The sequence below is a fragment of the Pedobacter frigidisoli genome, assembly GCF_004331675.1.
GTDB classification, from domain to species: domain Bacteria; phylum Bacteroidota; class Bacteroidia; order Sphingobacteriales; family Sphingobacteriaceae; genus Pedobacter; species Pedobacter frigidisoli.
In genome coordinates this window covers 1-89,700 of the sequence record NZ_SJSN01000020.1, presented here as the reverse complement: position 1 = coordinate 89,700, position 89,700 = coordinate 1, and the positions used below count along the sequence as shown (strand labels likewise).

The 89,700-nt window shown below is 38.4% G+C and carries 69 protein-coding genes, 1 tRNA gene and 1 pseudogene; 44 read left to right on the top strand and 27 right to left on the bottom strand.

Annotation, left to right across the window (positions count from 1 at the left end; genetic code table 11):
* Positions 1 to 1,501: 1,501 nt before the first annotated feature.
* On the bottom strand, positions 1,502 to 2,641 hold the full coding sequence (locus tag EZ449_RS19990; protein WP_131562256.1) for a tyrosine-type recombinase/integrase: 1,140 nt from the start codon (positions 2,639 to 2,641) through the stop codon (positions 1,502 to 1,504).
* A gap of 347 nt (positions 2,642 to 2,988) precedes the next feature.
* Here EZ449_RS19990 and EZ449_RS19980 point away from each other — a divergent pair, with 347 nt between their 5' ends.
* From EZ449_RS19980 to EZ449_RS19970, 3 genes are all read left to right on the top strand, one after another.
* On the top strand, positions 2,989 to 3,369 hold the full coding sequence (locus EZ449_RS19980) for an START-like domain-containing protein (RefSeq protein WP_131562254.1): 381 nt from the start codon (positions 2,989 to 2,991) through the stop codon (positions 3,367 to 3,369).
* A 30-nt stretch (positions 3,370 to 3,399) separates the two neighbouring features.
* A complete protein-coding gene (locus tag EZ449_RS19975) occupies positions 3,400 to 4,824 on the top strand; it encodes an LptF/LptG family permease (RefSeq protein ID WP_131562252.1) in 1,425 nt (474 codons plus the stop codon).
* Positions 4,825 to 4,975: 151 nt separating this feature from the next.
* Positions 4,976 to 6,187, top strand: a complete 1,212-nt coding sequence (locus EZ449_RS19970; RefSeq protein ID WP_131562250.1) for a bifunctional 3,4-dihydroxy-2-butanone-4-phosphate synthase/GTP cyclohydrolase II — start codon at positions 4,976 to 4,978, stop codon at positions 6,185 to 6,187.
* A 60-nt stretch (positions 6,188 to 6,247) separates the two neighbouring features.
* Here EZ449_RS19970 and EZ449_RS19965 read toward each other — a convergent pair whose 3' ends face one another.
* Positions 6,248 to 10,675 carry a translocation/assembly module TamB domain-containing protein gene (locus tag EZ449_RS19965; protein ID WP_131562248.1) on the bottom strand — a complete coding sequence of 1,476 codons (4,428 nt, stop codon included), beginning with the start codon at positions 10,673 to 10,675 and terminating at the stop codon, positions 6,248 to 6,250.
* Positions 10,676 to 10,749: 74 nt separating this feature from the next.
* Between EZ449_RS19965 and tsaD the strand changes: the two genes are divergently transcribed.
* The gene (tsaD, locus tag EZ449_RS19960) at positions 10,750 to 11,751 is read left to right on the top strand and encodes a tRNA (adenosine(37)-N6)-threonylcarbamoyltransferase complex transferase subunit TsaD (RefSeq protein ID WP_131562247.1); all 1,002 of its coding nucleotides are present in this window, start codon (positions 10,750 to 10,752) and stop codon (positions 11,749 to 11,751) included.
* Between the two features lie 130 nt (positions 11,752 to 11,881).
* Positions 11,882 to 12,079, top strand: a complete 198-nt coding sequence (locus tag EZ449_RS19955) for a hypothetical protein (protein WP_131562245.1) — start codon at positions 11,882 to 11,884, stop codon at positions 12,077 to 12,079.
* A 75-nt stretch (positions 12,080 to 12,154) separates the two neighbouring features.
* Here EZ449_RS19955 and recA read toward each other — a convergent pair whose 3' ends face one another.
* From recA to EZ449_RS19940, 3 genes are all read right to left on the bottom strand, one after another.
* Positions 12,155 to 13,168, bottom strand: coding sequence for a recombinase RecA (gene recA, locus EZ449_RS19950; protein ID WP_131562243.1), 1,014 nt, complete (start codon positions 13,166 to 13,168; stop codon positions 12,155 to 12,157).
* Positions 13,169 to 13,303: 135 nt separating this feature from the next.
* Positions 13,304 to 13,969 carry an endonuclease III gene (gene nth / locus EZ449_RS19945; protein ID WP_131562242.1) on the bottom strand — a complete coding sequence of 222 codons (666 nt, stop codon included), beginning with the start codon at positions 13,967 to 13,969 and terminating at the stop codon, positions 13,304 to 13,306.
* Positions 13,970 to 14,430: 461 nt separating this feature from the next.
* Entirely contained in the window at positions 14,431 to 15,396 is a 966-nt protein-coding gene (locus EZ449_RS19940; protein WP_131562240.1) for a helix-turn-helix domain-containing protein, read from the bottom strand.
* 184 nt (positions 15,397 to 15,580) lie between these two features.
* Between EZ449_RS19940 and EZ449_RS19935 the strand changes: the two genes are divergently transcribed.
* Together EZ449_RS19935 and EZ449_RS19930 are read left to right on the top strand one after the other, a co-directional pair.
* Positions 15,581 to 16,174 carry a hypothetical protein gene (locus EZ449_RS19935; protein ID WP_131562239.1) on the top strand — a complete coding sequence of 198 codons (594 nt, stop codon included), beginning with the start codon at positions 15,581 to 15,583 and terminating at the stop codon, positions 16,172 to 16,174.
* Between the two features lies 1 nt (position 16,175).
* Positions 16,176 to 16,754: a hypothetical protein gene (locus tag EZ449_RS19930; protein ID WP_131562237.1), complete on the top strand. Its 579-nt coding sequence runs from the start codon at positions 16,176 to 16,178 to the stop codon at positions 16,752 to 16,754.
* Here EZ449_RS19930 and EZ449_RS19925 read toward each other — a convergent pair.
* The 3 genes from EZ449_RS19925 to EZ449_RS19915 form a co-directional block, all read right to left on the bottom strand.
* Positions 16,751 to 17,950, bottom strand: coding sequence for an MFS transporter (locus EZ449_RS19925; RefSeq protein WP_131562235.1), 1,200 nt, complete (start codon positions 17,948 to 17,950; stop codon positions 16,751 to 16,753). The two genes, EZ449_RS19930 and EZ449_RS19925, sit on opposite strands and share 4 nt — an antisense overlap.
* 200 nt (positions 17,951 to 18,150) lie before the next feature.
* Positions 18,151 to 18,345: a hypothetical protein gene (locus EZ449_RS19920; protein WP_131562233.1), complete on the bottom strand. Its 195-nt coding sequence runs from the start codon at positions 18,343 to 18,345 to the stop codon at positions 18,151 to 18,153.
* Positions 18,346 to 18,433: 88 nt separating this feature from the next.
* Positions 18,434 to 19,018 (bottom strand): RNA polymerase sigma factor, encoded by a 585-nt coding sequence (locus tag EZ449_RS19915; protein ID WP_131562230.1) that lies wholly within the window; start codon positions 19,016 to 19,018, stop codon positions 18,434 to 18,436.
* Between the two features lie 260 nt (positions 19,019 to 19,278).
* Here EZ449_RS19915 and uvrA point away from each other — a divergent pair, with 260 nt between their 5' ends.
* On the top strand, positions 19,279 to 22,092 hold the full coding sequence (uvrA, locus tag EZ449_RS19910) for an excinuclease ABC subunit UvrA (protein WP_131562229.1): 2,814 nt from the start codon (positions 19,279 to 19,281) through the stop codon (positions 22,090 to 22,092).
* Positions 22,093 to 22,100: 8 nt separating this feature from the next.
* Positions 22,101 to 22,754 carry a LysE family transporter gene (locus EZ449_RS19905; protein WP_131562227.1) on the top strand — a complete coding sequence of 218 codons (654 nt, stop codon included), beginning with the start codon at positions 22,101 to 22,103 and terminating at the stop codon, positions 22,752 to 22,754.
* 404 nt (positions 22,755 to 23,158) lie between these two features.
* On the opposite strand, the gene EZ449_RS19900 is transcribed toward EZ449_RS19905, so the two are convergent.
* The 4 genes from EZ449_RS19900 to EZ449_RS19885 form a co-directional block, all read right to left on the bottom strand.
* On the bottom strand, positions 23,159 to 24,481 hold the full coding sequence (locus EZ449_RS19900; RefSeq protein WP_131562225.1) for a peptidoglycan DD-metalloendopeptidase family protein: 1,323 nt from the start codon (positions 24,479 to 24,481) through the stop codon (positions 23,159 to 23,161).
* A gap of 94 nt (positions 24,482 to 24,575) precedes the next feature.
* The gene (locus tag EZ449_RS19895; RefSeq protein WP_131562223.1) at positions 24,576 to 26,408 is read right to left on the bottom strand and encodes an ABC transporter ATP-binding protein; all 1,833 of its coding nucleotides are present in this window, start codon (positions 26,406 to 26,408) and stop codon (positions 24,576 to 24,578) included.
* A 311-nt stretch (positions 26,409 to 26,719) separates the two neighbouring features.
* Positions 26,720 to 27,004 (bottom strand): hypothetical protein, encoded by a 285-nt coding sequence (locus tag EZ449_RS23225; RefSeq protein WP_225872385.1) that lies wholly within the window; start codon positions 27,002 to 27,004, stop codon positions 26,720 to 26,722.
* Positions 27,005 to 27,157: 153 nt separating this feature from the next.
* Positions 27,158 to 27,688 carry a DinB family protein gene (locus EZ449_RS19885; protein WP_131562222.1) on the bottom strand — a complete coding sequence of 177 codons (531 nt, stop codon included), beginning with the start codon at positions 27,686 to 27,688 and terminating at the stop codon, positions 27,158 to 27,160.
* Positions 27,689 to 28,570: 882 nt separating this feature from the next.
* Between EZ449_RS19885 and EZ449_RS19880 the strand changes: the two genes are divergently transcribed.
* Complete coding sequence (locus EZ449_RS19880) at positions 28,571 to 29,398, top strand: DUF3667 domain-containing protein (protein ID WP_131562220.1); 828 nt, start codon at positions 28,571 to 28,573, stop codon at positions 29,396 to 29,398.
* Between the two features lie 146 nt (positions 29,399 to 29,544).
* The gene (locus EZ449_RS19875) at positions 29,545 to 31,128 is read left to right on the top strand and encodes a Na+/H+ antiporter (RefSeq protein WP_131562218.1); all 1,584 of its coding nucleotides are present in this window, start codon (positions 29,545 to 29,547) and stop codon (positions 31,126 to 31,128) included.
* Positions 31,129 to 31,190: 62 nt separating this feature from the next.
* On the opposite strand, the gene EZ449_RS19870 is transcribed toward EZ449_RS19875, so the two are convergent.
* Positions 31,191 to 32,030 (bottom strand): M12 family metallopeptidase, encoded by an 840-nt coding sequence (locus EZ449_RS19870; protein WP_165499820.1) that lies wholly within the window; start codon positions 32,028 to 32,030, stop codon positions 31,191 to 31,193.
* A 343-nt stretch (positions 32,031 to 32,373) separates the two neighbouring features.
* Entirely contained in the window at positions 32,374 to 36,435 is a 4,062-nt protein-coding gene (locus EZ449_RS19865) for a hybrid sensor histidine kinase/response regulator transcription factor (protein ID WP_131562214.1), read from the bottom strand.
* 201 nt (positions 36,436 to 36,636) lie between these two features.
* On the opposite strand from EZ449_RS19865, the gene EZ449_RS19860 reads away from it, so the two are divergent.
* The 9 genes from EZ449_RS19860 (at position 36,637) to EZ449_RS19820 (ending at position 49,857) form a co-directional block, all read left to right on the top strand.
* Positions 36,637 to 39,834, top strand: coding sequence for a SusC/RagA family TonB-linked outer membrane protein (locus tag EZ449_RS19860; RefSeq protein WP_225872384.1), 3,198 nt, complete (start codon positions 36,637 to 36,639; stop codon positions 39,832 to 39,834).
* 21 nt (positions 39,835 to 39,855) lie between these two features.
* The gene (locus EZ449_RS19855) at positions 39,856 to 41,760 is read left to right on the top strand and encodes a RagB/SusD family nutrient uptake outer membrane protein (RefSeq protein WP_131562212.1); all 1,905 of its coding nucleotides are present in this window, start codon (positions 39,856 to 39,858) and stop codon (positions 41,758 to 41,760) included.
* A gap of 22 nt (positions 41,761 to 41,782) precedes the next feature.
* Positions 41,783 to 42,706, top strand: a complete 924-nt coding sequence (locus tag EZ449_RS19850; protein ID WP_165499819.1) for a DUF5017 domain-containing protein — start codon at positions 41,783 to 41,785, stop codon at positions 42,704 to 42,706.
* 80 nt (positions 42,707 to 42,786) lie between these two features.
* A complete protein-coding gene (locus EZ449_RS19845; protein WP_131562208.1) occupies positions 42,787 to 43,569 on the top strand; it encodes a glycoside hydrolase family 16 protein in 783 nt (260 codons plus the stop codon).
* Positions 43,570 to 43,582: 13 nt separating this feature from the next.
* Positions 43,583 to 45,631, top strand: coding sequence for a polysaccharide lyase family 8 super-sandwich domain-containing protein (locus EZ449_RS19840; protein WP_165499818.1), 2,049 nt, complete (start codon positions 43,583 to 43,585; stop codon positions 45,629 to 45,631).
* Positions 45,632 to 45,661: 30 nt separating this feature from the next.
* Positions 45,662 to 46,849 (top strand): glycoside hydrolase family 88 protein, encoded by a 1,188-nt coding sequence (locus EZ449_RS19835; protein WP_205943041.1) that lies wholly within the window; start codon positions 45,662 to 45,664, stop codon positions 46,847 to 46,849.
* Between the two features lie 187 nt (positions 46,850 to 47,036).
* Positions 47,037 to 47,876: a 5-dehydro-4-deoxy-D-glucuronate isomerase gene (kduI, locus tag EZ449_RS19830; protein WP_131562204.1), complete on the top strand. Its 840-nt coding sequence runs from the start codon at positions 47,037 to 47,039 to the stop codon at positions 47,874 to 47,876.
* Positions 47,877 to 47,929: 53 nt separating this feature from the next.
* Positions 47,930 to 49,066, top strand: a complete 1,137-nt coding sequence (locus tag EZ449_RS19825) for a DUF4861 family protein (RefSeq protein ID WP_131562202.1) — start codon at positions 47,930 to 47,932, stop codon at positions 49,064 to 49,066.
* 23 nt (positions 49,067 to 49,089) lie between these two features.
* A complete protein-coding gene (locus tag EZ449_RS19820) occupies positions 49,090 to 49,857 on the top strand; it encodes an SDR family NAD(P)-dependent oxidoreductase (RefSeq protein ID WP_131562200.1) in 768 nt (255 codons plus the stop codon).
* 1 nt (position 49,858) lies between these two features.
* Here EZ449_RS19820 and EZ449_RS23565 read toward each other — a convergent pair.
* From EZ449_RS23565 to EZ449_RS19800, 5 genes and pseudogenes are all read right to left on the bottom strand, one after another.
* Positions 49,859 to 49,954: pseudogene (locus EZ449_RS23565) on the bottom strand (hypothetical protein); the annotation flags it as partial.
* A 151-nt stretch (positions 49,955 to 50,105) separates the two neighbouring features.
* Positions 50,106 to 50,732: a carbonic anhydrase gene (locus EZ449_RS19815; protein WP_131562198.1), complete on the bottom strand. Its 627-nt coding sequence runs from the start codon at positions 50,730 to 50,732 to the stop codon at positions 50,106 to 50,108.
* 47 nt (positions 50,733 to 50,779) lie between these two features.
* Positions 50,780 to 51,289, bottom strand: a complete 510-nt coding sequence (locus tag EZ449_RS19810; protein WP_131562196.1) for a flavodoxin family protein — start codon at positions 51,287 to 51,289, stop codon at positions 50,780 to 50,782.
* 6 nt (positions 51,290 to 51,295) lie between these two features.
* Positions 51,296 to 51,511 (bottom strand): hypothetical protein, encoded by a 216-nt coding sequence (locus EZ449_RS19805; protein WP_131562193.1) that lies wholly within the window; start codon positions 51,509 to 51,511, stop codon positions 51,296 to 51,298.
* A 304-nt stretch (positions 51,512 to 51,815) separates the two neighbouring features.
* Complete coding sequence (locus EZ449_RS19800; RefSeq protein ID WP_131562191.1) at positions 51,816 to 52,424, bottom strand: Crp/Fnr family transcriptional regulator; 609 nt, start codon at positions 52,422 to 52,424, stop codon at positions 51,816 to 51,818.
* Between the two features lie 78 nt (positions 52,425 to 52,502).
* On the opposite strand from EZ449_RS19800, the gene EZ449_RS19795 reads away from it, so the two are divergent.
* The 5 genes from EZ449_RS19795 to EZ449_RS19775 all read left to right on the top strand — a co-directional run bounded on the left by EZ449_RS19795 (position 52,503) and on the right by EZ449_RS19775 (position 55,542).
* Positions 52,503 to 53,198 carry an HAD family hydrolase gene (locus tag EZ449_RS19795; protein WP_131562189.1) on the top strand — a complete coding sequence of 232 codons (696 nt, stop codon included), beginning with the start codon at positions 52,503 to 52,505 and terminating at the stop codon, positions 53,196 to 53,198.
* The gene (locus EZ449_RS19790; protein WP_131562187.1) at positions 53,195 to 53,842 is read left to right on the top strand and encodes a chloramphenicol acetyltransferase; all 648 of its coding nucleotides are present in this window, start codon (positions 53,195 to 53,197) and stop codon (positions 53,840 to 53,842) included. Before EZ449_RS19795 ends, EZ449_RS19790 begins: the two co-directional genes overlap by 4 nt.
* A 34-nt stretch (positions 53,843 to 53,876) precedes the next feature.
* The gene (locus EZ449_RS19785; protein WP_131562185.1) at positions 53,877 to 54,083 is read left to right on the top strand and encodes a hypothetical protein; all 207 of its coding nucleotides are present in this window, start codon (positions 53,877 to 53,879) and stop codon (positions 54,081 to 54,083) included.
* A 183-nt stretch (positions 54,084 to 54,266) separates the two neighbouring features.
* Positions 54,267 to 54,340 (top strand) — tRNA-Ala (locus EZ449_RS19780).
* A gap of 17 nt (positions 54,341 to 54,357) precedes the next feature.
* The gene (locus EZ449_RS19775; protein WP_131562183.1) at positions 54,358 to 55,542 is read left to right on the top strand and encodes a tyrosine-type recombinase/integrase; all 1,185 of its coding nucleotides are present in this window, start codon (positions 54,358 to 54,360) and stop codon (positions 55,540 to 55,542) included.
* Between the two features lie 1,182 nt (positions 55,543 to 56,724).
* Here EZ449_RS19775 and EZ449_RS19770 read toward each other — a convergent pair.
* From EZ449_RS19770 to lspA, 3 genes are all read right to left on the bottom strand, one after another.
* On the bottom strand, positions 56,725 to 58,953 hold the full coding sequence (locus EZ449_RS19770; RefSeq protein ID WP_131562182.1) for a DUF3857 domain-containing protein: 2,229 nt from the start codon (positions 58,951 to 58,953) through the stop codon (positions 56,725 to 56,727).
* Positions 58,954 to 58,955: 2 nt separating this feature from the next.
* A complete protein-coding gene (locus EZ449_RS19765) occupies positions 58,956 to 60,839 on the bottom strand; it encodes a transglutaminase-like domain-containing protein (protein ID WP_131562180.1) in 1,884 nt (627 codons plus the stop codon).
* An 82-nt stretch (positions 60,840 to 60,921) separates the two neighbouring features.
* Positions 60,922 to 61,515: a signal peptidase II gene (lspA, locus tag EZ449_RS19760; RefSeq protein WP_131562178.1), complete on the bottom strand. Its 594-nt coding sequence runs from the start codon at positions 61,513 to 61,515 to the stop codon at positions 60,922 to 60,924.
* Positions 61,516 to 62,006: 491 nt separating this feature from the next.
* Here lspA and EZ449_RS19755 point away from each other — a divergent pair, with 491 nt between their 5' ends.
* The 5 genes from EZ449_RS19755 to EZ449_RS23350 all read left to right on the top strand — a co-directional run bounded on the left by EZ449_RS19755 (position 62,007) and on the right by EZ449_RS23350 (position 65,818).
* A complete protein-coding gene (locus EZ449_RS19755) occupies positions 62,007 to 62,417 on the top strand; it encodes a mobilization protein (protein ID WP_131562176.1) in 411 nt (136 codons plus the stop codon).
* Positions 62,399 to 63,667, top strand: coding sequence for a relaxase/mobilization nuclease domain-containing protein (locus EZ449_RS19750; protein WP_131562174.1), 1,269 nt, complete (start codon positions 62,399 to 62,401; stop codon positions 63,665 to 63,667). The genes EZ449_RS19755 and EZ449_RS19750 overlap by 19 nt, the downstream gene beginning before the upstream one ends.
* 9 nt (positions 63,668 to 63,676) lie before the next feature.
* The gene (locus EZ449_RS19745; protein ID WP_131562172.1) at positions 63,677 to 64,825 is read left to right on the top strand and encodes a YWFCY domain-containing protein; all 1,149 of its coding nucleotides are present in this window, start codon (positions 63,677 to 63,679) and stop codon (positions 64,823 to 64,825) included.
* A gap of 52 nt (positions 64,826 to 64,877) precedes the next feature.
* Positions 64,878 to 65,591 (top strand): phosphonatase-like hydrolase, encoded by a 714-nt coding sequence (locus EZ449_RS19740; protein WP_225872383.1) that lies wholly within the window; start codon positions 64,878 to 64,880, stop codon positions 65,589 to 65,591.
* 98 nt (positions 65,592 to 65,689) lie between these two features.
* A complete protein-coding gene (locus EZ449_RS23350) occupies positions 65,690 to 65,818 on the top strand; it encodes a hypothetical protein (protein WP_262711147.1) in 129 nt (42 codons plus the stop codon).
* A 239-nt stretch (positions 65,819 to 66,057) separates the two neighbouring features.
* Here EZ449_RS23350 and EZ449_RS19735 read toward each other — a convergent pair whose 3' ends face one another.
* Positions 66,058 to 66,258, bottom strand: coding sequence for a hypothetical protein (locus EZ449_RS19735; protein WP_131562170.1), 201 nt, complete (start codon positions 66,256 to 66,258; stop codon positions 66,058 to 66,060).
* Positions 66,259 to 66,391: 133 nt separating this feature from the next.
* Between EZ449_RS19735 and EZ449_RS19730 the strand changes: the two genes are divergently transcribed.
* From EZ449_RS19730 to EZ449_RS19690, 9 genes are all read left to right on the top strand, one after another.
* Positions 66,392 to 66,991: an RNA polymerase sigma-70 factor gene (locus tag EZ449_RS19730; RefSeq protein WP_131562168.1), complete on the top strand. Its 600-nt coding sequence runs from the start codon at positions 66,392 to 66,394 to the stop codon at positions 66,989 to 66,991.
* 96 nt (positions 66,992 to 67,087) lie between these two features.
* Complete coding sequence (locus EZ449_RS19725; protein ID WP_131562166.1) at positions 67,088 to 68,050, top strand: FecR family protein; 963 nt, start codon at positions 67,088 to 67,090, stop codon at positions 68,048 to 68,050.
* A 175-nt stretch (positions 68,051 to 68,225) separates the two neighbouring features.
* On the top strand, positions 68,226 to 71,672 hold the full coding sequence (locus EZ449_RS19720; protein WP_131562164.1) for a SusC/RagA family TonB-linked outer membrane protein: 3,447 nt from the start codon (positions 68,226 to 68,228) through the stop codon (positions 71,670 to 71,672).
* Between the two features lie 9 nt (positions 71,673 to 71,681).
* The gene (locus EZ449_RS19715) at positions 71,682 to 73,097 is read left to right on the top strand and encodes a RagB/SusD family nutrient uptake outer membrane protein (protein ID WP_131562162.1); all 1,416 of its coding nucleotides are present in this window, start codon (positions 71,682 to 71,684) and stop codon (positions 73,095 to 73,097) included.
* A gap of 13 nt (positions 73,098 to 73,110) precedes the next feature.
* Positions 73,111 to 73,854 (top strand): DUF4843 domain-containing protein, encoded by a 744-nt coding sequence (locus EZ449_RS19710; RefSeq protein WP_165499817.1) that lies wholly within the window; start codon positions 73,111 to 73,113, stop codon positions 73,852 to 73,854.
* An 11-nt stretch (positions 73,855 to 73,865) separates the two neighbouring features.
* A complete protein-coding gene (locus tag EZ449_RS19705; protein ID WP_131562158.1) occupies positions 73,866 to 75,404 on the top strand; it encodes a PKD-like family lipoprotein in 1,539 nt (512 codons plus the stop codon).
* 72 nt (positions 75,405 to 75,476) lie between these two features.
* On the top strand, positions 75,477 to 76,775 hold the full coding sequence (locus EZ449_RS19700; protein WP_131562156.1) for a TlpA family protein disulfide reductase: 1,299 nt from the start codon (positions 75,477 to 75,479) through the stop codon (positions 76,773 to 76,775).
* Between the two features lie 9 nt (positions 76,776 to 76,784).
* Positions 76,785 to 78,230, top strand: a complete 1,446-nt coding sequence (locus EZ449_RS19695) for a thioredoxin family protein (RefSeq protein ID WP_131562154.1) — start codon at positions 76,785 to 76,787, stop codon at positions 78,228 to 78,230.
* A gap of 1 nt (position 78,231) precedes the next feature.
* A complete protein-coding gene (locus EZ449_RS19690) occupies positions 78,232 to 79,425 on the top strand; it encodes an alpha/beta hydrolase family protein (RefSeq protein WP_131562152.1) in 1,194 nt (397 codons plus the stop codon).
* Between the two features lie 318 nt (positions 79,426 to 79,743).
* On the opposite strand, the gene EZ449_RS19685 is transcribed toward EZ449_RS19690, so the two are convergent.
* Positions 79,744 to 81,279 (bottom strand): IS1182 family transposase, encoded by a 1,536-nt coding sequence (locus EZ449_RS19685; RefSeq protein WP_131562150.1) that lies wholly within the window; start codon positions 81,277 to 81,279, stop codon positions 79,744 to 79,746.
* Between the two features lie 158 nt (positions 81,280 to 81,437).
* Between EZ449_RS19685 and EZ449_RS19680 the strand changes: the two genes are divergently transcribed.
* Positions 81,438 to 81,842, top strand: a complete 405-nt coding sequence (locus EZ449_RS19680; protein WP_131562148.1) for an RICIN domain-containing protein — start codon at positions 81,438 to 81,440, stop codon at positions 81,840 to 81,842.
* 163 nt (positions 81,843 to 82,005) lie between these two features.
* On the opposite strand, the gene EZ449_RS19675 is transcribed toward EZ449_RS19680, so the two are convergent.
* Positions 82,006 to 82,374 carry a hypothetical protein gene (locus EZ449_RS19675; RefSeq protein WP_131562146.1) on the bottom strand — a complete coding sequence of 123 codons (369 nt, stop codon included), beginning with the start codon at positions 82,372 to 82,374 and terminating at the stop codon, positions 82,006 to 82,008.
* A gap of 272 nt (positions 82,375 to 82,646) precedes the next feature.
* On the opposite strand from EZ449_RS19675, the gene EZ449_RS19670 reads away from it, so the two are divergent.
* The 3 genes from EZ449_RS19670 (at position 82,647) to EZ449_RS19660 (ending at position 87,143) form a co-directional block, all read left to right on the top strand.
* Complete coding sequence (locus tag EZ449_RS19670) at positions 82,647 to 83,045, top strand: hypothetical protein (protein WP_131562144.1); 399 nt, start codon at positions 82,647 to 82,649, stop codon at positions 83,043 to 83,045.
* 98 nt (positions 83,046 to 83,143) lie between these two features.
* On the top strand, positions 83,144 to 85,324 hold the full coding sequence (locus EZ449_RS19665) for a TonB-dependent receptor (RefSeq protein WP_131562142.1): 2,181 nt from the start codon (positions 83,144 to 83,146) through the stop codon (positions 85,322 to 85,324).
* A 175-nt stretch (positions 85,325 to 85,499) separates the two neighbouring features.
* Entirely contained in the window at positions 85,500 to 87,143 is a 1,644-nt protein-coding gene (locus tag EZ449_RS19660) for an ArnT family glycosyltransferase (RefSeq protein ID WP_131562140.1), read from the top strand.
* Positions 87,144 to 87,374: 231 nt separating this feature from the next.
* Here the strand turns inward: EZ449_RS19660 and EZ449_RS19655 are convergent, their stop codons facing one another.
* A complete protein-coding gene (locus tag EZ449_RS19655) occupies positions 87,375 to 87,650 on the bottom strand; it encodes a hypothetical protein (RefSeq protein WP_131562138.1) in 276 nt (91 codons plus the stop codon).
* A gap of 474 nt (positions 87,651 to 88,124) precedes the next feature.
* The gene (locus EZ449_RS23560; RefSeq protein ID WP_394347148.1) at positions 88,125 to 88,328 is read right to left on the bottom strand and encodes an SRPBCC family protein; all 204 of its coding nucleotides are present in this window, start codon (positions 88,326 to 88,328) and stop codon (positions 88,125 to 88,127) included.
* 302 nt (positions 88,329 to 88,630) lie between these two features.
* Between EZ449_RS23560 and EZ449_RS19645 the strand changes: the two genes are divergently transcribed.
* A partial coding sequence (locus EZ449_RS19645) for a sulfatase-like hydrolase/transferase (protein WP_165499816.1) occupies positions 88,631 to 89,700 on the top strand: 1,070 nt, incomplete at its 3' end.

Sequence of the window (89,700 nt, the reverse complement as noted above, 5' to 3'; positions counted from 1 at the left end):
CAAAGGCGTCAAACTCCCCGTCATCCATCTCAAGGTACTTTTTTACCGTTCTGCGGTTACAGTTCAGCGCCTTGCTGATCTTTGAAGCTGAACGTCCGGCAAGGGACATTCGCTTAATTTCATAATACATCATAAATTTGTTCAAGAATGCGTGCATATTCATCAGTTGTCGTAAGCCGATGAAGGTCGTATTAAACGGTGGGGTTTAATTATCCTACCGTTTTTTTTGTGCACTCTTGTTGCCGTTTTTGGTGTATTCTTATTTGCCGATTTCTGTGCAGATTAACTTACTGATTACAGGCACTATAGCCGCTTATTATCATACCTTGAGGAACGACTAATTATAGAGTCTGATAATACATATCAAGTAGGTTCTAAAGCTAAGGGCTATCGACTTAGAGAACAATACAGGGTAGATTTTAAGGTCGAGAAAATTACTAAGGCTACCCTAATTAGGAAGATAGTTAATAATAAAGAAGAGAAAGAAAAACTACGTTTAGAGGCTTGGACAGCACATGTACGGTATGGCTTTGTCTACATTGAGCCTGAAATTTGGATTACAGCTACTTTATTAGCTGCAAAGCTTAATTTACGAAGGAACAAAATGGTAGCAAGTTTGAAAGAGCTTGGTTTCATAGACAATAATTCTTTGATAGATTACCCACAGGATGGATATCTATACTATTATGATAGAATTTTATTACGTTCGGGTATTTCTGCATACACGAGAAAATTAAGTAATAAGCTGATACCAATAATTCAAAGGCTTAAAAACGAATACCCAGATTTATTCGAGGAAAAATCTTAGCTTTTACTATTGATTAATCGAATTATTTCAAATCTGCTGACATATATAGTATTTTTAACATTACCTAAATTATTCTTTATAATTACTGTTAATTGGATAAAAATCTACATGATTCCCTAAAAGAAAGTTAACGTATTACGTTAGCTTAAGGCTTGCCTTTTCAATTCTCAATAATCACTTTAATAAAGCTTTAGTCATTTTTTTAAGAGAACTCAAAGGGTTTGCTTTCCTTTAGGGTATGAGGTGTTGTTTAGTGGCATTTAGACAGCAGTTAAGGTATTAAAATCCTAAGGTTTGAATGCAAGTCAGATTGTAATTTCATAAAAACAGCCTATTATTACAATAGTTATCTAGATATACTGCATAGATTTTAATGTTGGTGTTGCTACATTCGTTTAAAGTATGGCTGTCCATAGGTACACCTAAGGTAGGTGGTGTCGAACTTTTGTTTCCAAAGATTTGTGGGGGTGTTGAAGATATGTTAAATTTCTTTATTTTTTTAGGAGGTTAAAAATTCAAGATTAGAAAAACGGGGTAGGGGGAGTTTAGAAATCAAAAACGGGTGGGGGGTAATGTATGAGGACTCTCATATATGCATATTTTTTTTATTTTTTTTGCAACATAATGGGCTGTTATATACCTATCGACAAATACTTGGAATTTGTTGTATTTGTTGATAGGTGTATAAGGTCACTATTCGTTCATTAATGATAGTTCTGGCACTAAGTCTTTTAAGCTACTATTGCTTGTCTCTCCTAAGCCCCTTAAATAATTCATTGTAACTATCATATTAGAATGCTGTAGAAGTTGTTGAACGATATGTAAATCTTTGGTTTTTCGATATAGCTTTACTACTGCGGTATGTCTGAAAGAATAAAGTGTGTGATTTTTTTGCAAAAGACCAGTGCAAAGCATCTGTTTCTTTGCTCTTGACCATTGGGTTTTGAAATAGTCCTCGTTATAAACTTCCTTTGAGTTTAGGGTAAATATGTTTGCTTCAGGGTCGCTTATAGCAGATGTTTGCTTGCAAAGCTCATTCTTTACGTAATTTGGAATATGTACCCTCCTAATTTTCCCGCTTTTGTTTTCAGCACCCGATAACAGTATTTCACTAAAATCGTTGCTGATATGTTTAAGCTTTAGCTGTCTAATCTCTTGATGAGGTCGTAATAGGCATCCATAAGTCATTAGGCAACAAAGATAAAGGTTATAGTAATTTATTTTAAGAAATTGAAACACATGTGGTAATTGTTCTTCTGAATAGATTTCGTGCAGTTTTGCCTTAATTTTTTGTTTAGAGGTTTTATTGATAGGGTTTTTTGTAATCCAATCTTTTCTTACAAACTCGGAAAAAAATATCGATAGGGAGCGTCTCTTGTTCATATATGTTCTACCTGAAGTCTTAAATTGATTCAAAAACTTTTCAATGATATCTAAAGGTATATCGCTTACTTCTGCATTTAAAAAACATTTAGGTATAAAAGATAAGAACTGTTCGCATACTTTCTTTAAATCTCTCTTGTAGAACTTACTGTAAGGAGAACTCATTTTTTCTTCCAGAATACTTAAAAAGGAGTCTTGCAAGAATCTAGCAGGTTGAACTTCCTCAAGTTTGATGGGTGACCAATCTTTTAAGAGGGCTTTATGATATTCTTGCTGCAACTTAAGTAATAACTTACTTCTTTCTTTCAGTGTCTGGGCATGGTTTGGGAATATAGGCAGGTTAATACTGTTTCCATTATAGAATTTTAGGCGTTTTTTATTATAGTAAAAAAATATGAATGAACGAGATTTGATATCGTTATTTGTTGAGATTTGAGGGGGAGTAAACATAAATTTTTTGTTTATGCTTAAGCTATATGACTATAATGTTTAGGGTTTTTCTTTTCTTTTAGGGAAACACAAATTTCTAAAGATTAACAAGAAAGTCTCATGAGTGTATCAAGATGAGGATTTTAACGGAAAAAGCTTGTTTAAACTATCAAGGGAGACCCCGACCTCAGGGTTATGAATCCTGCGCTCTAACCATCTGAGCTACCCCGCCGGGCGAAAATATTTGCTTATATTATCAAATATTTAAGTGGTTATTTTTTGGAGTTGCAAATATAGAATAAATTACCTTTCTTTAGAAAAATAAATAAAAAAAATAGTCCGGAATATTATTCTGGTAATGAATTAACATGGCAGAAAAGAAAAAATTTACGCTAGAGTACGAGGTTAAATCGTCACCAAGAATACTATATACTTTTATAAGTGAGCCTAATGGCTTATCTCAATGGTTTGCTGATGACGTTAATTTTCGTGATCAGGTTTATACCTTTACTTGGGATGATGAGCAACTAAAAGCCAAGTTAGTCTCTATAAAAGAGAATAAATTAGTGAAGTTTAAATGGTTGGATGATGAGCCTCAATGTTATTTTGAGATGGAAATTGTTCAAGATGAACTTACAAATGATGTTGCGCTTTCCATAACCGATTTTACAACCGACGACCTGCTTGCTGAGAAAAAGTTAATTTGGGACAACCAGATCGATTATCTTATAAGTGTTTTAGGTGCCTAATATTATCTCCGCATTGTTTACCTTTGTAAGGTGAAAAAAATACATCTTCTTCTAATAAAAGCATTCGTAAGGCCATTCATTGCAACATTTTTTGTTGTGATGTTTATCTTATTAATGTTCTTTTTATTTAAGTGGATTGATGATCTGATTGGCAAGGGCTTTGAATGGTACACGATTTTAGAATTGATGTATTATGCTTCGGCAGCAAATGTTTCTATGGCCTTGCCACTTTCTGTGCTCCTTTCTTCCATCATGACCTTTGGCACCCTTGGAGAAAATTACGAACTCGTAGCCATAAAATCTGCTGGTATCTCCTTACAGAAAGCCATGAGGCCACTTTTGATGGTTATCTTGATGCTTACCGTAGCTTCCTTTCTGTTTTCAAATTACATGTTGCCCAAGGCTAACCTTAAATTTGGATCCTTATTATATGATGTCCGCAATAAAAAACTTTCCTTTCTCATCAAACCGGGTGTATTCAACAATGCCATTCCTGGTTACGCCATCCGTGTTGATGCAAAGGATAATGATGGAATGTTACATGGCATCATGATTTACGATCATAAGGATAATAACGGCATTCCAAAGGTAATTTTGGCAAAGGAAGGTAAGATGGAAAAAACCGCTGATGGAAAATTTTTAGTGTTAAAACTTAAGGATGGAGTGCAGTACGAGGAGCAGGCAAAAAGTAGTGGCATGTACAATCCCCGTCAAATTTTCTCCAGACGGAGGTTTAAGGAAACGGCGCCGCAATTCGATATGTCTTCTTTCGATCCTGACAAAACTGACCCAAATGCATTTGGAAATAGCACTCAAATGCTCAACTTAAAAGGTATTGTTAAAAAAAGAGACTCGTTAACCAAACAATTAGATACTTTAAAACGAAATACGATAGCCAGTTTAACCAATAACTTTAAGCAATTTAATGTAGTTAAGGGCTATACAAAGATTAAGGTTGCGCCAAAGGTAATCGATGATGTAATTTTAAAGGATATTCCTAATGGGATGAGAAAGCAATCGCTGGAAAGCGCTACCAATGTTGTTGCCGGGATTATGCAGCATGTCCCAAATTGGGCGCCTCGCCAAACAGATTTAACAGGAGAAATCATTTTTACCACTGTCGAATATCAACGCAAGTTTACGCTTGCTGCTTCTTGTATTCTATTATTTTTTATTGGTGCGCCATTAGGCGCAATTATTAGAAAAGGAGGGATGGGCTTACCTGTAGTTATTGCAATATCTTTCTTCTTAATTTATCACATCATTACAACAGTTGCCGAAAAATCAGCAAGAGAAGGAAATCTAAATCCCGTTTTTGCCATGTGGATCGCGGTAATATTCTTATCACCTTTGGCTGCATTCTTAACCTATAAAGCAACAGTAGATTCGGCCTTGTTTGATGTAAATTATTATAAGCAATTTTTTGTTAAATTGTTTAAAAAGAGAGCGAAATAAACAGCATTTTTTCCTTTACTTCCAAATGATATTTTAATCATTTTATTGCTCAATAAGGTTGTACCTTTGTCTATCCAGCTAAGTTTATTTTTTTTGAACTAGTAAATTAGATTCAAGATATAGCAAAGTTGTTCCATAATGCTTTAATAAAATGCAAACAAAATTAAACACGATAGAAGAGGCCATCGCAGAAATAAAAGCTGGTAAAGTGATTATTGTTGTAGATGATGAAAATAGAGAAAATGAAGGTGATTTCTTAACGGCTGCTGAAAATGCAACGCCAGAAGTAGTCAACTTTATGGCCACCTACGGACGCGGCTTAATCTGTGCGCCATTAACAGAAGAACGCTGTAAAGAATTAAAACTCGATTTAATGGTGGGCAAGAATACGGCTGCCTACGAAACGAACTTCACCGTTTCGGTAGATCTTGTTGGTCATGGTTGTACCACAGGTATATCTGCGAGCGATCGTTCAAAAACAATGTTAGCCCTGGTTAATTCCAAAACCGATGCAGAAGAATTGGGAAGACCAGGACATATTTTTCCATTAATCGCAAAAGATGGTGGTGTAATTCGTCGTGCTGGGCATACCGAGGCTGCAGTTGACTTAGCGAGATTAGCTGGGATGAAGCCTGCTGGTCTTTTAGTGGAGATTTTAAAGGAAGATGGCGAAATGGCCAGACTTCCAGATTTATTTAAAATTGCCGAACAACATCAGCTTAAAATTATTTCTATTGAAGATTTGATCGCTTACAGATTAAACATCGATAGTTTAATTAAACAAGAGGTTACAATAGATCTTCCTACTGCCTGGGGCGATTTTAAAATGACTGCCTACACGCAATTGGATAATAATGCAACCCACTTGGCCATTTCTAAAGGTACTTGGGGAGCGGATGAGCCAATTTTAGCTCGTGTACACAGTTCTTGCGTCACTGGCGATATCTTTGGATCTTGCCGTTGCGATTGTGGTCCACAACTGCATAAGGCTTTAGAGATGATTGAAAAAGAGGGTAAGGGAATTGTTGTTTACATGAACCAAGAGGGTAGAGGTATTGGACTTATCAATAAATTGCGTTCTTATAATTTACAGGATGCTGGTTTTGATACCGTTGAAGCCAATATTAAATTAGGTTTCAAGGGTGATGAACGCGATTATGGCGTTGGTGCACAAATCTTAAGATCAGAAGGCGTTAGAAAAATGCGTTTGATGAGTAACAATCCAACTAAACGTGCCGGCTTAATTGGTTACGGATTGGAAGTGATTGAAAACATTCCCATTGAAATTGCAAGCAATATCCACAACGAACGTTACCTAACAACCAAGAGAGATAAAATGGGTCATTCCATTATGAAAGGTTAGTGTAGTTGGCAGTTTTCAGTTAACAGTTCAAACTGCCAATTGAAAACTGCCAATTGAAAACTATCTCCTCGGATTCCCTTTGCTCTGATTAATAATCGCTTCCTTATTAATTGGCTTGTTGGTTTTAATTGGAGCCTCAGTTTGTTTCCTTTTCAAATTCTTGCGATATGCGCCAGATATCTTTTGAATAAATTCCTTGAAAGTATCAAACTGTTGAGTGTAAACCAATCCAAAAGAAGTAACATTTCTATTCTGATCAATACCCGGATTTGAAAATATACTTTGAACTGTTGGTGGCTTATTGGCAACCTTGGTCATTAAACTACCATCACGTCTGATCAAGAATAAGGCCTCCACCTCTCCACCCACATTGCTCTTAGAAAAATCTAGGGAAAGATCATTTAGGCTATTCCGATCGACTATACCTGCGTTGATAATTAAACGGTCGTTAAATAATTTAAATGATGCATTTGCCTCACTTAATGAGCGAACATTTAAATCGACAAAGTTTAAGTTTAACGAGGATAATACATTATTAAATTGATTAAAAACTAGCTCGGTAGCTGTACTAGTGGCTGTAGACCCAATTTGATTACCAATTGATTGGCCACCATTACCCGGGGCAAAACTTCTTCGAATAATTAAACTAAACGCCTGTAAATTCAAGTTGTTTTGATCGCTGAAATAAGTTTGCAATTGCTCCTTAATTGAGGGTTGCGAAGGGAAGTTAATATCCAGCTTTATCTCTGGTTGAAGTAACAGACCTGTTAGGCCCATCTCCACTTCAGTATCTACCCTTTGATTGGCATTGCTACTGGCATCGCGATTCGCTGCTTTAAATAAATCACCAGTACTCGCCCTTAAGGCATAAATTGCCTTTAAATTAATCTGTGCTGCGGTTGGGTTGCCCGTCCACCTGATTGTTCCACCCTGTCTGATCTCGAATTTTTTATTGATTACCTCTTGTGCGGTAAAATCAAAACTACCTGCTTCGATGATGTAATCTCCAGACATTTCAAAGTCGCCGAGGCTATTGATATTCAAGTTTAGATCTGCATTACCCTTGCCACTCAAATTGCCTAGTGTGGTGTAGATATTTGCTGTTGTATTTGGGTCGATAGTGAGTTTGAATGAAAGTGTTAAGCCATCAAAATTTGTTGGTTTTTTAATTACTTTGCTAGAGTCTCTGCTTATAAAATTAATGAAATCCTTATCCGATACCGTTTCAGAACTATTTAAGGGAAGATTGAAAATTGTGCCTTTGTCCGTTTTTGCCTTAATATCAATCTTCATTTTATTGGTTGGCCCCGTAAACTTAAAAGTTCCCGTTCCGTAAGCTCTACCATAATAAACTGAATTGTCTTTTCCAGTGGTATTTAACGCCATCAGGTTATTCGCGTTCACCATTACATCAAGTGTAGGGTAATTGATATCGTTCAAGTCAACCGTTCCACGAGCAGTAGCCGAGTGTCCCTCAAGATCGCTCAGCTCAAAATCTCCAAGATCGATAACACTGTTATCTACCCTAACCTCATCTGTAATTACATAAGTTGTTTTAAGATAATTAACCATTAATTGGCCTTTATCAAGCGCAAGCGTACCATTTATTTCTGGTTTATCGAGCTTACCTTTTACCGTTAAATCTGCAGAAATATTTCCTTTTAGATTCGATACCAATTGCTTAACAAATGGTTCGAGAATGGTCAACTTACTCTCGTTCATCCTAACCGACAAATCGATTTCCTTTTCCTTAAGATCTAAATTTCCAGTAAGTTTAAAGGTTTCAGTATCATCTGCAATAATGTGGGTATAAACATTTATCCTATTGGTTTCATTGCTATAGGATGAAGTATCGGTTAGCGTTCCGATATAGATGTCATTAAAATTCAGGGAGTCGATTTTTAAGTCGTCGTCAACTCTTGGCCCTTTTAAAATGCCATATAAATTAGTTTTGCCGTTCACGTTTCCGCTTAACCTTACGCCAAATCCTTTTGTAAATGGGTTTAGTGTTTTTAAGCTGAAATCTTTAAATCCAACCTCAATCAAGTCATTTGGATCTTCTGAGATCAATCCATCAATCCTAATTTGCTGTTGCCCATTGGTTAAATCGAAGTTGCTAATTTTTGTTTTTCCGTTGTTCAATACGATGCGTACCTTTTCTTGAATTCGCCATTCCTCACTATTAATCTTCAATATCGATGGAAGAACACTTAATCGAGCTGTAGTGTCTTGGTTTTTTGTAAACTCTACCAATCCATTGAGATCGAGTTGATTGGCTTCATCAGAGTTAGACATCTTTACGTTGAAGGCAAGACTATCATTCCTCAAAATATTGGAAATGTTTACATCCTTGATAAACAGGCTGTCGTTTATTTGAACACGATCTGAGGTTACAATCAGTTGAAGTTGTTCTGGCGTAGTATTCTCATCAAGGATAATGTTGTTAACAACTATTCCATTGTATTTTAAGGTCTTAATAAAGCCATTCAGCGTCGCAGTGTTATTCCTTGAATCAAAATCCCCAATCAAGGTTGCGCCATCATCCAATGTTAATCCTGGAGAAATCAGCTGTGCTAAAGCCTCAAATTTTTTCACCTTTAAATTAAACTGGAAAATTTGATTCTTATACTTTACAATATCAGTTTTTAACGACGGAATATAGGTTTTTGCAATCGCCTTGTAGTAAGAAACGATTGAATTCAAGTCGTATTCCCCCCGAATGCTTGCATCCAAAATATCAGATTTGATATTCAAGTTACGATCTACACCTGTGCCACTTGCTATCAACTGTACAGAATCTACATTGTAAACTCCCTTAGGATTTTGCAGTCGTATTTCCTCAATCAGCAAGTTTCCCTCAATGTTGTTTAGGTTGGTTCCTGAGAAGTTAGTGCTAAACTTGGCATCAACCATTAACGAATCTTTCATCAATTTCAATGCTTTCAGCTTTGCCTTAGAAATGGTTGCGTTAAAATTGAAAACAGGTAATTTTGGATTAAGGTTTACACCCCCATCGAAAGCCAACTTCACGTTTTTATCATTGATGGTGAGTTTACCATCGAAGTATTTTTTATCAAAAGTTCCGTCAATCTTTACATTCCTATACCTATATCCGTTAAAATCGATGTAATCAACATCACCATTTATCTTCTCTGTAAGCTCTTTAAGTTCGGTTCCTCTTCCTTTTACATAGAGAGATGAACTTATTCTTCCCAAACTTTTTTCATCAAGCAGATTGCCAATGTTGAAATCGTAAGTCTTAACATTTCCAGTATAAGATGGCACATCATTCTTATCGATTTTCATGTTCACATCAGAAACAATACGACCCAATTTGGTCTTAAATTCTCCATAGGCTATAAAGTCATTTTGAAAGCCTGTAAAGTTTCCGTTGAAGTTGATGTTGCCAAATTTATTTACGATGCTCGGAATGAGCTTCTTTTTGCTATTGGTAATGCCGCCCAAAACTTCATCAAGATCGGTTTTGTTGGTTCCAGCCATCTCAATGTTAAGATCCATAAAGGTCTCTTTCCATTTAGGTAAGCCCTTTAAAATGAAATCGCCCTTAATATAGGTGGCCTTGCCAGTTTTTAACGATAGCTTTTTAGCACGAAGATTATTCACCAAACCTGTAATCTGACCATCAACATCGATGTCTAATTTCATGGTATTCATTTCGGGCGCAAAAAAAGCTACATCACGAGAACTGAGATGACTTTCCTTAAAAATGGCTTTCATGCGAACATTATCTACATAATGATTGAAATCTCGGTAACTCTTAAATTTCATTTGGTAATAATTCGTCAATCGGCTTTGATTGGTCACCAACAAAAGGTCTTTAAGCTCAATCGCATTGCTGTCTATGGTAGTTTCTGCAGTTAAATTTTTAAGGTAAAAACCACTTTTCTCTTTAAGTGTTAGGTTTTTAATATTGGTTTTAACAAGGTGATTCTTTGTATCAAGTCCCTCAAAAATCCCACTTAATTCTTTAACATCTACATTATCGAAATTTACGCTTTTGCCTTGTGTAGTATCTTTTGCAGCAAAATTGGTGTATCTGAAAGCAAATTTGTTCAGAATTATCCTGCCTACATTAATATCATAAGGTTTGCTTTTAGGTTTCTTTACCTTGGGGTTACCAGAATCAAAATAGTTAATGATGAAATCGAAGTTAGAAGACTTATCTTTGAATTCCTTTAGGAAAAACTGGCCATTGTTAATTTGAACAGTTGTAATGTCGATGATTTTTTTTTCTATCGAAAGTTGATTGATATCCACCAAAAATTGTGGCGTGCTTAATAGGGTATCTTTTTGAAGATCTAAAACAAGTAAATCCTCGAGTACGATAGATTTGAATGGCTTGATGTAAAGACTCTTAATTGAGATCGTTGTTTTAAGCTCTTTTGATAAATAAGCTGCGGCTTTTTGGGCAAAGTAAGTTTGAACAGGCTTAAACTGTAGAGAAAAAACAATAAGCGCCAGCAGCAAAATTATTGATGCAATTACCCAAAGGAGTATTTTAAATAGTTTTTTAATAATTTTGCAGCTTAAAAATAAATAATTTGTCTGTCATACTTGCTATCGAGTCTTCTTGCGATGATACATCAGTCGCTATATGTAACAACGGCAAAATTACGGCCAATGTTATTGCAAACCAAACAATTCATGAAAATTATGGTGGTGTAATCCCTGAATTAGCATCTAGGGTACATCAACAAAATATTGTTCCTACCGTGGAGCAAGCTTTAATGAATGCAAAGGTTACAAAACAGGACATAAGTGCCGTGGCATTTACACAAGGTCCGGGGCTTTTAGGCTCATTGCTTGTGGGTGTTTCTTTTGCAAAATCGTTTGCGCTTGCCTTAAATATACCGTTAATTTCTATCAATCACATGCATGCGCACATCTTAGCGCATTTTATTGATGACCCTAAACCGACATTTCCTTTCCTATGTTTAACGGTTTCTGGTGGTCACACCCAAATCGTTCTAGTTAGGGATTATTTCGATATGGAAATTGTTGGCGAAACTTTGGATGATGCTGCTGGCGAAGCGTTTGATAAGACCGCAAAAATTTTGCAACTCCCGTACCCCGGCGGACCGCTAATTGATAAGCATGCCAAATTAGGAAACCCAAAAGCTTACAAGTTCGCAGAACCACAAATCGCTGATCTTAACTTTAGTTTTAGCGGTTTTAAAACCTCTATCCTTTATTTTATTAGGAAACAGGAAAAAGAGAATGCTAACTTTATTGCCGAAAATTTAGATGATATTTGCGCTTCCGTTCAACATAGCATTGTGCAAATCTTATTAACCAAGCTGAAAAAAGCTGCCAAGCAATACAATATTAAGGAAGTTGCTATAGCTGGAGGTGTTTCTGCAAATTCAGGTTTAAGAGCTGGCTTACAGGAAACTGCTAATGAATTGGGATGGAATGTATTTATTCCGGCTTTTCAGTATTGTACAGATAACGCTGGAATGATTGCGATTGCTGGCTATCAGAAATTTTTGAAAAAGGATTTTGTGGGGCAGGAAGTTTCGCCAATGGCGAGAATGGAATTTTAGAAGATGATTACACAGATTACTTGATTACACAGATTTTCTGTAAATGATGATTAAAGTTTGTTCATTGGGTATTGCAGTTTGATTATTGTTTATTGAGTATTGTGGTTTGTTTATTGAAAATTGATTTTTTATGACTGGAGCATCATTAATATTTTGGATAGTTTGTGCAGTGCCGCTTATTGGCGTATTGTACTATCTCATTAGAAAAGATAAGAATAAATTGAACGGAAGCTGGGGTGTAATTATTTTGGGAGCGTTATTAATCGCGGCCATTTTAGTTATTGTTTATGTTACCAAAGATTTTAATGCGGTATTTAGCCAGGGCTAATGATTAGCAAATAAAACAGAAAAGGTCTAGAAAATATTTTCAAGACCTTTTCTGTTTTACAAAGAATATTGTTATTTATTTTTCTTCCAATTTATCGCCAGTAACCTCGGCTTTAATTTTAAGTTCTAATTCATCGGCCAATTCTGGGTTATCACTTAAAAGTTGTTTAACGGCATCTCTACCTTGTCCTAATTTTGTATCTCCGTAAGAATACCAAGAACCCGCTTTTTTAATAATTCCAAAATCAACACCTAAATCTACAATCTCTCCGTTTTTCGAAATACCTTCACCGAACATCACATCAAATTCTGCAATTCGGAAAGGTGGAGCAACTTTATTTTTTACGATTTTCACCTTAACACGGTTACCAGAAACCTCGTCAGAATCTTTAATCTGAGAAATACGACGGATATCTAAACGAACTGAGGCATAAAATTTTAATGCATTACCACCAGTGGTCGTTTCAGGGTTTCCGAACATTACACCAATTTTATCACGCAACTGGTTAATGAAAATACAGCAACATCCAGTTTTAGAAATGGTACCCGTTAATTTACGTAAAGCCTGACTCATTAAACGAGCGTGTAAGCCCATTTTGCTATCACCCATTTCGCCTTCAATTTCACTTTTAGGAACTAATGCCGCAACAGAGTCAATTACGATAACATCAATTGCGCCAGAGCGAATTAAATTGTCTGCAATTTCTAAAGCCTGCTCACCGTTATCTGGTTGAGAGATTAAAAGATTGTCTGTATCTACACCTAATTTCTTAGCATAAAACTGATCGAAAGCATGCTCGGCATCGATAAAAGCTGCAATGCCCCCTTTTTTCTGCGCTTCGGCAATAATGTGTGTTGCCAAAGTTGTTTTACCTGAAGATTCAGGGCCATAAATTTCGATTACCCTACCTTTAGGAACACCACCAATGCCCAAGGCGATATCCAAACTAATAGAACCTGTAGAAATAAAATCTATTGGTTCAAAAGCGGTATCACCCAGTTTCATTATCGTGCCTTTACCGTAAGACTTTTCTAATTTATCTAGTGTTAATTGTAGGGCTTTTAATTTGTCAGGATTCGCAGTGCTCATTTCTTTTTTCATTTTGATTGCGCAAATATAATTGATTGTCGGCTAATGTACTTGAATGTTTATAAGTAATAATACTAAAATACTTAGCTAAGGTACTTGTTTTTTAACTAATGTCAATAGCAAAATGAAAATAATTTAAGCTTTAAGTTTATCACGTTCATTTTGTGCCGTTAAACGTTCAAAATACCTGCACATATAGGTAATTTCGCATACCTCACATTTTGGATTTCTGGCAACACACACGTAACGTCCGTGAAGAATCAGCCAATGGTGCGCAATATGAATATCTTGCTCAGGCAGGTTTTTAACCAAATCCTTTTCTACAGCCAAAGGCGTTTTGCCATTAGTTAAGCCCAAACGATTTGCCACACGAAATACATGCGTATCGACCGCCATTGCAGGCGCATTGTAAATAACAGAAGCGATTACGTTGGCTGTTTTTCGTCCTACACCAGGCATTTTTTGCAGTTCATCTATGTCCGATGGGACAACATTATTAAATTCATTAACTAAAATATTGGCCATCCCAACCAAATGCTTGGCCTTATTATTCGGGTAACTGATGCTTCTAATGTAATCGAAAACGATATCTGGTGTAACTTCTGCAAGTGCTTTGGCATTAGGGAAACGCTGAAATAAAGCAGGGGTAACCATATTTATCCGTTTATCGGTACATTGTGCTGAAAGGATTACGGCAACCAAAAGTTGGTATGGGTTATTATAATGTAATTCGGTTTCGGCATCTGGCTGCTTCGCCGAAAAATGATCAACAAAAAGTTTATAACGTTCTTTTTTAAGCATGGGCAAATATAGTTAGCAAAAATAAAATGGACCTATTTATATTTTTTGGAAGTTGAAGATGGCGGCTTTGGAAGTAGGAATCTTTTTATTTCCAACGAGATATTTGTAATTAATTAATTTTAGAAAAGCAAGGTTCGGTTCGTTTCGGTTATTTTAGCCCTGCTTTTTGTTACAAGCCCCGAAAAAACCTGTGAAACAAGCAGGCATACAATAAAACAATGAAGAACAATGCTTAAATCGGGGGCTTTTCACTGCAATCAGGTTTATTAAACTCAAAACTGTGCTAAAAACTTCCTAAAAAATAGCGTATCGCATAAAGCGTGGGTATTAAGTTAACGGCACAGACTTTTGTGTATAAACCTGATGGAAGCGTTAGCCCGATCCCGATTTTTTCAATCGGGTGAGTCTATAGTGTACAGCAGGGCGGTAATTTATGGCCTGCAAGAACTTTCATTTCCTAGTTATACCAAATTGTTATTCATTTCCATCAACAACTTATCACATTCTGCAAAGGCGTTGTAAAGAAATTTATTTCGGTGTTTTTCTCCCTGTCCGCTAAATGAAACCGATTTTCCGATCAAACTCTGCATCCATTGTTTGGTTTGTTGGCAGTAAGACTGGTCGTCGGTTTTTAGGTAATTGAAAGTGTTGAATCTATTATAGCAGGACATCGTATCCTTATAATCTACCAGATAAGAAATGCTTCCTAGTACATCACAATTGTACCAATTAAAGGCATGGTTTGGATCGATTGTCTTTTTGCTACTGATGGCATACATATTCATATCGGTTAAGCAATACCGCACCTGCTCGATAATCTGCTCTGCTAATATTTTGGAAATATAGCCCGCTTCGTAGGCATATCTAATCTGTTCGATTGTGCCGTGAACGGTATCTTTAGCCCAAATTTCGGTGCAAGGAATCTCCAGATAGATTTGGTTAAGTTCTTTCGTGATTGAAATTACTTCCTCATCAAATAAGCTCGGATCGAATTTAACTTCCGTATTCATGACACTGTCTGACCAAAAGAAAAGCTTGAAGCAGGTAAGTTCAGGGTATTTGAAAAAATGAAATAGCGGAATGTCATCTGTCGTAATGGTAATATGTTTGCTCTTGCTTTGTTGAATTTGTTTAAGGTTTTTTAAAAGATCCTTTAGGTACAATAGCATGTTCGGAATTTCCTGATCCACACTTAAATAATCGAAAGTTACGGTTGGCAATTGGTCTGGCTTGTACAAAAATGGAATCCCAAAGCTATCAGAGAGTTTAACAATTTGCTGCAAATTTAAAACACTCGTTCCCCTGATTTTTTTATAAGCTTCGTTGGTGCTAATTTCCAATACTTCGGCAATGCTTTGGGCAAGATTTTGGTAATCAGGCAAAGCCGATTTTATGGAATTAAAAAAAATAACTTGTTGATTAATCATAAAGAATATCTTAATAGGGTAAGTTACTCAAAAATATCATCTAATAAAATTTATGAAGCATTAATTTTAAGTGAAAATTAATCTAATAGGTTTAATTGTGTATATACTTAGCTTTAACGATTATGGATCTTTTTCGGTATATCTTAATGGGATAATTCTGTATTTAAATCCTTTCTATTTTTGAATGCACACTAATTCAGGTGTGATCATCATTAGAATTGAAATGAAGAATATAATATTAGTACTTGCACTTGCATCGTCGGTTGGCGTAGCCAATGCTCAGGATAATCCTTATGAATTTTTTAATGCTTTAAGTGGTGGCGCTGAATTTGGTGCTGCTACATTGAAAGAGCCTTTAATATCTGGCTTTATAGCTTATAATAAGCCAAAGTCTTATTTGAAATTAAAATTCTCATCGCTTTCGCAAGATACGTATGAAGTGAATGTAGATGGAGTAGAAACTACGAGGCCTGGATTTTCTGAGGTTGCGCTTGCCATAGGTAAACGTGTTAAGTTTAATGCCAATAATAGACTGGAACTTGGAGCTGGGGTGGCACTTGTTGCTGATTTGAGGAAGTACGACGAATCGAACAGTAATACGCTGAGGGAAAAAATTATCCAAAAAAATGCGGTTGGATTAATTGGTGAAATTAAATACATTTTTCGATTTGTAGATGGAGTAGGGGTTTCACTATCGATAAATGGAAATCTCAATCAACAAAAAAGTTTTGCTGCTGCAGGTTTGGGTTTGGTATTTAGTTCTAGATTAATTCAATAACATGAAAAGCTACCTGTTAACCGCATCATTGGTTTTTATTGGTTATACTACTTTTGCGCAGCAAGATAAACTCCACAAAAATCGGAAAACATATTTTGGAATGGGTTTTAGTTTGGGTAAGGGAAGCATAGACGGAACCTATGGTGATATATTCATTTATGCTGAGCAGAAAAGTTACTATTTGGCACTTAAAACTTCTGCAATTGAAGAGATAAGGCTTTTTGGGAGCCAGCCAGATTTAACGGTATCCGATGTAAGTTTAATTGCGGGTAAAAGAATTAGCTTAAATCAATATCATACATTTCAGTTTGGTTTTGGGATTTCAGTGTTCGGGCAGCAGACAAAAGGAGCGATTCTCCCTAGGGTAGGGAAAGAGTGTCTTTTTTGTTCTTCGGATTATGAAATAATTAAGAAAAGTCAATTTGCAATTCCTGTTGAAATTCGATACCACCTCAACTTAGACCACACGGCATCTTTAAATCTTGGTTTTTCTGCAAGTTTAAATAAGCTTAATAGTTTTTATGCAGTATCGATAGGAACAACTTTGGGGCGGTTGAGAGATAGAATTAAAAAACGTTAATGCATGGCTACATACTTTTCTTTTAATTCCTTATCATCTTCTCCAACTACTTTTGATGGATTTCTTTTGATCAGCCAAAAAGCAAATAACGCACCAATTAGCGCCATAGCAGCACCAACATATGCAGGAGATGTGTAACCAAAACCGTACACCAGTGGAAGTCCGCCGAAGAATGCACCTAATGCATTTCCAATATTAAAGCTTGCCTGACTTGCAGATGCGGCCAGCATTTCTGAGCCTTTAGCGCTTTGGATCATTAACATTTGGATCGGTGCCGCCAGTGCAAAGGAAACCGCTCCTGTAATAAAGGTCATAATCAGAGCTAGGGGCTGACTGAAAGATACAAAGTGAACGATTACAAGTGTTATCACCATTGTGATCAATAGCGCAGCTGAAGCCTTTGCGGGCGAAAATTTATCTGCCAGTATTCCGCCGATATAATTGCCAACCAACATTCCAAAACCCGCCAACATTAAGATATAGGTTACGGCATTTGGTGAAAAGCCAGCGACTTCTGTCATTAATGGAGCGATGTAGCTGTACCAGGTGAACAAACCGCCCGTACCGATAGAGATCATTAAAATAATAATCCAAGCCTCTCGCTTTTTAAAGAAGCTTAATTCTTCTTTCAGGTTTCTATTTTTTGTTGCCTCTAGTGCAGGAAGCCATAGTTTTAAACTTAATAAGGTAACCAATCCAACGAAAACTACTACAGCGAAAGATATTCTCCAAGAGAAATTATGGCCGATGTACGTACCAAGTGGAACGCCTACGATATTGGCAATGGTTAAGCCCATAAACATTAACGATACCGCTTGGGCAGCCTTTCCTTTCTCTGCGATACGACTTGCAACTACCGATCCAACGCCAAAAAAAGCGCCGTGTGGTAATCCAGAAAGTAATCGTGCTAAAAATAAGGTATCGAATGAAGGTGCAAAGGCAGAGAAAGCATTAAAAACGGTAAACATGACCATTAACGCAATAAGAATTTTCTTTGGTGGATATTTTCCAGCAATCATGATTAAAAGTGGAGCACCAATCACTACGCCTAGTGCATAAGCTGAAATTAAATATCCTGCTTGAGGGATGGTTACGTCCAGGTCTTTCGCAATGTCGGGAAGCAAGCCCATCATTACAAATTCCGTGATGCCAATGCCTAAACCACCTAGGGTAAGTGGAAGTAAGTTCTTATTCATAGCGTTACTTAGTGTTAAATTCACACTATGTAAAGGTAAGCCTTTTTTACACAGTAATTGTAAAATTCAAGACATTTTGAAAGATGTAAAATGGTTGATTGTTGATGGATGATGGGGAGATGGAAGAGGAGACCAGCAAACATGGGGCACAAAAAAAGCTGCCTCACTTTGTGGGGCAGCTTTTCTAGCTTATGTAAAATTTACTTTGATCTGCTGTAAGCTAAAATCTTATTGATGGTTTCATCTTGAGGATTTTTAGCCAGTCTATCTAACTTACTTTTGATTTGATCGTAAAATAAGTCGATTTCTGCGTCAGATTCAATATCAGTTCTAGGCTGAAACATACTGTGGTTTTGTAAATTTACATTTGTTTTTGATGTAGAGGTTTTTGTCATAAGCAACTAAATGTGATAAGTTTTATAAACTTAACGATAGTTCAGATGCTTTATTTCAATCGCTAAAACATTTTATGTAACTTTTTTATTACCCCTTGTAGGTCATTTCTTTCGTCTTAAGCATTTTGCGCAAATTGCTCAAAGCATAGCGCATACGGCCGAGTGCCGTATTAATACTTACGTCGGTTAAATCGGCTATTTCCTTAAAGCTCAAATCTGCATAATGGCGCATTAGGAGCACTTCTTTTTGCTCATCTGGCAGCAATTGAATCATTGCCTTTAAATCTTTATGGGTTTGATCGCGAAGCATTTTATCCTCTGCACTCTCATCATAAAACTGAAGTGTATTGAATACATCCATTCCATCAGAACTCGTAATAATTGGCGTTCTTTTTTCCTTTCTGAAATAATCAATAACTAAGTTGTGTGCTATACGCATTACCCAAGGTAAGAACTTGCCTTCCTCGTTATATCGTCCTGATCGCAGCGTATTTATTACCTTAATAAAAGCATCCTGAAAAATATCCTCCGCCAAATATTGGTCTTTCACCAATAAGTAGATAGAAGTATAAATTTTGCTCTTATGTCGTCTTAAAAGTTCCTGCAATCCATTCTCGTTCCCGGTAACGTATAACTTTACCAGGTCCTGATCATTGTATGATTGTAAATTCATAGGTTTACCTACACTAAATCCCGTACTATTTGCTAAAAATTAATTTGTAGATGTTTAATTTCTATAGCCTATCTCCTATGTTTTTGAATGTTGTTAGTTTGGTTCTGAGGTCGTTGTTATCCAAAGAAAGTTATTTTTTTATCAAAAAGCAAAAAATAAAATGTTAAAAAATAAATTAACCGTCTCAGTACCCTATTTTTGTATGTTTTTAAAAACCCAATGATTATCAAATGGGTTATGTTTTAAATCCTTTATTATTCATGAGCAAAAAAGAAGCCGAAAAAGATCCGCATAAAAATATTATTATAAAAGGTGCACGTGTGCACAACCTGAAAAACATAGATGTTGCCATCCCAAAAAATAGATTGGTGGTGATTACTGGGATGTCTGGTTCGGGAAAATCTTCATTGGCATTTGATACTCTATACGCCGAGGGGCAACGACGATATGTAGAGAGTTTATCATCTTATGCCCGCCAATTTATGGGCCGTATGAACAAGCCTGATGTAGATTATATTAAGGGAATTGCTCCGGCAATCGCTATCGAACAAAAGGTAATTACCTCAAATCCTCGTTCTACTGTTGGTACATCGACAGAGATTTACGATTATTTAAAACTTTTATTTTCCCGTATTGGAAAAACAATCTCGCCAATTTCTGGCAAAGAGGTTAAAAAAGATTCGGTTAGTACGGTGGTAGATTATGTTGGCGCAATGCCTGAAGATACAACAGTAACCATATTCTGTCCGCTTTACCCACATAACAACAGAACCATTAAGGAAGAACTGGCTATCCTTTTGCAGAAGGGCTTTTTAAGGGTTTTGATTAGCGATAAGGTTGAAAAAATTGAATCAGTTTTAGATGATGCTGATTTTAAGGATGCCGAACTTGTTGATGATAAAACCGTTCAGATTCTGATCGATCGTATCGTTACCAATCAGGAAGAGGAAACCTTGAGTAGGTTGGCAGATTCGGTGCAGACAGCATTCTTTGAGGGCAAAGGCGATTGTTATGTAGAGACGGGAGGTAAAACCAAACATTTCAGCGATCGTTTCGAGTTGGACGGAATGCGTTTTGAGGAGCCTACACCAAACTTTTTCTCCTTTAATAATCCTTACGGTGCTTGTAAACGTTGTGAGGGTTATGGAAACGTAATTGGTATTGATGAAGATTTGGTTATCCCTGATAAGAGCAAAAGTGTATATGATAATGCCATTGCGCCTTGGAGAGGGGAGAAGATGGGCATTTGGCTACAAAACTTTATTAAAGTTGCAGGTAAATTCGATTTTCCTATCCATCGTTCATACAGTCAGTTAACAGAAAAAGAGCAGCAGTTATTGTGGACAGGCAACAAGTATTTTTCAGGTTTAGACGCTTTCTTTAAGGAATTAGAAGAGCAAACCTATAAAATCCAATACCGTGTCATGTTATCACGCTACCGCGGAAAAACCACTTGTCCGGATTGTAAGGGCTCTCGCTTGCGTAAAGATGCATCTTATGTCAAAATAGCTGAAAAATCTATTATTGATGTGGTATTGATGCCTTTGGCAAAGGCGCTGGTTTTCTTTAACGAATTAAAATTAAACACCAACGATACCAAGATTGCTAAACGTTTGTTGGCAGAAATCGATAACCGTTTTCTTTACCTAAATAATGTAGGGTTAGGTTATCTTACCTTAAACCGATTATCAAACTCATTATCTGGTGGGGAATCGCAGCGTATCAATTTGGCAACTTCTCTTGGTAGTAGTTTGGTCGGTTCTATTTATGTGTTGGATGAGCCAAGTATCGGTTTACATCCACGCGATACGAACAAACTGATTGAGGTGCTGATTTCGCTTAGAAATGTTGGAAACACGGTAATTGTTGTAGAACATGAGGAAGAAATGATGCGAGCTGCCGATCATATCATCGATATTGGTCCAGAGGCGGGTACGCATGGAGGAAACCTAGTTTTTAGCGGTGATTACGAGGAGATTTTAAAAGATAAACATAGTTTAACGGGCCGTTATTTGGCGGGATTAGAAAAAATTGCCATTCCAGAAAAGCGACGTAAGTGGAAAGACCACATTCTAATCAAGGGCGCTAGGGAAAATAATCTCCAAAATATTGATGTGAAGTTTCCACTAGGTGTTTTTACAGCTGTGAGTGGTGTTTCAGGTTCTGGAAAAACCAGTTTGGTGAAAAAGATTTTATATCCAGCCTTGCAGAAAGCAATAGGAAACTATGCTGGGGAGCAAACCGGTTCTTACGATGGTATCTTCGGTAACTATGAAATGGTAAATGCTGTGGAAATGGTCGATCAAAACCCAATTGGTCGTTCAAGTCGTTCGAATCCTGTTACCTATGTTAAGGCCTGGGATGATATTCGTGCCTTATTTTCCAATTTGGCATCGGCTAAGGCAGCAGGATTAAAACCAGCAGCTTTCTCTTTCAATGTAGAGGGCGGTCGTTGCGATGTTTGCCAAGGTGAGGGTGAAGTGAAAATTGAGATGCAGTTTATGGCCGATATTTATCTGCCATGCGAGGCCTGCGGCGGAAAACGTTTCAAACAGCAGGTTTTGGATGTTACCTATAAGGAGAAGAATGTATCTGAGATTTTGGATATGACCATTGATGAAGCAGTGGATTTCTTTAAGGATGAACAGAAGATTCTGAATAAATTAAATCCATTGGTTGATGTAGGTTTGGGTTACGTCCACTTAGGGCAATCGTCTAACACGCTCTCGGGTGGAGAAGCCCAACGGATCAAGCTGGCATCATTCCTAATTAAGGGTAATAATGCCAATAAAACATTGTTTATTTTCGATGAGCCAACAACGGGCTTACATTTTCACGATATCAAAAAGCTATTAAAAGCCTTAAATACTCTAATCGAACAGGGAAATACGATTTTGGTTATCGAACACAATATGGACATGATCAAATGTGCTGATTGGGTTATCGATATCGGTCCTGAGGGTGGCGATGGTGGTGGTAAATTGGTGTTTGAGGGAGTGCCTGAAGATCTGGTTAAAGAAAAAAAATCTTACACAGGAAAATATTTAGCATCGCATTTAAACATTAATCCATAATTTCGGCAATGCTTTTTATAACGTTTTTCATAGGCATCATCCTCAACGCCATGGGCTATATTCCCCCTGGCAATATCAACCTTACCGTAGCGCAATTGGCCATTAATAAGGGCATGCGACAGGTATGGTATTTCATCCTATCTTTTTCCTGTGTAGAGGTGTGCTTCACTTTTGGTATGATGCGTTTTGCCCGGTGGGCGATGAGTGATATCAATCCAAATGAGGCGGTTAGCGAGGTTAGGCTTGGAACCTTGGTGGATTGTTTTATGATTCTCATGTTTCTGGTGATGGGAACAATTACATGGGTTAACCGTAAAAAAGCGCCTAAAACCAGCAATAAGAAAGAAGACAAACGTAGTGGAAGTGTTTTGTATGGATTAATCTTGGGTGTGCTCAATCCAGTCCAGATTCCTTTTTGGTTGTTCTTTGGAAATTACGTTATCCTACACGAGTGGATCAAAACGGATTATCTTTCCTTAGTGATATTCAGTATTGGCTCTGGTTTTGGCTCTGCATTGGCATTATATGTATATGCCCATTTTGCTACCTATATACAAGAGAAGTTTGCGCTGAGTAGCTTAATTGTAAATAAATCTATCGCCATATTTTTGTTTGTTTTAGCCGCTTATTTAGTTGTGAAGCAGTTATTTGTAGTTTTTTAGTTTCGCCAGTTTGGGCGTAAGGTTAAGGACGATTGCGAGCCTTAATGTTATACGTTGTTTTTTTCGTTTTCGCTGAGCCAACTTTCAAAAAAGAGAAATGCAGCGCAGACTAAACCCGATGGCACAGCGGGGGCAGAACCAGCCTAAGGTTTCCTGCCATTCTTTCCAAACCCCTACTGTATATAATAGGAATGCTATTGAATAAGCTGATCCAAAAAAAAAATGTAAGTGATTTAGGGCTGATGAATCAGCATTCAGTAGTTTAATTAAAATTCAGAAGAACTATTAAGATCCCCATCCGATAGTTGTCGGATCAAGCTGAGGGTGACGATCATTTATGTAAACCAATAATCATCAAATGAGGCGCTAAACAGTGTGTCTTTGATATTTATGTTTTAGCCTTGTTATTTCACAATCCATCCAACTTGTGAATTTTCATCACTAACCAGTTGAAAGTTGTTGAAGATTCCCAATATGCTTACCCATTGACCTGCCTTTAAATTCAATTTTACCGGTGATAGGCTATCTGGTTGATTATACAATTTTATTTGTGCTGGATTGACCTTGATCATACGCAGGGGCTTGCTGGTTTGAGCTAAGTCACTACTTTGAATAAAACCGGTATTTCCATCAGGAAGTTCTGCCCTATAATAATTTCCTGTCGCCGAATTTACATTGATTATTGTTCCTGCTTCTAGGTTGGCCAATACATTGGCTCTATTTTGAGGGGCACTTAACAACTTTACTTGCATTGATGTTCGTAATGTCTTATTCAGATTTGAAATTGGAACGCCTATATTAACTGGTAATTTTGAAATCGGATCTATAAACGGCAATGGATTTATTGCACCTCCAGCAGTATAAATGCCAAAGTGTAGGTGAGTGGGTGTGGTCTTTGCATTTCCAGTATTGCCCATCAAACCAACTGTATCACCTATTTTTACCACTTGTCCTTCAGTAGCAATTTGCTCATCTAGGTGGGCATAATAAACTGTATAATCTTTTCCTTTCGGTCTGAGCCAAACTACCTTTCCCCCTAAATTGTTTTCATTTACCCGTGTAATTGTTCCCTCTGCAATGGAGAGTACAGGACTTCTAAAAGTCCCAAAAATATCAATGCCCTCGTGTTTTCTAATGTTGTTGTCCCTTCCATCGCCCCAATAACTTTTGATGCTGTTGCTGCTATTTTTCGATTTTATTGGAAAGGCCAAAGATGGTCCAGAAGTAATTTCCAGGGTATATTCTATGCTTTTCAAGAGTTCGGGCTGTAATCTGATGAGGTAGTTTCCAGTGTCATCGATGTCGTGTTTTAAAGGACTATTTAAGGTATCTGCAGATGCAACTAATTTTGGCTTACCGTTTTCCGGTAAAAACCAGAAATCTAGGTAAAGTGCTGTTTCCGTAGGCTTTTTAGTTGAGCTGATGGTTAGTTTCTGCCCTTTGATTGCTGAGAATTTATATGCGGCGGCAGGAATTTTCTCTGCGGAGAAATAGCCAACTTCTTTAAACGGAACAGTAATGGTTAGTGCCTTTTCTATGCTAGAAGTTGCAGAATTTATCCATGCGGCACCCATTGCAGTTTTATCTAAGCCAGCGGTTTCCAATTTCCGTTGGTATTGCTCATGCAGACTATCAGCCTTAAACAGATTAATTGATCCGGTTTTGCAGGAAATTATAATTGAGGAAATAAATAAAACGGAGAGTAATGGTAAAATACGTTGCTGCATGAAGTCCTTTTAGGTAATAACAAGATTCATTCTCCATGGTTTTGGAAATGCAGATAATCAAATGGCCTAAAGCACAAGTAGTGATAAATACCTGCTATTGATAGCCCATAGCCTGAAGATGGAATAACTCTGAATATCTTCCATTGGCGGCCAATAATTGGGCATGTGTACCAGACTCTAACAACGTTCCCTTATCTAAGACCAGAATTCGATCGGCTAAACGAGCGGTAGAGAAACGATGAGAAATTAATACCGCTGATTTTCCTTTTGTCAGTTCTGCAAAACGTTGAAATACCTCATATTCAGCCCGGGCGTCTAAGGCAGCAGTGGGTTCATCCAAGATCAAAACCTGTGCTTCTTTCATGTAAGCCCTTGCCAAGGCAACTTTCTGCCATTCGCCTCCTGATAGCTCTACGCCATCATTAAACTTTCTGCCAAGAGCCTGTTGGTAGCCGTTAGTAAGTTTTAGCGCCAATTGGTCTGCCAGACTTTCTTGTGCGGCCTTTTTGACCAGGTCCAGATTGTCAACTTCCTTAATATTTCCTACCGCAATATTTTGTTGGAAACTCATTTGATATCGGATGTAATCCTGGAAAATAATACCCAGATTATAACGCAAGTCATCCAAATCATATTCCCTTAAATCTTTTCCATCTAATAGAATTCTACCTTCAGTTGGATCATAAAGACGTGCCAATAGTTTAACCAAGGTTGTTTTGCCAGCGCCATTCTCACCCACAAGGGCAAGTTTTTCTCCTGGCTTAAATTCGAAGTTTAAGTTTCTATTCGCCCATCGCGTAGTGTTGTGGTATTGGAAGCCCACATTTTCAAATATAAAACCATTTTTTATCGGATTTGGAAATGGAATCGCATTTTCAGTTTTGGTAATTTTAGGTTTAATCTCAAAAAACCCAATAAAATCATTCAAGTAAATCGCTCCCTGGGAAACGATTGTGAAACGTGATAACATCATTTCCATCAAGCCACTTAATTGTCTAAATGAGCCCGCCAAGAAAGTTAAACTTCCAACGGTAGATCTCCCCTGAACGGTATCGTAAATAATAAATCCGTAGGCTGCGTAATAACCCATCGTTCCCAATACCGAAAAGAAAGTTCCCCAGCCTGCTCTTCGGATGGACAATCTACTGTTATCAGCATAAAATTTATCTGATAATGTTTTGAAACGATTGGTAATGAAATCCGCCAGTCCGAATATTTTAACCTCTTTTGCTGTCTCATCACTAGCGCCCAGGTAACGCACATAATCTAGTTCCCTGCGCTCTGGAGTTTGACTTCGAGATAACGCATAGTTCTTGCTATTGAAATAAGATTCTCCAAGGAAAGATGGAATGATGGCCAGTAACAAAAGTAGAATTAACCAGGGATTGAAAGCAATTAAACCAGTGATGAGAAATGCCATGGAGATAAAATCCTGTATCTGGCCCATCACCTGCGACAGCAATACCGTTCTACCCACAGTCTGCTGTCTGGCACGTTCTAACTTATCATAAAACACAGAATCTTCAAACTGATCTAAATCCAAAGTTGCGGCATGTTTCATTATTCGCATAGAGGTATAGTTGGAAAACAAATCGCCCAGCAAACTATCCGTGAGGTTAATCATCCTATTCAGTCCATCGGTAAATACGGCCAATGCAAATTCTAGAGCAACTAATTCCCATAAATAATGTAAATCCTTGGAGGTATGGCCATTCAAGGCTACAACTTCATCAATAATCAATTTCCCTACATAAAGTAATGCGACTGGCATCGCAGAACGTAAAATTCTCAGTGTAAAACTGATGGCAGTTTTGCTGGGACTACTTTGCCATACCAATTTAAAAAAGCCTGGCAGGTTTTTTAGGGAGGCAAGACGATCTTTGAAGGTAATATTTTCGGTAGGGATTGTATTTCTATTTTTTGCCATTTAATAATGAAAAGGAGCGAAACAAAGCTATCCTTATTAGTGGAAATGAATTACAGGAAGATGTAAAATCATTATAAACTTGGGGGAATTCAAATAAGTTTTAAGAAAATTAGCTGTAGTGGATTGGTGTTTTGATAAGCAGATCAAACCCAAAAATCAGACCCTCCCCAAGCGATCAAATACCGCTGCGGTAACTAATCCACCGAAAACGTACCATGCTACCGTGAGCACCCTGGTTTTATCTGTTTTGGTTACAGGCTCATCATCAAGCCCCATTTTATCTGGAAGTTTGATGGCACCTAAGCCAGCTGTTAACCTGCAATGGCGCCTTTAACGTAGATGTTCCTTTTGCCTGCCATTCCGATGGCACTATAATAAATTCCGTTGCTAATAATATCGCCAGCCAATGTTGCAGCGTAGAGGTTATTGCCCGTTGGCGATTCCAGGTTTAGGCTATTCAGCGATCGAGAAAGTGCTTCTTCTCCCAAAAGATCTATTCGCGGTGCATCTGCATCAAACCTGCGAACCGTTTCATGTAATATGTTTAAGGCAATTGCTCCTGCAAAACCTGCAACTATGGCTTTTACTATTTTCATATAGTTAAAAGCGAGGTTATTAAGAAATTGTTTTGAATGGGAATGATTTAAATGATATGAAAGCTAAAATTATTTTCTAGTAATTGGTTTTCGTATGGTGCCTAAGCAAAAAGTATAGCAAGCCTAATGCAACTTGCTATACTCACAAAATAATTAAAATAATTTTTCTGCCGGAGGCGTAACACCCGCTAAACGAAGATATACGGTTGCCTGTCCGCGGTGATGTGTTTGGTGTTCAAAATCTTTTGTGAAAACCATCTCCTTGGTCATCTCAAAACGATTCATAAACTTCACTTTCTCCCCTAATTGCTTTGGAGACATTTTTTTCAGTGCAGCAATCACATAGTCGTAACCAGCCACTACTACTTTAGTTACATTCGCCTTTGATTTATCTTTCATTTTTTCAACCTCACCTAGGCCTAAAGGACTTTTTTCTCCAGTTGCCGTAGCGGTGAAACCATAGTTAGCATCTGTTAGGTGTAACATTTGATCAGCAAAGGATCGCATTTCTGGAGTCGGGTTTAGCGCATAACCCGATTCGGGCATGGCATCTAAATACTCTTTGGTATATGCTTTTGCCCTTTCCCATTCCGCAATTTTGGTTGTTAAGGTTCCTTGAGCAGTTGCCGTTTGTAGCAGCAGTAAAAAGCAAGCAAAGCTTAAAAGTGTTTTTATTGTTTTCATAATTTGTTTGTTTTGTGAAACTAATATAATATTTATTGTTGGAGTGTAAAGGTTAAGTGGTCGTGGGGGAGTTGAATTAATTCTGTTCTTCGATTCCTCAGGTATAGCAAATATTCATATCCAGTTTAATCTTGAAGCAAACCCGGGAGATTAACTCGTGATCATTGAAAAAAGGCAACATGATCAATCATCTAATAAATGTTATAGCGAACCGAGAAGTATTTGCGGTTAAGCTTGGCAATACCGATTTTTTTGGTGAAGTACAATACCGTGATATAATATGGGTAAAATACATGCTGGATAAAGAACACCAATCAAGTTAAGAAGTTATCCTGACGGGCAATATGGGATGATAAGGGGGAAGCTGACGTTTATCTCTGATGTTTCCTATCGCGATAGCGTTTTTAAAGCAAAAGTTAGTTTCGAAAATTACGAAGATAAGGATCCATATAGAAAGGTTGTTTTAAAGAATGGTATGCAAGCCGATGCAGAAATTTTTAATGAAAGTTCTTTGCTGCCAAGTTTCTTTAGGAATACTACTAGAATAATGAGTTACAGATAATTGAGGCGTTTCACGATCAGGATTACGATGAATTCACCAATTCGCGGAAGATAAACATGAGGGAGGAGTTGTTTATAAGGAGTTTGGTAAGGAATTTAAGGATTCAGGAGAATGGCAAATCATATCAATAAAATACCTCATTAATTTTTTACATCATTGCATTTATCTATAGTAAGGTTGAGCACAGCGGCTTAAACAAATTCAACATTGAATTTATTTTATCAATAAGGCATTTGTATTATCTTTGGTTAATAAACAAACGCTACTATCTGCTTATGGAATAACTAACCTGGGGCAAAAACAATCTTAAAAACCAAATCATGCTAGAGGAAACGGTTAAAACTACTGATCTAACCTTAGATCAGATAAAGCCTGAAATAAAATCGCCCGATAACCATCACTTTTCGCATGGTTGTTTAAACTGCGCCACGCCTGTTGTACAAAACTTCTGTCCCAATTGTGGTCAAAAAGTCGCCATCCACCGTTATTCCATCGTACATTTTGTTGAGCATGATCTTGTTCACGGTATCTGGCATGTTGACAAGGGTATTCTTTTTACCATAAAAAAACTGTTTACCAAACCTGGTCATAGTGTCAGGGAATATATTCAGGGTAAAAGGGCTAATTATTTCAATTTTGTTACGCTGATTTTAACTATTTTGGCGGCTGCTGCTCTTTTAGCACCTTATGTTCATGTTAAACTTGCTGATCTAATGCCATGGAGTGATAAGAATACCATTAATGCGCTGGAGCAATGGATGGCGAAATATCCAAAATTATTTGCTGTCATCACTATTCCTACAAATTCACTCTTTAGTTATTTATGGTTTAGGAAATCGAGGCTAAATTATTCAGAAAACCTGGTTGCAAATTCATACAAAACTGCTGCAGAATTAATCATCGGGCTATTTTCATCAGTTATCATGATATTTTATACGAACATTAAAGGTTTAACAATCGTTTATTTTATGATCATCACACCTATCATTTTTATATATGGTATTTGGTATTATTATCAATTATTTTCTGCTTATGGCTATAGTAAAAAAGCACTTTTTTTCAGGAGCGTAATGACTATTATATCTTGTACACTCTTGCCTGCGGTAATTGGTTTCGTTTTGGCTATTATTCAAAAATTAACACATTAGTTTGCTGAAGTTTAGCGGAGTAAGGTCTTGTTCTATAACCATCATTCTGCGTTTTATATTCTAAATAAGGTTTATTTTTAACCGTAGAATATCCTAAATGTTCTATATTCAACCTAAAAATATTTTAATAGCTATCAAATAGGTACATGCATACTTTATTACCCTTTTTCTTGGCAATGGTCGCAGCCATTGTTTTACTAAATATGCTGGCTGCCAAATGGAAAATTGCTTACCCAATATTGTTGGTGGTAGGAGGTTTGTTGGTCAGTTTCTTTCCGGGATTACCCATTGTAAAAATAGATCCCGATCTTATCTTTTTTATATTTCTTCCGCCATTACTATTTTCTGCCTCCTGGTCTATTTCATTTAAGGAAATGCGGAAATGGTACCGCATCATTACCAGCTTTGCCTTTTTGGTGGTATTTTTTACGGCACTTTCAGTAGCCTTAGCTGCAAATTATTTTATACCTGGTTTTACCATTGCATTAGGCTTCTTGTTGGGAGGGATTGTTTCTCCGCCAGATGCGGTAAGTACAGGTGCCATTACCAAGTTTGTGAAAATTCCAAGATCTACTTCGGCTATTTTGGAGGGAGAAAGCTTGCTAAATGATGCCTCTTCGTTAATCATTTTCCGTTTTGCATTAGTAGCGGTGGGCACAGGCCAATTTATTTGGCAGGAAGCGGCGACAAGTTTTATATGGATGGTACTTGGTGGTGTAGCGATAGGTTTATTATTTGCCTGGCTTTTTGTGCAGGTGCATAAACGTCTCCCAACAGATGCGCCATCAGATATTGCACTTACGCTTATCGAACCTTATATCATGTATTGGATAGCGGAACAGCTCCATAGCTCGGGTGTATTGGCTGTGGTAGCAGGCGGTTTGTATATGTCATCTAAACGAATGATATTTTTAAATAGCGCCAGCCGCATCAGAGGTTTTAGCGTATGGGAAAGTTTTGTATTTATTTTAAATGGAATTGTCTTCCTTATTATCGGGCTCGAACTGCCTGAAATTGTTGATGGAATTCATGTAAAAGGCATTCCGTTAAGTACCGCTATTGGCTACGGCGTGCTGGTAACGGGTGTATTAATAGGCGCCAGAATGTTGAGTAGTTATGCTGCTTTACTTTCTACCATGATTTTCCGACCAAGCGTAATGCCTCATGCATCGTCTCGACGAATGCGTTGGCTAATGCCCACATTGCTAGGCTGGACAGGTATGCGAGGTGTGGTTTCGCTAGCATCGGCACTGGCAATTCCAGTTACTTTGGCCGATGGTAGTGCCTTTCCACACCGAGATTTAATTTTGTTTATCACATTTGTTGCCATTTTACTTACACTTTTGGTTCAAGGCCTAACCTTACCTTACATCATCAAACGGAGTCGGTTATTTAACGATATTTTTGAAGAGGAGAATGAAGCTATAGCCCACCAGAAATTGAAACATGAGTTGAAACAACATACACATGCCTTTCTAAAAGACAAACATGAGAACGACCTCGATGCCCAGGCTACAGTAGAAAAAATTCTCAAACAATGGGAAGAAAAGGCCAAGGCCGCAGATGATAGATGGATGAATGATAAAACAAAGGCCATTTTTGTAGAGATGCTCGAAAGCCAGCGGCAATATCTGTCAGAATGCAATAAAGACCCTGATTTTAACGAGGACATTATTCGCCAGCAATTATATCAAATAGATTTAGAAGAGGAGCGCCTAAAGATTATTTGAGTTTTAGAGCTGATTTGAGATTAAAGAAAAAGACCGGCTAAAAACCGGTCTTTTATAGATATTTAACCAGGATAAATACGTTTGATGAAAATTTTATCCTTGTCGGATAGATATGCGTTTTCATCGACACTAAAGTTATCGGTTGTAAATTCATTAGGAATCCAATAATGCATAATTGAGTTTGTATCGTATGCAGTATTGCGAACCTCTCTTGGTTTATATTTATCAAAGATATTGCTATTTACTTGTGCTCGAGTCCAATTGTTTGGAGGGCCCATATAGTATTGATAAACTGCTGGTTTATCCCAATTAATATTGGCCAAAGGGCTTAAATGTTCATGTCCTAATCCAATGGCGTGGCCAAATTCATGAAGAACATAATAACCATAGTCATAATCACTAGAGTTTCTATCCAAATCGCCGAAATTCATGGTTTGTTCTCCTTTGTGTTCATTAGCATCTGTGCCAATCCACGACCAATGGCCCCAATCTCCATTTACTTTAAAGCCCACTCTTATATCTGATTCTGCTTTGTTTTGAGTAACAACAAAATGCAAATTTGCATGATTGGCCCATCTGCGGGCAAATTTCATCACGTTATCGCGTACAATTTGGCCACCATTGATAAAATATACACGTAAAGTTTTACCATTTGGCCACTTTGTTCCTCTAACTGCGACACCTCTGCCCGAAACATCATCATCATCTTCGCCTAAGATAATTGGCCGGCTATTGGTAAATTTATCCACGCAAACTTTCAATGGAGCACCGTTGGCGCCCATCTGATTCAGATTACCTGGCAAACTCGCTCTCAATTCGGCATCCATGGATAATTTTTGTTCATTCTGTAATTCCACATCGGAATCTTTTTTACAAGACGACACCGCAATTGCCAGTGCCATAACTATTAAACATTTTTTTAACATAGGTTTAGTTTTAAATGGTTAGATAGATTAACTACCAATTGTAACGAAAATGTCATGAAATTGTTTTACAGCTATAGGTAGATTTTCCAAAAGAGTTGGACAGTTTCAATTTTGACTTACGAAGTTAGATGGGCTGTGATAAGGCGAAACCTAGTCAGTCTAGTTTGTATCCGATGCGTTTTGACTACGCTCTGGGCAAAAATGGTTTGGTATTTATTGATGGAAACTGTGATACTCAATTTGAACTGACTATTTTTCCATTGCCCTGTCCGCCTAAAATTTCATTAGTTAGGTTTTTATCGCTCATCGCTGATCAATCCTAAATCTTTTCCTCTTGTATAAACTCACTGGGCGTCTTGCCAAAATGCTTTTTAAACTCGAGACTAAAATACTTTCGATCGTTAAAACCTACGGCATAAGCTATTTCGGCAATATTGCCTGCATTTTGTTTAAGCAATTGAGCCGCTCGTTTTATCCTGAGTGATTTAATAAAATCGTTTACAGAAAGATCTGTTAAAGCCCGGATCTTTTTGTAAAGCACAGGTTGGCTCATCCCAATTGCTGCGGATAATGTAGGAACATCAAATTCAGGATCAGCAATATGATCTTCAATTATCTGAATAATCTTATTGAGGAAATTCAGCTCAGTAGAATTGATCACCATATTCTTCGGTTCCAACGTAATTACCTGTGCAAATTTCCGCTTAATGGTTTCACGGGCGTTTAAGAGGTTATGAATGTTAAGTTCCAGAATTCTCAGATTAAAAGGCTTCACAATATAGGCATCGGCGCCATTTTCGAAGCCATTCACTTGATGAACATAAGCTGACCGCGCGGTTAGTAGTATCACTGGAATATGGCTGGTTCTCTCATCAGTCTTTAGCTTGCGGCATAATCCCAAACCATCCATTATCGGCATCATCACATCGCTAATGATTAGATCAGGAATCAATTCGATAGCGCTATCAAGTCCTTTCAATCCATTTTCACTTTCATAGATGTTGTAATTAGCATCGAGAGAATTTTTAATAAAGGCCCTTACATCATCATTATCCTCAACCAATAGAATGCTGTATTTTTTCTGTCCCTTGTTAATAAAAACTGTTTCTTCTAATTTCGGTTCTATCGTTTCGGGTAGGTTGTAATTTACGGCATCATCATAATATACATAATCGGCAATAAAATCTGATGGTTTAAAATGCGCTTTTCCTGTTTTTAAACTTACGCTGAAACAGGTGTAACCAGCTCGGTCATTTGTGTCAGGTCTGCTATGAAATGTTATTTTGCCCTGGTGTAACTCTACGATACTTTTAGAAAATGATAGGCCCAAACCTGTGCCGATTGTGGTGGTGGAATTTGCCTGAAAAAAATTTTTAAAAAGGTTGGATTGATTTTCTAGGGGAATGCCCTTACCCTCATCACAAATTTTAAAGGTTACCCATCGATCCGATTCTTCGATTATCAACTGGATTTTTCTTCCATTCGGCGTGAATTTAAAGGCATTAGATAGCAGATTAAAAAGTACTTTTTCCATTTGTACCTTATCGAAATAAAGCTCAATCTCTTGCTTTTCCGATTGAAAGGAATAGTCGATTTGTTTCGCTATAGCTAGGTTTTGAAAGGCCATAAAAATCTCCCTGCAGAATTTAACCAGATTACCGGGACTTACATGTAGATCCATTTTGCCGCTTTCTGCCTTTCTGAAATCGAGCAGTTCGGTTACCAAGGTCATTAATCGATCTGCATTGTTTTTAATGGGTTGTAGCTCTTGATTTAATCCAGGATTATCTTTTGAATTTGCAATTAATTTATCCAACGGGCCAACAATCAAAGTTAAGGGAGTACGGATCTCATGAGAAATATTGGTGAAGAATTCCAATTTGTGCTCGTTAACCTCTTTTTCTTTTTTAAGTACCGCCCTGATCAAGAGATAGCGGACTAAAATAAAGAGCATACCAGTTGCTACACAGAAGTAAAGTAAATAGGCCCACCAAGTTCTGTAAAATGGGGGTTTAACCACAATTTTTATCTTCTCGATATTGGCGCTAAAAACGCCATCGTTATTTGTTCCCTTAACCAAAAATGTGTAGGAACCCGGCGGTAAATTTGTGTAGGATGCACTTGGAATCGTTGCGAAATTCCAATTTTTCTCAAATCCATCCAACTTATAGGCGTACCGGTTTTTTTCTGGTTTAATAAAGTTCAACAAGGCAAAATCCAAGCTAAAGGTATTCTGATCATTTGCCAGGACAAGCTTATCTAATAAACTGACATTTTGATTGAGCAAACCATCATCATCATTGATTTTTACCGATCTATTATCCAATTTCAGATCTGTTAATATCAGCTTTGCCGCCCTACTATTGGTTTGAATATGATCTGGATAAAAACTAATAAAACCATTATAGCCACCAAAGAACATCTCGCCACTACTGCTCTTGAAAAAAGCGTTGGTATTGAATTCATTTCCTGGTAGTCCATCGGCTATAGTATAGTTTTTGAAAGCGTTCTTCTTTTTATCGAACATGGACAGCCCGTTTGCGGTGCTAATCCACAGATTAGCTTTATCATCCTCCAAAATTCCAAGAATATTATTGTTTGGAAGGCCACTTTTTATGGTATATACCACTGTTTTATCCATTTTTTGGTCGTAGCGTACCAGTCCATTATTGAATGTGCCGATGTAAATATCCTTATTTTTGGTCTCCAATACGCAATTAACGTAGTAGGCAATAGGAAGCTTATTGTTCCGGTTATCCAGGGAATAAAATTCTTTCCTGCTTTGGTTATAGATGCAAAGGCCGTTGGTGGTGCCGAAATATATCCTATCATCGCTTTTAGTGATCGATTTGATCTTAACATCCTTTGGATAGTTTTTAGGCAAATCAAAATCAAAAAACGCTGTTTTAGCTTTATTGGAAATCTTTATCCCATTCCTTTGAGTAGCAACATATAGCTTTCCATTGTTATCTTCCGCTAAGGCAATGATCTCATCAGGAACATCTTCATTCGGGGCACTGAAATTAAAATTTTTAAATGTTTTGTCTCTGGGATCGTAAACGTTTAGCCCGCCAGAATGTGTGCCGACCCAAAGTTTTCCCGTTCGATCGAACAATATTTTTTTTACCAGATTAGATCTTAGCGAATTTAGCTTTCCAGTATTTTGAAATGCGGTAAAGGTTTGGGTTGCTATATCAAAATAACTTAAGCCACCACCCTCCGTTCCAATCCAAAGATTTTTGTTTGCATCCTCCGCAAAACCACTGATCACATTATTGTTTATGCTCGATTTGCTTTTGTTTTTGCTGTAAATATTAAACGCCGTAGTATAAGGATAGTTGATATTGATACCACCAAAATAAGTGCCTACCCAAATGGATCCATTTTGGTCCTTGTATAGTCGATGTACAGAATTTTGACTTAAGCTTTTTTTGCTATCAGGGTCAAATTGAAGATTTTTAATGCTAAAGTCCTGCGGATCCATTATACTGATTCCGTCCAAGGTTCCTATCCATAATTTACCTCCATCATCCAAAACCATATTGCGAATGGTATTACTGACCAACGATTTGGGATCTTTGGGAATATGTTTAAAGGATTTAAAGTTCTGTGTTGTTGGGGAAAATAGATTTAGTCCCTTACTCTGGGTACTTATCCATAGCTGTTGGCGCTTATCTTCGATAATGTTGGAGATGTAATTTTCGCTTATATCGCCAAGATTTCCGCTGTTCTGGAATATTTTGATTTGGTATTTTTCATTTTTAAGGGTCATTTTTAGTAAGCCATTTGAGGAACCTGCCCATATATTCCCTAGATGGTCTTCCACTATGGATCGAATGTTGTGAAAAGGCCCATTCCCACTTTTAGTATCAAAAAACCGTTTTATTTGCGATTGTTTCCCGCCAACCAATAGATTTAAGCCATTTAAAGTGCCAATCCAAATATTTCCTTTCTTATCCTCGGTAATACAATTGATTACATGGCTACTTATGCCCCTTGGATTTTTTGGCTGGGTTGAAACACGTTCAAAGTTATCGACTTTTTCATTATAGAGGTTCAATCCACCACTTGTTCCAACCCAGAGTTTTTTCCTGGAATCGGAGAATAGGCATGTAATGTAGTTATTGGATACAGATGTGGTATCTGCTTCAGCATACTGGTAGACTTTGATATTATATCCATCATAGCGGTTTAGGCCGTAACGGGTGCCAAACCACATAAAACCATTTTTATCTTGGGTGATAGACAGAACAGATGTTTGAGATAAGCCTTTTTCTATTCCAAGGTGATCGAAGAGAATGGACTGCTGTGCATTTGCGGAAAGTGTAAGTCCTACAAATAAGATTGCACAATGCAAATATTTTAGGATATTTAAATACATAGGGAATAATTGGTTAATTGGTCTGCAAGCGGTTAAAAGTATGGTTTAAAAGCATTCCTCCCAAATTTTCGGAAAATTACCCCTAATTATTTAGAAAATTATCCCCCCCGAAAAAGTCTTTAAGTTTAAGTTTGTTCCAGCGATTCGAAATTATAGCGAATTTCAAATGGCTTAGCAGACAACCAATCTAAACAAATCATTATGAGTAAACTCTACAATCGGGGTAATGCAATCGTGCTGGGTAAGATGTGCAGGTTCCGAAAAATCTTATCGGTCTTTATCGTATTGCTTATATGCCAGACAAATGTATTTGCCCAGAGCAAACTTATTGTTGGCGTTGTAACCGATGAAGCTAATCAGACTGTTCCAGGCGTATCCATCTCGGTTAAGGGTACAAAGACAACCACTCAAACTGATCAAAATGGAAAGTTTCAGATACAGGCATTGGCTACCGATCAACTTGTATTTAACTATGTTGGTTACGCTTCTCAAACCATAATGGTTGGCACGAGGAATGCTATTAATGTTTCCTTAAAATCTTCGATTACAGGCTTAAGTGATGTCGTGGTTGTGGGTTATGGCACTACCAAAAGGGCAGACTTAACTGGAGCGATTGGATCTGTGAACATGAAGGATTTGGAACAGGCTCCGGTAAAATCTTTTGATCAGGCTTTAGCTGGTCGGGTTGCAGGTGTTCAGGTCTCTACCAATGATGGCCAACCTGGTGCTACTGCCAATATTGTTATCCGCGGTGCGGGATCCATTTCTCAAGATAACTCACCACTTTATGTTATTGATGGTTTTCCATCAGAGAATGCAAATGCAAACTCCATTAATCCATCAGATATCGAGAGCATAGATATCTTAAAGGATGCATCTGCAACAGCTATTTACGGCGCTCGCGGATCTAACGGTGTGGTTTTAATCACCACTAAAAAAGGAAAACCCGGTAAGCCACAATTAACCTATAACGCATATTACGGGCTGCAAAAAGCGCCCGACAAAATTCCAGTGATGGGACCTTATGAATATGTAAAATACTTGCGTGATCTTGATCAGGCTGTTGCCGATTCAACCTATCTGAAAAATGGGGTTACACTCGATGATTACCGAAATGTTCAAGGATTGGACATGCAAGATTATGTCTATCAGACAGGGCAGAACCAAAACCACGATATTGCCTTACGTGGCGGAAACGACAGAACAACTTATTCTATTTCTGGAAACTTCAACGACCAAAAGGGGATCATTGTTTACGGAGGTTTTAAGCGTTATCAAGGTCGATTTGTTTTAGATCAAAAAGTTACTGATAAACTTAGGGCAGGTATTAATGTAAATTACGCATATAGTGAAAGCTTTGGAACGCCAATTTCTGCTACCAACTTCTATGCGTCATCTATATTGCTTTATTCTGTTTGGGGATACCGCCCAACAAATGGACTTTCTGGCAGAGATGCCAATTCCGATCTTTTAGGTGGTTTATATGATCCAGCGAATGAGGGAAACTCTGCACAAGATTACCGCGTAAATCCGTTGATTAGTTTAGCCAACCAAAAAACAACGTATAAAAGCACCAATCTTGCTGCAAATGGATATGCTGAATACGCCATTACATCGAAACTAAAATTAAGGGTTGCTGGCGGAATCAACAACAATGCTTACGACACTAATATCTTTAACAACTCTCAAACACAATCAGGTAGCAAGTGGAATTCTTCTGGCCCGAATGGTACCATAGCGAGCGCTCCTGTTTTTAATTGGTTGAGCGATAATACCATTACCTATAAAAATACTTTCAACAAGAACCATAACCTTACCGTCCTGGGGGGGTATTCCGCTCAGCGTAATAAAAATTCATACCGCTCAATCTATGCGACTCAGGTTACCAATGAAAGTTTAGGCTTGGATGCATTGGATCTCGTTCCTGCAGCAAACACCGTAATTTCTGTTAACAGTTCTCGATGGACACTAATGTCATTTTTGGGTAGGGTTAATTATGATTTTAAGGGAAAATATCTGGTTACAGCAAGCTTTAGAGCTGATGGGTCATCGAAGTTCTCACCAGCAAATCGTTGGGGTTATTTTCCATCTGCTAGTATTGGCTGGAGGTTTAGTCAAGAGGATTTCCTTAAGGATTTAAAATGGTTATCTGATGCAAAACTTCGCATTGGTTATGGTGAATCCGGAAACAACCGGGTAAGTGACTTTGCGTACCTGCCACAGTTAAACTTGGCGAACACCCAATATTGGTATTCTTTTAATGGAAAGCCAGTGGCTATTGGTTCTGTTGTAACTGCTGCTGGAAACTACGATCTAAAATGGGAAACGAACACACAGACCAATATTGGTTTAGATATGAGCTTTCTTAAAAACCGGTTTGGCTTAACAGTAGATATCTATAAGCGTACAACCAATGATCTTTTATTGAATGCCAATTTGCCTTTTGCAAACGGAATACAAAGTGGAACGGGCTTTAAAAATATCGGGAGTTTAGAAAACAGGGGTTTAGAGATCACCTTGAACAGCACAAATATTCTTACCAAGGATTTCCGTTGGACAAGTAATTTCAACATCAGTTTCAATAAGAATAAGATCCTTGAATTAACCGAGGGACAAAATTCCCTGCTTTCAGGATCGGGTACTTTCTTTGATACGAGTTTTAGGGGATTATCTCCATACATTTCTGTAAAAGGCCGTTCTGTTGGAGAGATGTACGGTTTGATTTTCGATGGTATTTATCAGTACAGCGATTTCGATAAAATGCCCAATGGAACCTTTTCTTTGAAGCCGAATATTCCAAATAATGGTGCTGCAGTACAGCCTGGAGATATCAAATACAAGGATTTAAATGGAGATTTAACTATCAATGCAAATGATTACACAATTATTGGTAGAGGCTTACCTATTCATACAGGTGGTTTCAGCAACAATTTTAGTTACAAAAACTGGGATTTGGGTGTGTTCCTCCAATGGAGTTATGGCAATAACATCATCAATGCAAATCGTTATGTTTTCGAGGGAGGAATCGTGAGAAACTTTACATTAAATCAGTACGCTTCCTATGAGAATCGATGGACACCAACCAATCCAAGTAATGAACTTTATAAAGCAGGTCGCTTCGTAAATCCGAACTATTCTTCAAGGGTAGTGGAGGATGGTTCATACCTAAGGTTAAAGACAGTTCAATTGGGATATAATTTTAGCAGCGAGATCCTGAAGAGTATCGGTATGTCACGTTTGCGCTTAAATGCATCTGCACAAAACCTTTTCACACTTACCAATTATTCAGGTTTGGATCCTGAGGCTTCAGCAAGACCAGGTAATTTAACGCCAGGTTTCGATTACGGTACCTATCCACAATCATTCACCGTAACTTTCGGCTTAAACGCTACATTTTAATCACCACTAAAAAATAAGACAATGAAAAATAAATATATTCTGGCTTTTTTATTTGTGATGGGATTATCATCATCATGCAAGAAATTTTTGGATACAGAGCCTACGGATTTTTATTCCCCTGTTAATTTCTATAATACACAAGACCAACTCCAGATAGCGCTTAACGGCGTTTACAGCACCATGATGGGAGAACGGATGTATGGGCAGGTTAACCATTTCAACTTTGTAAGTACTACTGATGAAATGTTGCCAGATCGGGCAACAAGTAATGAGACCCGTGGACTTTATTATACCTATGATGCTGGACATTCCTATGTTCAGGATTGTTGGCAGTATCCATACATTGCCATAAACAACGCGAATGTATTAATCGATAATATCAATAAGCCGAGCATGGATGAGAAACAACGTGGTTTTATCAAAGGCCAAGCACTTTTTTTAAGGGCTTATAACTATTTTCTCCTCACTATCCAATTTGGTGAAGTGCCATTAGTGCTGCATCAACCCGGTATTGCAGAGGTTAATATTCCCGCATCATCACAACCAGCCATTTATACTCAAATAGTCGCAGATTTAAAGGAAGCAGAAAACTTACTGCAGGGACGGACAGTTACGAGTCTGGGCTACAATGATCAGGTAACTATAACCGCGGTGCAAGCAATGTTAGCTAGGGTTTATTTGTACTGGGCTGGCCATCCGGTTAATGATGCCAGCAAATATGCCGATGCCATCACCTATGCTGATAAGGTAATCTCATCTGGTCAGCATGCTTTAAACCCAGATTATAAACAGGTATTTATTAATCTTTTTCAAGATAAATACGATGTAAAAGAAGATATTCTAGAATGGGGGTCTGCAGGTGCAGCGGCCGGTGTTACCAACAAAACAGGAAATGATATTGGAAATTTCAACGGAATTATTTCTGCAATTCTGATCGTTAATGGAACATTTGAGCCAAATTCTTACGCTGCGGCAGGGTGGGTAAGGATTACCAAAAAGCTGTTTGATAGTTACGAGGTAGAGCCCACCAGCACGCTGCTTAACAAGGCCTCATTAGACACGAGAAGGGATTGGAACTGTCCTGATTTCATCTGGACAACCAATGCGACTACAGGAACACGTGTAAAAACGGATCGATCGGCTCCATGGCAAATGAATACCGGCAAATTCCGTAGGGAGTATGCACCAGCTGAAATGAGAAATTCGGGAACATATAACGCCAATTGGCCAGTAATTAGGTATGCTGATGTTCTGCTGATCAAGGCAGAAGCTGAAAATCAGGTAAATGGTCCAACAGCAGCAGCCTATGATGCTGTCAATCAGGTTCGACGAAGAGGTTACGGCACTATTTATGGCAATATCGTTAAAAATATCACTGTTGTTAATGGTGGTTCTGGCTATACAGCTGCTAATCCACCGGTTGTAACCATTAGTGGTGGAGGTGGTTCTGGTGCTACGGCAACTGCGGTGGTTTCTACCGCTGGAGTGGTTACTGGAGTAAAATTGAGCAGTCGCGGTAACCTTACCGCTGCCGGCCCGTATTTTACCTCGTCACCAACAGTTACAATCGCTGCCCCTACAACAGGGGTTACTGCAACCGCGGCAGCAACTATAACGACAGGGACAGAATACCTGTTAACTCCTGGCTTAAATAAGGGAGATTTCCAATCGGCCATTCGTGATGAGCGCATGCGTGAAATGTGCTTTGAGGCATCAAGGAAATATGACTTGGTGAGGTGGGGAAATTTTGCGGGTGATTTACAGGCCTTTGGTAACTATGCTGTGGCAAATGGTGTAACAGCGGGAAATGGAAACATCAACGGCTATCAGGGTTTGATTACCGTAACACCCAGATATAGCCTAATGCCAAAACCAACCTATGAAATGAACCTCAATAAGGCATTGAAACAAAATGCAGGTTATTAATTCACCTATAAAGACAAAAGAGATGAAATATTCAATATATACCCTATTGATCGCCATTACTTTCCTCCTGGCCTGTAAGAAAGACCTCACTACTGATCAGCCTACAGTAGAAATTTCGCTCACAAACGCTCGATCCGTTATTGGTGACACGCTTGTTTTCAAACTGGGAGATACCTGCAAATTTACATTAGGTGGTTATTCGGATAATGTTGTTTTCTGGGCTGGCCTGCCTGGAAATAAGTACGAGTTCAGATCTCGTTCTTTGGCTTTTGGAACGCCAAGACTATCATTCACAAGTACGGCTCAATTTGGTACGCAGAATAATACATTACAGGTTTTGGCTACCAATAAGTTGCCATTGAAAGATTCGGCATCTGTAGTAAATGCCGCCTGGGTCAATATTACCCCTCGCACACCGATTGCAACAAGCGCAACTGCAGTAAATACGGGACCGGTTAATTTATCCGATTTAGTTACTGGAGCTAGCGATAGTCTTTTTATTGCTTTCAAATATACTGGTCTTACCGGTTCAACACAAAGAACATGGACCATTACCAATTACCTTGTAAACAATGTTTTGAGCGATTACACTTTTACCTTGAGCTCTTTGGCTGCAGATAATGCTTTTTGGACTCGTTATGGAAATGTTTGGTCGCCAGCAAGTTCTAGATGGGTAGCCACAACCACAGCCTTAACCATTGTTGGCGGTGCAGCTACGGCACCGTCAAACACCAGCTGGATTATAAGTAAACCACTTTTTGTAGGCCGGATTGCGCCAGATATTCCAACCGCTACCGTAAAGAACATTACTGCATCAGCACCTAGTTCATACAATTATAAGTACACGGCAATTGGTAAGTATAAAATAACTTTCGTAAGCTATAACATCACTGCAGATGATAGCCAAATGGCATTGAAAGAATTTAGCGTTAAAATCATTCCCTAATAAAATTATAAGCCCCTGCACATCGTGTGCTTAATTACTTAAATTGTTAGCCAGGTTTTTTAAATCTTTATTTCCGGTAAATGAAAAATATCATCTCCCTATTATTATTTCTTTGCTCGTTCGAATTAACTTTTGCACAAAACGACGGATCTTCCGGTAAACTTATCTGGGCAGATGAATTTAATTATTCTGGTCCACCGGATTCTACCAAATGGGATTACGAAAACGGTATTGTACGCAATAAGGAACCACAATACTACACCAAAAAAAGACAGGAAAATGCTCGTGTAGAAAATGGAAACTTGGTGATTGAAGCAAAAAAAGAAGATTACAGGGGTGCAGAATATACCTCTGCGAGTTTGATTACATTAGGTAAAATGCACTTAAGATATGGTAGGATAGAAGTGCGGGCGAAAGTTCCAAAAGGCATTGGAAGTTGGCCTGCCATTTGGATGCTGGGTGTAAACAGAGAACTTGTCAAATGGCCTAGTTGTGGTGAGATCGATATCCTCGAATACATCGGTCGTGATTCTACTTCGGCTTACGGGACTGTACACTTCAAGAATGGTGTGGGCAAATATGAGATGAGCGGCCAACACCCATTTGTTGGTAAGCCGTATGACGACTTTCATAATTACACTTTCGAATGGGATAAAAAAAAGATGACCATGAGCTACGATAATATCAAGTATTTTGAATTTAATATCGCTGATGCAGATAAAAATGCACAAAAAATCTTTAGTAGCAAATTTTACCTCCTACTTAATTTGGCCCTGGGAAGGGTTGGAACCTTAGGCGGCAGATTGGATCCAGATATTTTACCAATAACTTTCCTTGTTGATTATGTCAGGATTTATAAATAGATCAGTAAATATCATGTTAGTACCAAAAACCTGTTTACTTTATTTTGCTTTTTTGATCAGTTTTTCTGCGATGGCGCAAAATCAGCCCTTTGCCATTATTCAAGGCAGGATTACAGCCGATCAACAAATAGGGATCAATGATGCTGTACTCACCAAGAAAATTGTCAGCGAGCTTGCGAAGTTACAAACAGATGGAAGTTGGAGTGATATCGATTATGGCAATGCCCAATACGATCCTTTAAGAAGGATAAAGGATATGGCAAGTGCTTACATCCGTCCATCCAATGCATATTATGGAGATACGCAGATATATGATGCAATAGTTAGGTCATTACAAAATTGGCTCGATCAAGATCCCAAGAACAAAAACTGGTGGTATAACGATATCTTTTACCCTCAGGCTATAGGTCAGACCTTGATCTTGATGCGAAAAGCCCCAAGGCTTTTACCTGCTGATCTGGAAAAGGGCTTGATCCGCAGGATGATTATAAAATTAAGGGTAGGCGATGGGGCCAATACATCTGATGAAGCTTTGCATTACCTGTATCGAGCCTGTCTAACCCAAGATAAAAACACCCTTGATTCTGCCGCAAAATATTTATACGAACCAATTTCGGTTGATGGTAAAGAGGGCGTTCAGATAGATGGAAGTTATTATCAGCATGGCAAACAACAAGCTATTGCAAGTTACGGAAGAGTTTTTATCAGCAACTCCATTGACGCGGCTTTTTACCTAAGGGATACGAAATACGCCTTGCCAAAGGACAAAACAATCATTTTGGTGGATTACCTTAAACGTACTTTTCTGCAAACTATTCGAGGCGATTTTTATGATTTTAATGTGCGTGGACGGGGGATCAGCCGTAAGGACTCATTAGGTGCCTGGGTCTCTGGCATCGTGCAGAAAATTAAATTGTTCAATCCAGAAAATTCGGAACTTTGGGAGGCTGCATCCTTGAGGACATCCGGCAATAAACCAGCAGGCTATAAAATTAATCCTTTTCATCAACAATACTGGAAGAGCAGCTACACCTTGCATGTGCGTCCTAGATATACCTTTAGCGTTCAATCATCCTCCATAAGGACTCTTAGGACGGAAAGGGGAAATAATGAAAATATCTTGGGTAAATTTTTAGCGGATGGAGCTACCAACATTCAGCGTAGCGGATCAGAATATGCCAACATCATGCCTATCTGGGAGTGGGATAAGATTCCCGGCACAACCAGCCGTGATTATATGAATGATGATGGAGCAACAATTGAAAAGGATTGGGGAATCTCTGGTACAACAAAATTTGTAGGTGGGGTAAGTGATGGAGTTTATGGCGTTTCGGCCTATGATCTAGATTATGATAGTGTAAAGGCAAAAAAAGCCTGGTTCTTTTTGGATAAGGAGGTAGTTTGCCTAGGTGCGGGGATACAAAGTAACTCACCCGAGCACATCACCACCACCATTAACCAATCTTGGCTGAGGGGTCGAATTAATGTTGCGGATCAAAAATCGTGGATACTACATGACAGTATTGGTTATTTTTTTCCATCGGGCGGCAATATCCGATCCAGCAATCAGCTTCAAAAGGGTAATTGGTATCGTATCAATCATTTTCAAAATAAGGATGAGGTGTCTGCAAAGGTCTTTAAGGCTTGGTTTGATCATGGCGTTAAACCTCAGGATGCAAGCTATGCCTACATCGTCATGCCGGGAATCGGAGATCAAGACCTGATTGAAAAAGAAAGGGCTATGATCAAGATCGTAAAAAACACTAGTGAAATTCAAGCAGTCAAACATGCTGGATTAAATATCTTGCAGATTGTTTTTTATAAAGCCGGTGAGTTCAATAGTGGTGGTGTCATCATTAAGGTTGATCAACCTTGTTTGGTTCATATTAAGGACTTAAATGCGGAGCGCCCCATTTTGTATATCGCTGATCCTACTCAGGAAATACCGGTCATCAAGGTAAAAATCAAGCTACCAAAGCCCGATCGAGAGAAAACCTTGATCTGTAAGCTTCCCCTTGGATCAATGGCCGGATCTACCAAGAGCTTTAACCTGAATAATTAATCATTAGAAATAAAATAATACTGATACACAATGAAGAAAAACAATCTGATAACCGCATTTTTAGTGTTTTTGAGTGCAGTTTCATTTGCTCAAAATACTGAGCGAAAGCCAATGGCTCAATTAATCAAGGACGAATTTAACTTTGCGGGCGATCAATATAAATTTTTGGCCAAAGGCATACCCACAGGAAAAACCCCGCAAACCTATCAAAACGGAAAACACGTTAACTACGATATTCAGTGGTGGTGCAGCGGATTTTACGCTGGAAGTTTGTGGTACATTTTTGAGCAGACTAAAAATGAATCGATTAAAAAGGAGGCAGAAAATGCCTTAAAGGTGATTGAGCCAAACCAAACTTTCACAGGAAACCATGATTTAGGTTTTATGATGTACTGCAGTTTTGGGAACGCTTACCGCCTGACAAGCAAACCAGAATACAAAGCCATTATTCAACGTTCTGCCGAATCGCTGTCTACACGTTATCATGCCAATGTCAAGGCCATTCAATCCTGGAACAAAAGTAAATATTGGGACTACCCGGTAATCATTGATAATATGATGAACCTGGAAATGCTGAATTGGGCTACCGATAACGGAGGTGATAAAAAATTTAAGGAAATGGCTATCATCCATTCCAATACCACATTGAAAAATCATTTCCGCCCAGATTTTAGCTCTTTTCATGTGATCGATTACGATGCTGAGAATGGAGCAGTAAAAAGAAAGGCGACATGGCAGGGAGCCGCCGATTGTTCTGCCTGGGCTCGGGGACAGGCATGGGCCCTATATGGTTATACTATGATGTTCCGTTTTACAAAAGATGCAAGTTATTTGAGACAGGCAAAGGGAATTGCGCATTTTATCTTGAATCATCCGAATTTACCTGCTGATAAAATACCTTTCTGGGACTTTGATGCTCAAGGTATCCCTTTTGCTAAACGGGATGCATCTGCTGGTGCCATTATGGCTTCTGCATTGTTGGAACTTGCACAATATACAAACGACAAAGAGAAGATCGAATTTAAATCTGCTGCAGAAACGATGATTTATTCGTTGGCTAGCGACACTTATCGTGCTAAACTAGGAGAAAATGGTGGCTTTTTATTGATGCACAGTACAGGTGCATATCCTTTAAATAGTGAAATTGATGTTCCCTTGGTTTATGCAGATTATTATTATTTGGAAGCTTTGGCAAGATATAAAAAATGGTACCTCTAGCCTGCACAATCTCTTTTGGAGCGATGGCTGCTGGAGAGGACAATCATTCGGAAAAGGTCCTTAAATTTTGACTTTGGCGTTAATCTCCAATTAAGTTGACTTTTCATTCCAATATTAAGTACGGTATAAATATATTTGCGAATAAGGATTGATTGATCAACCTTATTCACATCTCAAATTTTAAGCAATGAATAAATTCGAAAGCCGTTACGCTCAAAGCCCAAAAGAAGTTAAACAAATGGACACCGCATCTTTGCGGGAAAATTTTTTAATCGAAAACGTTTTTGAGGTCAATCAAGTCAATTTAACTTTATCTCATTTTGATCGATATATTGTCGGTGGCGCAATGCCTGTAAATGGAAGATTGGCGTTGCCAAACCTTGATGATTTAAAAGCAACCTACTTTTTAGAACGCAGGGAATTAGGAATGATTAATGTTGGTGGGAAAGCAGTTGTTACTGCGGATGGAGAAACTTTTGAGCTGGATTATAAGGAAGCCTTATACATTGGAAAGGGAACCAAAGAGGTAACTTTCGAATCTGCTGATGCAGCTCAACCTGCCAAATTATACCTCAACTCAGCACCTGCACATCATACTTATCCAACTAAACAAGTAAGCAAGGCTGATGCTGAAATTGTAGAACTTGGTACACCTGAAACGGCAAATCACAGAATTATCAATAAACTTTTGGTAAACAGTGTATTGCCAACTTGCCAGTTACAAATGGGCATGACTGAATTGAAATCGGGAAGTGTTTGGAATACGATGCCAGCACATACACATGATAGAAGGATGGAGGCATACTTTTATTTTGAAGTTCCACAAGGACAAAGTGTTTGCCATTTTATGGGACAACCACAAGAAACACGCCATATTTGGATGCAAAATGATCAGGCAGTGATTTCACCAAACTGGTCAATTCATTCGGGCGCTGGAACCAGCAATTATACCTTTATTTGGGGTATGGCTGGTGAGAACTTGGATTATGGCGATATGGATCACTGTGCGATTACCGAATTGAAATAACGTAATTAAATAAACTTTATTTTAGTCCTAGCCTTTAACCTCAAAATCGATTCATGAAAAAATTCTTAAGCAGTATTTTCTTGGTACTATTAGCACTTGGACATTTGTTCGGACAAGCGAAATACCCAATAATTTCCGTTACAAATAATTCTTCAATTGAAAGAAAGGACGTATTGGTTTCTATTCCCTGGGTAAAGATTCTGATTGCCGATCCAAAAATCGATACGGCAAAGTTTTTGGTCATGGATAAATCTACGGAGAAAGAGATTCCTTATCAGCTAGAATATAAAGGGGAAAAAAAAGTACAAAATTTATTGTTGCAGATCTCTGTTAAAGCCAACGGAAGTTTAAAGTTGATGATTTTCGCATCCAAGGCTAAGCCCCTTGCGGCAAAAACCTTTGCCAGATATGTGCCTGAACGTAAGGATGACTTTGCCTGGGAAAATGATAAAGTTGCCTTTAGAATGTATGGAAAGGCTTTAGAGAAAACCTCCGAGGATGCTTACGGTATTGATGTTTGGGTTAAGAATACTTCGAAACTTGTGGTAAATGATCGTTATAAAAAGAACGATTACCACAAAGATCATGGAGATGGCTTAGATTACTATAGCGTAGGTTTTACTCTGGGTGCTGGTGGAATGGCACCCTATGTTAAGGATAGTATTCGTTATTCAGGAAATTATAAAAGCTCAAGAGTCTTAGATAATGGACCACTAAGATCTACCTTCCAACTCAGTTACAATGAATGGAATGCCGCTGGAATCAAGGTAAATGTGACCAAAACAATTTCTATTGATGCAGGTACCCAACTCAACAGAATTGAGCATTTATATCATTTTGCTGCGCCCACCAATCGTTTGCCTGTAGCAATAGGTTTAGCAACCAGGGATGAAAATGAAAAGAAACTTTTATTGAATAAGAATGGAGTTTTGGGTTATTGGGAACCGGTTCATGGGGAAGATGGAATCACTGGCGTTGGTGCGGTTACCATAAATCCCTTAAAATTAACGGCTATTCAGGCGAAGCAGATTATCGGAACAACAGAAGTTAAAAACAATGTTCCCTACGTTTATTACGCAGGAGCCGCTTGGAATAAGGCAGGAGAAATTACAAATGAAAACGAGTGGTTTAACTACCTGCAAAAGTTTCAAAATGAATTGAAATCACCACTAAAAGTAAGCGTGAAATAAGAACCACATAAAATTTAGATAAAATGTCATCAAATATATTCGATTTGGCAGGTAAAACTGCATTAGTTACGGGTTGTAAAAGGGGAATTGGTAAAGCCATGGCATTGGCACTGGCTGAAGCTGGCGCCGATATTATTGGCGTTTCGGCAAGTTTGGAGCTTGAAAGAAGTTCAATAGAAAAAGAAGTCTTGGCCATAGGAAGAAAATTTTACGCTTATCAATGCGATTTCGGTAAACGCGAGGATACTTTGGCCTTTGCCGCAAAAGTAAAGCAAGATCATCCTGTTATTGATATTTTAGTTAACAACGCTGGGACTATTCTACGTAAGCCAATTGCCGAACATCCTGATGAGATGTGGGACGAGGTAATTGCAGTTAACCAAACCGCTCCTTTTATTTTAACTCGAGAAATCGGACGCGAGATGATTGTTAGAGGAAGTGGCAAAGTTATTTTCACAGCTTCATTATTAACTTTTCAAGGTGGAATAACAGTGCCTGGGTATGCAGCAAGTAAAGGCGCAATCGGTTCGTTAACAAAAGCTTTTGCCAACGAATGGGCATCAAAAGGGGTAAATGTAAATGCAATTGCTCCAGGTTATATTGCTACAGATAATACTTCTGCACTACGCGAAGATCAAGATAGAAGTACTTCGATCTTATCGCGTATACCTGCTGGAAGATGGGGAACACCCGAAGATTTTAAAGGACCGACTTTGTTCCTAGCCTCTTCGGCAAGCGATTACGTTCATGGAACTATTTTAACCGTAGATGGCGGCTGGATGGGACGTTAATTTAGTCCGTAGTCCTATGTCTGGAGTCCAGAGTCCGAATGGCCGATGTCGGCATTTTGGGTTGGTAAATCCAAAATGCGGACACCGGCCTTTTATTTTTTCGCTAGTCCATCAAGGCCTTAAATCAAGTTCAGGGTGACGACCGTTCACACTTAGTTGTCTAGATTGAATATTCGTTCTTTTCTGCTCACAGTCTTGCAGCTGCTAACATTCGACCTCGATTTCTTTCTCCAGTCCCAGACTTCCGACTAATAAAGATTATAAATCTCTTTAATGTCTTTTAGTATTCCATCGAAATCAATTTTTAAATCAATTAATTTCCCTGTGCGAATATCGAAAACCCAACCATGAACAGTTAAGCCTCGTTGTGTAATGGCTTCTTGCACAGCTGCGGTCTTGAGTAGGTTTACACATTGCTCTTGAACGTTAAGTTCCACTAGTCTGTCGTAGCGTTTGCCCTCATCCTCAATGGCATTAAGCTCATCTTTATGAATTCGATATACATCGCGAATGTTTCTTAACCAAGGATTTAGAATACCCATGTCTGCTGGCTGCATTGCGGCTTTTACACCACCACAATTATAATGGCCACAAACCACCACATGGTTTACTTTTAAGTGGCGAACTGAATAATTTAAAACAGTCATTACATTTAAATCCACGTTGTTGACCAAGTTGGCTACATTGCGGTGAACAAATGCCTGACCAGGTTGTATGCCCATCAAATCCTCTGCCGTTACGCGGCTATCAGAACATCCGATATACAAAAATTCAGGCGTTTGTCCTTTTGCCAGTTCCGTAAAATATTCTGGATTTAACGCTAACTTATCCGATATCCATTTTTCATTGTTCTTAAAAACGTCTTCTACATTCATGTTTAATGCTTTTAAATTAATTTGGTGTATTGTTTAAAATGTAAATCTTATTCTGATATAAAACTAAAGAAAGATTTTTTTATTTCTGCAAGTTCCTCTTCAGATATTGCATCGTTGGAGTTAAAATACTGGTGGCCTTTAAAAATCATTTCCATATAATTTGCCGTCATCGAAAAGGGTGTTATAAAACCATCTGGTAGTTCGCCATCTGTGCCTACGGCAATCAATTTCATGGTTTTGCCTTTTAGATTACGGCCAACATCCTTATTCGTAGTAACCCAATCTGTTAGGCGATCGAATAGATTTTTCATGCGTCCACTCATTGAATACCAATAAACCGGTGTGGCAAAAATGATATGCTTATGAAAGAGAATCTCCTTTGCAAAGGTTTCGAACTGATCTTCCTGCGGATATTGATTATCGTAATTGTAGGGAAGAAAATAATGTTCAAGTAAAATCAGATGGTCGCACGCTATGCCCTCAGTTAATTTATTGATGAATTTTTGAGTATCTCCATTTAATCTGGCGCTACCATTAATGATTAGGATATCGGGCATAATTCCTTAACAAATTAATGTTTCAAATGTTCGGATATACTTGCGAAGTTTTCCAGGGGATGAACGTTGGAAAACCTCTAATGTTTTTATTTTGGAAACGAATCTTATCGATTTATCGGAGGCTTCAGCCTTGCCAATCGCTGTAGCTCCGATAGAAACCTGCGCAACCAGAAGCGTTTCTGATAAAAAAATATAGTCAGATGCTAACTCGGAGGCTGCCACTTTTGTCAGGTTTATTTAACAGAGGTCTGCTTTTCAAAGCTGGAGAGGATTGCGCAATTAGTCGTCCGATGAATATGAGCAAGATGCAGGTATTCATCGGGATGACTATCAACCAGTTCTTGAAAAATCCACCACCTAGTTGAACTTTAACCCAAAAGCAGTAAGCTTAGTTCTTAAGCCCGATGGCACGGAAAGCGCCCGATTTTTCATCGGGAATTGGAGCAAGCGGGACTATCGAAACCAATATAAACAGGAACCTGCTTTCCAAACCATTAAAATTTTAGCTTGCGGTTAGTAAGTTAATTTATCCTAGTCTTTCCAATAAAATGATTAAGGATTGATCTTGGTTTTTAGCTTTAATTTGTTGCAAGGTCCTATTAAAACTTCTTACTGAAATGCCCAGATAGGCAGCCATGTCTTCCTTGGATATGGATATTTGTTCATCGCTTTGCAGCTTCAATAATTTTAACAGCCCATATTCCAAGGTGTATAATTGTTGGAAAGATGCCCTGGAACTGGTTTGTATTATTCGGGTAGATAACTCTTGGAGTAAGAGTCTGGTGAATTCGCTGTTTTTCTCCGTTAGTGCCATAAAGATATGATCAGGGATAACAAACGCCGTAACTTCACTAATGGTAGCAACATTACATAGGCAATCGATCTTTTTAATGACCTCTAGTTCGCCCACAACCTCACCTTTTCCTAAAAACTCGATGATAAAATCCTTGCCGTTCTCTTCAGAGATAAAGCACTTAGAAATGCCATCTTTTATGATGTAAATATTTCTGATTTTTTCACCTTGTTTTACAAATCGAAATCCTGCAGCGAAAGTTCTTAGCGTAATGTTCGATTCATTATTTGTTTCGCAAAGGCGTTCAATAAAAGATAAAAAGGTGAGGTTTGTTCGTAACATATTTTCAATCGGGACAATTGTCCTTTCTTAACTGTTCAGGTTGGTTTACATTTGTCGCATTAAAAGTAATGCATAACAATGAACAATCAAATTACCGTAATCGCATTCGACGCCGACGATACACTTTGGGTTAATGAACCTTACTTCCGCGAAACAGAGGAGAAGTTTGCCTGCTTGCTCGGAGATTTTATGCCTCACCACAGTATTGTTGCCGAGTTATTGAAAACAGAGATCGCCAACTTGCCGCTTTATGGTTATGGCATTAAGGGTTTTATGTTGAGCATGATTGAAACGGTTTTAAGAATTACCGAGGGGAAAGTAAATCCAGAGGTAATCAACAGTGCCATTCAACTCGGACAGGAAATGCTCAATAAGCCAATCGAATTGCTCGATGGGGTAGAAGAGGTTTTGAAAGCCTTACACGGAAAATATAAATTGATTGTAGCTACAAAAGGCGATTTATTAGATCAACAACGCAAACTCACAAAATCCGGACTAGATCATTATTTCCACCACATCGAAATAATGAGCGATAAACAAGAACGCGACTATCAGAAACTGATTAAACATTTAGATTGCAAACCTGAGGAATTTTTGATGCTCGGAAATTCCTTGAAATCGGATGTGTTGCCCGTTTTAGCGATTGGCGGACATGCTGTTCATATTCCATTCCACACCACTTGGATTCATGAAAGAATCGATCATACTATAGAACATCCTAACTTTTATCAGATGGAAAATCTAGCTGATATTTTACCAAAATTAATTGAATGAGAGAAAAATTAGATATAAACACTTGGATCAGAAAAGATCATTTTAAATTTTTTAGCACTTTCGAAGAACCTTTCTTCGGTGTAACGGTAGATGTAGATTGCACTTCAACTTACGAAGAAGCAAAAGAGAAAGGAGTTTCATTCTTCTTACTTTACCTACATAAATCGCTTTTGGCAGCAAATCGAGTGGAGCCATTTGGCTATAGAATTATCGATGGTGAGGTTTGGAAATACGATCAGGTCCATGCCTCTGCAACCATTAACCGCCCCAACGGAACTTTCGGTTTCAGTTATATGGATTTTCATGAAAACTTTGAGGATTTTAGAATTGAGGCCTTAAAAGAAATTGAAAGCGTGGAAACCACTACCGGATTAATTCCATCATCATCGGGAGAAAACGTAATTCATTTTTCTGCATTACCTTGGTTGAATTTTAAATCGATATCGCACGCCCGAAACTTCTCACATAATGATAGTTGTCCGAAAATATCTTTCGGTAGGGTGAGGGAAGAAAATGGCATGAAAATCATGGCGGTTTCCATTCACGTAAATCATGCCTTAATGGATGGTTATCATGTTTCGCAATTCGTTAATGAATATCAGGAATTGCTGAGCCATAAAACGCAGGAGTTAATTTCTGGTTAACCAGCGCTTAATATTAGGGATTTAACTTAGGCCAATGTTTCTAGCCATTGTTATCATTCCTATATATCTTTTAGCGATTGTAGCCATGTTTTACATGGGCTCATTTACCAAAGCACTCATGTTTTTCGGTATGTTATTGATAGCAACATTTGTACTTTTCTTATTTATTAATCATCCATCATCATCAGCAATGGCTGTAATTAGTATAATGGCTTTGTTTGCTTTTAAACTGAAAGATTAATAATCATTTGCTTTAGAAAAAGTATTTGCTATTTTTGCTGCACAAGCAGGATGCTTGGTTTTGATTATTGAGCTTCAGTTCTGATGATTGGACTTTGATTATTGAAAATTGAAATTTGATCATTGATCATTGAAAATTTGATCATTGATCATTGAAAATTTGATCATTGATCATTCAAAAATAGGGGGATTAGCTCATTTGGCTAGAGCGCTTCGCTGGCAGTGAAGAGGTGATCGGTTCGAATCCGATATTCTCCACAGGTAACTCTAAATCCTTGAAAATCAAGGATTTAGATGTTTTTTTACCTCATAACTCTGACATAAGTCTGCCACTAAACGCCCCGGGAGCCCAGAATTTGTCCCGTCCGGCCCGGCGAAAAAGTGAAAAATCTTCTATAAAAAGTCAGGAAAACCTTGGGTATCCCGAAGGTAAGTCCCAGGAAAAAAATCTCCGCCGGACTAGTTTTGGTTTTATGGAAATTCCGGTACTGCCATATACTGTTCCCCGTGTGGTAAAGGGAAGGGCGATAAACAAGGTTCCCGCAGGGAGCTCGATGGAAAAAGAGGTTGCCAAACAAAGTTGGTATATTGAGTTCTTTTTCCATAATGCAACCGAAGAGCGTATGGAGCGGATCAGGGTGACAAGGAAGCTCAACAGGATAAAGGATCCAAGGCAAAAGCTCAGGAATTTCAACAATCTGTGCGAGGCATACAAAATTGCCCTGGAAAGTGGCTGGAACCCATTGGATGACCATGCCAACGCACGGCTCAAAAAGGAACTCATTGGAATCGATCTTAGCGAGGCACTGATGCTATTCGAGTCCTACCACAAGGCAAAGGGGACCAGGCCAAAGTCAATCAGTACCTATCGGTCAACGGTCAACTCCTTTATCAAGTACCATGGTGGAGCCAAAAAGGTCAGCACCATCAGTGACTTTGAGATCACGGACTTTCTGAACTTCAAGGAAAGGGAAGACAAGTGGGCAGGGGTGACCTATAATAATTGCAGGATTGGGCTTAATAATTTTTTTAGGTACTTAAAAGTTAATAAATATATTCCTCAGAATCCGGTAACCGACTGCGAGACGCGAAAAAAAATGCCAACCCAGTCCCATCAGGTTTTTACGGAACGGGATTTTAAGGTTATCATGGATTGGCTCGATAATCATGATAAATATTGCCAGCTGTTTGTGCGGATGATCTATTACACTTGTATTAGACCGAAAGAACTCAGGTTTCTGCAACTAAAGTATATTGACTTGGAAGAAAATACAATTACAATTCCCGGTGTTGTTTCAAAAAATAAAAAATCAATCCCTGTAAATATTGATGTGAGTTTAAGATCAGAACTGGAGAAATTGCAGATAGAAAAGTTCGACAAGGAATGCTTTCTGCTAGGTTCTGCACGAACATTTATCTCACCAAATGTGTTCGGAAAATTATGCTTACAACAGGTTTAAGAAATGTCTGGTGGCAACTGGGTTGACGGATAAAAACTATACACTCTATTCTTTTAAACATTTATCTAACGTGAGGAAGTTTCGTGCAGGATGGACGCTCGCGGAGATTTGCTCGGCCAACAGGCATGGTAGTCTCTCCGAAACGGAAACCTATTTAAAGGAACTGCTAAAATTTGTGAGGTCGGATAAAGCCATTCCAGCTATCTAACGCCTGTTTGAGTTTCTTGCAGGGCTTGTCAAGATTTCTGCAAGAAACCTTTGTTTCTGATTTTTCCGATTTTTTAACTGCTGTTCCGAAAAATGTAGCCGGTGGATGTCATCTATCTTTCGTGATAGGTCCAATATAACGGCAAGCAAGTCTTTGTTTCTGATTTCTGGGATTTCGGCTTTTTTTCTCATGTCATGTAGATATAAGATAAATTTGGTTGAGGAAAAATAAACTTCCTAGCACTTACTTTAGGGCTATCTAAAGTTTTAACAAGAATGGTTTCGGTTGTTCACACATAGTTTTGGGAATTGCAAAATATTACAAAAGTAAGGAGCGGTTACTGAGCAAATCTCGAAATTTTTCTTCTCTGATTTGCAGAAATTGGCGAAAGTTGCAAACTATTTCAAAACTTAAAGGATGGTCCATAGACAATTTTCGAACTGAAATTTGTAGGCAATGATCGATACCTAGAAAATCAATCTTTCTGATATATAAATATTATCTAATTAACATATAATTTGATCCATTCGATCTTGACGTGTATTTGCTATAAATCAAAGTCATATTTTAATATGTCAAAGGTCACTTACAACTTGTGAATCACTGTAAGGTTAATTGGCGGAAAATCGACTCTGTATGAACATTGCGAAGCCGTAGTAAATTTCGAGAAAGTGATTAGAAACAAGGTTGAGGAGCAATATCGGAAAAAGAAAGCTTATAGGAAATAGTGAGTGATAACTAACTACGCTATATTACTTGGAAAATCCAATCCAGTTGACCCCATTCTGCCAAATATATAATCGTAAGATAATTAATGAATTAACTCCAATTTATTTGATGGCGGTATGGGATCAACGGGTTGTGGTTTGTCTACGTAGTTAACTTACCACTACCCTCTTTAATAGAACCTTGCCATACGGCTGTTGATTTCTTTTCACGATTACATTTTGTTTGTAAATTCTTAATTTTTTAGTTTAATTTAATTTCTCTAATAACACTTTTTGCTCAAAAAAGTTTCCTGCTGCATCTATCAGGTCGCTCACTTCTGGCCAAGCTTTTTTATCTAAATAAGCAACATTATAAATTCTTTTAACATTTAAAATTAAATCAGCTCCATCTATTTTAGCCGTTGCATTAAATGAGCCAGAGGTATTTGTAATATTAGTATTTAAAGCTTCTATTCCGGTAAATTTGTATCCCGCGGGAACATTAACCTTTATATCATAACTCAATGATCTTGCAGCTGGCATATAAATATTGGTTTGCCTGATTTTTTTATCGGCCTCTACCTTTGAGACTTTTCCTATAAGTTTACCTACTTCAAGAATATAATTACCCCCAGCTTTTTTTACAAAATTTTCCATTGTAAAACTACTCTCATGCTCCAATTTGGAAGTTAAAATACCGCTACTATTTACTTTGAAGTTAATTAAATCCTTCGGCTCTTGCTCATATTGATCGGTAATTTCCGAGATAAAATGTTTCTTTATATCTTTTCGTCCGTTATCGAATGCTGCTTGAACAGCATTGTAGTACTTCCTGTCGGTACTACGTTTTTTTAAGTCTTCGTTAAAGGTTGCCAAGGTAATTTCTTTATCTATATCTTCAACATAACAAAGATTCAATTGATCAGAAAGTTTCATCAAGCCAATTTCGTTTACATTTCTGTTAATGGTTAAAACTTGCATATTATCTTTCGAAAAATCTACTTTTAAACGCTCTGCTAATACATTATCGTTAAAAGTTGTTACTGGGATTGTTGACGTTGATTGGGTAAACACATAATTATAATCTCCCCTTTTGCGAGGTGATAAGACGACTGCCTTTTCGCCTTGAAAATCAACCGGGATTTCATTTAATCCCAAATTAATCCGATCAAAACATAAATAAACTGACTTTGGTCCATTTACTCTGATCAATGTTTTAAAATCATTCTCTTCAAAAACATCATCCAGGGAGTTCGAAAATCTGGAGCTAACGACAAGTATATTATGCGGGATTTCCATATCGCATAAAGTTTTACACATTTTCTGCGTACTTAGCTTAGAATTGGCGGTTCGATAGTTCATTTCATTTATATCAAATTCCGTTAAACTGTAGTAAGAAAAAGTAGAATATTTCCAGTTATTATAAAGCACTTTTAAAATGCTATCCAAAGGGGCATTTTTGTATGCTTTGTTTGTTTTAAAATAATCTTCAGTATGATCCTTTATGAAATCATTTTTCTGTATAAATCGATTAAAAAAGCTTGCCTTAAAATCTTCGAGATAATTATTTAAGCGAGAAATTTTTTTGTCCCTATCTAATTTCGATAATGGATTTACACCTGGAATCGTCATCTGATCGTATTTGGTTCGGAAATAGCTTGAAATGCAGAAATATGGTAATTCGCGATAAGGAGAACTCCAGATTTCATTTACATATTTCGGAACATTTTTACCAGCATAAATAAAGATCTGGTCATTAGCTTCATTAGTGGATACCTCTGCTTCTGGCGCTCCATTAGTACTCATATTAAATACGTTAATTTTTTTCCCATACTGAAATTTATAACTGTAACTTAAGATTGGGTATTCATCGGCTAACAGAAAGGTATATCTATTTTCTGATTCATCATCGCTTCCTTGCTTAATTTGAACAGTGCTAATGTAATAATCGATAATATCACCAACCTGCAAATCAGGGATGGCCAACTTGCCTGATTTATCCTTGTTTTTACTATTGGCTAAAATCACTTCTTCACTGGTATTTACGATTACTTCTTTACCATTAGGTTTAATAATTTTAACCCCAACAAAAACTTCCTTTTTATCTTTAACATTAACTAATAAAAAGGATGTCGTTTTATCAATAATTTTATCGTACTCGAGTGTAGAATATCTTTCGAGTGCGGCTTTATCGTTAATTTTAATCTTTTCTCTCCAGGTAGTTGATTTATTAATTTCGGTTATACTTGCAGCCGTAATAATCATAAATTTAAACTTCCCACCGGCTGTTCTTTGCATATCAAAACTTCGAGCTAAAACTACCGCACTTTCATTACTATACTTCTCAGGCACAGTATTCGCCTCAAACATTGGATTTTGCTTATCCCAAACATTTTTCTTTATTTCTTCAGCCTTCTGATTGTATGTTGCTTGCTTTTGAGCAAATAATATAATTGGAAAAATTAGGATAAAGAGTAGCGTAAAATTTATTTTCATTCTTATAATTTTGGTTTTAAGGTGATTGTTTCTGAATAATTTTGAGTTAGTTTCCTGATGTCAGCATTCCAAGTAGAAAATACGGTCTTAGGTATTTTGGTGTTAAAAATTTTGATGGCTTTTTTATAAATAATTTTATCGTCGACTACATCGTAACTTATTGCAAAAAAGTAGTTTTCGTTTTTAATGCTAAGATTTTCTGGCTTACTACTCACAACATAATTAGATGGCACGGTCAATTCAATTTCTTTAATGATGTTAACTTTAAATGGCAACCATAAATCGTGTGTTCTCGTAACTGTATCAATTACAAAGTTTTCATATTCCTTATCGTTATCTAAACTCAAATAAAAAGATTTATCGAAAACATCTACGCTATTTTTAAAAAGCAGATTATAAGTTGCAGTAATATCTGCATCGTACATATTAAAAGGCGAATTACTTAGCTCTTTAATTTCATAATTCGAGTTATTATTACTTAGAATATGATTGAAATTATTTCCCAAATCTTCTTTTTTATTGGCATAAAGGCTGCTTAATAAGTATTCTTTATATTCACCTTTCCAAGAATGAGTGACTTTGCCCGAAAGGTTTTTATCTTGAATAATCAATTTCTTCTTCACTACATCAGCATTCATATCATTTGTAGTAGCTGGTACGTTCGATAACATATAATGATCACCATTTTCGATCAATACCTGTCTGCCTTGAATTCTTTCGGCATACTCCCCAAAACCCAAAAAAGTTTCAGTAGTATCTAAAAAATAAGTTTTATTATTGATCATTACAGCACAAATCATGTGGTTATCTACTGCTAACGATGGGGTTAAATAATCGTAAACAATATGATTTGTACCTAGCCAACAAAGTCTTGCATCATAACCTAAAGATTTAAGTAGGGTTTTGGTTAAATTGGCCATTCCTTTACAATCGCCATATTTTTTTCTAAGCACTTCAGGCGCAGAGTCAGGTTTAAAACCTGCTATACCATCTTCGAAGGCGATATACCTCACGTTTTCCTGAACCCAATAATAAACTGCCTTTATTTTATCAATATCGTTTGTTTTATCTTTTACAATCTCTTTGGCTTGCGCTGATATTACTGGATCTATATCTTTATTTAGTTGCGATATTAAGTTTACATACCAATTATATTGCTCTTGTGTTGACTTAAAATAAATTGAAGAGGCTACTTTATTATCTTCATTTGCCAATGCAAGTAAGTGAGGATAAATATAACTTTGGCCCGGGCTGTAATCTTCGGTCATCACAGCAGGAACATTTAAACATTTATAAGTTGTAATATCATATTCTTCCTTCTCATTATAGGCGTTGCTTTTTGAAATTTGATATCCTTTGAAATTTATTTCTTTCATGAATACATTCATCCATCTAGGAATCTTCGTAATAATTTCTTTGGATGTTACCGGATATGATTCACTAAAATAAATGGTATTAAAGTAAATAGGATCGAAGGTATTTTTTTCGATATTCACTTCTATGATACTATTTGCAGGAACTTGTAGTGGATAATATTTTATGCGTTGATCGGAATGAAAAATACCTTTATTGCTATAATATGTATCAGTTGGCTCAAAATCTTTAACTGTTTTATTATTTAGCTTACAAGATATTGATACGATTTTTGAATGATCATCGTAAAATTCGGTAATCGGTAAAATGGTAGCTTGATTATTTTTGTACTTAACCTGGCTTCGTTCGTTTATAATAACTTTTCCAGTCTGTTTATCCTTATTGAAACTAACGGTATTAGTTGCAGATAAAATAATAATATTACTATCAATTTCGATAATACTAGCTTTAACTACCTTAACGTTAGCAACGAAAAAAGCAGCAAATAAGAGAGCGAGAAATTTGTTTGGCATGGTCAACAAATATATAAATCCGGCAGAATATTACAATAGCTGTTATCATTTTTAATCAATAGGCAAAAATAGATATATTAAGCTATTCCTCTTTCACTTCAATCTCATCCTTTGTTATTTTACTGCTCAACGATTGAATTAAAAGAATTCCCACCCCAATCATGATCGAGATATCGGCAAAATTAAAAACGCCAGTTTGGAAGAAATAAAAATCCATATGCATAAAATCGGTAACAGAACCATGAATAATTCGATCATAAAGATTACCAAAACCACCACCAATTAAAAAGCAGAGTGCAATTTGCATACTAACCGGTAAATTTCTCTTGGCAAATAAATAGTATATCCCATAGCCCAAAAATAAAAGTGGCAAACCTGTTAATATGATCAGCCTGAAAATATATGGCATCTCATCCCCTAAGCTTAAAAATGCACCTGTATTTTCTATTTTTAATAGGGTAAATCGATCTTTGATGATGCTGATATGCTCGTATTCGCCGATCTCTATACGAGCAATTTTTTTTGATATTTGATCGCAGCCAAAGTTTAGAGTTAACAGCAAGAGCAGTATCGATTCGAACCTAGAACCCTGGTAAACCTTTGAATTAGGAACGAGGATTACTTTGAAGTGGGCGTCCGCATAATAGATAAAGATTATGATAGCATATAAAGCCATTAAGGAGAATTTAATAAAATAACACTTTTTTTTAAGAGTGTATTAAAAAGAGAGGAAACGAGAATAGTATATCAAAATTGATTTTGTTAGCTCTTTATTTTATAATCTTTTTTTTTAATTAAAAATACGGTGTTACTTTCGTGAGTACCAATGACTTTTTATCCTTTCCATGAAATTTGTATTCAAACCCTTCGTTATGAATACTCAGAAAAAAATCAAACCAGGATCAACCATATACTACTGTCAACTCCGTTCTAATCTTCGAAAAATAATCACTTCTATTTCGGTACCCGAGAAACAATTGCAGAGGTTGGAAAATCCCAGACCGGAACTACGTTAATACCTACAATGTGAGTCAACTTCAGGAATACTTTAACCACCCGAGTGTTTTGCAAGATGTACTTTTGTATACACAAAAGAATCTTGCGCCCTTGAGGTCGGGCATTTTTCTCGGAACTCGAAAATGCTAAAGGTAGTTAAAAAGCAAGATTATGCCAACGAAAAAACCCAAGAATCCAGAGCAACTCCTGACCCATCCAATCATTGTAAGGGTCAATGAGGAAACATTTAGACGGCTGGAGAAAATTCATTTGAATAGCAACTGTCAGTCCATAGGAGAGGTTGCCAGAAATATCCTTTCAAGGGAAAAAATCCTGATGCTCACCAGAGATTTAACCATGAATGCACCGATGGAGGAGCTGGCCTCAATCAGAAAGGAATTAAGGTCAATTGGCATAAACATTAACCAGCAGACCAAACACTTTCACACTTCTGAGAATGAGGCGCAGCGATCATTTTATTTTATGCGTACCAGTGATCTATATAAAAATGTGGGTGGGAAAGTAGACAGGTTACTGGAACTGGTAACCCAAATGTCAATGAGATGGTTGCAAGGATATTGACCGGAAAAAGTATCAGAGGTCTCATTAACTACAATGAGTCGAAGGTAACACTGGGAACCGCAACCCCAATTCTTGCCAACCGATTTGGACTTGACATTGAGCAACTGGAACTGCGGCACAAGGTGGCCAGATTTGAGCACCTGACCAAGCTTAATAGCAGGATAAAGACCAATGCCGTTCACATCATGCTCAATTTTGATCGTTCCGAAAACGTGGAGGTTGATCAAATGCAGAAAATAGCTGCCGATTATATGGATAGAATCGGTTTTGGGGAACAGCCCTTTTTGGTCTACAAGCATGAGGATGCAAACCACCCGCACCTTCATATTGTGACGACCAATGTTAATCCTGATGCTACCCGAATTGATATGCACAACATCGGCAAGACCTTATCCGAGAAAGCAAGAAAGGAGATTGAAATCGAATACAAACTGGTAAAGGCAGAGGGGCGGGGTAGGGAACAGCAAATTGTACCAGTCAATATCGAGCTGGCATTGTATGGGCAAAAGGAGACGAAACGATCCATTTATAATGTCGTGACAGCAGTTTTGAGAAGTTATAAGTTCACCTCCTTTGCAGAATACAATGCAGCACTTAAAAGCTTTAATGTCGTGGCGGATCGCGGACCTGAAGATTCTGTAATGTTCCAGAAAAATGGGATGGTCTATTCGATTTTAGACGCTGATGGCAAACGTATCGGTATTCCTTTCAAGGCCAGTTCACTTGCCGGGAATTCGGTATTGCATAAGGTTGAGGGAAAGTTTTTGATGAATCTTGAAAAAAGAAAACAATATGCGGAGCCGCTAAAACAGGTTATCCTAGAAACACTTGAAAAAGAGGCACCAAGTAAAAAAAACTTTATAAATGCGTTGGAGAAAAAAGGGATAAGCGTGGTATTTAGGCAAAACGGACAAGGGCTAATTTATGGAATAACCTATGTCGACCACAACAGCCGCTGCGTTTTTAATGGAAGTGATCTGGGTAAGGCCTTTAGTGCAAAAGCGCTTCTCAAAAACCTCGAAGGAAATGAACCGGAGATGGATAAGCATCAGGCCCATACTCCGGAAGTAGGTAAGGGAAGATTTAGTGCTTCCCAAGATATGAGCCAGGATGATCAAACATCTCAAGGAGAAAGTCTATTACAATTTTTATTTGCCAAACCCGCGCAGGAACCGATTGCTGCTCTGGGACCTAAGAGAAAGAAAAAAAAGAAAAAGGGGCTGTTAAGGAATGGTGGTTTATCACATTAAATTGAGAACATGAATACGGGCGAAGACACACAGGGACTGAGGAAGATACTCGATCTGAGTAGGATAATCAGCGTTTTTCTATTGGCCATGCATATCTATATCCGTTTCTTTCAGCTGTTCTTGCAATGGGGATGGCATTCGAAGATTACCGATAAAATAGTTGCCCAACTTGCAAAGCTGGAAGTCTTTGATGGCTGGTGGCTGGCCAAGATTTTTGCGCTGGTTTTTTTGGCGATTTCACTATTAGGGGTAAAGGGGAAGAAAGATGAGAATGTTACTCTCAAACAGATCCTTGTTTACATGACTAGTGGAACGTTGCTTTATTTCAGCGCTATATTTTTTTTGTATTTAAGGATGTCGCTTAGCCTGGTGGTCAGTCTTTACTGCCTGGCGACCCTCATTGGATTTCTTTTAATTCTCGCCTCTGGCACATGGATATCCAGGCGAATTAAGCAAAGCCTAGCCAAGGACATCTTCAACACCGAAAATGAAACCTTTCCCCAAGAAGAAAGATTACTGGAAAACGAATACTCTGTAAACCTACCCGCCAAATATCGTTATAAGGGGGAGCTGCGGGACAGCTGGATTAATCTCATCAATTTATTCCGCGGATTGCTGGTCGCTGGAACCCCTGGAGCAGGGAAATCCTATTTTGTGATTAGACATCTGATTGACCAGCTTATGGGGAAAGGATTTAGCATGTTTATCTATGATTTTAAGTATGATGACCTCTCAGTCATCGCTTATAATTCCTTGCTAAAATATATCGATCGCTATAAGGTGAGGCCAAGGTTTTATGTGATCAATTTTGATGACCTTAACCGCACCCACCGCTGTAATCCTCTGGATCCCGCTGCGATGACCGACATCACCGATGCCACGGAGGCGAGTAGAACGATCATGATGGGCCTCAACCGGGACTGGATCAAAAAGCAGGGAGATTTCTTTGTGGAGAGTCCAATCAATTTTCTAACGGCTATTATCTGGTACCTCAAGAAATACAGGGATGGTAAATATTGCACGCTACCGCATGTGATCGAATTGATGCAGGTCGATTACGAGCAGCTCTTCAACGTGCTCCAGCAGGAAGAGGAGATTAAGGTGCTTATAAATCCCTTCATCAGTGCATGGAAAAATGAGGCCATGGCGCAACGCTAAACATTGTTGGTGACGATGATTCATTAAATCACCGAACAATAATATGAAGATAATGAAAATGGAAAATATTTCAATGGTGGTATTCGACATGGCGGGCACCACTGTAAATGAAGATAATCTTGTCTATAAAACGCTATTGAATGCAATCAATGATGCGGGATTTGAACTTAACCTATCTCAAGTATTGGAACTAGGGGCAGGAAAAGAAAAAAGACAGGCAATTCGCTCGCTGCTGGCTAATTTTTATGGTGAGGAAGATGAGACGCTGATCTCCAAAATATATGAGGCATTTATTATTGAGCTTACGAATGCCTATGCAAATGAAGCGATTTTACCACAACCAAACGTGATCGAATTATTTTCTAAGCTTAAGGAAAAAGGAATTTTAACAGTTTTGAATACGGGTTATGATAGAAATACAGCATGTGCAATTATCGATAAATTAGGATGGAGAGAAGGGGTTGAATTCGACGCATTGGTAACTGCAACAGATGTCTCACGCAACAGACCTGATCCAGATATGATTGTATTTGCTATGAAGCGCTTCAACATTACCGACAGCAAAAGTGTAATCAAGGTTGGTGATTCAACAATCGATATTATGGAAGGCCAGAATGCGGGTTGTGGAATGAGTATTGGTATTACCACCGGAGCGCACACCGGCGAGCAGTTGAAAACATCAAATCCGGACATGATAGTGAATGACCTGTCTGAATTGATGCCTTTAATTAATAGAGCTAATAATTCTATAGAAAGTTTTGCATAACTGAGTTGAGCAAATTGGTGGATAAACCTTAGTAGATTGACCCCGTCTCACCAGCAATAGATTTGTTGTAAGCAATTGATTATCTACATATTTATAAATTGGCGAGAAGGGGTCAATTGTATTGGTATGTCCAATTGCAGGATAGAAAAAATATCGGCGATGCTACTGCAGTACAGATTCTTGATGATCCTGGCGTTCCAGAAATTCCGGGACAGTCTGAGCATTAATTGTTGGTTGTTATTTCAAAGCCGTCACATCACCTGTGGATGAAACTTGACTTGTCTTGGATATTGATGTAAGAGAAAATTATTTTTGATTATTACCTTTTATAAAGTGTGAATTGACAATGATAAAACCGTTCAGAATAACTGAGTAACCCAAAATTTTTAACTGGAAGCGGGCCTGTTATTTAGTTATGGTATTATTGTTTTCTGTTGTGAACGTTGCAGCTGGTAATCCTTCTTTGTTAAATAAGGTCGCTGTAAGGTCCACCAGCTACAGGGGTTGAAATTTTTACTTTCCATTTACCGTCGCTCCCAGTCACCGTTGAAACTTGTTCACCCCACGTTCCGGCTACCTGAACTTTGTTTCCAGGTGTTGCCCATCCCCAGATATTCACTTTTGTTTGTTGCTGTAATACAACATGGTCGGAAAAAAGGCTAGACACTTTTAATTTTTGGTCAGGTACTATTGAATAGCAACGCCATTCTCCACTCTTATTAACCCTAATCTTTGCTAAATGTTATTTAATCATTATTATTGTACTAATCGCCACAACCTGTAAGTAACCAAAAAATAACGTGCACATTTATCAAACATTTTCTGATACAGATCTTCTGTCCCTTTTCAAAAGTGGCGACTTGAAGGCTTATGAGGAAATTTACAAAAGATACTGGCCATTATTATTTATATCCTCCAATAAAATTCTGCAAGATGAGGATGATGCAAAAGATGTTATCCAAGAGGTATTTATATCGCTTTTCAATAAAGGCGCATCCATTGAAATACAGTTTTCACTTTCGGTATATCTATATTCAGCTGTTAGATACCGAGTTCTTGATAAAATTAGGCACGGCCATACGAAGGACAACTATCTATTATCTTTGTACGATTATTCTGAAGCTTCTACCGTAGCCACCGATGGCAAGTTGCTTGAAAAGGAATTTATCATCCAAATCGAAAAGGCCGTAGCAGTGCTGCCCGAAAAAATGAGGAAAATTTTTGAAATGAGTAGAAACCAACATCTTTCTCATGCTGAAATTGCGCGCGAACTCGGGATTTCTGATAAAACGGTGAAAAAACAAATCGGAAATGCGCTTAAAATCATTCGAAACACTATAAATCCCGTGTTAGTTACAGCACTTCTGATGGAAATGCACTCCAAAATTCCAATTAAATAAATTTTTTTATTTTTTTTCTACTACCAGTGCCTCTTTATTACGACTTATAATAAAGGGTCCTTATTTCCTTGCGATTTTGAGGACCACCAGCACCTTATGGAAAAAATAAAACTCTCGAGCCAGCTCCTGGATCGATACCTTGACGGAACCTGTACTACTAAAGAACGATCCATAGTTGAAGGTTGGTATAACGAACAACTGAAAGTGACCTCCGTTCCATTTTCTGAAAGTCGCTATCAAGTAGTAGAAGATGAGATGTGGCAGAAAATAAGATCTAAGTCGGTTACCCGAAAACGGAGATTATGGCAAATTACCTCCGTCGCAGCTGCCTGTATATTGATAGTTTTTATGACAAAACTGTTATTTTTTCCGGGAATAAGCCCAGAATCAATCAAGCCATCCTTGCAAACACTTGCTGTTGTTGATAAGGCGAATAGCCTAGTACAATTACCCGATGGCAGTATGGTTATTCTTAAAAAAGGAAGTAAAATAAGTTTTGCAAAAAGTTTCAAAGGATTAAAAGCTAGAGAAGTTTATCTTACTGGAGGTGCATTCTTCGATGTTCGTCACTTATCCAATCAGTCTTTCGTGGTGCACTCCGGAAAAATCAAAACAACGGTGCTGGGAACAGCATTTGATATCGTTGCAGAGCCAGGATCTAGTGAAGTTATTGTAAGGGTAATTAGAGGAAAGGTAAATGTAGCTGGAGAAGAGGGTTCCATAGGAGATTTACTGCCAAATAAAAAAGTTACCATATCGCTTCGTACTAGTCAATCTACTTTTGCTAATGTAAATGCAGTGCAAGAAATGTCGTGGACTAAACAGGATATCCTGCTCAATAATCTAGAGTTTTCAGCCATTTGTGAACATCTAGAAAATCGCTTCAACGTGAAAATTACAATTTTAGGCGACGACCTTAAACGCAAGCATTCTACAATATCACTTACTGCCGATGAAAATCTAAACGAATTTATGCAAACCCTTTGTGAGTTTAACGGAGCAGAATTTACTTACGACCAAAAAAACAATCAGTACACCATAAGACCAAACAAATCATGAAAAAAACCGAAGTCCTATTAGCAACAAACGATCGCAGGCCGCCATAAAAAAGGAAACAGCAACAGATAACATATTGGACGTATGAAACCTATTGCTGCGCCTGTCAGATATCCAGAGATATCTGCTGGTTCGTTATTCAACTCTGTAAAGTATTATCACTAAACCAACCAAACTTATGACTTTTTTTGCAATAGATGCAAAATGCAGGGAAAATATTGCCCCAACTGTACCAAAATACCAAAAAATAAAATTAATTATGCGAATAAGTTTACTATGGAGTTTTCTTACCGTACTGTCTACCGGAGTTCTACTTGCCTCTTCAGTAAAAGGCCAAGAGATTAACCGTGTTGAGGTAATTATCGCACTTAATGGAGAAACATTAACCAGTGTTTTTAGAAAGATCGAACAACAAACAGCTTTTACATTTCTTTATAGGAATGACGATGTTGCTTCGATCAGGATTCAAAATAGTGCGAGCACCAAGTTGACGGTTAGCGATCTATTAACACAACTGCTTTCAGGCTCTGGACTAACCTTTAAACAAGAAGGCAAGAGAATTGTAATCACTAAACTTCCCAAAAAAAGCCCAGTAAAAAACGAGGAGGAAAAAGAAGTAGCTCATGTAGCGGCCGACACTATTTATACCATCACTGGTAAAGTAACTGATGGGGCTACAGGAGGGCCAATTCAAAATGCAAACGTATCTTCCAAAATTGCGAAAACAGCCGCCGACGCCAAAGGGGTTTTTACTATACAAGTGGAAAAAGGTGGTGTGCTTAGATTTAGCTATATCGGTTTTGAACCTAAAGAAATAACCATTACCGGTCCCGGAAGTATTTCTGTAAGCTTAAAGGAAAGTGTACAAGCTATGAAAGATGTAGTTGTAAACGGTCTATTTACGAGAAAAGCTGAGACTTTTACAGGTTCTGCGGCTACTTTTAGTGGACAAGAGCTCAAGAGAGTTGGTAATATCAACGTACTTCAAAGTCTAGCCATCCTAGATCCTTCTTTTCGAATTGTGGATAATTCATCAGCGGGATCTGATCCCAACAGAATTCCTGAGGTTATTGTTCGTGGTGCTACAAGTGTGCCAGATTTAACTTTGAATGCAACATACCCAAATGCGCCAAATTTACCATTATTTATCTTAGACGGTTTTGAGGCCACAATTCAACGCATTTATGATTTGCCAATGAATATGGTAGCCAGTATTACCATACTGAAGGATGCTACAGCAAAAGCTATTTATGGTTCGAAAGCTGGAAATGGTGTAGTTGTAGTAGAAACCATCAAACCTGTTGCTGGAAATCTTAGGATTTCTTATTCTTCTAGCATCAACGTTACTGCCCCTGATCTTTCAAGTTATCACCTTACCAATTCATTAGAAAAAATTCAGGTAGAATTACTTTCCGGAAAGTACACTTCTCTATATCCAGAGCTTCAGTTTGGACTTACTCAACAGTATAGCGCAACATTGAAACAAGCGCTAAGTGGTGTTGATACCTATTGGTTATCGCAACCGTTACAGAATGGTGTTGGACAAAAGCATAACATCTATATAGATGGAGGTAATGATGCAATTCGCTATTCTGCAGGTATTAATTACAATGGTATAACTGGCGTGATGAGAGGTTCTGATCGTGATAATATTTCTGGTTCGGTTAGTTTACAATACAGAAAGAATAATTTTTCATTTAATAATAACTTAACAATAGACCAAAGTAAGTCTAAGAATTCACCTTATGGAAACTTCTCGGCGTATGCCCAGATGAATCCATACTGGAAAATTTATGATGAGCGCGGAGCGATAATCCCATCGTATAACTCTTTTGGTGCGACCGTTTATAATCCGATGTTTAACTCAACGATAAACACTAAGGATCAGTCGCAGTATACTAACATCACGGAGAATTTTTACGCTGAATACGAGGCTATGAAAAACCTTAGGTTTACTGGCAGAGTTGGAGTGACCATGCAAAATAATAACTCAGATAGGTTTTTGCCAGCAACTGCGGTAGAATATATGGGTGTGTCTATCACGTCTCCAAACTACCTTAACCGTGGGCAATATGATGTGATGAACGGTAAGAGCAGTAGTGTAAGCTCTGATTTTGGAGCTGCATACTCATTTACTGCAGGTAAAAGCCAGGTGTTTTCGAACGTTTTTTATAGCGTGCAGCAAAACAAAAACAGTAGCAATGGAATGAGTGCTGTAGGTTTTCCTAACGATAAGTTGGACGACATTTCTTTCGGAAATCAGTACTTGCCAGGAAGCAAAGCTAGCGGTACAGAAAGTACTTCAAGAAACATAGGTATCACCTCGGCGGTCAACTATTCTTATGATAACAAATATCTTGCAGACTTCTCATACAGAGCAAATGCAAGTTCTCAATTTGGTGCTAACAAACGCTGGGGTAGTTTCTGGTCAGCAGGTTTGGGCTGGAATATCTATCGTGAGCCATTCATGAAATCAGTAACGTTTGTCGATCAGCTTAAATTAAAAGGAACAATAGGAACAACTGGTACACAAAACTTTAGCTCATATCAGAATTTAGCGACCTATACCTACGTTACCAATCAGTCTTACAATGGTGAAATTGGTTTAAAACTACTTTCATTAGCTAATCCTGATTTAAAATGGCAACAAGTGGAAGATAAAAATATCGGACTTAGTGGAAGTTTATTTAAACGAGTGTCTTTTGTTTTGGATTTTTATATGAACGATACAAAGGACTTGATTTCTGATCAGACTGTTGCTCCTTCAGCAGGATTTGCGAGCTATCGTGCTAACGTTGGTGAAACTAGAAATCAGGGATATCAAATCAATGTTAACGCACGACTTTATACAAAAGCTAAAAGCCAGACTTACATCTCAGTGTTTGCAAATGTTGCTCAGAATACGAACAAAGTTAGAAAGGTATCAGAAGCACTTCAACAAATCAACAAACAACAAGATGCCATTCTTAATGGAACAAGTCCTGCTGCCGAAGGGCGACCTACTAGTAGGCCAGTAACACGTTTTGCAGAAGGCCAATCGTTATCTGCAATATGGGCAGTTCCGTCACTTGGAATTGATCCTGCTACTGGTAAGGAAATCTTTGTTAAAAAAGATGGTTCAAAAACCTTTCTTTGGAATGCTGCTGATCAAGTTGTAGTGGGTGATGCCACCGCAAAATACAATGGTTCCTTTGGTGCTAATTTTGGATATCACGGACTTACTATGAATTTCGCATTTAGTTATCGCCTTGGAGGCCAAGTGTACAACACTACGCTGGTTAATCGTGTCGAAAATGCAAACTTGAATAATAACGTAGATGTTCGGGTACTAGAAGATAGATGGAAAGTTCCAGGCGATCAGAGCCTATATAAAAATATCGCTGATTTAACCGTAACGAGACCTACTTCAAGATTTGTTCAAAATAACAGTGAATTGATATTTTCTTCTATAAACATGGGATATGATTTTGGAAAGTCAAGCTTCATCAAAAAATTAAAGCTCACAAATCTTAGTCTGAACATGAATTTAAACGATATCGCTAGGATAGGTGCCGTTAAAACGGAGCGAGGATTAGATTATCCTTTTGCGAGAACAATGTCTCTATCATTAAATGCTAATTTTTAATAGGAACTCATGAAAACGAAATTAATCATACTCGTATTATTTTGCCTTGTTACCCTTTCTTCTTGTAAGAAATGGCTAGATGTGCAACCAAAAACTCAGGTTGAGTCTTCTGCTAATTTTGAAACCGTTAATGGTTTTAAAGATGCGCTTACAGGGGTTTATGTAAACATGACAACGCCTGCCTTATATGGCAAGGAATTGTCTTTCGGCTTTGTAGATGTAATCGGCAAAAACTATACACAGTTCCGGAGTTCTCACGATTACTACCAAGACGCTCAATACAATTATTTAGCTGCCAATACTAGAGCTCGAATAGATAACATTTGGATGGGTAGTTACAATACTATTGCAAACATTAATAACCTAATTGCTAACCTAAACACTGTCGATAAAGGAATGTTTACAGGTTCGGATTATCAAATCATCAGGGGAGAAGCTTATGGTCTTCGCGCCTTTAATCATTTTGATCTGCTTCGCCTTTTTGCACCATCTCCTGCAGCAGCAGGTCTTGCTGCGAAAGCTATTCCTTACCGCACAGAGTTTAAACCAGATAATGTTGTTCAGTCGACAGTTGGTCAGGTATTAGATCAAATTATCGCGGATTTGCAGGTTGCTTCAGATATGCTTAGGCCGGTTGATCCTATCGTTGCCGGTAGTACAGTTGTAGTGCCTATTGGAGGTTATTTAAGAGACAGACCGTATAAATTTAACTATTACGCTGTTAGAGCTTTATTGGCAAGAGTTTATCTCTATAAAGGAGATAAGGCCAATGCACTTATTTGCGCTAAAGAAGTTATTGCTTCAGCTAAATTTCCATTCACAATAGTAAGTCAGATCATTGGCGGAAACGGGATTTTTTCAACCGAGGTAATCTTCAACTTAAACATCAACACGCTTCAGGCTGCAAATGATATTGCCTTTTCTGAAACTGCACCAGTAGGCATGTATTTTACAAGCTCTGAGTGGAGCAGTTTATATGAAATTTCAAGTGGTGGTTCTGCAGATTACAGATACGTGTATACGACAAAGGACATTGGAGACTTTAGATACACCCAAAAGATCAATCCGGTAAAAAACACATTACCAATTGCCGCAAATAGATTGCCTTTGATCAGAATGTCTGAAATGTACTATATCGCTGCAGAATCTAGTTTAGACACAGATCCATCAGCAGCTATTGGATACATGAACACCATCCGTACAAGCAGAAATTTGGCAAACCTTGCTGCTAACTTAACTCCAGCAGCTGTCCAGACCGAAATTTTGAAAGAGTATAGAAAAGATTTCCTTTGTGAAGGACAGTTGTTTTACTATTACAAGAGGTTAAATCTCCCGTCAATCACGTTTACTCAGGTTGTAGCCGATAATAAAGTTTATGTTTTACCTGTGCCAGACTCTGAAAAGGAATTTGGTAACATCCAATAATACGATGATGAAAATGAATTTAAGAAACTTTTTTTTTGTACTGATTACGTGGATAACATTCGGATCGTGTAAAAAAGATATTGATAAGTATGAGGACGATCCAATGGTTTATTTTTATGTACAGCAAGCTAATTCTACTGTGTTGGTTTCTAGTATAGCTTATTCTTTCGCTACACGCTCTGTTACCTTAGCCCAGGATACAATTTATGTTGGTGTTAAGATTATTGGTCTTGCGGCACCTACGGAAAGAAAATTCGGTGCAGAAGCGATTATTGATGCTAATTCGGCTACCGCTGGCACAGATTATAAAATTTTAACGGGAACAGTAAAAGCTAACCAACTTATGGGAAGATTACCAGTAGTTGTATATCGTACTGCCGACTTAAAGACAATTACTAAACAACTTAAAATTAGATTGAAAGACGAAAATGATTTTAAAGCTGGAGTAATTGAAAGCAACCTTTTTACACTAAACTGGAATGATGCGCTAATTAAGCCTACGAACTGGGATAGCGTGGTTGGTGGACTGCTTGGTTATTTTGGAACGTACAGCAGAGTTAAATATCAGTTCATCATTGATACTATCGCATTGAGCGCCTTCCCCGTTCAAGGATCCTCAGCTTATTCGCCCACATTAATTACTAACCAACAAATGTTGGAATATGCCAGACAGCTAAAATTAGCTTTGGCACAGTATAACAGTACGCACACTACACCGCTTACTGATGAATTTGGAGTTGCAGTTACCTTTCCTTAAAAAATTAAATTATGAAAACACGCTATATAAAGCTGACTTTGATATTTTGCCTAATCACCGCACTTTTCGCTTGTAAAAAGGATTTAGGCAACTATGACTATAACGATCCTGGAGTTGCTACCGTTGATGAAACGAACATCGCAGCAGTTTATAATATTGAACAATATGCTAAACTTACGGTTAGTCCCACTGTAAACTATCCGGGAGATACCTCGAACCTGAGTTACCAATGGATAACGTACGTAAAATCCAGTTCTTCTGTAACCTTAGGTACGCCTTCTGTAATTTCTACAAAAAAAGTACTGGATGTTGCACTACCAACTCCTCCAGGAGCATATTATTTAGAGTTTATTGTTACCGATAAATCTAATAATGGAAAAACGAACGCAAGAACACTTTTAAATGTAAGCGCACCTATTGAGACTGGTTGGTTAGTATTACACTCGCTGGGTGGGCAAAGTGATGTAGATTTTATCGCCAGCACCAATCTTTCTCCAACGGGACCAACCAAAAGGATGTCTAATCTCTTCCAAACTATTCAAGGAGCAAAACTTGACGGCGAAGGGCAAATGCTTGGTTTTGCCAGAAGAAGCAATTCGCTATTTAACTACATTATGGTAGCAACCAATAAAACGATAAAAAGGGTGAATGGATTTACATTCGCACTGATGGGAACGGATCAAGAACTTTTCCGTACACCACTGGCAGCAAAAAATTTCCAGGCTTTCATTAATAATGGTAGCAATGACCTTTTGATCAATGATGGGAAATTACAACAGTTACCTTATGGGGTGATACAGGATGCGTTATATAATAATATTTACAATGGTGATTATTCACTTGCACCATATCTTGTATTTAATGAATTAGGTACTTATGGAGCGCTTGTGTATGATCAGAAATTCCAAAAGTTTATGTACACAGGGCAAGCATTGGGGAACTATAATTTCATTCAGTTTTTACCAGCGGCAACAACAGCTCCTATTCCGTCGTTCAGTCCGTCAAATGTTGGAAAGAACATGCTCTTTATGGATAGAGGCTTCAACAAATATGCTTATGCATTCTTTAAAGATAACACCGGAAATGGACGTTATATGTATGTGTTAAACGTTGGTATTGCCGATGCAGGAAGACTAGCTGTAGCAACTTATGACATGACTGCGCTTCCTGAAATCACCCAAGCGAAATTCTTCCAAGTAGGAGAGTTGGGTAACGTAGCTCTTTATGCAACAGACAAAAATGTTTATCGTTTCGACTACTCGGGAACAAGAACCGCTACAGTTGCTTTTAATGGCCTACCTGCGGCAGAAACAATTACTTGTATGCGCATCTTCAAACCAGTACTGAATCCTAATGCACCGAAAACGGAATTTACATTAACAAATAGTGCCGTGGTTTATGTAGCTACTTGGGACGGTACGCAAGGTAGGTTGTACGAACTAGCTATAAATGTTGCCAGCGGTGTAATCAGTCCAACTCCATTGAAAGTTTATACAGGTTTTGGGAAAATTAGCGATATGACCGCAAAATTCAGAGGTACAGGAACCTAATCTAACGAAGTGCTTTTGGAGGATCATTCCAAAAGCACTTTTGCTTTACGATAAATACTATAATTCAACAAAATGAAAATTATAACAATATTGCTCCTCGTATTTGTGGTGGCTTTCTCGACAACGAATTTAAAAGCACAAGCAAGAGAAAGAAGCGCAAAGTATGTTGCCTTTAATAAGGCGTACCACGAGACAGATTCTGCTAAGGCGGTACAGTTTAGTCAGGATTTTCTCAACGAATATCCCATAAACCAAGCTGACCCTGCAAAAGACAAAGCGGAAAATATCCAGTACTCTAGAATATACGTTATTCTGATTACTAAAACTAAACAGCCTATTGATGCCAAGATAAAGGAATATGCAGATCGCATCACCTTTTTAACTGCTGCAGAATTGTACTATCGTCAAGTGTATTTAATGAACTCTAATAAGATTATGCCTGCTGAAAAATTGGTAGACCGATCAAATATGTTGATGAAGATTTTTCGTGCTCTCAGAGATAATAAACCGAGAGAATACAGCAGTAATACAGACGAAGAATGGAAAAAAATATTTGGGCAAACCTACTGGCGTAATTTGCTTGCTCATGTCAATATCCTACAGAAAGCTCATGTTAATAAACCGGGATTAGCTGAATCTGAAGAAGCATTTAAGTATTTCGGGTATACTAAAGCCTCATTGAACGAAGATCGTGCGCTGTTGCTTAATGCCTTGGGATTAAAGCAGGAGCTGAACAAAGCGCTTGAAGAATCTGTGCGTGCTAACCAGGCCACCCCAGCTATGCTTGAACTACTTCGTAAAGCGTACACCGCTAAAAATGGTAAACAATTCGACGAATACATTTCTTCGCTGAAAGATGGTAATGACATGGCTAAGCTCGAGAAAGAATTGTCTACCTCAATGATCAAAAAAACAATGGCCGAGTTTACGCTGCTTGACGCTTCTGGTAAAAAGGTAAGTACAAAAGATTGGAAGGGAAAAACAGTAGTGTTGGACTTTTTCGCTTCTTGGTGCGTACCGTGTAAGGCAGCATTTCCTGGAATGAAATTGGCATTAAATAGTTTCGCGAACGACAAAGACGTGATCTTCTATTTCATAGATACGCAAGAACATACAAAAAACTACAAGGAAACGGTTATAAAATATTTGAAGGATAATGATTTTCCTTTTCACGTGTTGTTTGACGAAACTGGCGATGCAGATCAGACCAATAGAGTGGCAAAAATGCTGGGCGTGAGTGGAATTCCAAGAAAGTTCGTACTCGATAGAAACGGAGATATCCGATTTGATATGACTGGCTATTACGGCAGTCCAACAAAACTCGCCGACGAAATTAAGATCATGGTAAACTTGGCTAAAAAAGCCGAATAAAGAAATTTTATGAAAAGAATAATTATGGTTTCCCTTTTTCTCGTGATGGGATTGGGAGCGTATGCACAAGGTGTAACATTTGTGCAGTACGATGACTGGTCGCAGATTTTGGAAAAAGCCAAGTCTTCAGGTAAAAATATATTTGTTAATTGTTTCATGGAAGGTGGAGCGCCGTGTGTTGAAATGGATCGTAACGTATTTCCTGATAAAGCTGTTGGAGCGTATTATAACGAACATTACATTTCGGTTAGGATTGATATGGAACGTCCTGCAATTGATGACGCATCTAAAAAATTAAAGGCAGAAGCCGATAGAATTAGAAGACTATATGTTGTTAACGGCTATCCAAACCTGCTCTTTATTGCTGCGGATGGCAAACTTCTACACCAGGTTCTAGGTGCTTCATCGAAACAATATTTTATCCAAATTGGTAAAGATGCTTTCGACCCTCAGAAACAATTGCTTACACAGATCGAAGCATTCAAACAAGGTAAAGTAGATACTGCACTATTGGGTGGACCGGCAATCGCGGCGTATCGCGTGAGTAGGACTAAGGAAGCGGAAGAAATGGCAAGAGCCTATTTATCCAGAAAAACGCCAGAACAACAAACTAATGTATTTGACATTAATCTTATCCAGAGGATTTTACGAGACGAAAGAAGAGCAGAAGGGCTTGCAAAAGTATATGCTTCAAGATTGACGCCAGAACAGAAGATGTTGCCTTCAAATATATTTTTTCTGATGTATAGTGCAAATGAAAGAGATGAAGCACTTAAAATGGCAGAACTACTTGTGCAGAAATCGCCGGATAGCATTCTATCAAGCGCCAGTACTGCAAGGTTAATCTCTAGATCTGCCGCATTACTAGGTAGCACCAGTAAATCCTTTGCTTTCATCATCAAAAATAGCAACGCAATGGAAACCGTACTTAGGGCTCCAGGATCTACGAATGAATTAATAGACAATGTAGCTGCCAGAGAGGTTGTAACCCCATTCTTGTTGCCATTGAGGAGTGCCACACCTAGTGAAGTAGATTGGTCGAAGTTGAATAAACAATTAACTGAAAGGTTCGACGCTACATCGGCTGGACGTAATTTAATTTCGGCAAAAATTGACTGGGCTAGGTTTAAACCAGATTGGACAGCGTACACTTCTTTACTTGTATCTTCTGATCGAACTTATGGTACTAACGTATCAGATCGGAATTTCCAAAGGAAAGTTGCGAAACCCGTACTGACCTATAGTGCCGATAAGCAAGACCTTGATTATGTAATCACAAAAATGGCTGTGATAGCAAATAAGAAAGAGGCTGAGGCCGATGCAATTGACTTATATGCCACCCTTCTATTTAAAAATGGTAAGGTTAAAGAAGCCATAACTTGGGAGAAACAGGCAATTCAATTAAACCCAGAGTCTGAACAGTATAGTCGTGCACTAGAAAAGATGTTGAAATAAGATGAAAAAATACTGCTTGCTTTTCATTATTTTACTGGGTAATATACTCCAATCTTCAGCACAGGGTGATGCGAATCTAAAAGCCTATCCCACCGCGGATACAACACGGGCTAAATGGATGTTACAGCATATCCCACCAGGATCGGATCGTTTACAAATTCCAAAGCCACCCTATACCTATGTTGTGGAGGATGTACTATTTGCAGGTAAAGAAACAGGATTAACCTATGGCGCAACGCTTACACGACCGAAAGGGAAAAAGCATTTTCCAACGGTTGTACTCATATCGGGCACGGGAGGTCAAGATCGAGATTATACCTGTGATGCACATAAATATTTTTGGGTTTTAGCCGATCAGTTAAGCCGCAAGGGTATTGCAGTGCTCCGAATTGATGACCGCGGGATAGGTGCCACAACAGGAGATTATAAAACAAGTACCTCACTTGATTTCGCAAAGGATATTAATGCAGGAGTAAATTATTTGCGAACAAGAACTGATATTGATAAAGAGAAAATTGGATTAATAGGACATAGTGAAGGCGGAATTATCGCACCGATGGTGTACAAATTAAATCCTGACCATATCAATTTCATGATTTTGATTTCTGCGCCGGTTATCGGTTTACGAGAGGTTAATCGTTTTCAATCCCTAAAACAGTTTGAGAAAAGTTTTCGAATAGATAGCCTAATTAGCGAAAGGATGAAACTTCATCGGTATATCACTGATAATATTCCCCAAAAAGCGCATACACAGGAAGAGCTTAAGTCGGTGATCAATTCAGCGTTAGATTCTCTTGCTAAGACAAGTTCAGCTTCCATGAGAACCAAATTGAGATTTGATACCAATGCTCGCTCTCGGGATGTGCTTTTTCGGTCTTACAGAGACTTTTTATCGCCATGGTATCAGTATATCTTGAGATATAACCCTGTAGAAGATATGAAAGCGGTAAAATGTCCGATACTAGGGATTTTCGGGAGTAGTGATAAACAAGTGCCCCCAGCTGAAGATTTTCGCTTGCTTAAGGATAATATCGCTGTAAACAAGGTCTCAGATGTTGTAATGTTCCAGGATATGAATCACTTTATGCAAACAGACCCAACTGGCGAGCCTAAAAATTATGCTCAGATTAGTGAGTCTATTCGTGCCGATGTGCTTGAAAAAATAACGAGTTGGATACTAACTCTCACTTTATGACCACATTTAGCCCAAGTTGAAGGTTTGCTAATAAAGATTGATGTCAAGAGTAAATCGAATATTCATGCCGTCATAGTTTCAGATTTTTCGATTTCAGAAGGCTGCTAATCGCTTGTTTACATGAGTTTTATAAGGTATACAGTTTTGATTTTTTAGCAATAATTACTCACCCTAGTTAGAATTTGAAATGAGGCTGTCTCAAAATAAATGAGGCAGATTTTTTTGTATTTAAATAAGTCCTACATGTTATTTGTTTATTGCTGTCTAGAAATGTTTATTTATCCAGTATTTTGTTAAAAAGAGCAAAGGCAAGCCTTTTTAGGCTGCTTTTTTTCTAACATCTTGTGCAATTGCCAATAACCCCCATTCTATTGCCACTTTTTCTTTCCCGCGAAGCATGAAGCGACGGAACCCATGGTTCTGTTTAATATTCCCGAACACTGGTTCAACATCATGACACCTTTGCTTTCGTTTTTCAACTCCCTTTTCACTGTTGAGTAGCTGATATGCTTTTGCTTTATGTCGCCTCAGATTTTCGTTGACCTCTATGATCCTATTTCCCTGAGATTTGTGGCAGGCTCCGTTGAGTGGACATGTAGCGCAGTTCCCTGCCTGGTACCTTTTGCTGGTCTGCTCAAACCCGGTACTTGTTTTTCGTTTGCTATCGCCGATATAGTTCATTTTTTGACCCATTGGACATATATAACAATCCTGCTCCTGATTGTAGAATAGCCTGTCCTGGGCAAATGGTTTCTTCTTGTCGTGGGTTTCACTTTGCTCCTTGTCGAACATGCCATATTTTACGTAAGCCTCAATCTGGCCAGCTTCCATGATCTCATAATTTTCCTCGCTTCCATATCCTGCATCTGCGGTAATGGTCTTAAGGGTTTTACCAAAACTGGCCTGATGTTGCTCGATATGTTCTTTTAAGGTAGTGGTGTCAGTGGGGTTCGGATGGATGGTGTAGTTTACGATGAACTGGTTTGAGGTCGATATCTGTACATTGTAACCTGGCTTGAGCTGACCATTTTGCATGTGGTCATCCTTCATGCGCATGAAGGTCGCATCCGTATCGGTTTTACTAAAGCTGTTCCGTTCCCCCAGAATTGCTTCCTTACGCTCATATTCTGCCATCTTTTCTGGATATTCCCTGGTTACATACCTCAGCTTCGCTTTGACCTTTTTGTCCAGATCTGTTTTTTCTGCCAACACTGCATTGAGCGTATCCACGGTCTGCTGTACCTTTTCGGTATCGATGTCGGTAAAATCCGGTGGTTCGGGCAAGCCATCCTCTACCTTGGCGACACTTTGGGCATATTGCCAGATTTCACCCAGGGCCTTCCCCATCTTCTCCTTATTGGTCTGGATGGCTTTTTTCCACACAAAGGTGTACCTGTTCGCATTGGCCTCTATCTTGGTACCATCAGTATAGACCTCTTCAATGCTCAACAGGCCTTCTGCAGCCAAGAGTTTTACCACCTCCTCAAATACACTGCGGAGTGCATCCTTAAGACGCACGCCACGAAAACGGTTGATGGTATTGTGATCGGGATAGCTCGTTCCATTGAGCCACATAAAGTTGATGTTCTCCCTGCAGGCTACCTCCAGCTTTCTGCTACTGTAGACATTGCTCACATACCCATATACCAAAACCTTTAACAGCATTTGTGGATGGTAGCTTGAGGTGCCCTTAATCTTGTAAGCATTCAACAGCCCCTGGATATTGATTCGGTTAATGACATCGTTGACGATGCGGACAGGATGGCCTTTTGCCACAAGTTCATCCAGAGTGGGCGGAATAGCCATGATCTGGTCCTGATAGTAGGGCTTGAAAACTGGTTTTTGGACAGGCATAAATCTCAATTATTTATACTTAAATATCTGAAATCCAGCTAAATAAACCAAATTTAAAATGAAGAAAATTAATTTTTTTTCCACAAAAAAGAGACTGCCTTTTTGAGACAGCCTCATTTCCCACTTTGGATAAGAAACCAAATATATCATCAACACAAATGAAACTAATTTTTGCATCTATTCTCTTGCTTTGTTCATCAAAAGCAGTTATTGCCCAAACAGCGGGCATCAAGTCTGAAGCAATTTACTCAATCATACCCGCTTCTGGTAACAAGCTCCTGGATGTAAAGAATTCCTCCATTGAAACTGGAGCTATTGTAAACCTATGGACGGATACCCCGTCTGATGCCCAGAAATGGCGAGTTACTCACATTCACAAAGGAGTATATAAACTAACAAACTTGGCAAGTGGCAAATTACTTCACATATTTACCAACAGAGCAGATTCATTAGATGTTAATCAGTACGAAGAGTCGGGAAATAATGAGGTAAATTGGACTGTGAAAAAAGCAGGTCGCGGAACGTGCTGCCTAGGGTCTGCTGAAAAAGGTTATTGTTATTGATTATTAACTGATTATCATTATTTTTATGTAATTCAATGCATTGAAAAATGGCAATCACCTCAAAAAAGCGTGCACCGGCGTTGCAAATATGTAGACTCAAATCTGTGGTGAGTAATAGGTGAGTTTTGGATAAAAGCATAGGAAAACCTAGGCTTAAAAGTACCTATATGCATAGGGCTCGATTCTCGTCGGAACCCTGAACAAAGGTGGCTTTAATGATAATTTTTCGAATGTGTTTACGGTTGCTTTCCCCTTCGGGATCAATATCGCTTAAAAGCGACCGCTTCGGCATAAGTTTTGAGATCGCACCCGCAATCCGTGAATAAAATATTGCATCCAGGGTCAGTTCAGTACTGTTCCATGCGGGAGCAATGTTTAGGTTCAGGCACGGTTTCACCTTTACCGGCCGGTTGGCACCTGAAACGAACGGAACATTTGTGTAACACCAATCTTCAACCAGGTCGTAAAGAAAGGTAAAAGTTCCAATTTGTACCTGGCCATCCCTCTGCCCGCAAGGTTCGGGAATGATCAACGATTAGCAGTTAGACCAGGACTACAGGTAGGAATAAGTTTTTAGTTGATGATAATTAACTGTTTTCCATTATAAAAATTCAAAAAAGATAAAGTAAAAGATAAATGCTAATTTGGTTAAAAACGTGATCAAGGGATTAATATTTAGAAACTCTTGAATATAGGCTTAATGTTTAGAACCTGTGATTCTGAATATAACTCAGAGCTGCCCTTTTGGCTCTTTTTTAGGGGGGTATTGTTAAGGAACATATTATTTAGCTACCTTTGACATAAATGATACAGAAGTGGTTTAGTTTCTTTTTAGCCTTTCTATTCTCAACGGGTAGCATTTTGCTGCCCTTAGGGGATTTCTCTCTGGTGAGGGATATTCCCGATATGTACAGAAACTATACACATATTGCCTCACCTGATGAATTGAGCGTAGCTGATTTTATTGGCGATTATCTTTTGCACGGGAAAGAGATTTTTGGCAACAATAAACACGATAAGGCCCAAGATAATAACAACAATGTCCAGTTTAAGCATGAGGCGAGCTCATTGAACATTGTTTTATCGGCCCCTTATCTCTGTTTGCTCAGTCCATCCAGAGTTTGCCCATCCTACACACACTTTGGGCATTTATCATTTACTTCCGACTTTCATGATGAGCTTTTAAGGCCCCCTCTGGGCTAGCAGGTAGTTAATGCCCCAAAAAACTATTTTTATTCATCAAACATTTTCACACACCTGATTTGCTATACTCGTTTGTAGCAACTGGTTTATACTATTTTATGAAACGGACTTTCATCATTATTTTATTAATTACTGTATCATTCTATGCCAATGCCCAAAATACATTTAAGGCACTGGTCCGTAATGACAGAACGAAAGAAATCCTTAAAGGAGCAACAGCCAACATACCTGCTTTAAAAATATCGACAGGCGCTGACACCAGCGGTCTGATTACCATTAATAACATTCCCAATGGAAAATTTGAGATCTTGATCTCCTTTGTCGGTTTTAGCAAAATCGAAAAGGTGATTAGCTTCCCTTTGGGACATCCTGGACAGATTATTGAATTTGGACTCGAGCCGCAATTGGACCAGCTGGATGAAGTTGTTGTACAAACTACGCGCACAAATCAAAATTTACGGGATATCCCAACACGGATTGAAGCATTACCATTGGAAGAACTGGACGAAAAAAGTACGATGAGGCCTGGTGATATAAAAATGCTGCTTGGCGAGGCTACCGGCATCCATGTACAGCAAACTTCCGCAGTAAGCGGTAACGCCAGTTTTCGTATACAGGGCTTGGATAGCCGATACACACAGTTACTGCAGGACGGAATGCCGATGTATCAGGGGTTTTCCGGAGGACTGAGCCTGTTGCAGATCAGTCCGCTGGATTTAAGACAGGTTGAGTTTATCAAAGGGTCTGCTTCAACACTGTATGGTGGTGGTGCAATAGCTGGTCTAGTAAATTTAATCACTAAAATACCCAATGAAATACCTGAAGCCACTTTTGTGCTCAATACAACAAGTGCAAAAGGCGCAGACTTAAGTGGTTTTTACAGCCAGAGATCTAAACGTGTGGGCACAACCCTGTTTGGCGCCTATAATTACAATATGGCCTACGATCCTTCACATACAGGATTTACAGCGATTCCACGGACCAACCGAATTACCTTAAACCCTAAAGTTTTTTTATATCTGGATGATCAAAATTCAGGTTGGTTTGGTGTGAATTCAACTTATGAAAACAGATACGGCGGTGACTTGCGGGTTATCACTGGTAGGGCTGATGAGGATCACCAATATTTCGAGCGCAATAAAACATTCAGGTTTTCAACACAATTGTCTTTTACCCATAAAATAAACAAGGTAAGTAGTATCAATGTGAAAAATACCATTGGATATTTTGACCGCCAATTTGCTTTGGCTAAATGGGATTTTAGAGGCAAGCAGCTATCTTCTTTTAGTGAAGTTAATTATGTAAGCAACAAAGAACGGAGCAGTTGGGTAGCAGGATTTAATTTGGTTACAGATCATTTAACCAGTCAGCCCTTAAAAAATGACATCGGTTACAGCCAGACCACATTTGGGACATTCATACAGAATGTATACAGGACTGCCGATTGGTTTTCCATAGAAACTGGCTTACGCCTGGATTACAACCGTCCTTCAGCTAGTAATGCTTCAGATGGTTTGTTTCTGTTGCCCAGGATAAGTGGATTGTTTAAGCTCAGTCCACAATTAACCAGTCGCATAGGAGGTGGGTTGGGTTACAAAATGCCAGCGCCATTTAATGACCAAAGCGAGCAAGAAGGTTATGAGAATTTGAGACCTATGATAATAAACCAGCTTAAAGCAGAACGTTCTTATGGTTTGAATGGTGATCTGAATTATAGAATACCCGTGGGAGATGCTTTCCTAAGTATTAATCAATTGTTTTTCTTCACTAAAGTAGATCACCCATTGCTTCTTGAAAATAAGACCTTCTCAAACGCCTCAGGATATATCAGAACTCAGGGTGCGGAAACGAATGTCAAACTTGCTATCGATGAACTTGGGTTTTATTTAGGTTATACTTATACTTATACGGATACCAAACAGAATGAGAATGGTCTGTTCGGCTCACAGCCTCTAACGCCAAAACACCGACTCAGTTTTGATGCAACCTATGAAATAGAAGGTAGTTTCCGTTTTGGAGCAGAGAGTTTTTATACTGGGTCTCAGTTGCTAAGTAATGGTACGATAGGCCGGAAATTTATCACCTTCGGTCTTTTGGCTCAGAAGATGTGGAAGCATTTGGATGTTTTTGTTAACGCAGAAAACTTGACAGACCTGAGGCAAACCCGTTGGGAAAACATTTATACAGGCAGTATTGCCAATCCAAAATTCAGGGATATTTATTCCCCGCTGGATGGAGCAGTTATCAATGCGGGAGTAAGAGTGAAGCTAAATAAGTAAATAACATGGGGTGAAGAGATAGATTCGTTCAGCCTGCATGTTTACTTTGTCTATTTACAAGTGTGAATTTCTCCTGAATGTTATTCTTAGATAGCAAGGCTTATCTAAGGTTATGGAAACATGGGTATACTGATATTTCCAACACAAAGGGAAAAATATTTTGTTCTGTTATTATATGCACCATCCGAATGAGCTCCTAAAAGGGAATAATGAACCAAGATTATTAGATAGGTTAATATCCAGTTTTTCATTCAACAGCAGTCTCAATTCAAGTTGTGGGCTGTTATTGCTTACATCGGTCATTGCGCTTTCACAGTTTTTGCTCCATTTAGGGGCAATGGGCTCATATGGCTTCCATCAGGATGAGCTTCTCTATATTACCCTTGGTGACCATCTATCCTGGGGCTACCGGGAAACGCCTCCCTTCATTGCTTTGATGAGCATTTTTGGCGAGTGGCTTTTCGGGGATTCCCTTATCGGTATGCGGCTGATTCCTGCTTTTTTTGCCGGTGGAATAGTTCACCTGACTGGCCTGATTGTAATCAGGCTGGGAGGGAAGTGTTTTGCGTTATTGATCGGTTGCATTACTGTAGCTTTTTCCTCAGCTTTTCTAGCTACCGGTGCCCTGTTTATCCCACAGGTCTTCGATGAGTTTTTCTGGCTGCTCTGTACTTATCTGGTGCTCTGCTATTTGCAGGAGCCCAGGAATTATCTTTTATACCTTTTGGGTGTTGCGATCGGTGTAGGGATCTTGGTCAAATATACTTTATCTGTTTATCTGGTGGGGGTTGTTTTAGGCCTGTTGCTGAACAGGGAAAGCAGGGGACTCTTAAGTTGGAAAACCTTCCTTATTCCATTCTTTATAGTGCTATTGATCCTATCTCCACATATGATCTGGCAGGTGCAGAATGGATTCCCCGCGTTTCTTCATCTTTATGAGCTTCAGCATACCCAACTGGTACATGTGGGCCGTATGGATTTTGTGCTTCAACAGATTGTCTCTAACGGCACAGGGCTTTTTGTCTGGTTGGGAGGGTTAATTTATCTACTCTTTTCAAAAAAGCTCAGGCCTTATCGTTATTTTGCGACTGGGTTTATGTTAGTGATGCTGGTGTTGCTTGTCTTCAGAGGGAAGGCCTATTATGCTTTCGGTGCATTCCCGCCGTTGTTTGCTGTCGGAGGTATATTTTTTGAAGATATCCTCCGCCGGTCTGGTAGGGAGGTGAAAGTCTCCTTTGTTGTTTTTTTACTTCTCCCCAACCTGGTTTTATCTCTGGTGGTACTTCCTTACCTGCCTATCGGTTATACTTCAAGAGTTTTCAAATGGACCTATGATAATTGGGGACTTGATTTTCCCTTGCGTTGGGAAGATCAAAAAGTTCACATTGTCAACCAGAATTATGCTGATATGATCGGCTGGGAAGAACTCGCTGTCAAAACATCCCGCTTTTATAAACGGATGAGTACTTCTGATCAGCGGCAGACTATTATTTTTGCTGAAGGGTACGGTGCCGCTGCCGCATTTACTTACTATGCCCGCAAATATCCCCTTCCAAAGGTAGTTTCGCTGAGCAGCAGTTTTGCAATGTGGGCGCCTGAAAAAATTACAGCAAAGAACCTCATTTTCTTCTCTTCGGAAGCTACCCCGGTAATGCCTTCTCAACGCTATACAAAGTTTGCATCTATAGATAATCCTTATTCCCGGGTTTTCGGAAGGGGAATTTTCCTTGTGCCTAATGTGAAGAAGGTTACCTTAAACTGGTATGCCAGCGAGTGGTCGGAAAAGCGTCTGATGAACTTTGATTTTAGGGTAGAGTAGTTAGCTTTGTTTCTGCTTAATCATATTTCTAAAAATAATAAAGACACTATAGCTTATAATCATTACAGGCATTTTAGGGTGTGATTATTTCTCAACATATCAACGAATGTCATCAGTGCAGGAATGGAGTCCTAAATAAAATTGAAGTTGTTCAGCCTGGATTCATTGATTTTTCTTTCCACCTAGCACTCGGTGGGGGATAATAGCGCTGTATTATATTTTTAAATGCATTTAATGGGAATGGTTCTCGATCTCACCCGCAATCTGGTTGATTTCGGCAGTGCCCAATGTAATCTTGGTGGCCGCGCTTTCAGTAGTGTGGTCATAATAGGAAAGTTCCCCATGATTAATATCTTCTTTTTTTAGTATCACCCAGTCTGTATCCCGGTTGCGGATGGCTCCCAATATCCCGCCAAAATAAACAATCAGGTAATAATCATCTTTCGGGATGATGGTCAGGGTTACTGTGTTGCCCGCGTGCTCAAACCTTATATTAAATGCTGTCATCAAAATGAAACCTCGGATTGCGGTTTTTGTTTTAAATTAACCTCAATTTAAATGCTATCCTTTTCCATAACCGGTCAAAAGATGGCTGGGTGGTAGAAATTTTATGAACACCTCCCTTTAATGTCCTTTTCGAGATTTGACCACCTTAGTAGGTAGTCAAGACCGTTCATTGTGCGTTAAAGTAATAACACCATCCCTATAAGCATGGCGTCTGAGTTATTTTTTCTTCTTATTCTTCGCAAAGTCCTGCGAAGGACCTGAAATCAGCGGCTTCGGAGTATGCCTGAAAGTTGATGATATCTTCCCTTAAAGACTTTTCAAACAGCCCTGTGAACAGGGTGGCAATTCAACGTCTATGCTGCCTGCAGGCGGAAAATAGCTGATCTCGATCTGAAGATCTGTACCGGTCCCGTTCAGGATGTCCTGGAATTCTACTTTACCCCAGTTATCGGTCATCGATCCCTCAACTGATTGTCAGACTATATATTTCCCTTCCTCTTCGTGCGTAATTTCAGCATTCCATTTTAGTTCTAGCAGGTTACCGGGTGTACTGGCTTTCCAACTTGAATGCTTGGGGCTGGTTTCTAGAATCGAGGAAATGTGGGACATGAATTTTTGAAGATTGGAGAGGCCCCTCCAGAAAGCATAAACTTTTTCTCTCGGTGCCTCTACGGTAATCCTTTTACTGATATTAATCGCCTGGGGGTCTGAGTGGAGATTTCGGTGCCACTGACCAAGCGATTCCGTAGCGAATTGACCAGTTCAGGAAATTTGACTCTACAATTCGACTATCTTGGCTATCAATATTTTGTAATGGTCAATTTGGACCGAAATGAGCTGGGTCTAGATTCCGAAATGATATGATCGCGAGAAGCGAAATTTTCACTCCAAGGCTGAAACGTTTTGTAAAATAACAAAAACGAATTGATCATTTTCAACATTAATGTGTTAAATTGTGAGATCAAATAAACTATATCACCATGATCTGGAAAAAGTTAGCAGCATGCTGTATTGCATTGCTTTCCATTCAAATTTCAGCAGCATCTGCCCAGCAAAAGAAGCCAAACATTGTTCTCATTATGGCCGATGATATGGGCTACTCGGACATTGGTTGCTATGGCGGAGAAGTAAAAACACCAAACCTAGACCAATTGGCTCAAAGGGGCATCCGCTTCAAAAAATTTTATAACGCCGCGCGCTGCTGCCCTACCAGAGCATCCTTGATGACTGGATTATATCCACACCAGGCAGGCATGGGCTGGATGGCTGCAGCAGACATGGGTAGTGCTGCTTACAGTGGCAATTTAAACAACACCAGCGTTACCATTGCCGAGGTCTTGCGAACAGCAGGATACGATACCTACATGACCGGGAAATGGCACCTAACCAACGAGCGAAAAATTAATGGCAATCGTAAAGATAGCTGGCCAGTGCAACGAGGGTTTAATCATTATTTTGGTATTATACCAGGTGGAGCAAATTATTATACCCCAGAATTGTATAGCGACAACAACCGATACCCGGCACCTAAAGATTTCTATTTAACTAACGCGATTAGCGATACCAGTGTCAAATTTATTGGAGAGCATTTCAAAAAACAGCCTGATGCACCTATTTTTTTGTACGTAGCCTATACCGCACCTCACTGGCCTTTGCATGCGCTGCAACAAGATATTGACAAGTATACCGGCGTTTATAAAAAAGGTTGGGATGCAATGCGCAAACTGCGTTTTGCACAACAACAAAAAATAGGCCTTTTTGACGCAAAGACAATCCTTTCTCCGTCCGACGAAACTGTACCCACTTGGAATAGTCTTACAGATACCAAAAAGAATGATATGGCAAGTAGGATGGCAGTTTATGCTGCGCAGATTGACATTATGGATCAGGGAATCGGCAGAATTATCAAAAAGCTCAAAGATGAAAATCAATTGGAAAACACTCTGATTTTTTTCCTTAGTGATAACGGCGCCTGCGCAGAATTCATAAGTAGCGGCGACTCTAAGGAGGTAAACGGAAAAAAAGATACTTTTGAAAGTTATCGTATCAA

Excerpts from the sequence above, each read along its gene's own strand:
- EZ449_RS19865 (WP_131562214.1), bottom strand. The coding sequence starts at position 36,435 with ATGTATTTAAATATCCTAAAATATTTGCATTGTGCAATCTTATTTGTA.
- EZ449_RS19800 (WP_131562191.1), bottom strand. The coding sequence starts at position 52,424 with ATGTTACGAACAAACCTCACCTTTTTATCTTTTATTGAACGCCTTTGC.
- EZ449_RS19880 (WP_131562220.1), top strand. The coding sequence starts at position 28,571 with ATGCTAGAGGAAACGGTTAAAACTACTGATCTAACCTTAGATCAGATA.
- EZ449_RS19925 (WP_131562235.1), bottom strand. The coding sequence starts at position 17,950 with ATGAATAAGAACTTACTTCCACTTACCCTAGGTGGTTTAGGCATTGGC.
- EZ449_RS19845 (WP_131562208.1), top strand. The coding sequence starts at position 42,787 with ATGAAAAATATCATCTCCCTATTATTATTTCTTTGCTCGTTCGAATTA.
- lspA (WP_131562178.1), bottom strand. The coding sequence starts at position 61,515 with ATGGCTTTATATGCTATCATAATCTTTATCTATTATGCGGACGCCCAC.
- EZ449_RS19750 (WP_131562174.1), top strand. The coding sequence starts at position 62,399 with ATGGTTGCAAGGATATTGACCGGAAAAAGTATCAGAGGTCTCATTAAC.
- EZ449_RS19715 (WP_131562162.1), top strand. The coding sequence starts at position 71,682 with ATGAAAACGAAATTAATCATACTCGTATTATTTTGCCTTGTTACCCTT.
- EZ449_RS19685 (WP_131562150.1), bottom strand. The coding sequence starts at position 81,279 with ATGCCTGTCCAAAAACCAGTTTTCAAGCCCTACTATCAGGACCAGATC.
- EZ449_RS19790 (WP_131562187.1), top strand. The coding sequence starts at position 53,195 with ATGAGAGAAAAATTAGATATAAACACTTGGATCAGAAAAGATCATTTT.
- EZ449_RS19820 (WP_131562200.1), top strand. The coding sequence starts at position 49,090 with ATGTCATCAAATATATTCGATTTGGCAGGTAAAACTGCATTAGTTACG.
- EZ449_RS19765 (WP_131562180.1), bottom strand. The coding sequence starts at position 60,839 with ATGCCAAACAAATTTCTCGCTCTCTTATTTGCTGCTTTTTTCGTTGCT.
- EZ449_RS19710 (WP_165499817.1), top strand. The coding sequence starts at position 73,111 with ATGAATTTAAGAAACTTTTTTTTTGTACTGATTACGTGGATAACATTC.
- EZ449_RS19740 (WP_225872383.1), top strand. The coding sequence starts at position 64,878 with ATGAAAATGGAAAATATTTCAATGGTGGTATTCGACATGGCGGGCACC.
- EZ449_RS19940 (WP_131562240.1), bottom strand. The coding sequence starts at position 15,396 with ATGATTAATCAACAAGTTATTTTTTTTAATTCCATAAAATCGGCTTTG.
- EZ449_RS19855 (WP_131562212.1), top strand. The coding sequence starts at position 39,856 with ATGAAAAATAAATATATTCTGGCTTTTTTATTTGTGATGGGATTATCA.
- EZ449_RS19770 (WP_131562182.1), bottom strand. The coding sequence starts at position 58,953 with ATGAAAATAAATTTTACGCTACTCTTTATCCTAATTTTTCCAATTATA.
- EZ449_RS19835 (WP_205943041.1), top strand. The coding sequence starts at position 45,662 with ATGAAGAAAAACAATCTGATAACCGCATTTTTAGTGTTTTTGAGTGCA.
- EZ449_RS19720 (WP_131562164.1), top strand. The coding sequence starts at position 68,226 with ATGACTTTTTTTGCAATAGATGCAAAATGCAGGGAAAATATTGCCCCA.
- recA (WP_131562243.1), bottom strand. The coding sequence starts at position 13,168 with ATGAGCACTGCGAATCCTGACAAATTAAAAGCCCTACAATTAACACTA.
- EZ449_RS19980 (WP_131562254.1), top strand. The coding sequence starts at position 2,989 with ATGGCAGAAAAGAAAAAATTTACGCTAGAGTACGAGGTTAAATCGTCA.
- EZ449_RS19755 (WP_131562176.1), top strand. The coding sequence starts at position 62,007 with ATGCCAACGAAAAAACCCAAGAATCCAGAGCAACTCCTGACCCATCCA.
- EZ449_RS23225 (WP_225872385.1), bottom strand. The coding sequence starts at position 27,004 with ATGAAAATAGTAAAAGCCATAGTTGCAGGTTTTGCAGGAGCAATTGCC.
- uvrA (WP_131562229.1), top strand. The coding sequence starts at position 19,279 with ATGAGCAAAAAAGAAGCCGAAAAAGATCCGCATAAAAATATTATTATA.
- EZ449_RS19795 (WP_131562189.1), top strand. The coding sequence starts at position 52,503 with ATGAACAATCAAATTACCGTAATCGCATTCGACGCCGACGATACACTT.
- EZ449_RS19680 (WP_131562148.1), top strand. The coding sequence starts at position 81,438 with ATGAAACTAATTTTTGCATCTATTCTCTTGCTTTGTTCATCAAAAGCA.
- EZ449_RS19885 (WP_131562222.1), bottom strand. The coding sequence starts at position 27,688 with ATGAAAACAATAAAAACACTTTTAAGCTTTGCTTGCTTTTTACTGCTG.
- EZ449_RS19825 (WP_131562202.1), top strand. The coding sequence starts at position 47,930 with ATGAAAAAATTCTTAAGCAGTATTTTCTTGGTACTATTAGCACTTGGA.
- EZ449_RS19850 (WP_165499819.1), top strand. The coding sequence starts at position 41,783 with ATGAAATATTCAATATATACCCTATTGATCGCCATTACTTTCCTCCTG.
- EZ449_RS19705 (WP_131562158.1), top strand. The coding sequence starts at position 73,866 with ATGAAAACACGCTATATAAAGCTGACTTTGATATTTTGCCTAATCACC.
- EZ449_RS19905 (WP_131562227.1), top strand. The coding sequence starts at position 22,101 with ATGCTTTTTATAACGTTTTTCATAGGCATCATCCTCAACGCCATGGGC.
- EZ449_RS19915 (WP_131562230.1), bottom strand. The coding sequence starts at position 19,018 with ATGAATTTACAATCATACAATGATCAGGACCTGGTAAAGTTATACGTT.
- EZ449_RS19920 (WP_131562233.1), bottom strand. The coding sequence starts at position 18,345 with ATGACAAAAACCTCTACATCAAAAACAAATGTAAATTTACAAAACCAC.
- EZ449_RS19690 (WP_131562152.1), top strand. The coding sequence starts at position 78,232 with ATGAAAAAATACTGCTTGCTTTTCATTATTTTACTGGGTAATATACTC.
- EZ449_RS19955 (WP_131562245.1), top strand. The coding sequence starts at position 11,882 with ATGACTGGAGCATCATTAATATTTTGGATAGTTTGTGCAGTGCCGCTT.
- EZ449_RS19785 (WP_131562185.1), top strand. The coding sequence starts at position 53,877 with ATGTTTCTAGCCATTGTTATCATTCCTATATATCTTTTAGCGATTGTA.
- EZ449_RS19655 (WP_131562138.1), bottom strand. The coding sequence starts at position 87,650 with ATGACAGCATTTAATATAAGGTTTGAGCACGCGGGCAACACAGTAACC.
- EZ449_RS19695 (WP_131562154.1), top strand. The coding sequence starts at position 76,785 with ATGAAAAGAATAATTATGGTTTCCCTTTTTCTCGTGATGGGATTGGGA.
- EZ449_RS19745 (WP_131562172.1), top strand. The coding sequence starts at position 63,677 with ATGAATACGGGCGAAGACACACAGGGACTGAGGAAGATACTCGATCTG.
- kduI (WP_131562204.1), top strand. The coding sequence starts at position 47,037 with ATGAATAAATTCGAAAGCCGTTACGCTCAAAGCCCAAAAGAAGTTAAA.
- EZ449_RS19815 (WP_131562198.1), bottom strand. The coding sequence starts at position 50,732 with ATGAATGTAGAAGACGTTTTTAAGAACAATGAAAAATGGATATCGGAT.
- EZ449_RS19935 (WP_131562239.1), top strand. The coding sequence starts at position 15,581 with ATGCACACTAATTCAGGTGTGATCATCATTAGAATTGAAATGAAGAAT.
- EZ449_RS19930 (WP_131562237.1), top strand. The coding sequence starts at position 16,176 with ATGAAAAGCTACCTGTTAACCGCATCATTGGTTTTTATTGGTTATACT.
- EZ449_RS19860 (WP_225872384.1), top strand. The coding sequence starts at position 36,637 with ATGAGTAAACTCTACAATCGGGGTAATGCAATCGTGCTGGGTAAGATG.
- EZ449_RS19660 (WP_131562140.1), top strand. The coding sequence starts at position 85,500 with ATGCACCATCCGAATGAGCTCCTAAAAGGGAATAATGAACCAAGATTA.
- EZ449_RS19665 (WP_131562142.1), top strand. The coding sequence starts at position 83,144 with ATGAAACGGACTTTCATCATTATTTTATTAATTACTGTATCATTCTAT.
- EZ449_RS19700 (WP_131562156.1), top strand. The coding sequence starts at position 75,477 with ATGAAAATTATAACAATATTGCTCCTCGTATTTGTGGTGGCTTTCTCG.
- EZ449_RS19875 (WP_131562218.1), top strand. The coding sequence starts at position 29,545 with ATGCATACTTTATTACCCTTTTTCTTGGCAATGGTCGCAGCCATTGTT.
- EZ449_RS19810 (WP_131562196.1), bottom strand. The coding sequence starts at position 51,289 with ATGCCCGATATCCTAATCATTAATGGTAGCGCCAGATTAAATGGAGAT.
- EZ449_RS19970 (WP_131562250.1), top strand. The coding sequence starts at position 4,976 with ATGCAAACAAAATTAAACACGATAGAAGAGGCCATCGCAGAAATAAAA.
- EZ449_RS19725 (WP_131562166.1), top strand. The coding sequence starts at position 67,088 with ATGGAAAAAATAAAACTCTCGAGCCAGCTCCTGGATCGATACCTTGAC.
- EZ449_RS19840 (WP_165499818.1), top strand. The coding sequence starts at position 43,583 with ATGTTAGTACCAAAAACCTGTTTACTTTATTTTGCTTTTTTGATCAGT.
- EZ449_RS19895 (WP_131562223.1), bottom strand. The coding sequence starts at position 26,408 with ATGGCAAAAAATAGAAATACAATCCCTACCGAAAATATTACCTTCAAA.
- EZ449_RS19900 (WP_131562225.1), bottom strand. The coding sequence starts at position 24,481 with ATGCAGCAACGTATTTTACCATTACTCTCCGTTTTATTTATTTCCTCA.
- EZ449_RS19870 (WP_165499820.1), bottom strand. The coding sequence starts at position 32,030 with ATGGCACTGGCAATTGCGGTGTCGTCTTGTAAAAAAGATTCCGATGTG.
- EZ449_RS19990 (WP_131562256.1), bottom strand. The coding sequence starts at position 2,641 with ATGTTTACTCCCCCTCAAATCTCAACAAATAACGATATCAAATCTCGT.
- EZ449_RS19670 (WP_131562144.1), top strand. The coding sequence starts at position 82,647 with ATGATACAGAAGTGGTTTAGTTTCTTTTTAGCCTTTCTATTCTCAACG.
- nth (WP_131562242.1), bottom strand. The coding sequence starts at position 13,969 with ATGCTTAAAAAAGAACGTTATAAACTTTTTGTTGATCATTTTTCGGCG.